Source organism: uncultured Porticoccus sp., assembly GCF_913061305.1.
Taxonomy (GTDB): domain Bacteria; phylum Pseudomonadota; class Gammaproteobacteria; order Pseudomonadales; family Porticoccaceae; genus Porticoccus.
The window spans coordinates 55828-171170 of sequence record NZ_CAJXST010000006.1 but is presented as its reverse complement, the minus strand read 5'-3'; the positions used below and the strand labels follow the sequence as shown (position 1 = coordinate 171170).

General features: G+C 52.0%; 104 protein-coding genes and 2 tRNA genes (2 of these 106 only partly in view). 60 read left to right on the top strand and 46 right to left on the bottom strand.

Annotation, left to right across the window (positions count from 1 at the left end):
- Both prsK and prsR read left to right on the top strand, forming a co-directional pair.
- Window positions 1-2002 carry the 3' portion of an XrtA/PEP-CTERM system histidine kinase PrsK gene (prsK, locus tag QZ516_RS09140; protein ID WP_297188679.1) on the top strand. It extends 95 nt beyond the left edge of the window, so the window shows 2002 of its 2097 coding nt (coding positions 96-2097); the start codon falls outside the window, past its left edge; its stop codon occupies window positions 2000-2002.
- Entirely contained in the window at window positions 1999-3354 is a 1356-nt protein-coding gene (gene prsR / locus QZ516_RS09135) for a PEP-CTERM-box response regulator transcription factor (protein ID WP_297188677.1), read from the top strand. Before prsK ends, prsR begins: the two co-directional genes overlap by 4 nt.
- A gap of 18 nt (window positions 3355-3372) precedes the next feature.
- On the opposite strand, the gene QZ516_RS09130 is transcribed toward prsR, so the two are convergent.
- A complete protein-coding gene (locus QZ516_RS09130) occupies window positions 3373-4779 on the bottom strand; it encodes a TIGR03013 family XrtA/PEP-CTERM system glycosyltransferase (protein WP_297188676.1) in 1407 nt (468 codons plus the stop codon).
- 476 nt (window positions 4780-5255) lie between these two features.
- On the opposite strand from QZ516_RS09130, the gene QZ516_RS09125 reads away from it, so the two are divergent.
- The 19 genes from QZ516_RS09125 to hflC all read left to right on the top strand — a co-directional run bounded on the left by QZ516_RS09125 (window position 5256) and on the right by hflC (window position 29796).
- On the top strand, window positions 5256-5897 hold the full coding sequence (locus tag QZ516_RS09125) for an XrtA/PEP-CTERM system exopolysaccharide export protein (protein WP_297188674.1): 642 nt from the start codon (window positions 5256-5258) through the stop codon (window positions 5895-5897).
- A 43-nt stretch (window positions 5898-5940) separates the two neighbouring features.
- Window positions 5941-7479 carry an XrtA system polysaccharide chain length determinant gene (locus QZ516_RS09120; RefSeq protein ID WP_297188672.1) on the top strand — a complete coding sequence of 513 codons (1539 nt, stop codon included), beginning with the start codon at window positions 5941-5943 and terminating at the stop codon, window positions 7477-7479.
- Window positions 7480-7555: 76 nt separating this feature from the next.
- Window positions 7556-8506: an XrtA-associated tyrosine autokinase gene (locus tag QZ516_RS09115; RefSeq protein ID WP_297188670.1), complete on the top strand. Its 951-nt coding sequence runs from the start codon at window positions 7556-7558 to the stop codon at window positions 8504-8506.
- Window positions 8499-9965: a TIGR03016 family PEP-CTERM system-associated outer membrane protein gene (locus QZ516_RS09110; RefSeq protein WP_297188668.1), complete on the top strand. Its 1467-nt coding sequence runs from the start codon at window positions 8499-8501 to the stop codon at window positions 9963-9965. Before QZ516_RS09115 ends, QZ516_RS09110 begins: the two co-directional genes overlap by 8 nt.
- Before the next feature lie 10 nt (window positions 9966-9975).
- Window positions 9976-11121 (top strand): UDP-N-acetylglucosamine 2-epimerase (non-hydrolyzing), encoded by a 1146-nt coding sequence (gene wecB, locus QZ516_RS09105; RefSeq protein WP_297188666.1) that lies wholly within the window; start codon window positions 9976-9978, stop codon window positions 11119-11121.
- Complete coding sequence (locus QZ516_RS09100) at window positions 11121-12032, top strand: XrtA system polysaccharide deacetylase (protein WP_297188664.1); 912 nt, start codon at window positions 11121-11123, stop codon at window positions 12030-12032. The genes wecB and QZ516_RS09100 overlap by 1 nt, the downstream gene beginning before the upstream one ends.
- A complete protein-coding gene (locus tag QZ516_RS09095; RefSeq protein ID WP_297188662.1) occupies window positions 12004-13035 on the top strand; it encodes a FemAB family XrtA/PEP-CTERM system-associated protein in 1032 nt (343 codons plus the stop codon). Before QZ516_RS09100 ends, QZ516_RS09095 begins: the two co-directional genes overlap by 29 nt.
- 13 nt (window positions 13036-13048) lie before the next feature.
- Window positions 13049-14281: a TIGR03087 family PEP-CTERM/XrtA system glycosyltransferase gene (locus tag QZ516_RS09090; protein WP_297188660.1), complete on the top strand. Its 1233-nt coding sequence runs from the start codon at window positions 13049-13051 to the stop codon at window positions 14279-14281.
- The gene (gene xrtA, locus QZ516_RS09085; RefSeq protein ID WP_297188657.1) at window positions 14278-15897 is read left to right on the top strand and encodes an exosortase A; all 1620 of its coding nucleotides are present in this window, start codon (window positions 14278-14280) and stop codon (window positions 15895-15897) included. Before QZ516_RS09090 ends, xrtA begins: the two co-directional genes overlap by 4 nt.
- The gene (locus QZ516_RS09080) at window positions 15894-17078 is read left to right on the top strand and encodes a TIGR03088 family PEP-CTERM/XrtA system glycosyltransferase (protein WP_297188656.1); all 1185 of its coding nucleotides are present in this window, start codon (window positions 15894-15896) and stop codon (window positions 17076-17078) included. The genes xrtA and QZ516_RS09080 overlap by 4 nt, the downstream gene beginning before the upstream one ends.
- Before the next feature lie 3 nt (window positions 17079-17081).
- On the top strand, window positions 17082-18980 hold the full coding sequence (locus tag QZ516_RS09075; RefSeq protein WP_297188654.1) for an XrtA/PEP-CTERM system amidotransferase: 1899 nt from the start codon (window positions 17082-17084) through the stop codon (window positions 18978-18980).
- Window positions 18981-18986: 6 nt separating this feature from the next.
- Window positions 18987-20189 (top strand): TIGR04063 family PEP-CTERM/XrtA system glycosyltransferase, encoded by a 1203-nt coding sequence (locus QZ516_RS09070; RefSeq protein ID WP_297188653.1) that lies wholly within the window; start codon window positions 18987-18989, stop codon window positions 20187-20189.
- Window positions 20186-21289, top strand: coding sequence for a glycosyltransferase family 4 protein (locus QZ516_RS09065; protein ID WP_297188651.1), 1104 nt, complete (start codon window positions 20186-20188; stop codon window positions 21287-21289). Before QZ516_RS09070 ends, QZ516_RS09065 begins: the two co-directional genes overlap by 4 nt.
- Window positions 21286-22632 (top strand): AMP-binding protein, encoded by a 1347-nt coding sequence (locus tag QZ516_RS09060; protein ID WP_297188649.1) that lies wholly within the window; start codon window positions 21286-21288, stop codon window positions 22630-22632. The genes QZ516_RS09065 and QZ516_RS09060 overlap by 4 nt, the downstream gene beginning before the upstream one ends.
- 63 nt (window positions 22633-22695) lie before the next feature.
- Window positions 22696-24018 carry a putative O-glycosylation ligase, exosortase A system-associated gene (locus QZ516_RS09055; protein WP_297188647.1) on the top strand — a complete coding sequence of 441 codons (1323 nt, stop codon included), beginning with the start codon at window positions 22696-22698 and terminating at the stop codon, window positions 24016-24018.
- 63 nt (window positions 24019-24081) lie between these two features.
- Entirely contained in the window at window positions 24082-25068 is a 987-nt protein-coding gene (locus QZ516_RS09050; RefSeq protein WP_297188646.1) for a glycosyltransferase family 2 protein, read from the top strand.
- 214 nt (window positions 25069-25282) lie between these two features.
- Window positions 25283-27694, top strand: coding sequence for a hypothetical protein (locus QZ516_RS09045; protein ID WP_297188644.1), 2412 nt, complete (start codon window positions 25283-25285; stop codon window positions 27692-27694).
- A gap of 141 nt (window positions 27695-27835) precedes the next feature.
- Complete coding sequence (gene hflK / locus QZ516_RS09040) at window positions 27836-28861, top strand: FtsH protease activity modulator HflK (protein ID WP_297188642.1); 1026 nt, start codon at window positions 27836-27838, stop codon at window positions 28859-28861.
- The gene (hflC, locus tag QZ516_RS09035; protein ID WP_297188640.1) at window positions 28858-29796 is read left to right on the top strand and encodes a protease modulator HflC; all 939 of its coding nucleotides are present in this window, start codon (window positions 28858-28860) and stop codon (window positions 29794-29796) included. The genes hflK and hflC overlap by 4 nt, the downstream gene beginning before the upstream one ends.
- Window positions 29797-29845: 49 nt before the next feature.
- On the opposite strand, the gene QZ516_RS09030 is transcribed toward hflC, so the two are convergent.
- The 5 genes from QZ516_RS09030 to QZ516_RS09010 are packed head-to-tail and all read right to left on the bottom strand — an operon-like array spanning window position 29846 to window position 35741.
- Entirely contained in the window at window positions 29846-30781 is a 936-nt protein-coding gene (locus QZ516_RS09030; protein ID WP_297188638.1) for an alpha/beta hydrolase fold domain-containing protein, read from the bottom strand.
- Between the two features lie 11 nt (window positions 30782-30792).
- A complete protein-coding gene (locus QZ516_RS09025) occupies window positions 30793-32517 on the bottom strand; it encodes an ATP-grasp domain-containing protein (RefSeq protein WP_297188636.1) in 1725 nt (574 codons plus the stop codon).
- Between the two features lie 6 nt (window positions 32518-32523).
- Window positions 32524-33408: a polysaccharide pyruvyl transferase family protein gene (locus QZ516_RS09020; protein ID WP_297188634.1), complete on the bottom strand. Its 885-nt coding sequence runs from the start codon at window positions 33406-33408 to the stop codon at window positions 32524-32526.
- 47 nt (window positions 33409-33455) lie between these two features.
- Window positions 33456-34247, bottom strand: a complete 792-nt coding sequence (locus tag QZ516_RS09015; protein ID WP_297188632.1) for a sulfotransferase — start codon at window positions 34245-34247, stop codon at window positions 33456-33458.
- A gap of 54 nt (window positions 34248-34301) precedes the next feature.
- Window positions 34302-35741, bottom strand: coding sequence for a lipopolysaccharide biosynthesis protein (locus QZ516_RS09010; RefSeq protein ID WP_297188630.1), 1440 nt, complete (start codon window positions 35739-35741; stop codon window positions 34302-34304).
- Window positions 35742-36064: 323 nt separating this feature from the next.
- Here QZ516_RS09010 and QZ516_RS09005 point away from each other — a divergent pair, with 323 nt between their 5' ends.
- Window positions 36065-37030 carry a polysaccharide deacetylase family protein gene (locus QZ516_RS09005; protein ID WP_297188628.1) on the top strand — a complete coding sequence of 322 codons (966 nt, stop codon included), beginning with the start codon at window positions 36065-36067 and terminating at the stop codon, window positions 37028-37030.
- A gap of 2 nt (window positions 37031-37032) precedes the next feature.
- Here QZ516_RS09005 and QZ516_RS09000 read toward each other — a convergent pair whose 3' ends face one another.
- A complete protein-coding gene (locus QZ516_RS09000; RefSeq protein WP_297188626.1) occupies window positions 37033-37740 on the bottom strand; it encodes a tetratricopeptide repeat protein in 708 nt (235 codons plus the stop codon).
- A gap of 167 nt (window positions 37741-37907) precedes the next feature.
- Here QZ516_RS09000 and QZ516_RS08995 point away from each other — a divergent pair, with 167 nt between their 5' ends.
- The 5 genes from QZ516_RS08995 to QZ516_RS08975 all read left to right on the top strand — a co-directional run bounded on the left by QZ516_RS08995 (window position 37908) and on the right by QZ516_RS08975 (window position 43640).
- Window positions 37908-38942, top strand: a complete 1035-nt coding sequence (locus QZ516_RS08995) for a polysaccharide deacetylase family protein (RefSeq protein WP_297188624.1) — start codon at window positions 37908-37910, stop codon at window positions 38940-38942.
- A gap of 11 nt (window positions 38943-38953) precedes the next feature.
- Window positions 38954-40003: a sugar-transfer associated ATP-grasp domain-containing protein gene (locus QZ516_RS08990; RefSeq protein ID WP_297188622.1), complete on the top strand. Its 1050-nt coding sequence runs from the start codon at window positions 38954-38956 to the stop codon at window positions 40001-40003.
- Between the two features lie 16 nt (window positions 40004-40019).
- The gene (locus tag QZ516_RS08985) at window positions 40020-41186 is read left to right on the top strand and encodes a hypothetical protein (protein WP_297188620.1); all 1167 of its coding nucleotides are present in this window, start codon (window positions 40020-40022) and stop codon (window positions 41184-41186) included.
- A gap of 15 nt (window positions 41187-41201) precedes the next feature.
- Complete coding sequence (locus QZ516_RS08980) at window positions 41202-42377, top strand: hypothetical protein (protein WP_297188618.1); 1176 nt, start codon at window positions 41202-41204, stop codon at window positions 42375-42377.
- A gap of 72 nt (window positions 42378-42449) precedes the next feature.
- A complete protein-coding gene (locus QZ516_RS08975; protein ID WP_297188616.1) occupies window positions 42450-43640 on the top strand; it encodes a hypothetical protein in 1191 nt (396 codons plus the stop codon).
- A gap of 64 nt (window positions 43641-43704) precedes the next feature.
- Here the strand turns inward: QZ516_RS08975 and QZ516_RS08970 are convergent, their stop codons facing one another.
- From QZ516_RS08970 to QZ516_RS08945, 6 genes are all read right to left on the bottom strand, one after another.
- Window positions 43705-45570, bottom strand: a complete 1866-nt coding sequence (locus tag QZ516_RS08970) for an asparagine synthase-related protein (protein ID WP_297188614.1) — start codon at window positions 45568-45570, stop codon at window positions 43705-43707.
- A 79-nt stretch (window positions 45571-45649) separates the two neighbouring features.
- A complete protein-coding gene (locus tag QZ516_RS08965; protein WP_297188612.1) occupies window positions 45650-46558 on the bottom strand; it encodes a hydrolase 1, exosortase A system-associated in 909 nt (302 codons plus the stop codon).
- Window positions 46551-47393 carry a hydrolase 2, exosortase A system-associated gene (locus QZ516_RS08960; RefSeq protein ID WP_297188610.1) on the bottom strand — a complete coding sequence of 281 codons (843 nt, stop codon included), beginning with the start codon at window positions 47391-47393 and terminating at the stop codon, window positions 46551-46553. Before QZ516_RS08960 ends, QZ516_RS08965 begins: the two co-directional genes overlap by 8 nt.
- On the bottom strand, window positions 47393-47641 hold the full coding sequence (locus QZ516_RS08955) for an acyl carrier protein (RefSeq protein WP_297188609.1): 249 nt from the start codon (window positions 47639-47641) through the stop codon (window positions 47393-47395). Before QZ516_RS08955 ends, QZ516_RS08960 begins: the two co-directional genes overlap by 1 nt.
- 146 nt (window positions 47642-47787) lie before the next feature.
- A complete protein-coding gene (locus tag QZ516_RS08950) occupies window positions 47788-49023 on the bottom strand; it encodes a pyridoxal-dependent decarboxylase, exosortase A system-associated (protein WP_297188607.1) in 1236 nt (411 codons plus the stop codon).
- On the bottom strand, window positions 49020-50615 hold the full coding sequence (locus QZ516_RS08945) for an acyl-CoA ligase (AMP-forming), exosortase A system-associated (RefSeq protein ID WP_297188605.1): 1596 nt from the start codon (window positions 50613-50615) through the stop codon (window positions 49020-49022). Before QZ516_RS08945 ends, QZ516_RS08950 begins: the two co-directional genes overlap by 4 nt.
- Before the next feature lie 124 nt (window positions 50616-50739).
- On the opposite strand from QZ516_RS08945, the gene QZ516_RS08940 reads away from it, so the two are divergent.
- From QZ516_RS08940 to QZ516_RS08920, 5 genes are all read left to right on the top strand, one after another.
- Window positions 50740-51519: a serine protease gene (locus tag QZ516_RS08940; protein WP_297188603.1), complete on the top strand. Its 780-nt coding sequence runs from the start codon at window positions 50740-50742 to the stop codon at window positions 51517-51519.
- 27 nt (window positions 51520-51546) lie between these two features.
- Window positions 51547-53850 (top strand): hypothetical protein, encoded by a 2304-nt coding sequence (locus QZ516_RS08935; protein ID WP_297188602.1) that lies wholly within the window; start codon window positions 51547-51549, stop codon window positions 53848-53850.
- Window positions 53847-54329 (top strand): low molecular weight protein-tyrosine-phosphatase, encoded by a 483-nt coding sequence (locus QZ516_RS08930; RefSeq protein ID WP_365333383.1) that lies wholly within the window; start codon window positions 53847-53849, stop codon window positions 54327-54329. Before QZ516_RS08935 ends, QZ516_RS08930 begins: the two co-directional genes overlap by 4 nt.
- 272 nt (window positions 54330-54601) lie before the next feature.
- Complete coding sequence (locus QZ516_RS08925; RefSeq protein WP_297188600.1) at window positions 54602-55360, top strand: PEP-CTERM/exosortase system-associated acyltransferase; 759 nt, start codon at window positions 54602-54604, stop codon at window positions 55358-55360.
- A gap of 74 nt (window positions 55361-55434) precedes the next feature.
- Window positions 55435-56298, top strand: a complete 864-nt coding sequence (locus QZ516_RS08920; RefSeq protein WP_297188598.1) for a ThiF family adenylyltransferase — start codon at window positions 55435-55437, stop codon at window positions 56296-56298.
- 21 nt (window positions 56299-56319) lie between these two features.
- Here QZ516_RS08920 and QZ516_RS08915 read toward each other — a convergent pair whose 3' ends face one another.
- Window positions 56320-57393 carry a hypothetical protein gene (locus tag QZ516_RS08915; protein WP_297188596.1) on the bottom strand — a complete coding sequence of 358 codons (1074 nt, stop codon included), beginning with the start codon at window positions 57391-57393 and terminating at the stop codon, window positions 56320-56322.
- A gap of 394 nt (window positions 57394-57787) precedes the next feature.
- On the opposite strand from QZ516_RS08915, the gene QZ516_RS08910 reads away from it, so the two are divergent.
- Entirely contained in the window at window positions 57788-58729 is a 942-nt protein-coding gene (locus tag QZ516_RS08910; protein ID WP_297188594.1) for a THxN family PEP-CTERM protein, read from the top strand.
- A gap of 316 nt (window positions 58730-59045) precedes the next feature.
- A complete protein-coding gene (gene prsT / locus QZ516_RS08905) occupies window positions 59046-61823 on the top strand; it encodes an XrtA/PEP-CTERM system TPR-repeat protein PrsT (RefSeq protein ID WP_297188593.1) in 2778 nt (925 codons plus the stop codon).
- On the opposite strand, the gene QZ516_RS08900 is transcribed toward prsT, so the two are convergent.
- The 3 genes from QZ516_RS08900 to QZ516_RS08890 all read right to left on the bottom strand — a co-directional run bounded on the left by QZ516_RS08900 (window position 61820) and on the right by QZ516_RS08890 (window position 66854).
- Complete coding sequence (locus tag QZ516_RS08900; protein ID WP_297188591.1) at window positions 61820-64408, bottom strand: MMPL family transporter; 2589 nt, start codon at window positions 64406-64408, stop codon at window positions 61820-61822. The two genes, prsT and QZ516_RS08900, sit on opposite strands and share 4 nt — an antisense overlap.
- 93 nt (window positions 64409-64501) lie before the next feature.
- Window positions 64502-65986, bottom strand: coding sequence for a hypothetical protein (locus tag QZ516_RS08895; RefSeq protein WP_297188589.1), 1485 nt, complete (start codon window positions 65984-65986; stop codon window positions 64502-64504).
- Window position 65987: 1 nt separating this feature from the next.
- Window positions 65988-66854 (bottom strand): outer membrane lipoprotein-sorting protein, encoded by an 867-nt coding sequence (locus QZ516_RS08890; protein WP_297188587.1) that lies wholly within the window; start codon window positions 66852-66854, stop codon window positions 65988-65990.
- A gap of 421 nt (window positions 66855-67275) precedes the next feature.
- Here QZ516_RS08890 and QZ516_RS08885 point away from each other — a divergent pair, with 421 nt between their 5' ends.
- A complete protein-coding gene (locus tag QZ516_RS08885) occupies window positions 67276-67884 on the top strand; it encodes a PEP-CTERM sorting domain-containing protein (protein WP_297188585.1) in 609 nt (202 codons plus the stop codon).
- 146 nt (window positions 67885-68030) lie between these two features.
- Here QZ516_RS08885 and QZ516_RS08880 read toward each other — a convergent pair whose 3' ends face one another.
- The 7 genes from QZ516_RS08880 to QZ516_RS08850 form a co-directional block, all read right to left on the bottom strand.
- Entirely contained in the window at window positions 68031-68327 is a 297-nt protein-coding gene (locus QZ516_RS08880) for a hypothetical protein (protein WP_297188583.1), read from the bottom strand.
- On the bottom strand, window positions 68320-68691 hold the full coding sequence (locus tag QZ516_RS08875) for an alcohol dehydrogenase catalytic domain-containing protein (protein WP_297188582.1): 372 nt from the start codon (window positions 68689-68691) through the stop codon (window positions 68320-68322). Before QZ516_RS08875 ends, QZ516_RS08880 begins: the two co-directional genes overlap by 8 nt.
- Entirely contained in the window at window positions 68688-68999 is a 312-nt protein-coding gene (locus QZ516_RS08870; RefSeq protein WP_297188580.1) for an antibiotic biosynthesis monooxygenase family protein, read from the bottom strand. The genes QZ516_RS08875 and QZ516_RS08870 overlap by 4 nt, the downstream gene beginning before the upstream one ends.
- 28 nt (window positions 69000-69027) lie before the next feature.
- Entirely contained in the window at window positions 69028-69990 is a 963-nt protein-coding gene (locus tag QZ516_RS08865; protein WP_297188578.1) for a zinc-dependent alcohol dehydrogenase family protein, read from the bottom strand.
- Between the two features lie 69 nt (window positions 69991-70059).
- Window positions 70060-70419 (bottom strand): metalloregulator ArsR/SmtB family transcription factor, encoded by a 360-nt coding sequence (locus QZ516_RS08860; RefSeq protein ID WP_297188576.1) that lies wholly within the window; start codon window positions 70417-70419, stop codon window positions 70060-70062.
- A gap of 390 nt (window positions 70420-70809) precedes the next feature.
- Entirely contained in the window at window positions 70810-71376 is a 567-nt protein-coding gene (locus QZ516_RS08855) for a hypothetical protein (protein ID WP_297188574.1), read from the bottom strand.
- Between the two features lie 57 nt (window positions 71377-71433).
- Complete coding sequence (locus QZ516_RS08850; RefSeq protein ID WP_297188572.1) at window positions 71434-71700, bottom strand: helix-turn-helix transcriptional regulator; 267 nt, start codon at window positions 71698-71700, stop codon at window positions 71434-71436.
- Window positions 71701-71813: 113 nt separating this feature from the next.
- On the opposite strand from QZ516_RS08850, the gene QZ516_RS08845 reads away from it, so the two are divergent.
- Entirely contained in the window at window positions 71814-72044 is a 231-nt protein-coding gene (locus tag QZ516_RS08845; protein WP_297188570.1) for a DNA-binding protein, read from the top strand.
- Window positions 72045-72180: 136 nt separating this feature from the next.
- Here QZ516_RS08845 and QZ516_RS08840 read toward each other — a convergent pair whose 3' ends face one another.
- Entirely contained in the window at window positions 72181-72444 is a 264-nt protein-coding gene (locus tag QZ516_RS08840) for a hypothetical protein (protein ID WP_297188568.1), read from the bottom strand.
- On the opposite strand from QZ516_RS08840, the gene QZ516_RS08835 reads away from it, so the two are divergent.
- The 9 genes from QZ516_RS08835 (at window position 72443) to QZ516_RS08795 (ending at window position 80777) form a co-directional block, all read left to right on the top strand.
- Window positions 72443-73678, top strand: a complete 1236-nt coding sequence (locus tag QZ516_RS08835) for a phage/plasmid replication protein, II/X family (protein WP_297188566.1) — start codon at window positions 72443-72445, stop codon at window positions 73676-73678. The two genes, QZ516_RS08840 and QZ516_RS08835, sit on opposite strands and share 2 nt — an antisense overlap.
- Window positions 73679-73705: 27 nt before the next feature.
- Complete coding sequence (locus QZ516_RS08830) at window positions 73706-74020, top strand: hypothetical protein (protein ID WP_297188564.1); 315 nt, start codon at window positions 73706-73708, stop codon at window positions 74018-74020.
- Window positions 74021-74395: 375 nt separating this feature from the next.
- Entirely contained in the window at window positions 74396-74626 is a 231-nt protein-coding gene (locus QZ516_RS08825; protein ID WP_297188562.1) for a major capsid protein, read from the top strand.
- Window positions 74627-74719: 93 nt separating this feature from the next.
- The gene (locus QZ516_RS08820; protein ID WP_297188560.1) at window positions 74720-76150 is read left to right on the top strand and encodes a virulence factor TspB C-terminal domain-related protein; all 1431 of its coding nucleotides are present in this window, start codon (window positions 74720-74722) and stop codon (window positions 76148-76150) included.
- Between the two features lie 2 nt (window positions 76151-76152).
- A complete protein-coding gene (locus tag QZ516_RS08815; RefSeq protein WP_297188549.1) occupies window positions 76153-76500 on the top strand; it encodes a DUF2523 family protein in 348 nt (115 codons plus the stop codon).
- Window positions 76497-77645 (top strand): zonular occludens toxin domain-containing protein, encoded by a 1149-nt coding sequence (locus tag QZ516_RS08810; protein WP_297188548.1) that lies wholly within the window; start codon window positions 76497-76499, stop codon window positions 77643-77645. The genes QZ516_RS08815 and QZ516_RS08810 overlap by 4 nt, the downstream gene beginning before the upstream one ends.
- A gap of 64 nt (window positions 77646-77709) precedes the next feature.
- A complete protein-coding gene (locus QZ516_RS08805) occupies window positions 77710-78744 on the top strand; it encodes a tyrosine-type recombinase/integrase (RefSeq protein WP_297188546.1) in 1035 nt (344 codons plus the stop codon).
- A gap of 228 nt (window positions 78745-78972) precedes the next feature.
- Window positions 78973-80250: a site-specific integrase gene (locus QZ516_RS08800; RefSeq protein ID WP_297188544.1), complete on the top strand. Its 1278-nt coding sequence runs from the start codon at window positions 78973-78975 to the stop codon at window positions 80248-80250.
- Between the two features lie 2 nt (window positions 80251-80252).
- On the top strand, window positions 80253-80777 hold the full coding sequence (locus QZ516_RS08795) for a helix-turn-helix domain-containing protein (RefSeq protein ID WP_297188542.1): 525 nt from the start codon (window positions 80253-80255) through the stop codon (window positions 80775-80777).
- A 173-nt stretch (window positions 80778-80950) separates the two neighbouring features.
- Here the strand turns inward: QZ516_RS08795 and QZ516_RS08790 are convergent, their stop codons facing one another.
- Window positions 80951-82180: a phospholipase D-like domain-containing protein gene (locus QZ516_RS08790; protein WP_297188540.1), complete on the bottom strand. Its 1230-nt coding sequence runs from the start codon at window positions 82178-82180 to the stop codon at window positions 80951-80953.
- 406 nt (window positions 82181-82586) lie between these two features.
- Between QZ516_RS08790 and QZ516_RS08785 the strand changes: the two genes are divergently transcribed.
- From QZ516_RS08785 to QZ516_RS08770, 4 genes are all read left to right on the top strand, one after another.
- Window positions 82587-82751 (top strand): hypothetical protein, encoded by a 165-nt coding sequence (locus QZ516_RS08785; RefSeq protein ID WP_297188538.1) that lies wholly within the window; start codon window positions 82587-82589, stop codon window positions 82749-82751.
- Window positions 82752-82868: 117 nt separating this feature from the next.
- The gene (locus QZ516_RS08780) at window positions 82869-83027 is read left to right on the top strand and encodes a YqaE/Pmp3 family membrane protein (RefSeq protein ID WP_297188536.1); all 159 of its coding nucleotides are present in this window, start codon (window positions 82869-82871) and stop codon (window positions 83025-83027) included.
- 527 nt (window positions 83028-83554) lie between these two features.
- Window positions 83555-84229 carry a BON domain-containing protein gene (locus QZ516_RS08775; RefSeq protein ID WP_297188534.1) on the top strand — a complete coding sequence of 225 codons (675 nt, stop codon included), beginning with the start codon at window positions 83555-83557 and terminating at the stop codon, window positions 84227-84229.
- A gap of 107 nt (window positions 84230-84336) precedes the next feature.
- A complete protein-coding gene (locus QZ516_RS08770; protein ID WP_297188532.1) occupies window positions 84337-84537 on the top strand; it encodes a CsbD family protein in 201 nt (66 codons plus the stop codon).
- A gap of 113 nt (window positions 84538-84650) precedes the next feature.
- Here the strand turns inward: QZ516_RS08770 and QZ516_RS08765 are convergent, their stop codons facing one another.
- From QZ516_RS08765 to QZ516_RS08755, 3 genes are all read right to left on the bottom strand, one after another.
- Window positions 84651-84929, bottom strand: a complete 279-nt coding sequence (locus tag QZ516_RS08765) for a PRC-barrel domain-containing protein (RefSeq protein WP_297188530.1) — start codon at window positions 84927-84929, stop codon at window positions 84651-84653.
- A gap of 171 nt (window positions 84930-85100) precedes the next feature.
- The gene (locus tag QZ516_RS08760; protein ID WP_297188528.1) at window positions 85101-86453 is read right to left on the bottom strand and encodes a sigma-54 dependent transcriptional regulator; all 1353 of its coding nucleotides are present in this window, start codon (window positions 86451-86453) and stop codon (window positions 85101-85103) included.
- Window positions 86454-86639: 186 nt separating this feature from the next.
- Entirely contained in the window at window positions 86640-87077 is a 438-nt protein-coding gene (locus QZ516_RS08755; RefSeq protein ID WP_297188526.1) for an MgtC/SapB family protein, read from the bottom strand.
- 254 nt (window positions 87078-87331) lie between these two features.
- On the opposite strand from QZ516_RS08755, the gene QZ516_RS08750 reads away from it, so the two are divergent.
- From QZ516_RS08750 to QZ516_RS08740, 3 genes are all read left to right on the top strand, one after another.
- Window positions 87332-87655, top strand: coding sequence for a hypothetical protein (locus tag QZ516_RS08750; protein ID WP_297188524.1), 324 nt, complete (start codon window positions 87332-87334; stop codon window positions 87653-87655).
- A gap of 6 nt (window positions 87656-87661) precedes the next feature.
- Window positions 87662-88123: a hypothetical protein gene (locus tag QZ516_RS08745; RefSeq protein ID WP_297188522.1), complete on the top strand. Its 462-nt coding sequence runs from the start codon at window positions 87662-87664 to the stop codon at window positions 88121-88123.
- A gap of 358 nt (window positions 88124-88481) precedes the next feature.
- A complete protein-coding gene (locus tag QZ516_RS08740; RefSeq protein ID WP_297188520.1) occupies window positions 88482-89624 on the top strand; it encodes an AI-2E family transporter in 1143 nt (380 codons plus the stop codon).
- Window positions 89625-90055: 431 nt separating this feature from the next.
- On the opposite strand, the gene QZ516_RS08735 is transcribed toward QZ516_RS08740, so the two are convergent.
- On the bottom strand, window positions 90056-90220 hold the full coding sequence (locus QZ516_RS08735; protein WP_297188518.1) for a DUF1328 domain-containing protein: 165 nt from the start codon (window positions 90218-90220) through the stop codon (window positions 90056-90058).
- 571 nt (window positions 90221-90791) lie between these two features.
- Between QZ516_RS08735 and QZ516_RS08730 the strand changes: the two genes are divergently transcribed.
- On the top strand, window positions 90792-92063 hold the full coding sequence (locus QZ516_RS08730; RefSeq protein WP_297188516.1) for a DUF2254 domain-containing protein: 1272 nt from the start codon (window positions 90792-90794) through the stop codon (window positions 92061-92063).
- A 559-nt stretch (window positions 92064-92622) separates the two neighbouring features.
- Here QZ516_RS08730 and QZ516_RS08725 read toward each other — a convergent pair.
- The 10 genes from QZ516_RS08725 to QZ516_RS08680 form a co-directional block, all read right to left on the bottom strand.
- Window positions 92623-92699 (bottom strand) — tRNA-Met (locus QZ516_RS08725).
- 152 nt (window positions 92700-92851) lie between these two features.
- A complete protein-coding gene (locus QZ516_RS08720) occupies window positions 92852-94069 on the bottom strand; it encodes a PQQ-dependent sugar dehydrogenase (RefSeq protein ID WP_297188513.1) in 1218 nt (405 codons plus the stop codon).
- 114 nt (window positions 94070-94183) lie between these two features.
- A complete protein-coding gene (gene ychF, locus QZ516_RS08715; RefSeq protein WP_297188512.1) occupies window positions 94184-95275 on the bottom strand; it encodes a redox-regulated ATPase YchF in 1092 nt (363 codons plus the stop codon).
- A gap of 29 nt (window positions 95276-95304) precedes the next feature.
- The gene (gene pth / locus QZ516_RS08710) at window positions 95305-95892 is read right to left on the bottom strand and encodes an aminoacyl-tRNA hydrolase (RefSeq protein ID WP_297188510.1); all 588 of its coding nucleotides are present in this window, start codon (window positions 95890-95892) and stop codon (window positions 95305-95307) included.
- Between the two features lie 53 nt (window positions 95893-95945).
- Entirely contained in the window at window positions 95946-96605 is a 660-nt protein-coding gene (locus QZ516_RS08705) for a 50S ribosomal protein L25/general stress protein Ctc (RefSeq protein WP_297188508.1), read from the bottom strand.
- Between the two features lie 115 nt (window positions 96606-96720).
- Entirely contained in the window at window positions 96721-97653 is a 933-nt protein-coding gene (locus QZ516_RS08700; RefSeq protein WP_297188790.1) for a ribose-phosphate pyrophosphokinase, read from the bottom strand.
- Window positions 97654-97722: 69 nt separating this feature from the next.
- Window positions 97723-97798, bottom strand: a tRNA-Gln gene (locus tag QZ516_RS08695).
- A gap of 3 nt (window positions 97799-97801) precedes the next feature.
- On the bottom strand, window positions 97802-98644 hold the full coding sequence (ispE, locus tag QZ516_RS08690; protein WP_297188507.1) for a 4-(cytidine 5'-diphospho)-2-C-methyl-D-erythritol kinase: 843 nt from the start codon (window positions 98642-98644) through the stop codon (window positions 97802-97804).
- On the bottom strand, window positions 98641-99240 hold the full coding sequence (gene lolB / locus QZ516_RS08685; RefSeq protein ID WP_297188506.1) for a lipoprotein insertase outer membrane protein LolB: 600 nt from the start codon (window positions 99238-99240) through the stop codon (window positions 98641-98643). Before lolB ends, ispE begins: the two co-directional genes overlap by 4 nt.
- A 4-nt stretch (window positions 99241-99244) precedes the next feature.
- Window positions 99245-101008 carry a tetratricopeptide repeat protein gene (locus QZ516_RS08680; protein ID WP_297188504.1) on the bottom strand — a complete coding sequence of 588 codons (1764 nt, stop codon included), beginning with the start codon at window positions 101006-101008 and terminating at the stop codon, window positions 99245-99247.
- A 212-nt stretch (window positions 101009-101220) separates the two neighbouring features.
- On the opposite strand from QZ516_RS08680, the gene hemA reads away from it, so the two are divergent.
- The 3 genes from hemA to prmC are packed head-to-tail and all read left to right on the top strand — an operon-like array spanning window position 101221 to window position 104444.
- On the top strand, window positions 101221-102486 hold the full coding sequence (hemA, locus tag QZ516_RS08675) for a glutamyl-tRNA reductase (protein WP_297188502.1): 1266 nt from the start codon (window positions 101221-101223) through the stop codon (window positions 102484-102486).
- Window positions 102487-102520: 34 nt separating this feature from the next.
- Window positions 102521-103603: a peptide chain release factor 1 gene (gene prfA, locus QZ516_RS08670; protein ID WP_297188500.1), complete on the top strand. Its 1083-nt coding sequence runs from the start codon at window positions 102521-102523 to the stop codon at window positions 103601-103603.
- Between the two features lie 7 nt (window positions 103604-103610).
- Window positions 103611-104444: a peptide chain release factor N(5)-glutamine methyltransferase gene (gene prmC / locus QZ516_RS08665; RefSeq protein ID WP_297188787.1), complete on the top strand. Its 834-nt coding sequence runs from the start codon at window positions 103611-103613 to the stop codon at window positions 104442-104444.
- A gap of 6 nt (window positions 104445-104450) precedes the next feature.
- On the opposite strand, the gene QZ516_RS08660 is transcribed toward prmC, so the two are convergent.
- The 3 genes from QZ516_RS08660 to amrB form a co-directional block, all read right to left on the bottom strand.
- Window positions 104451-104942 (bottom strand): flavin reductase family protein, encoded by a 492-nt coding sequence (locus QZ516_RS08660; RefSeq protein ID WP_297188498.1) that lies wholly within the window; start codon window positions 104940-104942, stop codon window positions 104451-104453.
- Between the two features lie 69 nt (window positions 104943-105011).
- A complete protein-coding gene (amrA, locus tag QZ516_RS08655; RefSeq protein WP_297188496.1) occupies window positions 105012-105581 on the bottom strand; it encodes an AmmeMemoRadiSam system protein A in 570 nt (189 codons plus the stop codon).
- Window positions 105568-106368, bottom strand: coding sequence for an AmmeMemoRadiSam system protein B (gene amrB / locus QZ516_RS08650; protein WP_297188494.1), 801 nt, complete (start codon window positions 106366-106368; stop codon window positions 105568-105570). Before amrB ends, amrA begins: the two co-directional genes overlap by 14 nt.
- A gap of 117 nt (window positions 106369-106485) precedes the next feature.
- Here amrB and amrS point away from each other — a divergent pair, with 117 nt between their 5' ends.
- Together amrS and rhlB are read left to right on the top strand one after the other, a co-directional pair.
- Window positions 106486-107580 carry an AmmeMemoRadiSam system radical SAM enzyme gene (amrS, locus tag QZ516_RS08645; protein ID WP_297188492.1) on the top strand — a complete coding sequence of 365 codons (1095 nt, stop codon included), beginning with the start codon at window positions 106486-106488 and terminating at the stop codon, window positions 107578-107580.
- A 151-nt stretch (window positions 107581-107731) separates the two neighbouring features.
- Complete coding sequence (gene rhlB, locus QZ516_RS08640; RefSeq protein WP_297188491.1) at window positions 107732-109039, top strand: ATP-dependent RNA helicase RhlB; 1308 nt, start codon at window positions 107732-107734, stop codon at window positions 109037-109039.
- On the opposite strand, the gene cysZ is transcribed toward rhlB, so the two are convergent.
- Window positions 109022-109816, bottom strand: a complete 795-nt coding sequence (gene cysZ, locus QZ516_RS08635) for a sulfate transporter CysZ (RefSeq protein ID WP_297188490.1) — start codon at window positions 109814-109816, stop codon at window positions 109022-109024. The two genes, rhlB and cysZ, sit on opposite strands and share 18 nt — an antisense overlap.
- A gap of 134 nt (window positions 109817-109950) precedes the next feature.
- On the opposite strand from cysZ, the gene QZ516_RS08630 reads away from it, so the two are divergent.
- Together QZ516_RS08630 and rhlE are read left to right on the top strand one after the other, a co-directional pair.
- Complete coding sequence (locus QZ516_RS08630; protein WP_297188489.1) at window positions 109951-110694, top strand: hypothetical protein; 744 nt, start codon at window positions 109951-109953, stop codon at window positions 110692-110694.
- 249 nt (window positions 110695-110943) lie between these two features.
- Window positions 110944-112299, top strand: a complete 1356-nt coding sequence (gene rhlE / locus QZ516_RS08625; protein WP_297188487.1) for an ATP-dependent RNA helicase RhlE — start codon at window positions 110944-110946, stop codon at window positions 112297-112299.
- A gap of 49 nt (window positions 112300-112348) precedes the next feature.
- Here the strand turns inward: rhlE and QZ516_RS08620 are convergent, their stop codons facing one another.
- Both QZ516_RS08620 and QZ516_RS08615 read right to left on the bottom strand, forming a co-directional pair.
- Complete coding sequence (locus QZ516_RS08620; RefSeq protein ID WP_297188485.1) at window positions 112349-113527, bottom strand: serine hydrolase domain-containing protein; 1179 nt, start codon at window positions 113525-113527, stop codon at window positions 112349-112351.
- 225 nt (window positions 113528-113752) lie between these two features.
- A protein-coding gene (locus QZ516_RS08615) for a sigma 54-interacting transcriptional regulator (protein ID WP_297188484.1) crosses the window boundary here: on the bottom strand, window positions 113753-115343 show its 3' portion. 293 nt of this gene lie beyond the right edge of the window; the window shows 1591 of its 1884 coding nt (coding positions 294-1884); the start codon falls outside the window, past its right edge; its stop codon occupies window positions 113753-113755.

Here is a 115343-nt window from a genome sequence, read left to right as displayed (position 1 = left end):
GGCCCTGATCATTTTCGCCGCCGTCTGTTCGACCGTCTGGGCTGGCGCCATTGCCGCAGGGGAGTTCGGTGCCCGGGTTTCTTTTGAGATGATACAGCTGGCCGAGTTATCGAGAAACCTGTCCTGGTGTCTCTTCCTGTTGGATGTTCTCTGTAAAAAAGATGGTGAAAGTCCCCGCGGAGCCTTGATCTTCCGGCTTTCGCTGGGCTGTTCTGCAGTACTTCTACTGTTGGGGATCCTCTTTACAACGCCTCTTGCTTCCGACTATCTGTCCGTATCAGAAACACTGTTTCGGGAAATTGTGCTGGTGCTGTGGGTGGTACTTTCCCTCACGGGCCTGATTCTGATTGAGCAAATTTTTCGCAACTCTGGCGCCACCCAGCGGTGGTCGACAAAATTCTTGTGCCTTGGTATCGGCAGTTTTTTTGTCTATGACTTTTTCATGTACTCAGATGCCCTTCTTTTTAAACGCATCAGTCTTGATTTATGGGAGGCCCGAGGCCTTGTAAACGGGATGGCTGCCCCCCTTATTGTCATTGCCATCGCCCGAAATCCGAAATTTGAACTGAACATCCATGTGTCCAGGCATGTGGTTTTTCATACCGCAACGATCATGGGGGCAGGTGTTTATCTGCTGCTGATGGCCACTGCCGGTTACTTCATCCGTTATTATGGCGGTACCTGGGGTAGTGTACTGCAAATTGTATTTTTCTTCGGTGCGGCAGTCCTGCTGGTTACCCTGATGTTTTCCGACAAGATTCGCGCTCAGGTAAGGGTCTTGCTGAGCAAGCACTTTTTTTCCTACAAGCACGATTACCGGGAAGAATGGCTTAAATTTACCCAGACGCTTTCAGGCAGTGAGGACAGTGTGCCGGAGCGGGTGATTCAATCCATTGCGAAGCTGACGGAAAGTCCGGGCGGTATTCTTTGGGAAAAAAATGATGCGGGACATTTTAGTGTTCTGGCTCGCTGGCATATGCCGGAACCTGATTGTGCGGATGCCAAATCGTTAGATTCCTTGACGTTGTTTATGACGCGAACCCACTGGGTTATCGATATTGATGAATATAATGAAGATCCCGAAAAATATGCGGGTTTGGTCATGCCGGAGTGGCTGCTGAAGATTCGCAATATCTGGCTGTTGGTCCCCTTGATACTTCGGGATGAGTGCCTGGGGTTTGTGCTGGTCAGGCGATCGGATTTGTATCAGACGATTAACTGGGAAGATCGGGATCTGTTGAAAATGGCGGGTCAACACGCAGCCAGCCATTTGGCGCAATATCGGGCAGATCAGGCACTGATTCGTTCGCGGCAGTTCGAGGCGTTTAACCGGTTGTCTGCCTATATTGTTCATGATCTGAAAAATATCCTGGCCCAGCAATCGCTGATTATCACCAATGCAGAAAAGCATAAACACAAGCCTGAGTTTATTGACGATGTTCTTGCCACTGTCAAAAATTCCGTTAATAGAATGACCCGGCTTATGGAGCAGATGAGAAGTGGTGTCCGGGGGGATTTGGCGGAGGATATTGAGCTTGGCAGTTTACTGACAAGGCTGGTCAGGGCCGCCTCTGCCAGGGAGCCTAAACCTGTACTTGAATCGGTGGCCAGTGATGCGGTAGTGCGCGCGGATCGTGAGCAGCTGTCTACGGTCTTTGGTCATATCATTCAAAATGCCCAGGACGCCACCCCGGCAACAGCAAGAGTTGCTGTCAGCGTAGAGAGGCAGGGCCAGACTGTTCATGTCATTATTGAGGACGCGGGTACGGGAATGGACCGAGCCTTTATCCGCGACCGTCTTTTCAGCCCATTTGATTCCACTAAAGGTTTGACCGGCATGGGTGTGGGTGCATTTGAAAGTCGAGAGTATATCCGCTCTATCGGTGGGGATATTCTGGTTACCAGTGAGCCGGGGGTGGGTTCTCAATTTACTATTATCTTGCCGTGTAGTCCGATTGATGGTGGCGAAGCAAGTACCGAAAATGAAGGAAGTCCGTCGTGAAAGAAACCAACAGACCATTACTTGTGGTTGAAGACGATACAGGGCTGCAAAGTCAGCTGCGCTGGTGTTTTGATGACTACGATGTGGTGATCACCGGTGATCGTGAGAGCGCCATAGCTCAGTTGCGCCGCCATCGACCATGGGTGGTATTGCTTGACCTGGGGTTGCCGCCGGACCCCGGTGGCGTAACAGAAGGGCTTGCCACACTGAGTGAGATCCTGGTGATTTCGCCGCAAACAAAGGTCATCGTGGTGACGGGTGACAACGACAGGTCAAATGCGGTTAAGGCAATTGGCCTTGGAGCCTACGATTTTTATCAAAAGCCGGTGGATCCGGATATTCTCACGCTGATTGTCGATCGGGCTTACCGCGTCTATGAGCTGGAATCTGAAAACCGCCGACTTCAGGAGCAGGGTCTGGAGTCCCCTTTGCGAGGGGTTGTTACTGCCAGCCCGGAAATGCTGAAAGTCTGTCGCACGGTTGAGAAAGTGGCGCCCTCCGATATCACGACCTTGCTGCTGGGTGCCAGTGGCACTGGCAAAGAGGTTATTGCCCGGGCATTGCACGAACTGAGTAGCCGGGCAGAGCAGAAAATGGTGGCAATCAACTGCGCTGCGATACCGGACAATCTGTTGGAGAGCGAACTGTTTGGCCATGAGAAAGGTGCCTTCACGGGTGCGGTTAAACAGACACAGGGGAAAATAGAATATGCCGATGGGGGAACCCTGTTTCTCGATGAAATTGGTGATTTGCCGCTGGAGTTGCAGTCCAAATTGTTGCGTTTTCTTCAGGAAAGGGTCATTGAAAGAGTGGGGGGCAGGACGGAAATCCCCATCGATGTGAGGATTATTTGTGCCACGCATCAGGACCTGGCCAAGTATATAGAGGAAGGGAAGTTTCGCGAGGATCTTTATTACAGGGTGAGCGAAATTACTATCCAGATACCGCTGCTGAAAGATCGCGAAGGCGATGCCTTGCTGCTGGCGAAGGCGTTTTTGGCACGTTTCAGCAAGGAATCAGGCAAATCGCTACGCGGGTTTGACAAGCAGGCAGCTCAGGCGATCGAGTCTTACGATTGGCCTGGCAATGTCCGTGAGCTGGAGAGTCGAATCAAACGGGCCATTATCATGGCAGAGGGGACCCATATAACCCTGGAGGACCTCGAGCTGTCGCCAGCGGGCGAAGAGGCCGCACCCTTTAACCTGAGAGAAATCAGGGAGAAAGCTGAAAAGGGTGCTATTCAGAGGGCGTTGTTGAATGCCGGGGATAATGTCTCGGAAGCAGCCAAAATGTTGGGAGTGACCAGACCAACGCTCTATAACTTTCTCGAAAAGTACAATATTCGTTCGTGAACAGTTGGCGGGTTTGACTTACCGGCCCTTGCCAAAAAGGACAACTTCTACGGTTCTGATGAGAATATTGAGGTCGAGCAGGAAGCTGCGGTGCTTGACGTAGTAGAGGTCGTACTTCAGCTTTTCCATGGCGTCCTCGTCTGTTGCCCCGTATGGGTACTTGAGCTGAGCCCAGCCAGTTAATCCCGGTTTAACATTGTGCCTTTCGTTGTAGTAGGGGATGCTGCGAATCAGCCCCTGAACAAACTCTGGCCTTTCCGGCCGGGGGCCGACAAAGCCCATTTCTCCGCACAGCACATTGTAGATTTGTGGTAATTCATCAATTCGGCATTTTCGAATAAAGTTGCCTATGCGGGTTATTCTGGTGTCATTGACCTTGGCCCAGACTGCCCCGTTGCTCTCGGCATCCGTGCGCATACTTCGAAATTTGATGATTTTGAAGACCTTGCCGTCGAGTCCTACTCTCTCCTGGCGATAAAAAATGGGTGCCTTGATGCCATCTTCAATTTTAATCACCAGGGCAGTGATGAGCATGATCGGCCAGGTGACCAGTAAGAGTAGAACGGCGATTGATGCATTGAAGAGCCAATCTACCGAATTTCTCAGGTAATGGATGGAGGCGAAACCATTGGAGTAAATGATCCAGCTGGGATAGATAAGGTTGACTGCAATCTGTCCCGTTTCCCGTTCGATAAAATCCAGAATATCAATAACATTAACACCGCGAATTTTGCAGGCAAACAGCTCTTCAACGGGCAAATTGGCTCTTCTTTCATCGCTGGCAACAACAATTTCATCAATATTGTGCTCTATGACAAATGACAGGAGTGCACCTTTTTCGAGATTGATTCGTCGCTCGCGTTGAATGCCATCGGGCAAGTCGCCCTCCATCACCACAAATCCCGTGAGGGTAAAGCCGTGGCGGTCAACAGCACGCCGCATCCGTCTCTCGACGATTGATGCACGTTCTCCGGAGCCAAGTATCAGTACGTTAATTTTGTTAAAGCCAAGTAAGTCGAAACGGTTGAGGGTGTGCCTGATAAGACTGGTTAAAATGAGCCCTATGCCCGCTGCAGTGAGCACCACCTCCGCGGTGAAGGGTTTGGTGTCGATAAGCATAAAAAGAATCGCAAACTCGGCAGAGCCGAGTGCGACGGCGAGTACCAGCCGGCGAAATACGTTGCGATAATTTTCTCGCATTCTGGGGTTGTACAGCCCCAGGGAAAGGGATGTGAGCAAAATGAAAAGAGCAAAAACCAGGGAGTAGGCGGCGACTATATTTGTTTCGAGGTCGCTTTGTTGGGACCAGCCAAAGAATTTGTTGGCAAAGATAGCAAGAAATACTGAGCCGAAATATACCGAGAGCTCGATAATTACGAGCACCTTATAACCTGAGGACAAGTCGCGAAAATTCGTCTTTTTCATTGCCGGTAATAAACCCCTTCCATAAGGTAGTTTGGCTGCTGATTGAACAGCCAGTTGTTTTTGGTGGATACCTGTTGGGCGGGCCTGTATCAATATCTGCAGCCGGGAGTGCTAGGGGCTGCCACCCGCCAAAGGCAGGAAATTTTGTGCTGAAAACTTGCAGTATATGGCTAACATTAGTTGGTAAGCCCTTATAATACAAATAGTTAGCTTTAAGTTTTTATTGCGGAGCAGGACCCAGCCCTTTGCCGGAGAATGGTACCAGTTAATTGGGGCTATGGCAGAGTATATTTTGCAGGTCAAACCGCACAACCAGCCGTTCGTCTAAATGATTCGTCCATAAAACAGAACTTCTGCTTAAATCCCACCACGGGCTGAGGCGTGTGGCCTGAAGGCCGCTGCTAGTCATCGGTTTTATGTGCATGCTACACTCAGCCGGGATTTATATTTGAAGCACTCAAGGGAGGAGCTGAATCGTGTCTGGTCTTATTTCTTACGTATCAAGAACTTCATCTGTGATTGGTCTCAGCCTGGCTCTAGTGGCTCTTTCCGGTTGCTCGTCATCAACCCACACCGAGGTGCCCGATGACCTGCGAGCAATGCCGGCCGACTATACCTATGTGATTGGTCCCGGGGACAGTATGGAGGTTTTCGTCTGGGGTAACGAAGAGCTGACAATCAACGGTGTCAAAGTGCGTCCCGATGGGAAAATCAGCACCCGGTTGGTTGAAAATATTGAAGCAAGCGGCAAGACACCCTCGGAGCTCGCCCGGGACATTGAGGAAGCATACTCTGAATATGTTAAGAGTGCTGTTGTCAGTGTCATCGTGGACGACTTTGTCGGCGTTCCATCACAGCAGGTCAGGGTGGTTGGTGAAGCGGCAGAGCCGACAAGTATTCCCTTCAGAAAGCATATGACATTGCTCGATTTGATGGTGGAAGTTGGTGGCCTGACGGAATTTGCCGCTGGCAACAAGGCCGTGTTGATCAGAAACTTTGGCGGTGATCAAAGCACCTACAAGCTTCGTTTGGATGATTTGCTCAACGATGGGGATATATCGACAAATCTCGCCCTCTTTCCCGGAGATATAGTGATTATCCCTGAGGCTTGGTTCTAAGTCGTTGCCACGACGTAACCTGAAAACTTAAGGAAAATCGGCTATGCAAGAAATGTTGGCGATGCTATTCAGCTATCTGTCAGGCCTTTGGCGTTTCAGATGGGCGGCATTGGTTATTGCCTGGCTGGTTGGGGTCGTTGGGTGGCTTTCGGTATCACAGGTGCCCGATCAGTATATGGCTACGGCAAGGATTCATGTCGATACCAACTCCATCTTGCGCCCACTGTTGAGAGGGCTGGTTATACAGCCGAATATTGATCAACGAGTAGAGTTGATGAGTAAAACATTACTCAGTCGACCAAATTTGGAAAAGTTGCTAAGAATGACGGATATGGACCTCCGTGCCCAGACAGAGAGAGAGAAGGAAAAGCTTTTTACCAATATTCGTAGAGCGGTATCGTTATCTGGCGACCGGCGCAATTCCTCTCTCTATTCGGTGTCTTTCTATCATGAGGATCGCGAGCTCGCCCGAAAAGTGGTGCAGGCGCTAATCACTGTGTTCATAGAGAGTTCCGTCAATGGAAAGCAGGGTGACTCTGATTCAGCTCAAACCTTCCTGGATAAGCAAATAGCCGAGTATGAAAAACGTCTGGTAGAGGCCGAATCTGCGCTGGCTGATTTCAAGCAAAGGCATGCGGGTAATCTGCCGGGTGAGGGTGGCGGCTATTATCAGCGTCTGGTGGCGAGCCAGCAACAATTGAGTGAGGCGCGTTTGCAGCGCAGTGAGATGCAAAACCGGCGCGATGAGTTAAAACGTCAATTAGCCGGGGAGCAACCGGTATTTCTGGCCAGCGGTGCCAGTGAGCAGGGCTCATCCATTGATGGCCGCATCAGCTCACTGAAAGCCAGGCTGGATGAACTGCTATCCAAATATACTGATCGCCACCCCGAAGTGGTACAGATCAATAATCTTCTTGAAAGCCTTGAGCAGGAGCGCGAGTCTGAGCTGGCGAAGTTGGCAACCGGAGAGATATCTGATTTGTCAGGCATGAACGCCAGCCCTGTTTACCAGCAAATGCGTTCAATGCTGGCGGAGGCGGAAGCCAAAGTTGCGGAGCTGAACGTTCGTGTGGCTGAGTACCAGCGCCGTGTTGATAAGCTCAACAGCATGGTGGGCCAAATACCTTTGGTTGAGGCCGAGCTGGTTCAGCTGACCCGCGACTATCAGGTGCTCTCCCAGCAGCACACCGGCCTTCTGGAGCGCAGGGAATCCGCCCGGATATCTGAGGATGTCGAGCAGCAGGCAAATGATCTGGTGTTTAAGGTAATTGATCCACCATTTGTGCCCTCAAGACCTAACAAGCCCAATAAAATACTACTTAATACCGGTGTTTTAGTGGCTTCCCTGGGCGTAGGTGCGGGGTTGGCGTTACTTCTGTCATTACTCAGGCCTGTCATATCTGACCGGCGCAGGTTGACAATGGTTACCGGGCTGCCCGTGTTGGGCTGCGTGATGCACATTCCTACGCCCGCACAGCAGCGAATGGCGAAGATGAACAAAATACTGTTTGTTGTATTACTGCTGTCACTGGTTGCCGTCTACGCCGGGGTCACTTTTCTTGAAGAGCTGGCATTGAGATGAGGTTGGCGATATCTGTTCCATGCAAGCGCTCACTCGGTGAGCGATGCAAATTATTTAGTCATCATCCGGAAACCCTATGAGCACAATTGAAAAAGCAGTTGAAAAGCTGGGGAAGAAGAGTCAGAAAAACGATTCGGCAGCTCCCACATCAAGCTCACCTGAAGTGGGGGTTGACCTCGCGTCAGCGCCGGACAGTTGGGGGGGGGCTGATACAGCTGTTGAGCCCTCAGCAACACAGTCTGCAAATAAAAGTATTGTCCTGCCTATCAAGGAGTTGGAAGCAAAGGGTTTTGTCTCTCCGTACAAACCGAGGAGTTATATTGCAGAAGAGTATCGGGCGATCAAGCGGCCGTTATTGCAAAATATAGACACCAATATGGCCCAGGGTACGGACCACGCCAACCTGATTATGGTGACCAGTTCTTTTGAGGGAGAAGGAAAAACATTTTCAGCCATTAATCTGATGCTGAGTATCTCCATAGAGAAAGATAAGACAGTTTTGTTCGTCGACGCAGACATGGCAAAGGCCTCTGCAGGAAGCTTGTTAGGGATTCCCGATGATACGCCAGGGCTTATTGATGTTCTGGAAGATGAAGATATCGGTATCGAAGACGTATTGCTAAACACCAACCTGCCCAACGTACGCATTATTCCGGTGGGGATTGCCCATGAGCGATCTACAGAGCTGCTTGCCAGTGAACGGATGAAGCAACTGATGGCCGAACTGTCAGCGCGTTATCCGGATCGGGTTATTATTTTTGATTCCCCGCCGTTCCTTCAGACGAGTGAAGCAGCTGTACTGGCCGACTGTATGGGGCAAATCGTATTTGTGGTTGAAGCTGAAAAAGTCTCACCGGACGTTGTGAAGCAAGCGGTTAGCCGGATCAGTGACGATAAAATTATCGGGATGCTGCTTAACAAAGCCATCAGATATCCCTGGGACAATTATACCCACGGCTATGGTTATGGTTATGGGCACAGTTATGGGGCAGGTCGAACAAGGATAGGTGGCGGCCAGAATGAATAAAAGTGTGTGGGTTTCCCTTTGTAAAATCAGCCGCCCGGCCTCTATTGCCATGGCCATGATATTGGCAATGCCGTATTCGGTGGATGCCGGCGAATGGAAAAGCAAGGCGAGCATTACTTTTGGTGAAATCTACACGGACAATGTCGAGCTGGACGATGATAATAAGGAGAGCAAGTTTATCAGCGTGGTGCGACCCACCATCGAACTTGAAGGTAAGGGAAGACGCGCTGAAATGTCCTTGGTTGGTGCTTTTGAGTTTAACAACGTGGGTGGTGGTGCAGACTCATTTAATCCGAGAGTACGTGGCGATGCTGCTGTTGAGTTGCTCGAGGATTTCTTTTTTATTGAAGGCGATATCTATTCCAATCAGACGCTTATCGACCCTTTCGCCGCTTCTGGCAGCACTCAGCTCAACCGATCCGATAACGTTACAACCACCTACGATTACAGCGTAAGCCCCTATCTCGTACATCGCTTTGCGCGGTTTGCCGATCTTCAGGTGCGTTATACCTATGATGATCAGATCAACAAGGGCGATGAGCTTTCAGACAGTGTCCGAAGAATGTCCGCGGTGACGCTTAATAGCGGTCCGGATTTTGGCCCCCTGAGTTGGACCCTGCGTGCCGACCACCAGAAAACGGAATTTGATGGCGATGGCTTCATGAGTCAGGACGGGGATAATGAGCGCTCTACAGCCAGTGTCAGGCTGGGCTATGCCCTTGATCGAAAGTGGCAGGTAAACGGTACTTTGGGTCAGGAGTGGAATAACTTTCAGACTTTCGATGATGACAATACTGATGGTGACTTCTGGGATGTGGGCCTGGTCTGGACCCCCAACAGACGAACAACATTTGACTTCGGTTATGGAAAACATTTTTTTGGTACCACGCCCCGCTTCAAGTTTACCCACACCACTCGTCGGACGTCTCTTACCGTCAACTACAGTCGCAGTATCACCGATACCCGATCGGAAAGGCGTGCTGCCAGCCTGTTCCCGGGAGAAGACCCCTTTGGAGACCTGATTGATCCAATTACCGGTGAACCACTCTTTCTGACAGATAACCTCACTTTCCGGGATCAGGGAATTTTTGTTAATGAGTTGTTTGATGCTTCGTTAACCCTGAAAGGCAAGCGCAGTGATCTGACCTTCTTTGTTCGGGAGTCAAAACAGCTCCGAGAGGACATCGACAGTGACGCAAAATTTACTTCCACGGGTATTCGGTTTAATCGAAAACTGTCTTCAAAAATCAGTGTTACCTCAAGATTGAGTCTGGATGAGAGAGAAAACCAGACCAGTTCAGAGTCGGAGATCACCAGATTTTATCTGAGTCTTGATCGTCAGCTGGGCCCCAAGACCACTGTAACGCTTGGCTACAGTTTTTCTGACAGGGATGCAGAGGGTTTTGGGCGCGACTATAAAGAAAACCGGTTAAACCTTGGCCTGACAATAGATTTTTAGGATATTTCATATGGTCAGGAAGTCACAGCCTCCACAGATTCTCTGTGTTGTAGGTGCAAGACCAAACTTCATGAAAATAGCACCGATTATGCGAGCGCTAAATCAGCCGCAATCGGGTCTTTCTGGCAAGCTGGTTCATACCGGGCAACACTACGATGCCACCATGAAGACAACCTTCTTCGAGCAGTTGCATATCCCCCAGCCCGATATTGATCTCGAGGTGGGGTCCGGCACCCATGCCACACAAACGGCAGACATCATGAAACGTTTTGAGCCGGTCCTCGATGATGAACGGCCCCATGCAGTATTGGTGGTGGGCGATGTGAATTCCACTATCGCCTGTGCGCTGGTAGCCGTGAAAAAGGGTATTCCGGTGATTCATGTGGAAGCAGGGCTGCGCAGTGGGGATCGCACCATGCCCGAGGAAATCAACCGGGTATTGACGGACCAGATTTCGGAGTTGCTGTTTACCACGGAAAAATCGGCCGCTGACAACCTGCTGCGCGAGGGTGTTGACCCGAATCGCATCCATTTTGCCGGAAATGTGATGATTGACACGCTGCGTTATAACCTGGCACAAGCGATACCGGCAATGGCGACCACTTCCGGGCTGAAAAAAAATGGCGCAAGGGTAGATATCTCCAACGGTTATGGCCTGGTGACATTGCACCGTCCGGCCAATGTTGATCACCCCGAGGTGCTGCAGAGCCTGCTCAGTGTGTTGGCAGACATCAGCCGGGATATCCCGCTGGTCTTTCCCGTCCACCCCCGGACTCGACAGCGCATCATCGATGCCGGGCTGGAGCCAATGATTGCCTCCTCGGCACTACACATGACCGGTCCGTTAGGCTACCTTGAGATGCTGGGTATGATGAAAGACGCCTGCCTGGTGCTCACCGATTCTGGAGGAATTCAGGAGGAAACGACAGCGCTGGGGGTTCCCTGTGTCACCCTTCGTGAAAATACCGAGAGGCCCATTACAGTGGAGCAGGGGACCAATACCATTGTCGGTACCGATCCTCAGGCAATCCATGCCTGTGTCGCAGATATTCTCAGTACCGGTGGAAAATCAGGCTGTATCCCCGAGCTTTGGGATGGTCAGGCGGCAGAGCGAATCGTGGAATCAATTGCTCTCTGGTCCAACGGGAGCCGGTAGTGAATCACACAAGCCCTATCCGCAATGCCATGTCGGTCGATGTGGAGGACTATTATCACGTCTCTGCCTTCGAGGGTTGTATCAATAAACAACAATGGGATGAGATGCCCTGCCGCATAGAGGCCAATATGGAGCGAATCCTGGCCCTGTTTGAGCGAAAGAGCATCAAGGCAACTTTCTTCACTCTGGGTTGTGTGGCCGAGCGTTACCCCGCTATGGTCAGGGAGATTGTCGACCAGGGGCACGAACTTGCCAGCCACGGCTGGGAACATATTCGGGTGACCCACCAAAATCAGCAAACCTTTACCCAGGACATTACTCGAACACGTCAGCTGCTTGAAGATATCTCGGGCCAGCCCGTGGTCGGCTACCGTGCCGCCAGCTATTCCATCTGCAAGGAAAACCTCTGGGCACTGGATTGTCTCGCCGACGCAGGCTACCTGTACAGCTCTAGCATTGTGCCTATCAGGCATGATCATTACGGCATACCGGGCGCCCCCCGGTTTGCTTTTCCGGCAGCCAATAACAGGTTGTTGGAGATTCCTGTTACCACTATTCCTGTCGCAGGGCGCAACATCAACTGTGGTGGCGGCGGCTGGTTTCGTTTATTTCCCTACAGTTTCACCCGGTGGGCGATCAGTCGTGTTAACCGGAAAGAGCACCAACCCTGTATTTTCTACTTCCACCCCTGGGAAATTGACCCTGAGCAGCCGCGCGTGCCAAACGCCAGCAGTAAAGCCAGATTCCGGCACTATTTGAATTTGCATAAAGTTCATCATCGACTGGAGCAGCTTGCCGATGACTTCCTGTGGGGGCGAGTTGATGAGGTGTTTCTGGAAGGCTTCCAACAAAAACAAACCAGCAATGATCAGTGGGGTTTGCATGGCGCTTGCGATTCATCAGCTGTCTGACGCAGATTTATCCCAATGGGACGAATATGTTTTAAAAACGCCAGCGGCAACATTCTTTCACAGGGCCGGCTGGAAAACGGTTCTGCAGCGAGCCTTCGGCCACCAGCCCTATTTTCTCTATGCCGAGCGCGAGGGAGAAATAGTCGGCATATTGCCGCTGGCACACAATAAAAGCCTGCTGTTTGGCAACAATCTGGTATCCACACCATTTTGCGTCTATGGCGGTATCGTCGCCGACACCGATGAAATTGCCGCAGCACTGAGAACGGCTGCCTGCGATCTCGCGCAGACACTTCATGTGGATGCGCTGGAATTGCGGAACCAGCACCGTTCGGCCGAAAACTGGCCGACAAAGAGTATTTATGCGACCTTTCGCCGCTCTATTGATCGGGATCCCGAGGTCAACATGCAGGCGATTCCCAGCAAGCAGCGGACCATGATTCGCAAGGGAATCAAGAATGGTCTGGTGAGTGAGCCGGGACAGGACTGGGAACGAATTTATCGAATTTACGCGGAAAGTGTCAGAAATCTCGGCACGCCGGTTTTCTCCAAAAACTATTTTTCGCTTCTTCGGGATGTGTTTGGTGATACCGTCGACACCCTGATGATTACCCATGAAGGGCGAGATGTAGCGGGCGTAGTGAGCTTTTACTTCAGAGATGAAGTGCTGCCCTACTATGGGGGCAGTATTGCCGAGGCGAGGGAAATCAAGGGCGTCAACGATTTTATGTATTGGGAATTGATGCGTCGTTCAGCTGAGCAGGGTATTCAGGTGTTTGATTTTGGCCGCAGCAAAGAGGGCACGGGCCCTTACCGCTTCAAGCAGCACTGGGGGTTTACCCCCGAGCCGCTGCACTATGAATATTACCTGGTCGGGGCGGACAGCGTTCCGGATATAAACCCCCTCAACCCAAAGTATCAGTACTTCATCAGGGTATGGAAAAAACTGCCATTGCCTCTGGCCAATACCGTTGGGCCACTACTGGCAAAAAACCTGGGTTAGGAATTTGTCTAGCATGAAGCCAGCATTGTTATTTCTGTCTCACCGGATCCCTTTCCCCCCCAACAAAGGCGACAAAATTCGCTCCTTTCACTTGCTCAAATATTTGAGCGAGCATTATCGTGTTTACCTTGGTGCTTTTATCGATGATGCAGAAGACTGGCAATATCGGGAGCAGGTTCGGAAATATTGTGAGGATTGTTGCTTCGTCAGGCTGAATCAGCGCAGGGCCCGGCTGAAAAGTCTGTTCGGGCTGATAACCGGTGAACCGTTGACCCTGCCTTATTTTTTCAGTGCCGCGCTGGCCCGCTGGACTCGCAGTGTAACCACTGAACAGGGTATTCAGCGAGCCGTCATTTACTCCGCCGCCATGGCGCAATATGTTTCCGGCACAGAGCTGCCCATTGAGCGGAAGCTGATTGATTTCGTGGACATTGATTCCGATAAGTGGCGACAGTATTCGGCGAGAAAGCGCTGGCCAATGAGCTGGATTTATCGCCGGGAGGCAAAGCGGCTACTGGCTTATGAGCGTCGCGTGGTGGCTGAGTTTGATGCCAGCCTGTTTGTGTCCTCCGCCGAAGCGACCATGTTCCAGACGCTCGCTCCCGAAGTGGCCAGTAAAACCGGCTTTTACAATAATGGCGTGGATGTGGATTACTTCTCGCCGGACACCGATCTGGTGACGCCATACAGTCCCCTGGACAAAGTCCTGGTCTTCACCGGTGCGATGGATTACTGGCCCAACGAGGATGCAGTCTGCTGGTTTGCCGAGCAAGTGTTCCCGAGTCTCAAAAAAGTTGATAGCAGCCTGAAGTTTTATATTGTCGGCAGCAATCCTACCGAAACCGTTCAGTCTCTGGAGAAAATCTCCGGGGTTTGTGTCACCGGTCGGGTGTTGGATGTCCGCCCCTATCTGAAATTTGCCGCGGCTGCAGTCGCGCCGATGAGAGTTGCCAGGGGAATACAGAACAAGGTGCTGGAAGCCATGGCCATGGCCAAGCCGGTCATTGTCACCCCGCAGGCATTGGAGGGCATCGCAGCTGAACATGGTCAGCATGTATTGGTAGCTGACGATGAAGCGGCCTTGGGAGCATTGGTCGAGCAGGTATTGGCCGGTCAGTTTTCCTCAATCGGCAAGACGGCCCGTGAAAAAGTCACCCGTGATTTCAGCTGGGAAGACAATCTGCCCAACGTCACCAGTTGGCTGGAAAATGGCAGAGGTTTGGTGAGTGGGGGGTACGGGCCATGAAGTCTGAACCGTCATTGGCCAATGCCCTGCAATTGACGCCCACAGCCAGAGAGCAACTGCTTGTCCCCGTTTTTTTTATTGGTCTGCTGGCAGCATTGTTTGGTCTTTTTTACGAAACCACATGGACGATGGTGTCCACCTGGTACCGGGCTGAAACCTATACCCACGGTTTTCTGATCCTGCCTATTGTCGCCTGGCTGATCTGGCGGCGCAGAACTGTTCTGCAGAACCTGCGGCCCACTCCCCAATTTTTGGCGCTGATCCCCCTGGCTGCCGCCGGATTTCTCTGGATGCTGGGTAATCTGGTGGATGTTCAGGTTGTTCAGCAGTTCGCGCTGATCACCATGGTTGTCGCCGCGTTTCTGACGGTTATGGGGTCAGATATCTCCAAAGCACTGATTTTCCCGCTGGCGTTTCTATTTTTTGCAGTCCCCATGGGGGAGGAGCTGGTTCCTCCGTTAATGGAATACACCGCAACGGTAACCGTTGCTTTGGTAAAACTTAGCGGGATTCCCGTTTATCGCGAGGGCATGTTTATCGCACTGCCCTCCGGAAACTGGTCAGTCGTGGAGGCCTGCAGCGGCATTCGCTATCTGATTGCATCGGTGACCCTGGGATGCCTGTTTGCCTATATCAACTACTCAAGCATGAAAAAAAGACTGGCGTTTATCCTGGTGGCGACCATTGTGCCGATCATTGCCAACGGGCTGCGCGCCTACATGATTGTCATGATTGGCCATCTCAGCGGCATGGAGCTGGCGGTCGGTGTTGACCACCTGATTTATGGCTGGGTTTTCTTCGGGCTTGTTATGCTGATTTTATTTGTGATTGGCGCAAAATGGAGCGATCCCGATCAGCTACCCTCGCACTCCGGCAGCACGCCTGAAGCCAACTCTAACGAACGATCACTTTTGCCGGGCTCGGCTGTTGTTCTGGCGGTTTTCGCCGCATTGGCGGTGGCCGTTATCTGGCCCGCTTGGGTCTTTGCGTTGAATCAGGGGGGGCAGACCAGGCCGGCTGCCGCCGAATTTGCGCCAGAGCGCCTCGGTGAGTTTACCCTGAGTACTGATATGTTCTGGGACTGGTATCCCCAGCACCGGGGCAACGATAGTCATATAAAGCAGTTTTACGTGTATCAGAATCAGAATGACGCTGACGGGCAGCCCGCTGTCATGCTCGACATTTCCCAGTATCTGCGACAGGAGCGGGGTGCGGAACTGATCAGTGGTCAGAACCGTCTGTTTAATCGCGATGTTCGCGACTGGCGAGTGTTTTCCATGGGTGGAGAATCCGTGGACCTCAATGGTGAAAAAACCGGGGTTTTATCCGCGGTGGTGAAAGGACCCGGTCAAAATCTGCTGGTTTGGCGGTGGTATCGCATTGGCGACCAATACACGGCCAATGACTATGTGGCCAAGTTTTATGAATTGAGCGCCCGGTTGCTGGAAAACAGGCGGGATGGCGCCATCATCACCCTGGCGGCACCGATAGACTTCCCGGGTGAGACCGCGGAGGTTGCCGCCGCCGCAGACATACTGCAAAGGTTCATTGATCCGATGTTGCCGGAACTGGAAAAATCACTCGACCAGGAATTTTCCGGGGCAAAAAAACCGTGAAAACCACTCCCCTTGTGGCGCATATTATTTATGCTCTGGGCACCGGCGGTCTGGAAAACGGCCTGATCAACATCATTAACCGGACACCGCCAGACCGTTACCGGCATGTGATTATTTGTCTGACAAATGCAGATGATTTTGCCAACCGGATTACTTTACCGGGTGTACAGGTTATCCAGCTGCATAAACCCGCTGGTCAGAATTTCCGTGTTTTTTGGGATTTATGGAAAACTCTGCGGGCCCTGCGGCCCGACGTTGTTCATACCCGCAATTTGGCCAGTCTGGAAATGCAGTTAGTCACGCTGTTGATACCCGGTATCAAACGTGTGCACGGTGAGCACGGGCGGGATATTCACGATCTAGATGGCACCAATAAAAAATATAATCTGTTGCGCAAAGCAATGCAGCCTTTTGTGCATCGCTATATCGCGGTTAGCCGGGACCTGCTGCAATGGTTGAAGCATACGGTAGCTATTCCAGAGAAAAAGTTGCGGCAGATCTACAATGGTGTCGATGCAGAAAAGTTCTCACCCCGACAGGACGATGCGCAGCTGGGTGATCTGGCCCCTCCGGGATTGTTGCCAGAGAACGCCGTTGTGGTCGGTACTGTCGGGCGGCTCGCCGAGGTAAAAAACCAGCAGCTGCTTATTGAGGCGGTTGGCTATCTGTTTACAAAGAGGCCGATACTGCGGGGAACACTGCGGTTGGTTCTGGTGGGTGACGGCCCGCTCAAACTGCAACTGGTTGACCGGGTAAAACAGCTTGGGCTTTCCGATGTGGTGTGGTTTTCCGGTGACAGGAATGATGTCCCGGCATTAATGCAGCTGATGGATATCTTCATCCTGCCATCCCTCGCAGAGGGTATTTCCAATACCCTGTTGGAGGCGATGGCTTCCGGCTTGCCGGTCATTGCCACCAGTGTGGGGGGCAATGTGGAGCTGATAGAAGAGGGCGTTAACGGCAGGTTGGTACCGGTAAATAATGTAGTGGCCATGGCCGACGCTGTGGCTGAGCTGGTAGACGATCCCGCCCTCCGGCAGTTCATGGGTAAAAAGGGGCTGGCTCTGGTGAGAACAACGTTCAACTGGGAGAAGACAGTGGCGGATTACCTGGCTGTGTACGACACCCTGCTGGGTGTGGATAGTGCGCCATTGAATAGCAACAGAACTCAGGGCAATTAATGCATGTGTGGTATTGCGGGAATTTTTGATTTAACGGGCCATCGGGATTTTGCTGGTGACCTGATTGGTGCGATGAACCAGACTCAGTTTCATCGCGGCCCCGATGAGGGTGGCCAGCATCTTGAGCCGGGTGTTGCACTGGCCCATCGCCGCCTGTCGATTATCGATCTGTCCTCCGGGCAACAGCCCATGTTCAGTGAAGATGGCAATCTCTGCGTCGTCTTTAACGGCGAAATTTACAATTTTCACACATTGTCCGAGCAGCTCAAGGAAAAGGGCTACCACTTCCGTACCCGCTGTGACACGGAGGTTATCCTCTATGCCTGGCAGGAATGGGGGGAGCGTTGTGTGGACCACTTTCGCGGTATGTTTGCCTTTGCTGTCTATGATCGTCGGGCAGAATCGGTGTTTCTCGCCCGGGATCGGTTTGGTATCAAGCCGCTGTTCTATTCCATCCTGCCCGACGGGCAACTGGTGTTTGGTTCCGAACTGAAGGTGCTCAAAGCCCACCCCGGCTTACCCCGTTCGCTGAATGTGCAGGCGGTAGAAGACTACTTTGCCTTTGGCTACATCCCCGAGCCAAAAACCATTTATCGCGATGTCTTCAAGCTTCCACCCGGGCATACGCTGCTGCTGCGCCGGGGTGAACCGGTGCCGGAGGCTCACGAATATTGGGATATCCCCTTTACACCGGTCCAGGCAGGCTCGGAATCTGAGGTGCAGGAAGAACTGCTGGTGCGGATGCGGGAAGCGGTAGAGGTGCGCATGGAAGCCGAGGTGCCATTGGGGGCGTTTCTGTCGGGTGGTGTGGATTCCAGTGCCGTGGTGGCAATGATGGCCGGATTGCAGGATAAACCGGTCAACACCTGTGCCATCGGTTTTGATGTCAAGCAATTCAATGAGACAGAGTTTGCCCAGCAGGTGGCCACCCGCTATCAGACCAATCACTTCGAGCGCACCGTCAGTAGTGACGATTTCGACCTGCTGGATATTCTCGCCGACCTCTACGATGAACCCTACGCCGACAGTTCGGCGATTCCCACCTACCGGGTTTGCCAGCTGGCCAAGCAGCAGGTAACCGTGGCCCTGTCCGGTGATGGCGGTGACGAGGGCTTTGCCGGGTATCGCCGCTATCGTTGGCACATGAACGAGGAAAAGCTGCGATCGCGGCTGCCACTTGGGCTGCGCAAACCCCTGTTTGGCATATTGGGCCGCCTTTACCCAAAAGCGGACTGGGCGCCCAGGGTATTTCGTGCGAAGAGCACTTTTCAGTCTTTGGCGCGCAATTCTGTCGAAGCGTATTTTCACTCGGTTTCACTGGCCAAGGATGATCAACGTGAAAAACTGTTCAGTGAGGAAATGAAAAGCCAGCTGGCGGGTTATCGTGCGGTGGATACCTTTCATCACCATGCCGCGCGCGCGCCCACCGATGACCCACTGTCGCTGATTCAGTACCTCGACATGAAAACCTATCTGGTGGGGGATATTCTTACCAAAGTGGATCGTGCCAGTATGGCCCATGCGCTGGAAGTCAGGGTTCCACTGCTGGACCACAAGCTGATGGAGTGGGTTTCCGGTCTGCCCTCCAGCATCAAACTGAAAGGGCAGGAAGGCAAATACATTCTCAAAAAATCCCTTGAGCCGCACTTGCCCGATGATGTGCTTTACCGTGACAAAATGGGTTTCGGCGTACCGCTGTCAAAATGGTTTCGCGGGCCGCTCCGGGACAGGTTGCGGCGTACAATTACCGGCGGAAACCTGGCTAAAACCGGACTGTTTAACCAGCCCTATCTGGAAGAGCTGGTCGACCAGCACCTCTCCGGTCGCCGTGACCACAGCGCTGTTTTATGGTCGTTGCTGATGTTTGAAGCCACCACCAAACACGATCAATTCGAGCTATAGACTGCCATGCGTATCCTCCATATTCTCGACCACTCTATTCCCCTGCAAAGTGGTTATACCTTCCGCACCCGCAATATTCTCAGGCAGCAGCGTGCGCTCGACTGGGACACGGTTCATGTCACCGGCTTAAAGCATCCCGGTTCTTCGGTGCCGTATGAGGAGGTCGACGGACTTCGTTTTTACCGGACCCCGGCCGAGAGTGGTTTGCTGTCACGGCTGCCGATACTCAACCAGTGGCAGGTGATACAGACGTTGGCAAAACGTATTGCCGAGGTCATCGAAACGGAGAAGCCGGATATCCTCCATGCCCACTCCCCGGCGTTAAATGGTCTGGCAGCATTGCAGGCGAATAAAAAGTTTGGCCTGCCACTGGTTTATGAATGCCGCGCTTTCTGGGAGGACGCCGCCGTTGATCACGGTACCAGCAGGGAGTTGGGTGTTCGCTACCGGTTGACCCATGGAATGGAAAGCCATGTTTTTCGTCGCGCCGATGCCGTCACCACGATCTGTCAGGGGCTGCGAGACGATATTGTCCGTCGCGGCATTGAGCCATCGAAGGTTACCGTAATCCCAAATGCGGTGGACATTGAGCACTTCAGTGTGGAGGCCGGGGCGGACCCGGAACTGCAGCAGACCCTTGGCTTGCAAGATAAAACGGTACTGGGTTTCATCGGTTCATTTTATGCCTATGAAGGTATTGTGTTGTTGCTTGAAGCCATGCCGGAAATGATTGCCAGCTGCCCCAATTTGCGTCTGTTGCTGGTGGGTGGCGGCCCACAGGAGTCACTGATCAAGACAAAGATTGATGAGATGGGGCTGCAGGATGTGGTGATCATGACGGGCCGGGTTCCCCATACCGATGTGCAGAATTATTACAATCTGGTCGACATCTTCGTCTATCCGCGGCTTAGTATGCGGCTGACAGATCTGGTAACGCCCTTGAAGCCACTGGAAGCCATGGCCCAGGGTAAGTTGGTGATCGCTTCGGATGTAGGCGGCCACCGCGAGCTTATTCGAGAGGGTGAAAATGGCTGCCTGTTTACCGCTGGCAGTGCCACATCATTGGCTCGCACCGTTATCGGATTGCTCGATGACCGGCAGCGATGGCCTGCCATGCGCAGCAATGGTCGCCGTTACGTGGAGGAAGAGCGCAACTGGGCCAACAGCGTCAGCCGATACCGGCAGGTTTATGGCGATCTTTTAGGATGACGTCTCAGCCAGGAAAAAAATTGCGTCTGGGGGTGGTTGGTCCTCTGCCCCCTCCGGCAGGTGGCATGGCCACCCAGACCAGCCAGCTGGTCAAGTTGTTCAGAGAAGAAGGCGTAGAGGTTTGCCTGGTGCAGACCAATCGGCCCTACTGTCCACAGTCAGTGGCAAAACTCAGGGGCGTTCGTGCACTGTTCCGTCTGGTACCCTATTTGGTGGCCGTCTGGAAAATGGCTGGCAAGGTCGACGTCATCCACCTGATGGCCAATTCCGGTTGGTCATGGCAGTTGTTTTCCACGCCCGTGGTCTGGCTGGCATGGTTGAAAAATACCCCGGTTATCGTGAATTACCGGGGGGGCGAAGCCGGCAGTTATTTCGAACAGTCTTTTCGGTGGATCAAGCCAACCCTGAATCGAGCTACTAAAATTGTCGTGCCCTCCGGTTATCTCCAGGAGGTGTTTGCCAAGTTTGGCGTTGAGACCACTGTGATCCCCAATATCATAAATCTGGAAAGGTTCAGGCCAGCAGCCATGGTTGATGATGCGCCGGCCACAAAGGGGTTCAGGGTGATTATTACCCGCAATCTTGAAGCCATTTATGGCATTGCAACAGCAATCAATGCGTTGGCTATCGTGCGCCGGGAGATCCCGGCAATAGAACTGGCCATTGCCGGCTCCGGACCGCAGCTGGCCGAACTGACCGCCCTGACCGAGCAGCTGGGTCTACAGGCGCATGTTCAGTTTGTCGGTCGGCTGGATGCCCAGCAAATCGTGGATTTTTACCAGTCCGCAGACCTGGTTCTGAACCCGACCACCGTAGACAATATGCCGAACTCCGTGCTGGAAGCGCTCGCCTGTGGTGTGCCGGTGGTGACGACGGATGTGGGCGGTATTCCCTATATCGTGTCGCAGGAAAAAACCGCCCTGATGGTACCTGCCGGTGACGCAGCAGCCATGGCGGCGCAGATAATTCGCCTCTACAGGGAGGAAGAGATACGACAGCGGCTGATTGACAATGGCCTGGCTGCAGTCAGGCTCTACGCATGGCCAGTGGTAAAAGAACAATGGCTGGCACTCTATCGATCACTGAGGTCAGAGCTATGAGCTGGTATACCCGACTGGTCTCCGGCGTTTTGTTTCCGCTGCACGAGCGGCTGAAACAACACACCACCGTGCGTGTTCGTCGCGATATGGAGCGAACCCAGTGGCTGACTCCGGCGGAACTGGAGCAGCTGCAGTTGCAGCGGCTGCGGGAATTTCTCGTTGATATCGGCAAGCATGTGCCCTATTACCGGCAACTGTTTGCTGCGCTGGATATCAAGCCGAATCAAATAACGTCACTCAGTGGATTGCAGCAGTTGCCCCTCATGGGAAAACCGGAAATCCGTGCCAACAGCGAGAACATGAAGGCTGAAAATGCGGTGGGACTGTCGCGCTTCAATACCGGTGGATCCAGTGGTGAACCGCTTATATTTTTCATTGGCAGTGAGCGTGTTAGCCATGATGTGGCTGCCAAATGGCGGGCCACCCGCTGGTGGAATGTCGATATCGGTGACCCGGAGATTGTGGTCTGGGGGTCGCCAATAGAGCTGGGTACCCAGGACCGGGTGCGGCAGTTGCGCGATACGCTGTTCCGGACCCGTCTGTTGCCGGCCTTCGAAATGTCAAAAACCAAACTGGATGACTTTGTGGCCACTATCCGCAAGATCAAACCGGCAATGTTATTCGGTTACCCTTCAGCATTGGCACATATTGCCGGCCATGCCGAAGACAGTGGTGTCGATCTTTCGGGGCTCGGTATCCGGGTGGCCTTTGTCACCTCCGAGCGGCTTTACGACCACCAGCGCGAGAGGATTGAACGGGTGTTTGGTTGTCCTGTCGCCAACGGCTATGGTGGCCGGGATGCCGGGTTTATCGCTCACCAGTGTCCGGCGGGCAAGATGCACATCACGGCCGAAGACATCATTGTCGAAATCGTGGACAGTGATGGTCGGGTATTGCCGCCGGGCGAGTCCGGAGAAATTGTCGTGACCCATATGGCCACTCGCGACTTCCCCTTTGTTCGCTATCGTACCGGTGATGTCGGTGTGCTCAGTAATTCACCCTGTGCTTGTGGACGGGGGCTGCCGGTGATGCAGGAAGTCCAGGGGCGTTCGACAGATTTCCTGATGGCACAGGACGGAACCCTGCTACATGGCCTCGCCCTGATTTATATCCTGCGCGACCTGCCCGGTATCGCCTCGTTCAAAATCACGCAGGAATCACTCGACCTGACACGGGTGGAGATTGTCCGCGGCGATGATTATGTCATCGCCAATGAGCAGGCAATCAGCGATGTTTTTAAAAAAAGGCTGGGGCGGGCGGTCACGGTTGAATTTGAATACTGTGACGAGATCAAGCTAGAAAAATCGGGCAAATTCCGTTATGTGGTCAGCAAAGTCACCTGACCAGCCCACAGTCAATTGACGGATAGGTTGATGCCTGTCCGGGGGAGCTAACACGCAACCGTTATGAGAGATATCCTGGTTACCCTTATGGTGTTTGGCAGCCTGCCATTCATTTTGCGCCACGCCTACATTGGTATTCTGGTCTGGGCGTGGCTCAGTTACATGAACCCACACCGGCTGGCCTGGGGCTTTGCCTACAACATGCCGTTTGCCATGATCGTGGCGCTGACCTTGTTTGTTTCAGTGCTGTTCAGTACGGAAAGGCAGCGCCTGCCGATAAACGCCACAGTCGTGATATGGCTGATGTTTATCGTTTGGATGGCGATCGCGACCTTTAATGCGGTCTATCCCGACCAGGCCATGGAATCCTATATCAATATACTGAAAATTCAGGTGATGACGTTTTTGACCCTGATCCTGATAATCGATGAGAAAAAACTCAACCTGCTTATCTGGGTGATTGTCCTCTCTGTAGGCTTCTTCAGTTTCAAGGGTGGCATTTTCACGCTTATGACCGGAGGTGCTTTCCATGTTTTCGGGCCGCCGGCCAGTTATATTTCAGAGAACAATGCGCTGGCCGTTGCGGTGTTGATGGTCATGCCGTTAATGGTGTATCTCTATCGGATAACGCCCCATAAATGGGTTCGCTATGGTATGGGCTGCGCCCTGTTTTTCAGCCTGATTTCAGTGTTTGGCTCCCAGTCGCGGGGCGCTTTGCTGGCGATGGCAGCAGTAGGCTTCTTTTTCTGGCTAAAGAGCAAAACCAAAATAGTCAGTGGTTTCCTGATAGTGATTGCCGCCTCGCTGATTTTTGCCTTTATGCCGCAAAGTTGGCACGAGCGTATGGGGAGCATACAGACCTACCAGGAAGATGAGTCGGCCATGTCCCGAATCAACTCCTGGCAATACAGCATCAATGTGGCCAATGACAGAATTACCGGGGCCGGGCTGTCAGCCTGGTCAAAGCAGATGTTCGCTATCTATGCGCCGAACCCCAATCAGGTATTTGTTGCCCACAGCATTTATTTTTCGGTCCTGGCAGATCATGGCTGGCTGGGGCTGATCCTCTTTTTAGCGGTGCTGGGGTTGACCTGGCGAAATCTCACCCAGGTGATAAAACGCACCAAAAATGACCCGGACTCGTCGCATTCAAATCTGCTGGCCCGAATGCTGCAGGTGAGTCTGATTGCCTATATGTCAGGGGGTGCCTTTCTGAGTCTGTCGTATTTTGATTTGCCCTGGCACATCATCGCCATATCGGTACTATTGAACTACCAGTTTGCCAGCCGGCAAGTGGTGGGCGTGGACCAGTCGAGCGATATTATCCAGCGGCCCAAAGCCCCTGCCAATAGAATGCGGGGTCAGCAACAGATGCCACCAAATTAACTCGGGAATGTTGTTCGTTCTCGCAATAATCGACAGATACTCTTCTTGAACCGGATTCAGCCTATGTCAGCAACGCAACCCTTTATCAGTGTCATTGTGCCGACGCGCAACCGGGTCGATTGGCTGCGGCGCTGCCTTGACGGCATTGCCGAGCAGGATTTTCCAGACTACGAGGTTTTAGTTGTTGATGATGGCTCCAGTGGCGATGTGATCGTCGCCTATCAGCAAATGATGGGGGCGTTCGGTTCCCGCTATCGTCTGTTGAGGGCCAATACCGAGGAGGGGCGGCGGCTCGGACCATCGGTGGTGAGAAACATCGGGATCGGCTCGGCAAAGGGAACCTATATCGCCTTTTGTGATGACGACGACTACTGGTGTCAGCCAGACCTGCTTTCTATCGCGGCGGCGGCCCTGCGGGAAACCGGTGCCGATCTGCACTTTGCCAACCAGAAAATACTGCACGGTGACACCGTTTTCGCAAAAACCAGCTTCAGGCGTGTCGAAGCCAGCATACGGCAGAATCAGCAGTTGGCCGACTGGCCTGTCTATCAGATAACCCGTGAGCAAATGCTTTGTTTCCCCGACTATGCGCACCTCAATATCACCATCGCCAGAAAAGCCCTGCTGGAAAAAATTGGTGGATTTTGGGAGGAGACCCGCTATGCCGAGGACGTGGATTTATTTGTGCGTCTCTGTGATGCGGCAATGGGGCGCATTCTGTTTCGTCCCGATGTTTGCTCGGCGCACAATGCCCCGGTAACCCATGGGCATGAATCTGCATCAAAAGGTGTGGGCGATCTCAATCGACGTTTGCTTGAAAACTCGGTTTACTGGCATCTGCTGGCCAGTTGCCATACGCGGCCTGCGGTTCGTTATGCCACGTTGTCATTATCTTCAAACTCCAAATTGCTGTATCAGGAACTGGCACAGGGGGGTTCCTTCCAGGCCTCTGTGGCAGTGGCCAGGATTGCGCTGGCTGCCAGGCCCAGCTTTAAATGGAGTATTTATTGCGCGTGGCTCACTATCAGGGCACTGTGTAAACCCCACTGAGGTCTGCTGTGTACCGGAACCTGGCATAGCAGTGCTTTGTCCAAGACGGACATACTGGGTATGGATGCCAACCGGGTAGATGCACGTTATGAAACGCCAAATATTTTCAGAAGCCCCACCCCAATGGCTACTTTTTTTGTTGCCACTCCTGTTGGTTAATATCGGGGCTCAAGCCGACAGCCCGACTGTTGTTTCGCCTGAGCGGAGACCAACTGTGTCAACCCTGGTTTATGCGGGCCCTCCCGCAACAAAATTGGCTGAGGTGAACTGGGAGGAGCTCAAGCGCATAAAACGGGGTGCGCAACCCGGTGAGGTTGAACAGTCGGAGTCAGCGGTAGGGCCAAAGGTCGAGTCAAAACCTGCTGCAAAAACAGTATCGTCAAAAAAGTCAGTAGCGCAAAAGCCAGCAGTACAGAAGTCAGCAGCGCAACTGACATATCCGGTAGTCTACACCCGCGTCCCGCGCACCCACGGCGAACACACCGTCACACTGAGCAGCGGCGACTACACCAGTGATAACTGGGATTACATGGACACTTTGCCGGAAGTGGCCCGCCAGTTTGACAGCTTTAACGCGCCGGGGCAGTTGATCCTGCGTGACACGGACGGCACCGAGAAGATCATCTACGACTGCATGAACGCAGAGCGGCCCTGCGTGCCGTTCGATGCCATGCCGTCACTGGACGGCACCAAAATCGCCTTCTCTGTTTACTCAGCAGATGGCCTGAAACCACCGTGGCCAGAGAATCGCAACTACCCGCCCCAGCAGCTCAATGGCTCGAACACGGACGCCCGCATTTACATCTATGACATTGCGAGTGAGTCTCTGACCGCATGGCCCCACAACCAGGGCAATAAAGACATCTCTCCGATCTGGTTGCCCAATGGCAAGATGCTGTTTGGCTCCACCCGCAATGGTTTTTATGCGCCGTATATGGATCGCATTGGCACGTCAAATGCCCGGGAACCCCGGTTATTTATTGCGGACGTGGACGGCACCAACGTTGCGGACATTTCCCCCCACGAGGTGACGGCGGCCCTGCACCCATACCTGTTGAACAGCGGTCGGGTGGCCTACAGCTCCCACTGGCTCAGCCACAATCTGGCCTATGGCTCCACCAACGGTGGGGTCAACTGGCCCGGTACCACCAGTAATATGTGGTCAATCATGGATATGGATTACCGGGGTGGGGACATGACAGCCCTGCTCGGTGCCCATAAAAGCCGATTAACTGGCTCGAACCCACGCAGCAATACCATGAAGGCCATGCACTTTTTGGGTCAGCGGGCCAACGATGATATTTGCACGGTGAACTACTATCGGGCCAATAACCTTGGTTTGGGGGATGTGATATGTTGGCCGCCGGAAAGCCACGGTGTTGAAGGCCCTGCCCCCGGCTTTGTGCCGAGCGGTCATTACAGTGCAGCAGTGTGGTCTACCTCTGAGGACGCTGCATCCCGCAAAGACTCCGCCGGTAAATACCTTGGTAAAGTGGGCTGGCCCGAAGGCACACCAGATAACCAATTACTGTTGTCCGTAGGCAAGGGCTTTTGCACTCAGGTCGCTACCGGGGTGCCCGGTACGCCGGATAAGATTGGTGACGACATCGGCTGTGATGTGGGGCTGTATAAAACCACCGTGATACCCAGCCAGTCCCCCGATGATCTGACCCTGATCGTTGATCATCCGGAGTGGCACGAGTTCAGTGCCCGTGTGGTGGTAGCAAGAGACATTCCCACGCCCGCACTGGCCAACACCAATGACGGCTCCTGCCAGATTGTCAGCTCTGACGCCGGATCAACCGATGCGCTCAACTACAAGGGCTATGTGTTCAACGAACAGTATAAGACTGTGGATAACGCTGGGTCTTTGATGGAGGCCGTACCCCACAGCGAGCTGGCGGCGATCCGCTTTTACGAGATCGTCCCTAACACCACCCGCAGCCGCAACTGGGACAACAGTATCGGCAACCGGGTAAAACTGCTGGGTGATGTGCCTCTGCTGGCAGACAAGTCATTCAAGGCTGAACTGCCCTGCGAAACGCCCTACATTATGGCGGGGGTGGATTCAGATGGTCGGATCATCAAGCGCGATCAGGTGCCCCAGTCATTGCGGCAGGGCGAGAAGCGCGTCTGTATGGGTTGTCACCTGCATGCCAAAGAAGGCCGCCCCTACGAACAATCAATGGCATTTTCGGCCCCGGCATTCGACCTGACCAAAGCCATGTCGGTGCCTACTTACACCAAGGACATCAAGCCGATCTTTGAGGCGAAGTGCACAAGCTGCCATGCGGCCGATGGGGATGTGCCGCTGTACGATTACCAAAATCTGGTTTGGGATTTCTCCCAGAAAGCCCTGCCTGAACACCTGAAAGTGCAGATGACCAGCTCCTCCAATGAGACGCGAAAATACGGCTTACAGCGGCCCATGATTAGCAAATACGTCAACAACATGTATGCCCGCGAGAGTCTGCTGTACTGGAAGGCCGCCAACAAACGCACCGATGGCCGCACCGATGACCAATACGACGACGATATTGATTTTGGTGCCGATCACCCGGTAGATCTGAGCTCTACAGAACTGAAAGCAATAGGTGATTGGCTGGACAGTGGGGCGGCAGAGTAATGACTCAACAGTACTCGCGTTAATACAGACATCTCAGAGCTGCCTCCCCCGGAGAAGTCGTCAAAAAAGTTTTTGTTAGCACTCTCTCTGCTTCAACTGTTAGGGTGTTCCTGAATTATTACCCAACTCCAGGAATCATCTATGAAGAAGAACCCTTGGCAGGATTCATCCGGTGGGGAGCGCGACCTCCACGAAGACCTTGCTGAATTACTCAAAAAGCTCCCCAAGGGAAGCGCTATTGTTTATCTGCCGGTACTGCTTATTGTTCTCTGGGCAGTATTTTCGTCGTTCTACACGGTTCAGCCGGAACAGCAGGCGGTCGTCAAACGCTTCGGTGCCGTGGTGAACATTACGGATCCCGGTTTACACTTCAAACTGCCTTTTGGTATCGACAGAGTTCAGCGTGTGGCGTCTGCCCGGGTTCTGAAGCAGGAGTTTGGTTTTCGTAGCGTGGGTGAGGTCAACAACCGGACCAGTTACTCCGAGAGCGACTTCACCAGTGAGTCCCTGATGCTCACAGGCGACCTGAATGTGATCGATGTGGAGTGGGTAGTTCAGTATCGCATCCAGGATCCCATCAAGTACCTCTACCAGCTGCGTCAACCGGATCTGACATTGCGGGATATTTCCGAGTCCGTGATGCGCAGGGTAGTGGGTAACCGACTCGGTTCAGAGGTGTTGACCGTGGGTCGGGTCGAAATTGCCCAGGGTGCCCGCGATGAAATTCAGGGCATTATGGATCTCTACGACTCCGGTATTCACGTGATTACCGTTGAGTTGCAGGATGTGGTCCCCCCCAAGGCTGTCCGGCCCGCGTTTAATGAGGTGAATGAGGCTCGCCAGGAACGCGAGCGAATGATCAATGAAGCTACCAAACGGGCCAATCAGCAGATTCCCCGGGCCGAGGGTGAAGCCCAGCGACTGATTTCCGAGGCCCAGGGTTATGCCACCGCCCGGGTTAACCGTGCCTTTGGTGAAACTGCCCGGTTCCGCGCCATGTTGGTGGAGTACAAGACGGTGCCTGAAGTAACCCGCACCCGTCTCTATCTGGAAACCATGGCAGAAATACTGCCGAATATTGGCCAAGTACTCATGGTGCAGGAAGATCAGGTAGGGCCCTTACCCTTGATGAATGTGCGTGATGCGCGCCAGGGAGCAAGCAAATGAAAAAATTGGCGAGTCTTTTAGTCGTGCTTGTGGCCGCGATCATTGTCTTTTCATCGGCATTTGTCGTTGACGAAGCCGAGCAGGCCATTATCGTCCAGTTCGGCGAGCCCCAGGGGGATGTGATCAGTGCCCCGGGTTTGCACTGGAAACTGCCCTTTGTCCAGGAGGTGCGTCGCTATGATCGACGCCTGCTGGTCTGGGACGGTGATGTATCCCAGATTCCCACCCTTGGCCGTGAGTTTATCCAGGTGGATACCACCGCTCGCTGGCGTATTATCGATCCCCTGCAGTTTCTGCGCAGTGTTCGCGATGAACGCGGTGGGCGCACCCGCCTCGACGACATTATTGACTCTGTGGTGAGGGACATCATTTCCGGCACAGAACTGGAAGAAATCGTCCGCTCCGGAGACTGGGATGTTGATGTGGATGAGCTCGATGAGGTAGAGCAGGATCGGGATGATGTCAGTCTGACCAAGCGTCCCAAACTGGGTCGTGAAAAGCTGGAGTCGGAGATACTGAAAAGTGCCTCAAAATTGATGTCCGATCTGGGTATTGAACTCAAGGATGTTCGGATCAAGCGCATTAACTACATTGATTCCGTGCGTCGCCAGGTGGAAAATCGCATGATTTCCGAGCGTCAGGCCATTGCCGAGCGGTTTCGTGCCGAAGGCCAGGGCCGCAGTCTGGAAATCACCGGTGAAATGGAGAGAGAACTGCGTCGCATCAATTCTGAAGCGGCCAGGGAAGCAGAGGAAATTCGCGGGGATGCCGATGCCGAGGCGATCAGTATCTACGGCGAAGCCTTTGGCGCTGATCCGGAGTTTTATGCGTTTATTCGTACGCTGGAGACCTATAAGACGCTCGGTGATAACGCCACTTTGATGATTCGCTCGGATTCCGATTTCTTCCGTTATCTGGAAAAGACAGACCGTTAGTGGTCTTTGGGGGCGGATGACAGGTTATTGATAAAAATCTGTCATCCGCTCACTTTTCCATCACTGCTTTTTTCATCATTGCCTTTTCTATCAGGGCTTCATCAATCAATGGTGCGCCGGAAAGATAGCCCTGCTCGAGCAAGAAATGATCCATAGCCAGAGTGGTAGCGCTGCGCCAGGGCTCCTGGTTAAAAAAGCCATGCGCTTGCCCCTGTGCGGTTAACAGGGTGGCGGGCACCCCTTCTGATAAAGCCTTCTCTGCAAAAAAATTACCCTGTGCCAATAGCCCATCCCGGTCGCCAAACATCAACAGGGTGGGCGGCGTGCTGCCGTCGATATGCAGATTGGGTGATAGGGCGGCGACCGCTGACTCGGGCATCATCGCGATCAGTTCGATTTCCCGGCTGGTGAACTCCTCTTCCGCCGTGGGATTGACCAGGTTGAGTACGGGGTTGAACAACACCAACAGGGCCGGACGCATGGATGACATGTCGATGCCCGCCGGATGATTGCACATCGCCAGACAGGCCGCGATATGGCCGCCCGCCGAGGCACCGGACGAAACGATCTGTTGCGGGTTGATGCCCAGTTCCGCCGCGTGCCGCTGTAACCATAAAAGTGCATCGAATCCGTCTTCCACTGCTTTATCCGGGGTCGTGTGGTGGCGGCTGTCAACACGATAGTCGACCCTGACGGCAACCACTCCCCGCCGGGCCAGATAATCTGCCTGCCAACTGAAGTGCTCGATTCCGCCGCTTATCCAGCCACCCCCAAAAAAGAACAGGACGGCGGGTCTGCGATCATCTTCAGACCAGTTCCGGGGCAGATGAATTTCCAGGGTGAGTTTTCCCTGGGGTGTCTCTTTATAGGTGTATTGCCTGACCGTGGGCCTGTTCGAGAAAAACAGTGTGTAGAGAATAAACAGGACGGTGCAGACGGTAAATGCTCCCAGCAACCATGGCCAGAATTCTCTGAGCCAGCTCATAGTGATCTCTCCTAGTCGGTGTGCCTGGCGCAAACCAGTTTGGACAGGCCTGAAATACACTGATCGATAGTCCGGTAGACCGACTGGTAAACCGGTTGCGGTTTGTTGTAGGGGTCCGGAATTTCAGTGGCTGATTGATTGGCGAACAGGCCGCCGAGCAGCAGTGCCTTGTCTGCGGCAGCTTGTGAAAAGGTAGCCAGTTGTTTGATGTGATCCGCTTCCATAACAAAAATGATATCTGCCCACTCGGTTAATTCCGTGGTGAGCACTGATGAACGGAGGTGGTCCATAGACACTCCCTCCGCTGCGGCAATAGCGACCATTCTCGGGTCTGCCGGTCGGTTTCCCAGCGGGTGAAATCCCGCTGATTTGAAGAAATATTGCCCGGTATCCGGGATCTTTTTTTCTGCCAGGGCCTGAGCCACAGCACTGCGATTGATATTGCCATAGCATAAAAACAGTATATGTCTGGCTGTCGACAGGCGATCACTGACCAATGAATAGCGACTGCGCCTGATAATCCCGTTGCGAAACTGTTTCTCACGGTAAACACCGCTCAACCGGTCCGTGTAACTGCGAACAATTTGCCAGAGGTCAACCAGCCCCGGTTTCAGATCAGACAAGGACTGGGCGTCGAAATAATGTCTGGGGGAGAATACCTTCAGTAAATCTTTCATGGCATCGCCCAGTCCCGGAATCGTCACCAGTCGGGGATCGGCATCTTTGCGTGCCACGGCTTCCAGCCAACGAAGGTCACTGGACAGTTTTCGGCAGTAGATCTCAGTCCGGTAGGGCTTTGTTTCAATCGGCTGGGCGGTATAAAGCTGATAAAGCTGATAGGGAAAGTCCGCCCCGGCGGCAACGGCGAGGGGCAGTGAACCCCAGAAACGACCGTTGATTTCAATCAGGATAAATTCACCGCTTTCCGGATCCTGCTTGAATTCCACCATGGCGACACCGTGCCAGTTCAGCTGTTTGATCAGCCGGGCACTGACCTCGAGCAAGACCGGATCAACATTGACACTTTTCCGATAACTGCTGCCGCCCCCGCTGAGGGGCATTTCATGAAGGCGCTGATGCTGAAAGGCGCTCACGATCTCGCCGCGATTGGCAATTAACTCAATACCCTTGCCGATACCGGAAAAGTACGCCTGCAGCACCAGATGGCCGTGCTGGAGCAGTTCCGTGCCCACTTTGATCAGTTCTTCTTCTGAATGGGCGTAGCGAACCGACAGTGGCGTCCGTAGCGAATTGTCTGAAATGGACCGGCCCGGTTTAATCACCATCGGATAGCTGAATTCAGACAACGCGGACTGAAGCGCTTCAATGCTGGCAATATCCCAGCTGGCGGGTAATGGTGCATTGCACTGCCTGGCGAGCAGGGCTGTCCGCGACTTGTCCAGCACGGTTTCCAGCGCATCCAGATCCGGTGCGGCAATCCTGTAGTAGTGGGAGCTGTTGTGAAAGTGCCGGGCTATGGGTACCAGTGTCCGCTCCGTGGCCGGGATCACCAGTTGGTACTGGTGACCGGCGAGCTGATCTTCCAGCCAGAGAACAAAGTCATCAGGCGCCAGTAGCGGATTCGGATAATCGAGTACACTCGAGGCGTAACGCGAGTAACCGGCAATGGGGTTTTGCTGGTGAGAGGCAACGGCTACCGGAATGCCCCGGCTGCCCAGTGAACGGGTAATCGCCAAAGCCGGTAATGTGTCCCCATCGAGAAGAAGGATAGTCATTGGCAATCATTTCAACCTGTCTTGAAGGTTGTTCGCATCAATCGTCAGCTGGGCTAATCTTTCCAGCATCTGGCTGGCATGAGAACGAATAATCGCAGGGTTGCTGTTAAAGGATTTCCCCTCTTTGATCAGTCGCTTCAATTGTTGTCTGGCCAGCAAAGCCTTGCCTTTATTGAGCAGGGTTTTGGTGGTGGTGGACCGCCTGTCGTCAAAAATCGAGACCAGATTTACCGGTTCATATACCAGGTTGATTGATTGGCACCAGTCGTGCCATTTGAACTGATTGATGTGGGGCATGGTGTTGATCGGCAGCCAGGGTATGCCATAGGCATCAGCGATAATTGCACCATGAAGTGATTCAGTGATGACGTATTTGGAGGCAATCAGGTCGTTAATAACGATGAGGGGATCTTTTGCCCTGGGATCTATGTGGTGGATTCCCAGGTCATTGGCGATATTTTTCCAATAGCCACTTTTTGCGGTGTCGCAATGCATGATCAATGACACCTCATGAATTTTTTCAGCTTCGGGTATAAATTCCCTTAACAGGATAGCGGGGTCAGTCAGGGCTTTGGATGGATCAATACCCAGCTTTTTGGCAGTTTGTGGGCCTCTGACAAAATAGATGTTGTACTTTTCATCGATTTCCGGTGAAGAGAAATAACCCACCCCGGAGCCCGCAATGAATTTTACTGGAAGCGGGGGAATTCTCTGGTCGAGTATGGTGCCAATTCCATACAGCAGGGCCGTTTCCCGGTTGTTTTCCTCGTAGTATTCTTCACCATGTTTGGCGATACCCTGAATGACGCCAGGCAGTAACTTTGGCCATAACCAGGCATTCAAATCGTCTCCAAAATTACCCTCGTTGTCATGGTAGTAACAGAGCTTCATAAATTGCTTGCCTCAGGCCGTGTGTGATTGGTTGTTATGAACAGGCTTTATTGTATTTCATCCAAATAAAATGGAACGCGTTCAGGGAAATACTCCCTGATTAGATTCTCGCAGTGGCCCCATACTTTTCTGGTCAGGTAGTGCTTATCAATGCCCTCTATAAAAGAGGCTTTTTCGGGTTCGGAGTTGGCGTGTGAAGTATTGATGTGTCGTGCATTGATGTTTAAAAACCGGGCAATTTCTCCAGATTCCTTAGACAGGTTATCTGTTCTGACGTAAAGGCTGGCAGCCTCGGGAAGATGCTGCTTTGCCAGTAGATAGTGTTCATTATATTGGCACAGATAAGCATCCAGCGAAGCCAGCTGGTTGGTCTCGAGAACGGCCTCTTCCGGATCATACCCGCGGGTTTTGTCCATCCAGAAATACTGGCGATATTCCTCCCACTCCGGCGGATGTTTTTTGAAGTGAAAGTTGATTCTGGACCTGATCCAGCTCAGTGGCTCCCTGACGGTAATTAAATATTTTGCCTCGGGAAACAGGTCAGCGATTTCCTTTGCTATATAAATTAATGAATGGGTAGATTCCATTTCAAGGTTCAGTTTTCTGTCCCGTTTCTCAATAAAGGACTGAACCTCTTCGGCCGTCATTTCATTTTTTAAATAGTTGATGATTTGATGATTGGTCTCTGAAATAGCTGGCTCGTGGGCCGAATCAAAGTGGGCCTTAAACATGGAGGAAATCGACGTTGTGCCGGTCTTGGCGGCACCGATACAGTAACAATGAAATCGCCGGGGCAATACCTTGCGGGTTCTGAGCCGCAATTGGTTATAAATAGACACGCTGACTCCCTATCAGGAACATAATTTTAATTTTCAGCCACTTGATTCTGGTGCTCATATCCTGCCCTTTCCGGCAAAGCTGTTTATTTCATTGTAGAAGGCGTGGTTGGAAAGCTTCAGGCCAACGATCCACCCCACAAATGCTGCTGCCATCAACAGGGCAAAATGAACATAAATGCTTTCGATATGTCCCTGCATCACGGAGTTTACGACCAGCGTTGGCACTATTGTAAAAATCAGTGGCATCAAACCCTGGAGGGCAGGTTTTGCGGCATCTTTCACCCCGATGCCAAATACCTGGTTTGCATAAAACTGGCAGGCGATAAACCTGACAATAAAGAATCCCACCAGCGCCAGACAGACTGCTTTCAGTCCTACAAAGCAGGCACCACCCACCATTATGATTTTTGCAATATTTGAAATGACCTTGATTTTCAGAGTGATTCCCGGTCTGCCATAGGCAATGAACAGATTGTCAGCAAACAGAAATGACGGCAGCAGTACACCCGCCAGGCAGAGGATTTTTACCAGTGGAATGGCGGCATCCCACTGCGTGCCATACAGCACCCTTATGGTTTCTTCCGTGTAGAGAAAGAGGAAGGTAAAAAAGGGCCAGGCAAAAACATAGGAGTACGTGACAGCTTTGAGATAGCTCTCCCTCAGCTTGCCCGTGTGAGTGTTGTCGCGGGAGAACAGCGGCAGGATGACCCCGCGGATGCTGCTGACAAAGATATGATCGAACAGTGAAAAAGTGCCAAAGGCCCGGGAAAAGTAGCCCAGCTGCGCGAGCCCGAGCATGCGGGCGATCAGGGCATCGGTGATACTGGTGGCAAACTGGTTGATGATGTTACCCGCGCCAACAATGGAGCCGAACCTGAATATATTTTTGGCGCCTTCCAGGGTGGGGGTAAGACTCACATCCCGGGGCCGAAAAAAAACTGACAGAAGTACAATGCTGGAAGTCTCGGTGATCGCGCCATAGGCGAGACAGAGATAGCCGGAACCGGTGTAGGCCGTTGCCAGGGAGACACAGATGCCCAACAGGGTCGCGGTCAGACCAATAGCTGCAGTGATATGAAAGCGCATTTTCTTGCGCAGCAATGCCAGGGTGATAGTGCCAAAGGGGATGATAAAAAAGTTGAAGGAGAGAATTCTGATCAGCGTTTCTATGCCTGCTTCCTGAAAAAAACCGGCAATCAGGCCCGCCGAGAAAAACAGTAAAGTCCCCAGCGTCCAGGACATCAACAGGTTGAGCGTGAAGGTTGTTCTGATTTTCGTCTCATTCAATTCTTTTTCCTGAATAATGTACTGATTCAGGCCAAAGTCGCGAAACAGTTGGGCCAGCGCCACGATGGCAAAGCCCGCACTGAAAATACCAATCTCTTCCGGCGTCAGTAGCCGGGCCAGGATCATGGTTGAGACAAACTGGAAGGAGAGCGTCAGATACCTGCCGGTGATACTGAATCCAATGGCTGTGCGAGTGGTAATAGTCATCAGGTCGAATAAACCCTAGGTTTGGCAGGCAATGTTATAACGGACTGCAAGTCTATCTTATATTCGACCGCCTGAAGAACACTCCGCCAAATAAGATGGTTTTGTTCTTATCGGGCTGGCCCGCTCAGGACTTTAATTGGGGACTTTAATTCGGGATTGTAATTAGGTGCTTTAATCAGGCCGGTATTTTGAGGATGTAAAATATCCTGACAATCCCTTTTGTACGCTGCGTTTCCAGCCAAAACGTAAAAAATATCGACAGTTGTTAGCCGTCTCACAGACTGTCAGAATCCTTGGATTGAAGCGAACCTGAGGAATCATGAATGAACCATCTGCTGTACAGCGCAGTTGCCAGAACACTGCCCCTTGTGCTGCAGACAAAAAACAAGCAGCGGGTTTGTATTCTCACCTACCACCGTGTGCTGCCTGAGCGTGACTATATGCGCCGTTCGGAGCCGACAGTGGCGACATTCGATTGGCATATGGAGCTGCTTGCCCGTTACTTCAATCCACTTTCATTGTCTGATGCCATCTCCAAACTGGACGGCGGTAAACTGCCGGAAAGAGCTGTTTGCGTGACCTTCGACGACGGTTATGCCAATAACGCAGAATGTGCGTTGCCGGTGTTGCAGCGTTGGCGTATGCCGGCCACCGTATTTATCTCCACGGGATTCCTCAATGGTGGCCTGATGTGGAACGATGCGGTGGTCGAGGCATTGCGAATTGCCGGGAGTGGCGAGTTTGATCTTCGGGCGCTGGGTCTGGCCACCTACGATCTGGCCGATTTCCAACACCGCAGACAGGCAGCGGGTCAGATTATTCGTGAAATTAAGCATTGGCCACCGGAAAAGCGTGCCGAGGCTATTCGTGTTATTCAGTCGATGGTGGGGCCCTTGCCGGAAAATATGATGCTGACCAATGACCAGGTGAAGCAATTGAGAGATGCCGGTATCGAAATTGGCGCTCACACCCGGACCCATCCCATCCTGGCCATGTTGAAACTCGCCGATGCCCGGCAGGAAATCCAGGCATCAAAAGATGCGCTGGAAACACTCACGGGCAAACCGGTGCGGTATTTTGCCTACCCCAATGGCCGGCCCGAGATCGATTATCGGTTGGAACACCGCGATTTTGTAAAATCCATCGGTTTTGAGGGCGCGGTGTCTACCCAATGGGGCGTTGCCAGTGAGTCAAGCGATCGTTGGCAGATGCCGAGGTTTACCCCCTGGGACCAGACGCCATTACGGTTTATGGCGCGCTTGCTGGCAATGTTCAGGAATCCAGCCTGAGATTACTGCTCCTCGTCTGACTGCCACTGCCCGGCTGCTTTGAGCTTGTCCTTGAGACCGGGTAGCGGGAACCCCCTTTTGTAGAGACTGGTGGCGTAGCTTCTGGCTTCGGGGTATTTTTTGAGGTCAACCAGCAAGAGCGCCAGGTTGTACTGAATTTGTGGATTGTGCGGGTCAAGCTCAATGGCCTTTTTATACAGCTCTAGAGCCTTTTTCTGATGCCCAGTCTGTTGGAGGAGCATACCGTACAGCATATGGGCCGTGGCATCACTCGGGCTGAATTTTATGGCGCGTTGAAGATAGCATTCTGCCGGAGGATAGCGGTTTGTATGGCCATCAGGCCACGTGTTTATGCGGTAACGAATCGCGCTGTACAGGGCCCGGTGATGGTTTGGCCAGGCCCTCAGGGTGTAACCGATATCCCCCAAAGGTGAGACACTGGTTTGTCCCTTGATCAGCTGCTCTACCTCCGGATTAAAGTGATGTTTTTCCACAATGTTGAGCTGCCCGGGTAACTGGTTGCGCAACAAGTAGTCAAATGGGCCAAAATTTTCCATGCCACCCTCACAGGGTGCGTTTTTGAGGGTATCGCCTACCCAGGGAGCATGGCCGACAGGCGCTGAAAAAACTGACGCGCTATATAGCAAGAACACGGAAAACAGGGATAGAACAAAACAGTGGGGCAACGTTACTTTAGTCAACTTGTGCATGGGAAACCTGTAAAGAGCCATAGAAAGCCAAATACCAGCGAGTGTAAGCTTTCAGTAGGTGATAAAGTGCGCATTAATTATACGGCGCCTCTGTCTGTAAAAGGGTTTTTGCCAGTAATCCGGCCGACAGTCACTTTGACTGCTAATACTGCCAGAGTGCAGGGTAAATGTCAGAAATGAAACAGTGGATATTTCATTTGGCGAAGTATACGGGGCTGTTTGCCCTGTGCCGTTGGATAACGGCTCGTGATCTTCGGATACTTGCCTATCACGGAATCTGGCTCGGCCAGGGCCATTATGGCAACTATCTTTTTATGAGTGCCGGTAAATTTGCTGCAAGAATGCAGACAATCCAGGCGCTTGGCTATCCGGTGTTGAGCCTGAATGAGGCTTTGACCCGCCGGGAAAACAACACACTGCCAGCCAATACGGTGGTGCTGACCATTGATGATGGTTGGTATGGCACTTACCTGCATATGCTCCCCGAGCTGGAAAAGCATCAATTCCCCGCAACCCTGTATGTCACCAGTTACTACAGTGAAAAACAGTGGCCAGTGGTGAATGTTGCGCTGCATTATCTGGTCTCAAGGACAGGTTTGGCGAGAGTAAGCCTTGCCGATCTCGGCATCCCCGGTGGTCAGGTTTATGACCTGGCAGAAAGTGACCAGCGGTCAGACCTTGCCACAACACTGCAGTGCCATCTCGAACAGTTGCCCGGTGAAGAAGAGCGGCAGGCCTTTCTCTGGCAGGTGGCGGATCAACTGGGTTTTGACCGGGAGCTGATCTGCTCAGAAAAGTGGTTTCACCTTGCCAGTCCTTCACAGGTTCAGGAAATGTCCCGGCGCGGTCTGGATATTCAACTGCATACCCATCGTCACCGAATCTCAAAAGCGGGACACTTCTGTGTTGAAGAGGAGATAGAGGATAATCGTGCGCGACTGGAGCCTCTGACAGAACAGCCACTGCAACATTTCTGTTACCCCAGTGGCGTGTATGATCGGACTATCTGGCCAGACCTGAAAAAGCTGGGTATTGCCTCAGCCACAACCACTGCGTCGGGTTTGGTCGGCAGGGGTGCCGAGATTTATGCGCTGCCACGAATTCTGGATGGTGAACATGTTTCAGACCTGGAGTTTGAGGCGGAACTGTCCGGTTTGCTTGAGCTGAAGCGATCTTTTTTCAAATGGCTGAAAACAGGATGATTTGAAGAACAATGGAAAAAGTAAAAAAGTACCTCAGTACTATTCGGACGCTATCAGCGCAACCGGGCAATAAAAGTATTGTGCGCCAGCTGACGGAAATGCTGCTGTTGTTTATCCGTTCCCGCCTAGGTCCGGGCTTTTACCTGTTGGCGCAAATGTACAGGCAGGACTTCCCTCTCCGCGATGTGCTGGGCTATCTGAGCACGGCTGGTTATAAAAGGCAGGTTTACCGTCTCAATAACCGCCTTTACCACAAGAGTTCACAAAACAAGGTGATAGAAAAAGCGGTACTGACGGCCTATGGGCAGCCGACCCCGGAGTTGCTCGGTCATTATGACCCTGTAGACGGTTTGGCCGCTGATGGTTCGTCGCTGAGGACAGCAGCCGACCTGAAGGCCCTGCTGGAAAAGCAGCAGGATAAAACAAGAATCTGTTTCAAGCTCATTGAATCCTGGGGCGGTCAGGGTTTTCGGGCGATCGAATATCATTCAGCGGGACAGGTCAAAGACCTTGAAACCGGAACCTGGCTGGAGACAGACAGTTTTGTTTCAAGTATCGATAAAACAGAAGAGGGCGGTGTGCTGATCGAGAAATACCTTGAGCAACACCCGGATTATGCGGCAATCAATCAATCCAGCGTTAATACACTCCGGATAGGCGTGCTCAAAAAACGCGACGGGACTGTCGATTGTCTGCTGGCTTTCTTAAGGGCGGGTCGCACGGGGGCTATTGTTGATAATGCCACCTCGGGTGCTATCGTGTTTCCCATTGATGTGTCCACCGGAATCGCTAAAGCGGGCTTCACGAAATATAAACCGTGGGTATTTTACCAGGAGCACCCGGACAGTTTAACCAGGCTGGCTGGAACCCGGATGCCTATGTTCACGGAGGCGGTTGAGCTGGCAAAAAACTCACTGCATGTTTTCCCCGAAATCAGATTCGCAGGCGTTGATATTGCCTTTTCTGTGGCAGGGCCGGTTATTCTTGAGTTGAATATTTATCCCGATTACAGCGGGTTTGCCTATACAAGGATGCCCTCACGCAACGCGTTAAACCAATAATATTGGCAGACATTGTATGACTGAAAAATTGATCATATCAGATATTAAACTCGTTACTAAAGGCGGGTTTAATGAGCTGAGTGCGAACGTGGATGGTGACTACGTTTATTTTCGGGTTGCAGCTAATTTTGAGCTATCACTGTCAGCCGAGTGTTTTGTTGGTGTTGCCCTGCTTGAGGCCATGATCAGCAACAGGATTCTTTCCGTTGAGGGCGTGCCTGTTTCTAAAAAATTACACGGTGCATTGAACGAGATTCAGGCTATTTATCGCTGTTGGAATAGCAGTCTTTCTATTGTAGAAATACAGGCCGATACAATTTCAGATCAACATTATTACCAGAAAACTGGGTCCTTTTTTTCTGCGGGTGTAGACAGTACTCATACACTGCTGACACATCTGGAGGATATAACCCATTTGATATTGTTCAGGGCATTCGATTCGGGAAATGATCAGGCCTCCTGGGATAAGCGAGTAGAAAAACAGACAAAGTTCGCCGAGTCGATTGGTAAAACCCTTGTTCCGGTAGAGACAAACGCCAAGGACTGGGCGATAGGCCGCAAAATATCTTCACATTTTTTCCACGGGCTACTGCTATCTTCCGCTGGCGGAGCATTAGGTATGCGCCGCATTTATATACCGGCTTCCCATACCTATGATGAGCTTTTCCCTTGGGGCTCCCATCCACTGAGTGATCCTATGTGGAGCACAGAATCCACAGAAATTATTCATGCAGATGCAGGGGCAAGGCGGGGTGAAAAAATGGCCTTCATATTGCAAAATCCAGTTTTCGCAGACAACCTTCAGGTCTGTTGGGCTAGCACAGACAGAAACTGTGGCAAATGTCCTAAATGTGTAAGAACCATGGTCGCCGTGTATCTTCTGGGTATCCCCATTAATTCCCTACCGCCTTTTACGGATTTCAGTACGCTAAAAATGCTGAAAGCCCATGACGAGAGTGGTGCGACCTTTTTAGAGGATGCCATGCTTCTAGCCAGGCAAAGTAATAATATAAAGATATACAAAATTTTGTATCGGTATCATCGACAATTCAAATTGAGCCAGACTTTTGTATTGGTAGACAAGTATTTGATGGGTAGTCTCTTTCGCAGACTGTACCGAAGGGTTAAAAACCCCGATTGGATTAACTGGCGCGTCACAATGCAGAATAAAAACAGTGACTGACAATGGAGAATTAAAATGAAAGGCTGTGTCTGTATATCAGATGTTAAGCTCGAAACGGTTGACGGCTTTAATGTGCTATCCGCATTAATTGATGAAGATAGAATTTATTTAAGCGTTCCAGAACAATTCGAATTGGTTTTGTCGGTTGAATATTTTGTGGGCATCGCACTTTTAGAGGCGATGGCCAGAAACGAGCCAATCGAGATTCAGAGTAGTGTCCCTTTGTCTTTTCAGCTTCATGAGCAGTTGAAAGAGTTACAGTCGATCTACGCTTCCTGGAATACAGATCTCAATATCATTGATATTCGTGCAGAGACTTCCGATAACGTTAATAACAACACAAAAGTTGGCAGTTTTTTCTCGGCTGGAGTTGATAGCTCTCACACACTCCTCTGTCATAAAGATGAAATAACGCATTTACTCATGTGTCGAAGCTTTGATCAGGGTCGTGATCAGGTGTCTTGGGATAGTCGTGTTTTGCAACAAACAGCGTTTGCAGCGTCACTGGGAAAAACTCTCGTTCCGATAGAGACCAATGTTAGGGAGTGGATGATAAAAAGAAAGATATCTTGGCATTTTGGACACGGTTTGTTGCTATGTTCAATGGGTGGCGCAATAGGTATGAAAAAGTTATTTGTACCCTCTTCGTTTACTTATGACGCTCTATTTCCTTGGGGTTCTCACCCTTTAAGTGATCCTATGTGGAGTACCGAGTCAACTCTGGTAATTCACCATGGTGCAAGCCATCGACGGACTGAAAAAACAAAAGAAATATTGTCCGATGAAAGAATAGCAAACAACCTTCAGGTCTGCTGGGCCAGTATTCATGAAAACTGTGGCAAATGCTCAAAATGTATCAGAAGTATGACTGCAATTTATTTGCTTGAAGGAGAAATTCTATCACTGGCAAAATTAGATGATATCGATTCACTAAAAATTATGCGGCCAACATCTGAAGGCGCGGCTGATGCCGTCAAAGATTTAATGATTTTGGCGAGACAAGTAGACAATAATGAAGTTTATAAGACACTCAATCGCTATTATCGCCGGTACCAAATTAGTCATACACTGGCCGCTGTAGATCGATACTTATTGAATGGTCTTTTAAGAAAACTCCATCGAAAAATAAAACCACCAGAATGGGTCTCGTGGCGTGTTACCTTGCGAAGCCCGAGCCATGGGGATATATGATTTGTCGGGTTGTCGGGATACAGTGGGTCCGGCTCGCTAACCTCGACTGAATGTTTTTGATGAATAACTTTGATGAATAAAAACGTACTTGTTGCTGAAGCGAATGCCCTAGGAATGATTGCTGTTATTCGTTCCCTGGGGGAGGCCGGCTATCGGATTTTTGCTATTGCCCCCACCCCGGATGCGCTGGGGTTTTATTCAACGTTTACGTCTTCTTACGAATGCCATCCTTCCTATACCGATAGTGAATTTGTACCCTGGCTTAGGTCTTACATTGAATGCAATGATATTCAGATGATTGTGCCCAGCGAGGGTTTCCTGCAGGCAATTAACGCCGCTTATGGTGAGTTTTCGCCACTTTTGCCCGACGCGGTTGATGTCGAGGTTGTATCGACTTGTTTGAGTAAGGTGGCAACCCAGGCCCGGCTTAAAGCCCGACTCCCCGAGCTGGATTGGCATATTCCCGTCGGCGGGGCTGTCAGTAGTGAAGCGGAGCTCGGTCAGCTCGCTATTGATGACTCAATGGGTACAGGGCCTTTTTTTGTCAAAGCCGATGCAGAAAAAGCAAAATCAAATACCGGGTCGAAAGTTATTTTCTGTAAAGATATCCATGCGTTGCATCATCATATCCGGCAACTATTGCCCGACTATCACTCGCTTCTCTGGCAGGAATATGTGCCGGGAAAAAAAGTTGGGGTGAGTTTGTGGCGTCATCAGGGTGAGTTTATGGCTGAGAGTATGGTGCTTGGTGTCCATATGCAGCCATGGACAGGCGGCATGATGTCATTGCGGGAGAGTTTTTGGCACGAGGCTATCCTGGCAGACGCGAGAAAAAAAATGGAGATACTGGGTTGGCAGGGTGTCGCCATGATGGAGTACAAATGGGAACCTGAAACGGATCGATTCTGGTTTATTGAAATCAATGCGCGTTTTTGGGGATACCTCCACCTTGATCTCTATTCCGGCAAAAACTATCCCAGGTTACAGACAGATGCTTTCTTCGGCCACGCTGTAAAAAACCTTGGTCCTCCCAACAGGAAAGTGGTTTGTCGTCATACGGTGCCGGGTGAAATTGGCTATTTGCTTTCCCGCCTGCGTTCAAGGCAACCTGCTATATGGCAAAAATGGCGCTCTGTAGCCGGGTTTTTTTGCCGATTTCTGGATTTTAGAATCAAGTCAGATCTATGGTACCCCGGCGACAGAATGCTTTATGTCAGGTCGTGGGTTGCTTATTTTAAGTCGATGTTTTCCAAAAAGAACTGACACTATTTTCTATTGGGTGTCTGGTGGCGGTTGGTGTTTTATGGGTATTTTTTATTGATGCCTTTTATTGATGCTGGGCCAACCACATTTCCAGCACCATCAGAATCCAGATCAGTTCCCCGTAATAGGCAGCATGCTGATTTCTGTGCAGGTCTATGGTCTGGTCAATAAACGCGGGTTTGAAAAACTGGCGTTTTTTCAGGTTCAGTAGATGGTCATAGGCCATTTCCTGAAGCGGTTTATGGGTTTCCATCCATACCCCAAACGGCAAGCCGAAACCCTGTTTTTTCTTGTTGATGGTGTCGTCGTGCAGCCAGCCCTTCAGTGCGGCTTTGTAAAAATGGCGCAGGTCGTTGCCTTTGATCTTCCAGTCACTAGGTACCCGACATGACAGGTCAATCAGACCGTCATCCAGCATGGGATAAGCGACATCCACGCCAGCCAGTTCACACATGTGGCTGACCTTTCTGAGGTCGTTATCCGCCAGGGTATATTGCCAGTCCAGATACAGCATTTTATTGAGCGTACTGGCGTCAGTCGCCCGATGGTATGTTTCTCTAAGCAACTGGAGCGGCGCCTGGGTGTTGACTGTCGCCAGAAATTCATCGTCGAAAATTTCATTCGCGGCATGGCGGTGCAGGAAGTTATAACTTTGCAGGCGATCGGGAAGCGGAACATTGGCCTGCTGGAGATAGCTTTTTGCCTTGCCGGCCAGTGGTATGGCATTGGGGAGGGCATTGATGAGCGGTTCAATGAAGGCGCGTCGCAGGCCTGCGGGAAACTTCTGGTAGTTTTCAAATACCCGCTGCTTGATATAGCGCTCGTTACCGCCAAACAGTTCGTCACCGCCGTCGCCGGCAAGCAGGCACTGGATACCGTTTTCGGCGGCCAGTTTGGCGCAGAAATAGGCGGGCAGGGCAGAGGAGTTGCCGAACGGTTCGTCATAACTGGCGGCGACCATTGGCAGGGCCTTCACCACATCCTCTGGCGTGACATAGTACTCGTGGAGCTGGATGCCGAAGTGTTTTGCGGTGAGGCGCGCGTAGGCCATCTCATCGTAACCCTTGGCTGAAAAGCCGATCGAGAATGCCTGGGCATTGTTCGGGCTGATTTCAGACAACATGCCGGCCACGGAAGAGCTGTCCAGCCCGCCGCTGAGAAATGCCCCCACTTTCACGCCGGGCTTGATGCAGCGTTCAACGGCATCTTTTAACTGTGTCTTGAGCTCCGCTCCGAGGCTGGTAAATCCATCCGGCGATTGTTCCTTGAACACGGGCCGGAAGTAGTTGCTGACGACGCACTGGTTTTCCGAGTAAAGCAACAGGTGGCCGGCGGGTAATTTTTTCAGTCCCTCAAATATCGAATGTGGGCTGGGTACCATATGAAAATAGACGTATTCATAAAGGCCCTGGGTTTGCAGCCTGGCTTTTTCGGCTTCCTCAGCCGGGTTCGCATTGGCAAGTGCAATGGATGCCGACGAACCGAAAACCAGTCCGTGATCGATCTCGGTGTAATAAAGTGGGTGACGGCCCATCCGGTCGGTACCCAGCATCACCGTATCCGTCGAGTTATCGATAACCGCGAAGGCGAACGGGCCCCTTAATACCTGTAAAAAGCGGCTGCCGTATTCAGCGTGGGCCATTGCCAGTGCTGCGCCATGGCCTTCCTCGCGGGCTTTGCTGGCTATGTGTTCCTCGGTCCATTCCGGCTGTCCAATCATGGCAAAACTGGATCCGTTAGCTGTCTGATAGAGCACATCGGTGCTGGCACAGGCCGATGTGCCGTTTTCGGCTGAAATATCGGGCAGTGAGCTGTTGGCGGCTTTCACCATTCTGCCCAGCGCATTTTCTGAGCTGAATGCTGTTGTTGCAGAGCAGGACCAACCCGCCAGATAGTGGTTGAGCAGCGGCGGCAGATGGCTGGTGGTCATGGCGTGAACTCCATTTTGTTTGCGGTCCATTTATTCGGGTTTGGCGGGATGGCAGTAGCAACCATTATTCAGTGGTCGATCAGTGGTCGTTGTTGGTGTTCGCAGATTTTTGATCGGACTGATCCGTTAAATGGTTCTTCAGCCATTGCGCGGTTTGCTCGAACAGTTCTGTACGCCAGACCGTCCGGGAAAAGGTATGGTCGGCATCGGCCATTTCATTAAAAAAGATTTTTTCCTGTAGCCCGGAGCTTTTCCAGACAACCGAGCTGTTCGTGAAGTCTTTGAATTCCTGAGCAATATAGTCGTTACCACTGGTCAGAATATACGTCTTTCCCGGAAATCGTTGCAGACTCCTGGTTAAGCGTTCGGGCAATGGTAGCGACGTCAGTTCTTCTGCGTCTGAAGCTTTTTTCGAATCGCCGTTGCTTTTGGCGACATGCCTGAGCAGTTGTAGCCAGGCTTTCAGGGAGCGCATCAGGGAGAACTGGCCGGCCCTGATTTTCTGCCATAAACGGGGATCTCTTAGCCGGTTCCAATAGTAGTGTTTGAGGTAGGTTTTGGCTTGCCCTGCCTCTGTTCTGACCCAGGGATTGACCATAAAGATGCCCGCCACCCGGGGATCCCCGTAGGCATAAAAAGCGGCGGCCGAGGCGGACTCACACTCACCCCAGAGCATCACGCGCTTCAGGTTGCCACACTGTTTGAAAAGCGTGTCGATGGCACTCCGAATATCGGCATCCATGTCGAGGAACCCGCGAAAAGAGCCGCCACTGTCACCCGTTCCCCGGTGATCGAAGCGCAATACCGGAATACCCTGTCGAGCCAGTTCCCTGCCCAGCACAACAAACTGGCGGTGGGCGCCTACCCGGTATTGAGGGCCGCCGGCCACAATGATTACCACGCCGGTGGTTCCCGCCTGGTCCGGTGAGTGAACGATGCCCAACAATGCATCCTCTTCGCAGGGGAAAACAACCGCGTGCTCATTCATGTTGGGGTACCCCGGTCAGATGACTGATGGTCTTGTTCACCAGATTGGGTGCCAGGGTCCGCTCGTGAGCCTGCCAGAAGGCGGGGCCTATACTGGTCAGATGTTCGATCTGTTTTCCCTCGGAGCGCCATTGTTCGATGGTTTTCAGATCGGCGCGGGGGGTGCTGCGCTCTTCGCTGGTCAGTACCGTAAACCAGCTGATCGGTGCGGTGATGGGTGATAGGTATTGATCGAAATGGGCAGCCTGGACTCCCCTGAAAAGCGCGGGAGAAACATCATAGCCCGCCACCTGAATGCTGTTCCCCCGGTTGAGTTCTTCTTCAAACTGGGCAGTGGTGCCGCCGTCCTCGTCGCGGCCAATGGCAGCGGCAATTTTGATGCGCAGAAACTGATTGAGAGCGAGCTTGCCGTTGCTGACCGGTTGCCAGAAGACCAGCCGTTGCAGGTTTTTCACCTCGGGTGCGGCGGCGGCTGCCAGCAGCGCACCGAGGCGGATACCCAGCAGGGTGACAGCTCGGTAACCGAGCTGCCCGGCATAGTCTGCTGCGGTGATGAGATCCCTGATCCACTGTTGCCAGTCGGTTTCTACAAACTCGCCCTGGCTGTCGCCGGTACCAAAGGGATCAACGGATAGCAGAGAGATGCCGTGGCCGACAAGTTGCTGCGCCAGCATAGTCTGCATATAGCGACAACGGTTCATTTCCTCGGCAAAGGAGGGGGCGACAATCACGCATTCTGCACGGTCATTTCGAGCTGCAGGTGCGCAGTGGAGTGCAAACAGTTTGCCTCTGCTCCCGGCGATATACGCGGGTTCGAGCCTGCAGGAAGGATTCATCAGCCCAGCTTTTGCTCGACGACTTTTGTGAGACTGCCAATGGTGGCGAATACATCGGCATTGAGTTCGTCATCATCGAAAGCACAGCCGAACTCTTCCTCCAGTGCAGTCACCAGCGAGACCACAGCGATAGAGTCAAATTCCGGTATGGATCCCAGCAGGCCGGTGTCACTGTCAAACTCAGTGGTTTGTCCGTCGAGCATAAGTACGTCATTGATAATTTGAATGATGTCCGCTTGCAAACTCATAGAGGTTGTTCCATTTTCGTCATAAATCCGGGGCGATCAGCCTGCCGGATAGCATTCTGCCAGCTCAGCACAGAATTGAGTAGTGGTGTGGCAGGTTGTGAAGATTTTTTATCACCCGGAGCCGTAGTCGACGTTTGGTCGGGCGATCAGACCAGGACCTCAACCGGCTCAGGGTGGCTCAGAAAGTGGTGCGGGCTGGCGGTATAGCCATAGGCGCCAGATTGAAAGACCACAATCAGATCGCCTATCTGAACGGGCGGCAGCGCGTATTTATCCCCGAGGATATCCAGTGGGGTACACAGCGGCCCCACCACATTTACCGGTGTCAGCGGATCGCCTGTCACCCGGTTGCCGATACAGACCGGATAGTTTTTTCTGATCACCTGACCGAAGTTGCCCGATGCAGCGAGATGATGGTGCAGCCCGCCATTGGTCACTGCATAGGTTTCACCCCGGGATTTTTTCAGGTCGATGACTTCGCAGACGTAGACGCCGGCCTCACCCACCAGATAGCGGCCCAGCTCAACAACAATTTCTGCTTCTGGCAGGTCGGCCCTGTGGCGGGCCAGAAGGGTTGCAAGATTATCCGCGACAGGGCCGAGGTCGAGTCGTTGTTCGCCGGGGAAGTAGGGAATGCCAAAGCCGCCACCGATATTCAGCCACTGGACAGGCGATGGAGCGTGATCGGCCAGTTTCAGTGCCAGGGCAAAGGTGTTTGTCTGGGCCTCAATGATGGCGTCCGGTCGCAGGTTCTGTGAGCCACTGAAAATGTGGAAGCCCTGGAAGGCGAGGTCGAGTTGCCCAAGCCGCTTCAGCACGGCGGGAACCTCTTCAGCATCGATGCCGAAAGGTTTTGGGCCGCCGGCCATCTTCATGCCGGAGGTTTTCAGTTCAAAGTCGGGGTTAACTCTCACGGCGACATTGGCCCGGTGGCCGGTCTGGTTGCAGATGGTCGCCAGCCGTTCCATTTCCCCGGCGGATTCAAGATTGATAATAATGCCCGCCGCTGCCGCCGCTTTCAGTTCGACATCGCTTTTGCCCGGTCCGGCAAAGCTGATATTGCGTGGGCTGGTGCCCGTATCCAGTGCTACGCGAAGTTCTTTCAGCGACGCCACATCAAGCCCGTCGGTCAGCCCCGCCAGGTGTTGAACAACGGCAGGCATCGGGTTGGATTTGATGGCGTAGTGTAAATGGATATCCTCAGGAAACTGCGCTCTCAGTGCGGCTACCCGCTCTGTCATGAGCTGCCGGTCGTAGGCATAAAAGGGTGTTTGCCCCACCCGCTCGGCGAGTCGGTCGACGGCTACATGACCCACCTGAAGGCAGTTGTCTATCACCTTGAACTGGTCCATCGGTACATGTTCCGGTAATGCTTTTTTCACGCCTGAGGCTCCTTGAAAAGGTCGCGGTATTCAGTGGCAAGATGCTTTCGGTCTATTTTGCCATTTTGATTGTGAGGCATATGCTCGAGGATAACGATTTGCTGGGGCACCATGAAATTGGGCAGTTCCTTTTTGCAGTGCTGCAGGACTTCTGATGCCGTTACTGTGCCATGTGTTGTTATCACCAGCAAAATGGCCTGCCCCAGCATCGGGTGAGCTAGCCCGAGAGCAGCAGCCTGGCTGATACCCTGGAGGTTGTATACGACTTCTTCAACTTCGGAGGGGCTCACCCGATAACCGGAGGTTTTGATCATTTCATCCAGTCGGCTGATGAAATACAGATAACCCTCCTCGTCCCTGCGCACCTGGTCGCCCGACCATACTGCAATTTCCGGCAGGGGAATCCCGGTGGGCTGGCCGGGACTTGGCTTGAAACGCTCAGCGGTTTTCTGCGGGTCGTTCCAGTAGCCCATGGCCACCAGTGACCCACGGTGGACAAGCTCGCCCGGTTCCCCGGCGTTGCAGGGTGTGCCGTCCGGGCGGATCACCAGAACCTCGGCGTTGGGTATTGCCTTGCCAATTGAGTCGGGGCGTTGATCGATTTGCTCCGGTGGCAGAAAAGTGGACCGGAATGCTTCGGTGAGCCCATACATCAAAAAAACCTTTGTATCGGGCAGGGCGGCTCTCAGCCTGCTGGTGGTGGCCGCCGGCATGGCGCCACCGCTATTGGTGATATAGCGCAGTGAGCGAGCAGTTTCCTCGGGCCATTCCAGCTGTGCCAGCTGGTTCCACAGTGGCGGGACAGCCGCCAGGCCGGTGATGTTGTAGCGCTGAATGCTGCGGATAATGTCCCGGGGCAGCAGGTAATCCATCAGGGCCACCGAGGCGCCCACCGAGAATGCAGTGGTGAGTTGGCTGAGTCCGTAATCAAAGCTGAAGGGCAGGGCCGCCAGCAGCCGGTCATCCGCGTGATTATTTAAATAGGACGCAACGCTTCTGGCGCCGGTGACCATGTTTTTATGGGAGAGTACGACGCCTTTCGGGTTGCCGGTGCTGCCCGAGGTATAGAGGATGGACACCATGTCACTGTCGATATGTGGGTGGGGCGGTTGGCCGTTCTGACTGCTGAGGAAACTGTCCCAGCCGAGCAGGGCATAATGCGTTGCTGCTGCTGCTGCTGATGGTGGCCGGGGTTTGTCGTCGATAATCACCACAGTCCGTAGATCGGGGCACTCCTGTAGTACCACAGCCAATTGCTCCAGCCGTTGTGCCGAGGTGATCAGTATCCGGACATTGCAGTCGCGCAGAATGTAGGCCACCTGGTTGGCCTTGAGCAGTGGATTGACCGGGACAAACACCCCTCCGGCGCGGGCGGCACCAAACAGACCGAAAACATTTTCCGGCACTTTTGGCAGATAGGTCGCTACCCGTTCACCGCGATTCAGGCCTGCACATAGCAGGCCGCATGAGACAGCGTCGACCTGCTGTTGCAACTCACGGTAACTGAATTGACGATCCTTGAAATACAGCGCCATCGCATCAGGTGTTCGCATGGACTGATGACTGATGAGTTGGTGAAGAAGATCTGACATGGGGGGCGCGATCCGTTCGTTGAGTTGTCCCGGTTTTTCGGAAGATGCCGGATTATAGCGATTTTTATCAAATGCACGTAACCTGTGGCCAAAGTTCAACGCGGACGGTCGGGGATTCCAGCTCATGAGGTTATTGGTACGTTACCTGCTTTTGCTGTGCGGTTTATCGCTGATGCCGGTCGCTCAGGTTGTGGCCGGGCTGCCGGATACCATCGACAAGATCAGGGGCGGGGTGGTCGGCATCGGCACGGTCTTCCCGAACAAGGGGCCGGATGGTCGGGGGCAACTGCCGACTTTTCGGGGTACCGGCTTTGTGGTGGGTAACGGCCGACAGGTGGTGACCAATTTCCATGTTATTCAGAAACCGCTCGATAATGAAAAAAAAGAGTTACTGGCGGTGTTTAGCGGTGAGGGGAAAGCTTCCCGTGTCTACCCGGCTACCCTGATCCGAACAGATGAAGCCCACGATCTCGCGCTGCTGGAGATTGTCGGCCCCGCCCTCCCACCATTGGTGGTGGAGAGTTCGCGTACTCTCCGCGAAGGTGAAGAGATTGCCTTTACCGGGTTCCCGATTGGGCTGGTGTTGGGCCTGCAGCCAGTCACGCATCGGGGTATTGTGTCTGCGGTGACCCCTATCGTGATGCCTGCCATGTCCTCTGCCACGCTGACGGCCGCGCAAATCAAACGTGCCCGCCAGCCTTTTGAGGTTTATCAGCTCGATGCGACAGCCTACCCCGGCAGCAGCGGCAGCCCGGTTTACGATGTCGAGACCGGTAGGGTCGTTGCCGTGATCAATAGTGTGTTTGTCAAAGAATCAAAAGAAGCCATGCTGCACAATCCCTCTGCCATCAGTTATGCCATCCCCTCGGCGTATGTCAATGCATTGCTTGAGGCTGCCCAATGACCGACATTTTTTAAACGGAACGCTGATATGCCCTCTGATCAGACGATAAAAAAACCGGGGCCAAATCCCATTCTCAATATCTCTGGAAAACTGACAGGCCTGGCATTATTGCTGCTGGCACTGTATCCGTTTCTGTCTTTCCCCCTGGTGGGGAGCCTGTCGATTGTTGTCGCCCTGGTTTACCTGGTGCTGCTGTTTTTTGTCCCGCGCCTCTGGTTGCTGGTGCTGCCGGTTGCGACGGTCAGCCTGGACCTTGCCACTTACACGGGCAGGTTTCTGTTCAATGAACTGGATCTGTTGATGCTGACGACAATAGCGTTCGCACTATTGTCCGGACGTTTTGATCTTCGTCTGTCGCATCGCAAGGGTGCTTTGCTGCTGATTGCAGCCTATTGTGCGGTTGTACTGGCCGGTTTTTCCGCCTGGGGTGTGTTCCTGTTCCCACCCGAGAGTATTACCGGTAACCCGTATTATTTGCCGGAATATGGCTACAAACTGATCAGGGGCATGCTCTGGGCGCTACTGTTGACACCCCTCTGGCTGAATGTGTTCCGCCGTGCCCGCGACCGGTCTGTTAACTGGCTGGTCACGGGGTTCTGTACGGCGGCGCTGGTGTTGGGGGTGATCGTGCTCTGGGAGCGGGGCACGCTCGGTGTACTGTTGTCCTGGAGTGCCTGGTATCACGTGGTTAATTCGCTGCTTGATCTGGCATCGGCCTATCGCACCACCGGTATTTTTTCGGATATGCACACCGGTGGCGAGGTGATTGACGGGATTGTGCTGTTGCTTTTGCCGGTGACCCTGTACGGGATTTTTCATGGTTCCAGAGGGGTGCTGAAGATCTATGCACTGGTGGCATTTTGTGCGCTGGCCTATTGCGCCACGGTGGGATTCACCCGCGCAACCTACGTGAGTTTCTTTGTTGGCTGTGTTGCCTATGCGGTACTCTCCATGGTGTGCCGCTGGCGTGCGGGAATCAGGCAGAGTGGCTTTCCTTCACTGCTGATCAGCGTCACGCTGATGCTGGGGATATTGGCGGCCTGGCTGTCATTTTCACGCGGTGGCAGTTATGCCCTTGCCGCCTTTGCCGGATTGGCTGTTTTTGCATTGGTCGGTGGCTGGTTGGCGCAGCGATACAGGGCGCTGGGGGTGATTTGCTGGCTACTTGCCGGTTGTCTTCTTCTGTCTGTCACGATCAGTGCACATTTTGACAGCCGTTGGGTGGACCGTTCAGCCGGGCATGCATTGACCATTGGTCTGGCACAACTGCTGTTTTATGTGCTGGCAATTGTTCTGTTTGTCCGACTCCGGACGCAGCCATACTTTAATCAGTTTTTGGCGGTAGTGCTGTTGGTGATGTTGCCGGGTGTTTTTGCGGTGGCACTGGGTGGTTATAAATTCAATGAGCGCATGGATACCGTATCCAGCGACCTGGACTCCCGGTTGAGTCATTGGCAAAACGTTGTGGATGCGGGTTCCAGCAGTTGGCGAGCCAGGTTGTTGGGCAACGGTATCGGCACTTTCCCGGCGGACTATGCTTACCGTTTTCCTGAAAAGGTCAGTGCTGTCGGCAGCTTTTCCATCGAGAGCGAAGGTGGCAATGCGTATCTTCGGCTTGGCCCCGGGGAGGATCTCGCCTTTGGTCAGCGAATTCCCGTTCAGCCGGACACAAAATACACTGTGCAGCTCCGGGTCAGGGCGTCGGAAAAAGCCCGACTCGCCGTGTTTATCTGTGAAAGAAACCTGATTTTTGCCAGCAATTTTCGGGCAAATTGCCACGCGTCTTCCCTTCGCTTTGAGGGCACGGGCGAGCATTTCACAACCGTGTCGACCACCCTGGGTTCAGCCAGTGTGGGTAAACGGTCACGGCTCTCCCGCTGGCCTACGACCCTCTACCTGAAAAACTTTTCCAGGGGCACGATAGTTGAGCTGGACGACGTGACATTTGGTTCAGGTAATGAAAATTTGCTCACCAACGGCGAGTTTACCGGAGGGCTTGATCACTGGTTCTTCTACAACGATTTTGCGCATTTACCCTGGCATATCAAAAATATCTATGTGCAGTCCTGGTATGACAATGGCTGGATCGGGTTGGGGCTGTTTGTGCTGCTCGGTGTCACTGCGGCACTGGTGCCATGCTTGCCGCAGAATACATTGCCGCTGTATGTCGCATTTTCTGCAGGTGTCATCGCTATCGCTGTCTTTGGTTTGTTCGGCTCACCACTGGACTCTGCCAGAGTGAGCTGGATTTTCTATCTGTATGTTTTCGCCAGCCTGCTGAGACCGGCGAAAAACGGTGGTGTTGGCCAGCCTGACGAGACACAGCTATGAAGGGTGTGGCCATATTGATGGTGTGTCGACATAACATTTGTCGCTCACCTCTGGCGGAAGGGATTTTGGTGCATCGACTTAAGGCCCATGGCTTGCAGCGCCTGGTCAAGGTGGATTCTGCCGGTACCCACGTCTGTATGGCCGGCCAGAGAACTGACGAGCGGGCCAGAAAGGTAGCCGTTATGTTTGGTGTTAAATTGAAACGCGGCCGCTCCAGGCAGGTTGTCGCCAGGGATTTTGAAAGATTTGATTACATCCTGGCGATGGATCAGGACAATTATCAGGACTTGCTGCAGATGTGCCCTGATGAGCTTGTGTACAAGCTGGCGTTGATTCGCTCTTTTTGCCCGGAGACTGAGCAACCGGAAATCCCCGACCCTTTTTACGGCAGTGTCAAGGGTTTTGAAAATACCTACCAGCTGCTGGACTCGGCAGTAACTGGCTTGATTGATGAACTTCGCCGGAATCTGCTTCATTAGGTAGAGCCGCTAAGAGAGGTTGTCTTTTCTGGGTCGTGAAAGTTATACAGTTCACATAATGGGTGTTAATCTCCGGGGGTTAATCTGTATTTATTAGTTCTTTCGTATAAGCCATGCTCTCTTTTTGTGGTGGTTGGAGAGGTGGCGCGCGGGTTTTCGCTGAAAAGAGCATGTTGTGCTTTACTGTAGTGAGAAAGTACTAGTGAGAAAGCATTGGTGAGAGTGTGCTGCAGGATAAACAGCTGATCTGACAAGGGTCACAGGGAAGCATTATGAACGAAAGTATGTTGACCATAGCCGAGGATTTTCAACGCTACTTCACAGTTGAATATGCCGGAACCCCCGAGCAGAAAGCGGAAGTTTATAGCATCAGGTACCACGTTTATTGCGAAGAATTCAGGTATGAGCCGATAGACCGCTTTCCCGCCAAAAAGGAATGGGATGCCTTTGATGATATCTCGTTACACTGCCTGGTTCGACACAAGGCAACCAATAGGGGCGCGGGTTGTGTGAGGTTGGTGCCAGCCGGTAATAAAGGCATTTCACACCTGCCAATGGAAGCCTTTTGCGGAGACAATCTGGACAGAAAACTCCTGGAGAGTCTCCATCTCAACCGTGAGACGATTTGTGAAGTTTCAAGGCTGGCTGTTGATGGAGCTTTCAGGCGGCGGGCGGGGGAGGGGCGCACCCGTTTCGGTGATCTGGATGCGATCGATTGTTCATTTCATGAGCGCCGTACGTTTTCCCTGATTTCGGTGGCCGCGTATTTGGCGGCAACTTCCCTCGCAGAAATCACTGGTATGAGCATGGCATTTGCCATGATGGAGCCCTTCCTGCCCCGTTTGCTGGCGAGATCGGGAATTGATTTCGAGAAGGTGGGCGAAGAGGTTGACTACCATGGTCTCAGAGCGCCCTATTTCTCTACTACAGAAAAAGCGATTAAGGGCATGTTGCCCGATTTACGTGGACTTTATGAGACGATTTACCCTGTGGTGAATAGCGGCTATCAGGCGTCAGTTGTGAATCGGTAGACAGTCAGTTGTTGTTGTGGCCGGACAGTCGTTGCCATGGAAAAGTAGACAGAGTTTTGGCGGGAGAGTGAGGTTTGGCTGAGAACTTTGATTATCAAACAGCATTTTCACGCAATCTGGGGTGGGTGACAGAAACCGAGCAGCAGCTGTTGTCCGCCAAACGAATTGCCATTGCCGGATTGGGCGGTGTGGGTGGTAGTCACCTGCTTTCCCTGGCCCGGCTGGGCATCGGCAACTTCCATGTGGCTGACCTGGATATTTTTGAGTTGGCTAACTTTAACCGTCAGGTCGGTGCCACCATCCCCAACCTGGGAAGGACCAAGGTTGACGTGCTGACAGAGATGGCCTCCTCAATTAACCCCGACCTAGACATAAAGACCTTTCCGGAGGGTGTGACCAGTGACACTCTCGACGAGTTTCTCGCCGGTGCCGACCTCTATGTTGATGGGCTGGATTTTTTTGCCCTGGATATCAGGCAGGCGGTATTTGCTGCATGTGCTGAAAAGGGAATCCCTGCTATCACAGCGGCACCGCTCGGTATGGGGGTTGCCCTGCTCTGTTTTATGCCGGGAAAGATGACCTTTGAGCAGTACTTCAGGATGAAAGGTTTGTCAGAAAACGAGCAGCTGCTGCACTTTTTGCTGGGGCTGTCCCCCGCCATGTTGCAATCAACCTATCTGGTGGATGACAGCAGGGTCGATCTGGCAGCCCAAAAAGGTCCATCAACCAATATGGCCTGCGAGCTCTGTGCCGGCGTTGCTGCCACCCATGCCCTCAAGGTTCTCCTCAATCGTGGTAAAGTCCTGGCAGCTCCTTTTGGACTTCACTTTGATGCCTATCGCAACTGTATGAAAACAACCTGGCGTCCATGGGGAAACGCCAACCCCATACAAAAAATCGGCTTGTTCATTGCCAGGAAAAGGCTCGGTATCCGGTAAGGATTGCCCGATTTTCCCTGGTTATCGGGTAGAGGTATCGGTGAATACCTTTTCGATCGGTAATCGCAGCGAGGCAGGGGGTGCCTGCTTTTTGGGGTAGCCAATCCTGAGCAGCATGTGCAGACTTTCTTCCCCGGATAAGCCAAGTGTGTTTTTGCAGCTGCTTGCCAGCGTTGTGGCTGCGCCAACAAGATCAGAAGGGACAGTGCCGGTGGACAGTCTCGCCAACTGGTCAGAGATTACATAGTACGGGTGAGCGGCGATATGCTGGCCATTGAGGTAGCTCCAGCTCCGGTTAAGCAACATTCCGGCATCAATCGCACCGGTGGCACCCGGTGGGGCAATCACCGCCAGTAGTGCTGGTGCGCCTGAGACAGGCGCTGAGTCCACTGTTGCCAGCAACTTGTAGATACCCAGGCGGTTGAGCATTTTCATGCGGTTCCAGTCACCGATAAATTTCAGCAGATACGAGCCGCCCGGCGGTAGTGCCAGCGTCTTTAAATCCAGTCCGTCAGCTTCTTTTACACTATCTTCGGAAAAGCGCAGGCTGGCTATCAGCCACTCGTGAACCTCTCTGGTCTGAAAGCGAATTTCCGAGGCAGATTTAACCAGTTTACCTACCTGCCTGATCAGCCTGGGTTCATTGATGGCTATCAGTTTGGCGCCGCCCTCGGACAGTTCTCCCAGTCTGTCCAGAACATCCCGGGGAAGCGGTGTGTTCTTGTAGGGGAAACGATTGGTATGACGAATCGATGGATATTGTTTGGTGCGTTCCAGCAGAGGCTTGACGGGCGATGGCTCGAAGCCTAGATCAGCGTAGTAGGCACGGTTGGTCTCGCCTTCAGGCCACCAGTGAATCTCCGTTTTCAGATCCAGCTGTTGCGCAGCATTGACGATGTTCTCCACCGCAGCACCCATGGATAACAGTGTTGCCTGGTTATCGGGGGGGAATGTGCGGCCAGCGACCCTGGCGTGATCGTAGCGCAATGACAGCTGTTTGCCATTCCAGAGGAAATGCCAGGGTTGTGAGTTGTCGGCTGAGGGCGCGCGATGCCCGGCATGAACCAGTTGCAGGATCGTATTAATGTCTGTCATGACCGGATTATGGGCTGCCTGTGGAACAGGGTCAAAACTATCTGTGACGGTCTTGGCTACCCTTTACTCTATCGTCCATGCCCCTTTTTTCTGTATCGACAAAAAAATGGGGGGGTGGAGTGAGTGGCTAAACGTGAGTTTTTAAGCCTGTTGGCACCGTCAGGTTTCTTTACAGGCGGCGAGTTTCCCTTCATTTCCCCTTTGGCCCCTTAAGAGCATTTTTTTGATAAATATTTAAATATCAATGAGATAGGTTTTTTTGTGGAGGGCTAAGATGTCTTGGCATACTTCGTGCTTACTAATACGGAAAGGTTGGTCAGTATTAATCTGATCATCCAAGATTCATCTTTTCGGCAAACAAACAATGGAACTGTAAGGTTCTAGGAGTGAATAAATGAAAACCAACAATTTTGTAAAGCAGTTAGCTATAGGCCTGGGCCTGAGTGCTGCAATGGTGGGCAGCGCTTCAGCGGCAACCATGATCACCTCCTTTGATTATACCCAGGAATTTGAGTGGGTAGAGCCGATCAACCCGGCTGGTGTTGTAAAAGAAGGTGCAACCGCTGGCGTTTCTGATGTTGACGGGTTCACCAAGCTGAGTTGGGGTAATCCCTCCAACGACTTCGGCTTGCCCAGCAGCCTGGTTATCAACCCCGAAGCTGGCGATAGCACAACTCCAAGTAATAACCTGACCAGCGGTAGTGGTGCGACTGGCCTGATGGTTTCGACTGACGTGAATGCCACGACTTTCGCCCTGGGTCCGGTAGTTACCCACAATAACTATGTGATTACTGATCCCGAGAACCAGTCTTTGCAAAACACAATGGCTGAGGATTATGTTGTTCTGACGCCAGCTGGTGGTGGTGCGGATCAAGTTCAGGAAGTGACTTTTGGTGTGAGCTTTACCGAAACGCTCAATAGACCCGAAGCCCCTGGCTCCTGTCCGGCGGGTGTTCCCTTCAACGGGTTTGGCTGTGGTGATATTTTCGCTCTCGGCAGTGACTTGCTTGAGCTGGCAACAGCACAGCTCTTTAACGGCACAACATTGGCTTTCCTGATCGATTCGTTCTCGGTTGATGGCTTCACCTACGACGTATACGTTGCTGCACTTGGTCTGGGTCCACTCAGTGCCGAAGCTTGCGCGGCAGCTGATGCTGGTGAAAACTGCATTGGTTTCACCACTGCAGAAAACCAGGAAAACAGCTTTCAGCTCGAGTTTGCAATTCTCGCCACTGAAAACATCCCTGAGCCCGCTACCCTGGGCTTGCTGGCAGCCAGCCTGTTGTTGATGGGTCTGGTTCGTCGCAGAAAAGTAAATGGTAGCCTGTCTGCCTGATCTACTCTGTAAGTTAAGTGTGAGTACGAAAGCGGCGACCTTTGGTCGCCGCTTTTTTTTGCCTGAATTTTTTTGCCTGGCTCTTTTTGACTGGAATGTATAACGGGCTTCTCTCGCATATCCCAGATACGTTGTTTTATCTGGCCACTATCCACTCAGCTGCTATCCATTCAGCTACTATCTATTTGTCCGCAAACCCTGTTTGCTTTAACCTTGAACGAAGTTTTATTATCAAATATGCAGCTTTATTTTTCGGAATAATGTTAATCGCTTTCAAGCAAGCAGTAATCTCTGGCAGGTACAAAGGGAATTTTCTATGAGCAGGTTTTTTCGGGTAGGGTTTCTGATGATTGCGGCAGGTTTAATTCTGGCCTGCTCCAGTGACATGACGGGAAACCCGGAGGTTGCCAAGGCGGAGGCCTACTTTGCGGAAGGCAGGAACAATGCTGCCGTTATCGAGTTAAAAAATGCGTTGCAGAAAAATAGCAATAACCAGCAGGCAAGGTGGTTGTTGGGTGAGTACTACTTTAGCGAAGGGGCTTATGCCAATGCTGAAAAAGAGTTGAAGGTGGCCCATGAACTGGGCCAGCCGGACAGCGATGTATTGCCTCTTCTTGCCCAAACACATCTTTTACAAAACCAATTTGAGCCATTGCAGGAGCTGCCGGTAGACACTCTCTCTGGTGTTGATCTTTCTATGGTGCTCGCGTCACAGGGACTCGGTTCGCTGGCGCGGGGACAGGAAGATGAGGCTGCGCTACTGATAGATAAAGCAATTTCAGCGGCCCCCGATCTTCCCTATGCCCTGGTGGCCCAGGCCAAGCTGAAAGGTACACAGTCAGGTGGTGACTGGAGTGAAGCCAGGGGCTTGCTGGATAAGGTGTTTGACCTGGAGCCGGAATATGCCCCGGCGTTAAGCCTGCTTGGGGATATCGAGCTGCAAGGCTTGAACCTGGATGCTGCAGAAGCTGCCTACTCAAAGGCGCTGGCCAGTGATGATGATCGCTTTGAGGACCGCTATAAGCGGGCGCTGGTAAGGTTGCAGAAGGAGGACAATACCGGTGCGTCCGAGGATGCGTCGGCGCTGATCAAACGTTCGCCAAAAAGCCCGGCCGCCAACTATTTACAGGGGATTATTCACTTCCGCGACGGTGATATGAAAGCCGCCACAGAGGCTTTTGACCTGGCGCAAACGGATGGAGACCGCTACCCCATGTCGTTGTTTTATCTGGCGACAGCTCACGACAAATTGGGTAATTCTGCGCAGGCAGAGGATTTTTCCTATCGCTACCTTTCCATCGCGCCGGACAGCGCCCCCGGCAGGAAGCTTCTCGCCAATATGAAACTGCGAGAGGGTGAAGGTGTGGAAGCTGAAGAGTTGATGCGTGCTGTTGTTGAGGCAAACCCTGAGGATATCGATGCGCTGAACCTGTTGGCGGGAGCCCTGATCAAGCAGGGTAAAACCGAGGAGGCGTTGACACTTCTAGCGAAAGTGGCTTCCCTGCAGCCCGATTCTCCGGAAGCGCAGGCCAGACTGGGCGCAGGGTTGCTTGCAAGTGGTCAGGTGGCGAGCAGCTTTGAACATATTGAGGCGGCGCTCAAACTTGATCCGGAGTTTGAGCAGGCGGATATTCTACTGGTAACTGCCCATCTTAAGGAGGGAGATGTAGATGCTGCACTGGCCGCAGTTGATGCCTTCGAGCAGAAAATGCCCGATAGTGCCGCGCCCCATAATCTGCGCGGACAGGTCTATCTTTCACTGGATAAACCAGCTGAGGCGAGAGCTGCGTTTAGTCAGGCGCTGACAGTATTCCCTGATGATGTCACTGCCAACGACAAGCTGGCACTCCTGTCTATTCGGGAGAATGATTTTGATGGCGCCAAAGGTTATTACCAGAAAATACTGGAAGCGCTTCCGGATAATCTGCCAACACTGATGAAACTCGCTGCATTAGCTGAATTGGAAAAAGATGATCAGGGTGTGGAGGATAGTCTGAAACGGGCGATGGAAGCGCATCCAAAAGCGACTCAGCCCCGAGTTGTGCTGTCCCGTTATTATCTGACTAAAGATCAGCCGCAGCTGGTGCCGAATCTCCTCAGCACCCTGGATCCTGCGTCACAAAATAATCCCGAGGTGCTCAATGTCAAAGGGCTATCACTGCTAGCCCGAAACGAGTTTTCCGCCGCCAGGTCTACCCTTGAACAGTTGATAGCTCTTCGTCCTGATGCGCCTCAGCCACATTATCATCTGGGTATGACTTATCGTGGCCTGAATGATGTCGATCGGGAAAAAGCTGAATTTGAAAAAGCGCTTCAGATCTCTCCCGGCTATCTCGAACCGCGTATCGAGCTAACCCGTATATTTCTTCGCGGGAAAGACAAGCCAGCAGTAGAAGAAAATCTGACTATCTTGAAAAAACTGGCGCCGGAAAATGCGGAAGTTATGCAGCTGGAGGCAGTCTATATCCTTGAGAGCGGTGACAGAGAGCGTGCGCTGGAACTATCGGAAAAAGTATTTGCAAAAGCACCCACCAGCCGAAATATGTTGTTTCTCGCCCAGCAACGCTGGTTGGCTGGAGATAGAGAGGTCGCAGAAGGGATGATGACGGATTGGCTCAATGAGCATCCGGACGATGTCGCGGTCAGGCATGAGCTGGCGAGCCTGTACGTTGGCAAGGGAGAAGAGGATAAGGCTGTTGAGCAGTATGATGCCGCACTGCAGGACGCTCCGGAGAGCGTGGTGGTGCTGAATAATCTCGCCTGGTTATTGCGTGACTCCGACCCGGAAAAAGCGCTGGATTATGCTGAGAAAGCTGTAGATATCAGCGGCCGGACACCATCAACACTGGATACGCTGGCGATAGTGCAATTGAAAAATAATCAATTGATTAAGGCGCAGCGCTCTATCGAACGAGCGCTGGCCGATGGCGATGGCAGCCCTGCGATGCAGTATCACAGCGCCATGATTGATCAGGCTGCGGGGAATACTGAAGCGGCTATTGAGACTTTGCAAAGATTGTTGTCAGAGAAAAAAGATTTCTCCGAGAGAGCCGAGGCAGAAAAGTTGCTGGCAACATTAACAGCGAAAAACTAGTTCGAGCTGATAATGCGTTTGGTTCGATAGATCGTAATCAGCAGGGCGGGCAGCAACAGTAGGTCGAACAGCAATGCGGTGAGTAAACCGATACTGGTCAGTATGCCAAAGTGCCCCATCGGCACAAAAGCGCTGGCCATCAGCAAGCTGAACTGGGCGCACAAAATGATGGTGGTTGTCATCACTGCCCGGCCTGCCAGGCTGTATGTTCGCGCCAGGGCGTAGACAGGGCTGTGACCCTGTCTGATACGCTCGATAAAACCGTGGTAGAGGTGAATGGTATCGTCAATCGCGATACCTACGGCTACGCTGGCAATCATCGCTGTGGCCATATCCAGCCAAATACCCAGAAATCCCATGATGATAAAAATAACGATAATGGGTGAGATGTTCGGAATCATGCAAATGAGGGTGTCCTGAACGGACCGCCACAAACCCAGCATCAGTAATAATATCAGTAACAGGGCCCCGCCAAGACTGTATATCTGGCCTTTGACCAGCAGGTCTTCCTGGTCGGCGAACATTCTGCCGGCTCCCGCCAGCTCCCAATCAGCTCCATCTATCGGAGTTGCCGTGAGGTAATAACCAATCCGTTCCATCAGGTCGCCAATCTCATTTGCGCCGTGCACATTGACGTTGATGGCGACCCGCGCCCGGCGGAAGTCCCGGTCAATAAAGTCATACAAATCGGTGCCGTCATAAATAAACAGGTATTGACTGATCAGGTCCGGATTTTGCGGGATTCTCCTGAACCGGTTGTTCTCTTCGTGGAAACCCCAGTGCATTTCTTCCACGAAATCAGCTGCCGACATGCTCTTGTCCACCTCTGGCTGTCGGCCCAGCCAATTCTGAAATCGCCTTATACCCTGTAGTGCCTCCGGTGTTATCAGCGCGTCCGGTTGATCGGAACTAAAGAACACTTCCAGTGGTGTGGTGCCGACGAGTTTCTCTTCAATGTGTTCTGTTGCCTGGCGAAGAGAGTGGCTGGGAGGAAAGAACTCGAGAATGTTGGTTTCTACATCGACCTTGAATATCTGGGGGATCGTTGCCGCCATGATTACTACGGTAAAACCCAACACCCATACCGGATAGCGAATGCCGGTGTGAAAAAGCCCTTTCACCATGACATCCATCAACCCAAGTCCGGCTTTATGGTGGGGCCATTGCCGGTTGTCGTAACGGGAGAAGATCGGTGGCAGCAGGTGTATGACAATCAGGTAAATCAAAAACACGCCGGCAGCTGCGGTGAGTCCGAAAGTGCTGATGGGCGGGATCGGGCTCAGCCCGAGCGAGGCGAGACCGGCAGAGGTTGTCAGGGCGCTGAACAGCGCCGGTCGACGGATTTGTGACAGCGCGGACTGTACCCTGTCGTTGCCGGACAGACCTCGCTTGGAGGCGTACTGCAGCGCATTGAAAAAATGCACCAGGGCGGCAATCGTGAGCGCTGACAGCAGCGGCGGAATAATGCCTGCAATGGAGTTGAATGGTTGCCGAAAGATGACGTAGAAAGCAATGGTTGAGCTGACCACCGCTCCGGTGACGATACCGGTAATGATGACGGCCATCCAGCGATGAAACAGCCACCAGATCAGGATCAGGCCGACCAATACAGTGGTGGGAATAAAAATCATGTTGTCGCGCAGGATGGCCCGCATCTGCGCTACATCCGTGGCGATTTCGCCAGCCATTGCCGTCAGGTAGCCGTCCAGCCGGTTTTCCTCAACCAGCGCGACAATTTCCTGCTCCAGCGCCAGGTGGCGAAAACTGTCGTCCAGTGACTGGGGGATCACCACGAGCGCGATAGCCGAACCGTCAGCCGCGATCAGGGAATTCATGGCAAACCGGTCCGAGAGTGCTCGTTCGCGGCGCTCTGCGGGCAGAGTGTCTGCCAGGGTTTCGATATTGATAAGCGGCTCGACCAGAAATCCGTCAGCGGAGCCACTGATGTGGTCCTGTCGGGTGATCCCGATCACGCTGTCGATCAGGGGGTGTGCAGACAGCGACTGGGACAGCTGGTGATAGGCCAGCAGGAAATCGTCTGAAAACATCGCCAGACCTTCAAACAGCATCACGATGACTTCATCGTCGGGAAAGGTTTCGCGTATCTGTTGGTCGATTAAAACAGAGGGCGCATCGGCTGGAAGATAGGTCCTGGGCGCGTTATTGATGTTCAGGTTGGGGAGTAACAGATTGGGCAATGCGGCGATAAGGATCAGGCCAAACAGGCAGAAATACAGCCTCCAGGGCAGTCTGAGCATACGTCGTGACGGCGTCAGGTCGTCTGCCGTCAGCAGGTAAAGCTTGACGACTTTTTCCCCGTTCAGACTGCTTTGGTGGGCGTGAATTTCGGCCGGAAGGCGCGTACCATCATTGCGTCGCAAGGCGACTTTTATATGGGGAATGTCGCGGGTATTTTTATCCGTCTGGCTGGCACTCGCCAGAAAGTCGCGGGTTTGCTCCTTGGTCAGCCCTTCCAGCAAGTCCAGTAACGGAGTTGATTCCAGCTCTGCCGGTGATTCAAAGCCCGCATGCTGTGCAAAGAGCTCATTGACGACCAATAGAATACCGTCCTGAATGAGCGCCACCGGTTGGCGCTCATTGCTTAGCTGCTGGCGATAATCCTGTAGCTCTTTATTGATGTCAGTAATTCCTGATCATTTGGCCCGGCGCCAGGCTGCTCAATAATCTGCCCGCCAGCCCAGGGTAAGGATGCCGTTGTCCTGATAAAACCCGCCCGGCGTTCCCAGACTGCCGTCAAAGAAGTGGAACTCCAGATACACTTCCTGGGCATCCCACCCGGTATAGGCGATTTCCGGGTTAAAGTAGATGTCTTTTTTATCCAGGCCGACATTGAAGCGGAATTTGGCTCGCCAGCGATTTTGGGCAAAAGGTATGCTGTAGGAGCCGTTCAATGCATAGATTTCTGCGCGGTCCATCACAACCGGCGCCCTGAGCAGCTTGACGCCCGTCAACTGCAGGTTGAGCCTGGCATCGCCGTCTCCAGGGAACAGTTCCAGCGCCGCCCCCCAGCTGATGCTTTTAACTGTGGTATAGCTGCCATCCACCCGGGTGACGGGTGTGTCGCTCAGCCAGGCCGCCTCGAACTTGACGGTGCCACCCAGGGCTTCAATACCGAAGTCACCACCGACTATCCAGGTGCGTGGGTACTTGCCCTCAATAATATTCCGGTCGGGGTTATAGCTGAAGTAGGGTACGGTCTGACGCCCTTTTTGCACAGTCAGTGCATAGTCAAAACCGGAACCCAGGGTGCTGAAACGGATACCGGCACCGCCCTCTGAGTCGGGGGCATTTTCTTTGATGGGTACATTTTTTACGATGGTTTCTGCGAGAGCGGTGGTTTTCAGGCTGAGAATTTCACCCGTGCGCTTGTTAACGGGGTACCAGATGCTGTCCCTGTCAGCCAGTTGTGTTTCACGAAAGTGGGGGTAAAGCACGAAGTCTATTTTGCTGTCCCCAAAAAAATGCTCCAGGCGGAGGGCGGGAGAGGCGAGCCGACGATCCTCAAGGTCATCGATCACGAATCGTCGAAAGTCCTGAGTGCTCAGGCGATCAGTGGGGGGAAGCTCATCGATTCTGCCCCATAGCACTCGCTGAGTGCCAACGGTGAAGATGGAGCTGGCTGTTTTGTAGCGTGCATAGATTTCATCGTAATCGAGGCGGAAATCACTCCAGTCGTTCCTGCCGGATTCCCTGTAGCCATCCGCACGAACCGAGGCGTGGAACTCCCACGCCGATGATGGCGACCATTCGGCTGTGGCCAGACCGTGTATGTAGCCCTGATGGTTCTTGTCAGCACTTTGTTGGGTAAAGTGCCCGTACTCGACCCATAACCGGTCCAGCTTGACAGTGGGGCCCGCTGATTTTTCAGTGGTATAGCTCGTGAACCGGGGTGGCTCGGTGGGGATGCCGTCGTCCTCATCAATAAATAAGCCGTTTTCGTCCTCACCAGAATCAAGGATGAGTGAATCACCGGGATCTTCGTCGCTGGCGAGCGAATCCGGTTGATCGTCAAGGATCAATAGTTCATCTGACTCCTCTTCAATAATCAGCAGGTCAAAATCCTCAGCACTGACAGGAGACGTAAAGGTGGTCAGTAGCAGGGTGGCAAAAAGGGTCGCTAATCCGCGGTCAATTGTTTTCATGTCAATCTTCCTGGCTGTCTTCGCTCTGAGGACGGAATGGTATTTCCCGGCTGTCATCAGAGAGACCTCTCTGGCTGAAAAGTGCTTCGGGAATTCCCTGATCGTATTGGATGTTGATAGTGATTAATTTAGTACTATGACCGGTTTGCAGGTTATACATCGTACTATCAAAAATGGTCCAGTAGCCCTGAACCCGTTTGATTTTGCGCGCCTGGAGTCTTTTGGTGGGTTCTTCCCGGTTGTTTTCGTAGTAATCGATGCGCAGGGGAACGAGAATTCCCGGATGAATGCAGAGGATGCGTTTGCTATAAACCGAGTTGGATTTATCGACCGGAATACTCTCCAGTAGTGTACAGCCGGCGCCGCCAACCTTGTCCTTGCCGATAATCCGGTGGTGATCCATGGAAGCTTCCCGGTCGGATAAGTCTTCATAGTAGAAATCGGAGCCAACAAACCGGCCGCCTTTTCTCGAAGAGGCGATGCGGCGAACCCGTTCCAGAGCAGGCAGGTACAGCCATTGGTCGCTCTCGTCGCCAGCGTAATCCTTGGTCAGCAGACCGGTCCCTGCCACATCGTTCGGTTTCACAAAGCGGAGTAGTGTCCATCGCTCGGCATTGCCCTTATCCAGCGCATAGCTGAACAGCTTGCGCTGTCTGGTCGAGCCGCTACCTTCCAGTACCATGACTACCTGGGAGCTGGCATCCTGGCCGGTAGGGTTGTCATAGACAGCTTGAGCCAGTTTGAGACCTTCACTTTTCTGATTGGCCGCCACAGTTGGATTATGCGGCCCGGCCCAGCCGAGGCTGGTGAGCATCAGTAGTGAAAGGGTTGCTACCCACTGCCTGATATTACTGAAGGAAATATGCACGGTCATCCCTGTGATTGATTTTTATCATTCTAACGATCTAAGCGATTCACGGGAACAGTATCGTCATACTGCAGTGACCCAAAGAAAATGCAACCAAAGTAAGCAAGCCGGTGTGCCGGACCCGGGTGCTTTAACTTGTACTTTAGTACCTGCACAGGTCGATAGGGTAGAGAGCAACCAGCCAGATGTGTGGTCTGGCGTATATAAAGTGGGTAGATAGCGCTCAGGTTATAACACTCGGGTTAAAGAAAGTTGTGGCAGCAAGCTCGCGTCAGGTTTTTTTACAGAAGCTTAATGACCGCTTTGTATTATTAATATATCTATCTGATCTAAAAGTAGATTATTTTTTTGGCCCAGTTTTTGCTTATTGTTCCAGTTATATCAAAAGCATCCTTTAAACAGATTGAATAAGGTCAGAAGTATGTTGAACTCCAAGATCACATCGCGCTTGCGTCGTTTTGCTAGTCAGGTTGCCGTTTGTACCGTAGTTGTTTCTTTTATGGCCGGTGCCAATGCTGGTTTGATGGGCGTGAAAAGCGTTGAGATTTCCAACAGTATTAATGAATGGTTGCAGGTAGCTGAATTTCAGGCCTTCGACATGAGTAATGTGAATGTTGCGCTAACGGCAACGGCGTCAGCGCCCGATAGCTGGAACGCATCCTCCACGCCGGACAAAGCCATTGATGGAAATACTGATGGTGTATTTTCCAACGGCAGTGTCTTCCATGAAGGCAACCCAAAAACAGGTGATACGCTGACTATTACATTTCTTGAGGCAGTGGATCTGAGCAGTATTGCAATTTTTGGACGGACAGATTGCTGCTCGAATCGTGATATTTACGACTTTAATTTTCTTGATGCCAGTGGTAGCTCCTTATTCCAGTTGACTGGGGTGGATGCCACTGACGTTAATAATCACTTTGCCTCCTATGAGTTCGAGAGCAACGAGATTCCCGAGCCGGCTCCGCTGGCCTTGCTTGCCGCCGGCCTCCTTGCGATGGCCCTGCGTCGCCGTCGTCGGGCAAGCTGATACCAGCGGCTCTTCGCGCCAATAAAAAAACCCGCTAATTGCGGGTTTTTTTATGTCAGTCTGTTTTGTCATCAATGTGAGTAAGACAGGTTAAGTTGCCTGGGATGTAGCGATAGAGATTGCGGCTCATAGGCTGGGACCCAAAGTCACAGTGTGAATTGAAATCGATGCATTGCTGAACGCGGTTGAACAGGAAGTTGGTTGATGAGTAGGGAGATCGTTGCAGAGTCAAAATGCCCTTGACCGTTATCCGGGGGCGTGCCCGAAGAGGCGTTGGTTTCGCGCCAGCGCTTCAAGGTACGCTGGCTCAGGTCCATCAGTTCCACCGCCTTGTACGCTCGGTCAATGGGGTTAGTCGGCCTCGTAAACATGACTTCCCAATGAAAACTGAGCGACGTCAGTTTCATTTTGGATATGTCCAATGAACCCGGGTCGTCAATCATTGGAAGCTGCTTCCTCAAACGAGATAGCGTGTGGTTTAGGATCCACTAGCCTTTCATCTACGGCATGAAACTCGGCGTTTGTCCCTGGGCGGCCAATATCTCCGGCATAAAACACCTCATCGCCAGGTTGAAAAAGCGTAACCTCGTCGCCGACGCCTTTGACAACACCGGACGCATCATAACCAAGAATGCGATGGCCAGACTCAGGTACGCCATTACGGCGCACCTTGGTGTCTACCGGATTGATGGATGCGGCTTTAACTGCAACCAAGAGGTCACGAGGACCTGGTTTTGGCGCATCAAAAGCAACCAGCGAATCCTGAACATCGGCAGGAAGATATTCTGATAAACTTACTGCTTTCATTTTTCACCTCCGATTGAGGCCAGTGCTGTATTGAAGTGAAAAACCTCCACCTCGTCCTGTAAGAAAGGCATCAGTGCATTAATAAAAATTTCATGATCTTCACTGGGCTCAAAAAGCTCAACATGATCTTCGTAGCTTCGCCATTTCACCATTAAACTGATACGAGACGAATCTTCGATCTCTTGGCTAATTACGTGCGATTGATAGCCTTCAGCTTTTTCAACGTAGGCTTTCACATCGGCAAAGGCATCAAAGAAACCTTTTTGTTGATCGGGCGCTACTTGAAAGCGGGCAATTTCAATAACCATTGATTATTCCTCCGGGCTTATGACGCAATTAAGCGGTTACATCGATGGCAATTTTGCCGCGTAAACCGTTTGATTTTTGTTCAAGTCGGGCATGCGCAAGACCCACTTCAGATAGGGGATACGTTGCACCGACGTGTGGCTTGAGCAGCCCTCTTTCAACCAAACGCGAAAGGTCATCCAGCTTGCCCCGGTTTTGACGGGTGAAGACAAAGTGATAACTGGCATTTCGTCCCCAGGCTTCAATCAGGTTTTGAGGGGTGGCGATGTCTACTATGCTGACAACGCGCCCCAGTTGATCCAATACCAATGGGCTTCTCTGAAGCGTATCGCCACCGACGGTATCAAACACTACATTCACACCTTTCCCATCCGTTGCTTCGAGCACGGCTTCAACGTAATCGGTTTGCTTATAGTCAATGACGAGATCTGCGCCTAAACTTTTTACAAATGCTGCGTTTTGCGAAGATACCGTGGTTAGCACTCGCGCACCCGCCGCTTTAGCAACCTGAATCGCAATGTGGCCAACACCGCCAGCACCACCATGCACCAGAATGGTTTCACCCACTTGTAGATTGACTCTGGTAATCAAAGCCTCCCACACTGTACCGCCGACTAAGCTTAGTGCTGCTGCTTCAAGATGAGTAAGTGAACTGGGCTTGAGGCCAACTATTGATTCATGGGCAACGTGATATTCGGCATAGCTACCCTGGCCAGCAAAGATTTCAGGCGTGTACCACACTTCATCTCCGGGCTTGAATGCCGTCACACCAGGACCAACTGACTCAATGACGCCAGAGACGTCGTGTCCCGTAATCGCTGGCAGTGGAACATAATCTTTATAATCTCCGCGTCTAACCTGGTAGTCCAACGGGTTGATGGAGGTCGCATGGACCCTCACTAAAACTTGCCCTTTACCAGGCTCTGGTTTGGGTAATACAACCTCACTAAAACTCTCAGGTCCACCAAAAGACTTTAAAATCATTGCTCGCATATTTTCACCTATCTATATATTTATATATCGGTATATTCCGATATATTGAGTTTAAAAAAAAGAGCGGTATCACAACTCTCTGCCAAGAAGCTCAATCAATTTTTTGATATTCGCTTCATTTCTTTTATAGTAGGTCCATCCACCCATTCGCTTGGAAGTAACAAGTCCAGCACGTTGCAACGAAGCTAAATACGTCGACGTAGTCGACTGGCTCAACCCAACGCCTTCCTGAATGCTACCGACACAAACACCATCAATAGTCACATCGCCTTCATCCTGAGGCGGAAAATGCTTTTCCGGCTCCCGAAGGTTTTGCAGTATTGATAATCGTGTTGGATTACCTAACGCTTTAAATGCTTCTAGTATGTTCATGCGCATCATTATATCGCTATATCTAGAAACATCAATATAATTTCTGCCGTTTTTCAAACTATTTTACATTGCCTATATAAACAAACGTTTTATACGCAAAGCCAAGCAGGACGACATTCGGCTCTAATAAAAATTATCATTTTTTATCAAATACAAAGGAAGCGGTTAGCTTGCTTTTCGCAGAGTGAGATCCCGTAACGCTACTGAAAAGTCCAAATGCTGCGACAAAAGGAGGGGCACGCAAATCTCACGCATTTGGCAGAAACAAAAAGGGCTACGCGTACGTAACCCTTTGAATATGGTAGCTACGGGTGGACTTGAACCACCGACCCCAGCATTATGAAGAATAACACCGCATACAAATAGCATCAAAAACAACTACTTATCATCCCGCCTAAGTCAAATAAAAGCATATGAAATCAACAAAAGTTGATGTTGAGGTGGATGTTATTTCTTCTTACAGGCCTTGTCCCGTTCAGCTCTTTTCTGCGCTGTATTGGTGATTGAAGCCTCCATAATCAGCCTGTTGCATTTCTCTTTTCGGATCTCGAGCTCAGTTTTCTCTCTGGCAGGTTTGATTTCGGCAATGACCGGTTTATAGGAAAGTGCAGCTGAACAGTACATATTCGTGTTTCGACTAGCACCGCTGTTGCTTTTTCGCAGTTCGTCACAGGCTGTTTCGAACAGTGCTTTCGCTGCCTTGGTGCATTTTGAATAGGTCTGTGTGTGTCCCTGCTTGTTGCCACACACTGTTTTTTCAATAATCTTCCAGCGCTGGTATTGGAAGGTGACTTCTTCGCCTTGGAAGTTGATGTATTTAGTTTGCAATTCGTAGCCCATATCCTGGACCATCCTGTTGCCAACATAGCTCCCGATTCCTATACCCAGTGCGCTCACTGGGTCAGGTCGTCCAGGTTCATAAACGGTGTAGTCTTGAGCAATACATCCCCAGCTTATGGCCATTAGGCCCACAGCTGTAATTAAGTCTCTTAATCTTTTCTTTTGGCTATCCATCCTCATTCCCATTCCCTGTTTGCCATCTTTCCTTAATCCTTTCAGCAATCAGCCAGCCTATCCTTGTTTGCGGTAATCATCTGTTATTTTTTCCGTCTCCGGGCTGATTTGCCCTATTTCAGGTGCTGTCTTTTCTCTTGTAATCCAGTACTCATATTCTGGGAATATTTTGCATATTGCGTCTATTTCTTCCCACCGTATTTTTGTCCTTTTATTCAATGAGTTATTCCATCTTTGAGCAGCGATACCACTCCGCATAGCTAAGTCATGATATGACAGCTTTTTATGCTCTATCGTTCTTTTTATCCTCTCTTCTACATCCATTTTCTATAGATTCTTAGTGCAATAGTTGCATTAAAGTTTAATTTATGATGTAATTATTGCATCAATATATTTTGACTCTATTTGACTTTGATTCTATTTGACTGGTGGCCTAAATGGAAGTTGATACAAAAATAAACATGATTGCCATCCCTCCGGTCATGTCACAGGCCCAGTTTGCTGCGTTCGTCGGTAAGGATGAAAAAACCATTCGTTCCTGGGTGATTACCCGTGCAGTACCCACCATCAAAATGGGTGGCTCCCGCCTGATCAACCTCGAAAAGTTTCGCACTGACCTAGCCGCTGGGAAAGATGAGTTCGTTAAGGGTGATTACGATGATGTTTGACAAGATAAGTTCGGCGCGAGCCGAACAAGGGGCCGAAGCCCGTGAGGGCGTCAGCGGTGGACAACAACCAAGCGCGCTTGGTTTTGTCCACGGCTCTTTTTGCCCATCTTGCTTTGTATTCTCTCTGACGGAACAGTTAGCTCTCTTCCCTGAAGAACAGCTCTTGCTCGATGGCCTTTTCGGCCAGATCGATAGTATCCCTTCTCGTAATCTCGTCCTGAACCACCTTGCCAATCTCCAATTGACCTATGGCCTGACGTCCCATCAGGCCGAGGTCCTTTTTTTGATTTCGGTCGCTCTCGTTGGCATCGAGCAAGGCCTGATTCCGGTGTGTGTCGGCGAAAGCCGTACGGGGCACTCTAATGCCCCGTATCAGTCCCATGATGGGACTTTTTAACATGTGGGATAAACTGGATTTAAGGATTCCCTTCCACGAGTTTCATGTCTCCGAAACTTCGCTTACAAATGATCAGCGTACTGGTTCAGTCGATATCCGTGATTATGACTTTCCTGCTGATTGTCCGGTTATGTTCGTTGAAGGGGAGAGGGTCTATTCAGATCCCAAAGCCCGAAAGTGGGAAACGATCAGCTCTAGTATTTCATCGGTCGCTGTGGGTTTTCACCCTGAAGGCAATGGTTTCTACCCTTGGCCACACGTCAGCATCAAAGCCAGCCCGAATAAAATCCTCCAGGGTCATAACGTTTTTGGCTCTGAAAATATCCGCCCCGGTCTTTATCAGATGCTGGCATCCCTCCAGATGGCATTCCCGAAAATTTACCAACACCTCGACATTGAAAATTCAGAAGTCCGTTATCTGGATTCAACCTACAGCGCCTTCGTTCCATCGACCTATCAGCGCAATCAGCTGATAAATCTTGTCGAGGCTGTATTCCCGAACAAAGAAATGATTTCCCGTCATGTTGGCTATGTTCAGGCAAACCGCTGCAGCGAGTACTTCCGTCAAAAAGTTTACTACAAAGAACAAGAGCTTCTCGCTGATCTGGATACCTGCAAGCGGCAGCGCAATCAATCGAGAGTAGATATTCTCAGTGATAAACGCCTTCAAGACTTCGCCTATGGTCGTCTCCGGCTTGAAGCCACCTCTGGCCATCGAGGTTTAGACCGGCTCGGTATTCCTCGCCGTCTGCCTGAATTTCTCCGCTTCCATGACTGGTTTCAGTCCGTCCACAAAGAACCGCTTTGCCAATATCTATGGTCCACAGCCTTTAAAAAAGTATTTTCCCAGATCGAGGGTCACACAATGAAAAATGTTGATGATGAAAAAATCAAACTTGAGATAGAAAGCCGTTTTATCACGGTCTCTGCCTCTGGTCGCCTTAACCGCCGTAAAGCCAATGCGATCTATCAGACTTACCGAAATATCAAGTCAGAAGGCTATGATCAGCTCGCAAAAGAGAAGAGTTCAACCTTCTACCGTAATGTCAAATGCCTCGAAGAAATCGGCCTTTCTCGTGGTTTCCTCAAGTCCCTCGACCCACGCAGACCGCACGACAACGTTGTTCCTATGGTCCAGCTAATCCGCGTGGATTTCACTAATCAGCGTCCAGATTGGTATGTAGAACCTGAATCTGGCTTTGATGACAAACGCAGACATCTGCGCCTTGTCGCTTAATCAACCCATGCCCAGGAGGCAATAAAAATGCAAATTAAAATGACAGCTCGACTCTCAAAAATGGTCAAACTTCCGAACAGCTTTCAAACGTTGGTACAAACACCTGCGCCCGACCAATACAGCCAGCCTTCCACTTTTAAGGTCATATCTGACCGACAACTAGGCCAGCCAGGTGATGAAGTGCAACTTACCCTCGATCTTCGCGCCTGGGTACGTCACAAACAGTATGTAGAGAAAGGCACCGGTCTCGAAAAAGAGTTCTGGGATCAACAACTGATTTTCAGTGTACTGGATTGCGAGCCTGCGAATAAATCCGCGCCATCCGTTCGGGCTGCCAGCTAATGCACCCGGCTCCGTTACTTTTGGCCCTTATTGTCTTGACGATCCCCTATGCTGTTGTAGCTCTCCAGCAGTATTCGGATCGTAAAAAGTATGGGTCCAATCATGTATAACGCTGGTTGTTCTGTTCCATGGACAGTTGATAGTTCTGGCTTCCTGAATTGCTCTGGTGATCTGGTTGTTTCTTCATCCACTATTCTCGCCGATCTATCGCTGTCTGATATCCAATCCTTACTGGTTCCAACTGTAGGCATTTTCGTTATTGCCTATGTTTTCCGGTTAGTTATTCGATTCGTTCTCCGTTGCGAGGCGTCTCGGTACTAAGGGCAATGCCGGTTCCCTATCTTAAAAACTGGCTTTTAAGTGGAGGATAACGTTGTGAAACGTCATCTACTCAACGCACAAGACTTGTGCAAATCAACCTTGGGCAAAGCTGTTCTCGTTACTGCTGCGCTCGTTCCGTCAGTCTCTATGGCTGCCATTGACACTACCGCCGCCGTTGCCGAAATCACCGACGCTGGTACTGCCATTGCTGCTGTGGGTGGTGCCATTCTGGTACTGGCTGGTATTTCCTTGACCTATCGCTGGGTCAAGGCGTCCTTTTTCTAAGGGGCAGGGGGCAGGCAACTGCCCCCATTCTTTTATGACACTTGAAACTTACGTACTCGTCTCTGTACTCGCAGCTTTCTGGATTTTGCTCAGATGATCCGTTCCGTTTTTCTTTTTCTCGGTCTGACTCTGTTTAGTGCTTCTGCCCTTGCTGGCTGGCAGCAAATAACAGTCCATGGTCACACTTACCATTCAATCAGTTCTGAGGGCCCCGGTTCCATGTGTGCTATTTGGCTCGGTAGCTACGCAAATGGTTGGCACAAGTCAGTCCCGCACTCATCTAATTCAGACCGCTATTATTGTTATTCCTGGACTGGTGGCGGCTCACCATGCCCAGAAGAAGACTCCGAGTGGGATAATGACTCTCAAGCGTGTACTAATCCTAATCCTCAAACCGGTGACACAGCAATTGGTCAATGTCGCGCCTGGTCGCCCGAATGTAATGACTCGACTATTGTCGATTCAAATGGTGACGTTTGGACAAATGATGGTCTTGGCATCTGTGACATGGATATTTGTTTGAATCAGTACACAAAAACTGATCAGACAGTTGACCCTAACGACCCCACAACATGGCCCGAAGGCTCCATTGCATCTGATGATTTCAACGCGCCTACATTACCCGGCACTAGCGAAGATTCCCCCTTTGATAATTGGACTCAAGGCTTTCCAGCTGCTGTAGATACTGAAGTTGACACTCAGACCTCCTCCAGTTCTGACGGCTCAACCAGCACAACCACCAAAACTACAGAGTTAGGTGTGGACGAATCGGGCCCCTTTAAAACCGAAACCACCCAAACAACTTCAACTGATAGCTCTGGCAACACCACGACCACCACAACTACTAAAACTACTGACAGCTCAGGCAATGTCTCCACGTCTACAACCAGCTCAACGACAGATAGTGGCGGCACCGTTACCGGTTCAACATCCTCGAGCAGTACAGATCAAGGTGGCGAACAAGAAACAGATGGTGTCCGAGTTTCCGGCTCAGGATCGTGCTCTGTCATTCCATCCTGTGATGGTGATCCTGTCGGCTGCGCGTTGCTCATTCAACAGCATAAAGATGCTTGTGGTGAATTCGATTTAGTTACTGGTATTAATGATTGTTCTTCTGATCCAGTTTGCGACGGTGACCCCATTATTTGTTCACTCATTCAGCAGAAACATTCCGAAGTCTGTGAATTACGTGATCAGGATACTGCTCTAGCTGCAGTTGATACTGGTGCCTCTAGTCTCGGTCTTGCCGACCTTGACACTGTTGAGGCTCAAATGATTGCTGATGGTTATGAGCGCGACAAAGAGGTTGATCTATCGGATGAATTGTCTGCATTCACTGAAGTTGCTACTACCTCTGGCACGTGTCCAGACGACATAACTATCAGCCTGGGTGGTTCAATGGCTCCTATTGTTCTGGACATGTCTAACCATTGCAGTCTGTTCCAGTGGATTGGTGCCATTGTTCGCTTTGCTGCATCACTCGTTGGTTTCATGATGATTTTTAATACTATTCGGGAGTTGTAACCATGGCCTTGCCTTTTATCGCTGCTGCTGGTCTTTGGGCCACCCTCAGTATGTTCGTTTTCCGTATGCTCTACTGGGCTATCCCCTTCATTATTCACTACGGGATAGTTGCCCTTGGCATTGGCTATGTTACTTACCTTGGCATGGATGCTGCTATAGAAACGGGTTCCACTTATCTTTTGGCCCGGTACCAAGATTTTCCCCCGTCACTGATTCAGATTGCCGAGGTTATGGGCGTCCCTGATGCGATCGCTATTATTACCGGCGCAGCTGCATCTGCCGTTTCGATAAAAGTTACTGCCGGCATTACAAAAATGGTTGCCAATCGTCCTGCGGTGCTCAAAGCATGATTTATCTTTACACAGGGTCCAATGGATCAGGCAAAACCCTTAACGCTATAAAATTCGTTGTTGAACAGCTTAATCCCGATGGCGACAGGCCTGTTTTTTATTATTCGCCTGAATCCAAGCCTATTGGTATTGCTGAGGCAGGAGTACTCGACTGGACATCTCTCACTAAAGATCAGGTGCTTGATTGGTGGGATTTTCCTGAGGGATCGATTTTCTTTATCGACGAATTCCGGACTGTATGGCCTTACCGTAACCACCGTGACCCAGTCCCTAAATCTGTGGATTTGTTATCCGATCATCGGGATAAAGGTTTTGATTTCCTGCTGACTGCTCAGAAAGCGACTGGTCAGTTTGACCCAGCTATTCAGGGTTTTATTGAGGAGCACCGTCATCTTGAGGGGGTAGGGGGCAGCGCTAAATCACGGCACTTCGTTTATCAGTCTTTCTGCAATAGCCCGCAAAACCCTACTAAATACCAGCACTGTGATCGTGAGACAATTCCCTTTGATAAAAAATATTTTTCTTACTATCGGAGTGCGTCGATCCATACTCACAAAAACCGGTTGCCGTATAAAAAACTGCTCTACCTGGCACCGCTGCCGCTCATTCTTATTGGCCTGATCTGGTTCGCCTATTCAACGTTGACTCAGGATCGAAGTTATATCGGTGCTGAATCTGAAACCGCATCCGCTTTGCCGTTTGTCCCTACCAGTCCACTTAATGGCCATTCAGATTTGTCATGGGTTGATTTGCATACTCCTCGCATTGCTGGCCTTCCTCACACTTCCCCGGCCTATGATGATCTGATGAAACCGGAGCAAGCCCCAAAACCGGCTGCTTGTATCATCAATCACGCTACTGATATTTGCCGCTGCCACACTCAACAGGCTACCCCACTTGATGTTCCCGATTCGCTCTGTCGTTCTATTGTTGCGTCTGGTTGGTTCGACCATTCTCGCCCATTACCTGAGCCATTGGAGGGGGGCAGGTATCGAAGCGGGGAAGCGTTAGCTCCCGCCGATACCGCCCCCAGATCAGTTGTTTATTTACATGATTCTCCGGCTTCGTCTCCTTCACGTAATAGTTCTGAGCCTCGCCTACTGGATCCAAACGTTACCCGTTCGAACCTCCATAACCGTTTCTAATGGCCATTATTTAAAAAACACGCTCAAGATCTTGAGCAGTTAACGCATAAGTTGTTGTAATTAGATGATAAAAAAAGATGGTTCAACCTGGCTTCTCGATTTTCGACCAGCTGGCACTAGAGGCCCTCGGATTCAGCAGCGTTTCAGTACTCAGAAAGAAGCTAAACTCCGCCAGTCTCAAATTTTGGCTGAATTTGGTAAATCGCCTAAATCCTTTCAAAAAGATGCCCGCCGACTCTCACAGCTTGTGCACCTTTGGTACAGGTTGCACGGGTCCACCTTAAAAGACCATCAGTATCGCCTGAGCCGGACACTGGCTCTCTGTGAGTCTCTTGGTGATCCGGTTGTAACCAATTTCACGGCGTCCACCTTTGCCCACTACCGCGAGAAAGCTTTAAAAAAAGGCCGCAGCAAATCGACACTGAATCATGAGCTCCGCTATCTTCGTGCTGTCCTCAACGAGCTGATACGCCTCGATCAGTACAGAGGTGAGAACCCATTAAAGAAAATCAGGACGTATAAACTCCCAGCTTCAAAACTTCGCTATCTGTTGAATGATGAAATATCAATTCTGATCGATGCCTGTAAAGAGTCGACTAATAGCCACCTGCTGCCGGTGGTGCTTCTTTGCCTGGCTACTGGTGCTCGTTTCACTGAGGCGAACAGCCTCTGCCGTTCGCAGCTATTTGATGATCGTGTAGTTTATGAAGATACCAAGAACGGAAAAAATCGCGTTGTTAGGCTTCCACCTGGTCTATCTGATTATCTACGCTCTGAGGCTTTCCCTCTGCCAGCACAGCGCATGTTTGCCCCGTGCAAGGGCGCATTTCGTTCTGCGGTATCTCGTACATCCCTTGAGCTACCAGATGGTCAGTTGACGCACATTCTCCGCCATACTTTCGCATCACACTACATAATCAATGGCGGACATTTGAGAGCACTACAGGAGGTTTTAGGGCATACCGACATTAATACCACGATGATCTACGCACACCTTGCCCCTGATTATCAGGACTCGGTATTGACGTTTGGCCCGCTGGGTAAAAGTGGTTTTTTGGTGGATGTTCTTGAGAATAAAAAAGGCCTAGATTGTCTCTAAGCCTTTGATTTTATTGGTAGCTACGGGTGGACTTGAACCACCGACCCCAGCATTATGAATTTAAAATGGGGCTCCATAAGTATCCATAAATTTCCATAAAAATCCATATTTTTTCAATTATAACAATATGTTACTGTGGGTAAGTTGTTTCTGATCCATTGTGCGTACTGGATAGTTTTGGACAAAAAGTGGACTTAATATGGACTTAATACTGAAGGGGCTTTTGTTATGAAAGCCAAGATTACTGCATCAACACTAGATCGGTCTAACCCTCAACCAAAACCCTATGAGGTTTCCGATAGCGAACTGCCAGGGTTTATTCTGCGTATCCAGCCTAGTGGACGGAAAGTCTATTATTTTTCCTACCGCGATAAGGGGGGGTCCCGTAAACGGATAAAAATCGGTCGTGTCGGTGAGTTAAAGCCGAATGAGGCAAGGCGAAAGGCAAAGACCCTGGCCGGTGATGTGGCCAGCGGCACCGATGTGCAACTTCGCAAGCAAATAATCAAACGGGAAAAACAGCTGCAATCCCGCAAATTACTATCATGGTTCATTGACAACGAATATGCCGACTGGCTAGACGATCACCGCAAGCGAGGCCCTGAAACCATTAAACGCCTAAAACGCCAGTTTCAATTCCTGTTAAACAGGGCGATGGATACCATTAACCCCTTGGAAATTGAACGCTGGCGAAGGCAACGTCTCTCCCAAGGTATCTCGAAGACAACCATCAATCGGGATATCATGGCACTAAGGGGCTGTCTCTCCAAAGCAACGGAATGGAATTTGATCTCTTATAACTCGATTGCCAGTGTGAAAAGCTATTCGGTTGATCGTTTAACACGGGTTCGCTACCTCAGGGATGAGGAAGAAATCGCTCTTCGCCAAGCGTTGGATGCAAGGGAAGAAGATATCCGTAAGGGCAGAGAGCGACATAATGAACATTTATCTCAACGAGGTTATGTCCTTTTTCCGGACTTGAGGAAGGACACCTATGTTGATTTTCTAAAGCCTATGGTTATCCTAACGTTGAACACAGGGATGCGTAAGGGAGAAGTTTTCTCTCTCGAATGGCGAGATATTAACTTCACCTTGAAGCAGCTGACTGTTCGGGCAGAAAAATCAAAAAGTAATAAAACTCGCTATATTCCATTAAACGAAGAGGCACTGAGAGTGCTCTCACAATGGCAGGATCAGGAAAGGCGCGAGCAGTATGTCTTTTCTGGTCGAAGCGGCAAGCCTTTGCGGGACATCAAACGTTCCTGGTATAACGTGTTAGCCAGAGCCCAGATTAAAGATTTTCGGTGGCATGACCTGCGACACCACTTTGCCAGTCGCCTGGTGATGTTGGGTGAAGACTTGAATACCATTCGCGAACTGTTGGGCCATGCAGATTTAAGTGTCACTATACGCTATGCCCACTTGTCTCCAGACCATAAAGCACAAGCGGTAGCCAAATTAACGGCACCCTGGCTGACAGCGAATGTTACAGAGTTAAGAGTGTAGAGATGGAACTTGATACGCCTTACCAGACCATTATCGAAGCGGCCAGGGATTGGCAAAACCCCATTGGGGATGTGATTCAGGCGGCAGGTCATGGTCAATTTCCCTTATTTGTCATGGCTAATGAGTGGAGAGTGAAACAAAGCCCGCCGGACAGCATTGACGGCTGGGTTCAACTCAATTCATCAGATATATCAAAGGCCATTGTCAGTGATCACATTGTTTGTAAAAAGGTGCTTCAGCACGGCCGGAGCTTTGTTTTGGAAGAACCACTGGAAATAATGATGGGTGCTGTCTTTGTTGAACGCGTCAATCCAGAGGCATCAAAAGGGTTTCCAAGTCAAAGTAATAGCTCTGAAAAAACTAAAAAACTGCTCACCGTAAAAGAGTCGGCTGATCACCTTGGTTTGACCAGAAACACCCTGGATAAATACAGAGTGAATGGCACCGGGCCCAAATATCAAAAAGTGGGCTCCCGATCTATCCGTTATACACAAGAGGCACTTGATGCTTGGAGTGACCAGAATTGAGTGAAAAATTTCATCGGTAAATCTCAGGCTGTCAAATTATCACTTCGATTAAGTTATTAAATGGGCTCATGATGTCTTTATTTCCCTTACCGCACAAGCAAGCTAACTCTATCAATTCCGAGATCAAAAGCCAGTGGCTCTTGAATACGTTGTTAGTTTTTAGTGGGGTTTCCTTACAAGTGTGGCCTTAGAAAATCTGACAACACTTCTTTTAAACGCGATATCAGTCCACGTCGACGCCAATCCTCATAACTGAAAAGCTGGCAATGTTCGCAGTTTTCTATGAAGATTTTTCTGTGTGTAGCCGTAAACTCCTCGCTACAAACGTTCAGGATAATCTCATCGTTGAGAGAAAACGACCGGTTATCAAAATTGGCGGAGCCAAGTATTGTCCAATCATTATCGATAATGGTGGTCTTCGCATGCAACATCGTAGGTTGGTAAATGAGTATACGCACGCCTGCACTCAACAGCTTGCCCCAAGAGGCCTTGGAGCTGTACCGCACTATTTGGGAGTCAATATGTGGACCCGGCACCATCACTTCTACCTTGACACCGCGCTCTACGGCAGAAATTATGGCAGAAATCATATCCTGATCTGGCACAAAATACGCGGTAGTGATTTGCACCGAATCGGTTGCTGTGTCGAGAGCATACCGGAACAGTTGATAAATGAGTTCGCTTCCCCCTCGAGGCGAACTACTCAGCACTTGCGCCGCTACTGTGTCTGTAGAGTGTCGAGCTGGTGGTGTATCGTCATCTGGGCATAGTAGAGGCTCTTGAAGCACTTCCGACCAAAGCTCTCGAAAGGCCTCACGAATATTACGCACGATAGGCCCCATGATCCGATAGTGTATGTCGTACCATTCGTCCGGCGATCTCGCGTTCCCCTGCCACTCCTTCGCTATACCTACTCCACCTGTGAACGCTAGCTTTCTGTCAACCACCAGTATTTTGCGATGAGTCCGGTAATTCATTCGGTGGAGCTGCCACCATCGAAGGGGGTTAAAAAAACGAATGCTAACGCCTGCATTGTGCATGTGTTCTATGAGGTCGACATCTATGTCCTTTGCGCCCCACCAATCCAGCAAGACAAAAATTTTGACGCCGCGCTCCCCAGCGTCGATAAGCGCTGTTGCAAATTGCTGTGCTATCTCTCCGGAGGAATAAATGAATGTTTCAAAACAGATTTCTTGCTGTGCTTCAGCAATTGCTTGCAGCATCGACGAAAAGATTTGGTCGCCGTTAATTAATGGCTGTATTCGATGACCTGACAACAGAGGAGGCTTAAATAGTTCATTGAGCCGAAAACCTATTTCGGGCATTGCGTCCGGTATTGAGCTTTTGTGTCGCATGCCGCCTGCAACCTCAATCGATTTAAATAAATGAGTGTCAGTTTTCAATCGAGTATTTTTCTTTGCCTAGTTTCTATCAATTCGCACACCGCAACTAGCTCTTTTTTGTGTTGGAACTACCATCCGAGTTTTCTTTTTATCTAAATGCTCTGTTCCTGGCTACTAAAAAACAGTGCTAAGAGGATCGATCATAGTGGGGTGTGTTAGGAGCTAACGCGCTTTTTGGGTTCGTGTATTTTTCTCGGTATGGTCTTGCCCCGTTACCCTATAAGTAGCCTTAAATAGCATAAAATATGAAAAAGAGATGTATTATTTTTTAAACAGATAGTTTATAAAGCTTCTGTCGGTCGTAACCCTGCGGGTTAAAATCGAAAGTAAAAGTGCTGATTATCAATCCATAATGAGTGCTTGAGAATTGCTTCTCCCCATTAATCAACCAAAACGGAGACTATCAATGAAAATGCATACTCGAAAGCTTCTCGCAATACTTCTACTGAGTTCGTTTGGAATACTAGGTTTGTCTGCTTGTGATGATCAGGGCCCGGCAGAGAAGTTTGGCGAAGAGGTGGATGAAGCAGCCCAAGATGCTGAGCGCTCGATTGAAGATGCTACTGATTGAGCTCCAACTGCTTGTGCGGTTTGCTCTCAACTAGTATGGGAGCGAACTGCACTGCTATAAGTTCCAGCTCTATGTAACAGCCCGTAGAGCCATTTATTGTGGAGAGGTGCAGCGAATATGGATTTTCTAAGAATCATTTTTTCGATCCTCATCCCTCCGCTTGGAGTTTTCCTTCAGGTGGGTATCGGGCTTCAATTTTGGGTGAACATACTCTTGACGATGTTGGGTTATATTCCGGGTGTTCTTCACGCTATTTGGATTATTACAACCCGCTAATGCCTGTCTGTAATCGTTCCTTTTCTGAAATGCCCTAGCTCTCTGCTTAGCAGTGGCTAAGTAATAGGTGGAAGGGCTTCCTTCTCCAGCAGCTCTCTTGGCCTGTTCTATCTGCTCTTCGCTCAAGCCTAATCAATCGCATCAGGTGCGTCGCATGTATGAATGCCCGCTGCCAGAGTATCTGGTATAGACCCAATTCAGATCCGGCTGAAAAAGCGCTGCCTCCGGGATCGACCTGCATTATGTGACTGGATACATGGGTTTGTTTGTGCAACTGAACCACGGTGACGTCACTTTTGATGGTAATTTTCACAATCCAATCATGTAAAAGTTACACATCAGTACATATCTTTTAGTGTCGTTTGTCTTTAATACCGAGTGAACTCTTTCCGATTCGAAGGCGACCGCAAGCATTTGCGGCTAGAGCTACGCTTGGGGATTAGGGTTGGCACAGAACCTGCTTGTAGTAATTTTGAGGCGGCGCTTTACTTGGCCGCCGTTATGGATTTACTGATTAGGAGAATGTCATGAAGACTAAAACGGGTATCGCAGGCTTTACATATAAGGCTCTTGCTCTGGCGGTTGCACTAGGTGCTTCCGGTTATGTTGTGGCGGAAAACAGTTCGGCGAAAACGGAGAAAACGCACTCCACTGAACAGGCGCAGGATACGAATATGCTTGCCGGCGAGTCAAAATACGATATGGACAAGGTTAAGTCTGACGTACGAGAGGCATGGCTGGACGGTAAAGTGGAAACAGCACTTCTTTTAAATCGGCATCTAAACAACTTTACCATTGACTCTGAAGTAGATGGTAACTCCGTAGAGTTAGAAGGTGAGGTAGAGTCCGACATAGACAAGGAACTGGCCGAGCAAATTGCTCTGAGTGTGGATGGTATAGAGCACGTGAACAACGAACTGAAGGTTGTTCCAGAAGGTAAGACTAAAAATGACGGTCATGACAAGAACAATGACCGCTCGTTTTCTCAGCAGGTAGACGACGCCACTCTTACCGCTGAAATCAAGATGGAATTGCTTGCCAACAGCAACACTCAAGGGTTGAAGATAAATGTGGATACTTGGAAAGGTAAGGTCACCCTCAAGGGTACTGTCGCTTCATCCACTGAGAAGGACCTTGCAGAGAAGCTGGTTGGCAATGTCGATGGGGTTGTTGATGTCAAGAACGAGCTGCGTGCAAAGTAGGTAGCAGGCGGGCGGCAGTGTATCTGGCCCGTACCTAGAAGTATATGTGAGGCCCCGTAAGGTGCTTCACAAATGTAGTACTTATTATCAGCAACAAGGAGTCGATTATGAATCAGGATATTGCAGAAGGTAAATGGAATCAGATGAAAGGAAAAATCCAGGCAAAGTGGGGTGATCTCACCGACGACGACTTGGATCGAATCAAGGGCCGGCGCGATGAGTTTGTTGGCTTTATGCAAGAGAAGTACGGCAAAGGTAAGGAGGAGGCAGAGCGCGAGTTCGAAGCATTACGCAACAGCGATTTGTAGTGTTGCGTTAGCAGCTGATAGAGAGGCCGCCGCTAGCCGCCATGGTTGTCGGTCGGCCTCTTCTTTTGGACAGTTGCGACCACCTACATTTTATTAACGTACCATGCATTAAATCACCGCGCCGATGTAGCGCAAATCTTTAAAGCTTTTAGGCTGATGTTCAATTCCACATCCACCTCGATATTGACTAACTTAAACTGACTCCAGGGAATAGCCACGAACTGAGCTGCCACGTATTCGTTAGTTTCAAGTGATAATTTTACATATTCAATACGACCATTCTGTGCATTGAGAATAATGTCATTGATATGCCCAAGTATTTGACCGTCATTACTTTTTACTGGACTGCTGAGTAATTGACTCAGCTCAAGGTTAGCAAGTCTGTGTGGCATGATCCCTCCCATAACTCTCAGGTTTTTTCTGTATTGCATGCACATTCTGAGCCAAAGACCGCTGCTTCTTAGGCAGCCAGCGATCGTAGAACTGCCTTGAGATAAAACGGGAGAAGGGATAAGTGAGCGGAAATACCTTTGTGTAGAAATCACTGCCCGAGAGCAGTGGGGTTACAGGCTATAGTTATGCTGCTCGTAGCGTTTGAGGCGGTTGTAGAGTGTTTTAAGGCTGACCCCGAGCTCTTTGGCGGCTAAGGTTTTATTGCCGTCATGGTTTTCCAGCGTGGCCAGTATGATACGTTTTTCGATATCTTCCAGGGTTTGACCCATTGACAGTCGGATAAAATCTCCTTTCGAGGAGTCGCTCGATACCAGTTCGCCCGGTAAATCGTCCAGCATCACCTCCGAGCCGGCCAACAAAAATGCGCGGGCAACTACGTTGCGCAACTCGCGCACGTTGCCCGGCCAGTGATAAATGCGTAGCACATCGAGCACTTCGTCCGAGAAATGTTTGGCAATATTGTTCGCTTCACACTCCTCGGCCAGAAATGCCTCGGCAAGGAGCACAATGTCATCGCTGCGCTCGCGTAATGACGGTATCTCAAGAGGGAATTGCGCAATGCGATAATACAGATCCTGGCGCAGCACTCCCTGCCCGATCGCCTCGTCGATATTTCTGTTACTGGAGGCAATAATACGAACATTGCTACTCTTGGCTCGCTCCGCCCCAACGGGCTGGAAGGTCTGGTTTTCCAGCACACGCAACAGTTTTACCTGCAAGTCGAGCCGCATCTCGGTCAGTTCGTCCAGAAATAACGTGCCGCCCTCGGCCTGTTCGAAAAAGCCGGCGTGCGCGCTACTGGCTCCGGTAAAAGCGCCTTTAGTGTGCCCGAATAGCTGGCTTTCCGCCAGTTCCGCAGCGATTGCTCCGCAGTTGACCGCTACATAGGGGCACTTATTACGCGAGGAGAGTTCGTGAATCGTGCGGGCCACGAGGTCCTTGCCAGAGCCGCTCTCTCCGACAAGAAATACCGATACATCATTGGGCGCCACTTTGCGTATTATTCTGTATAAACGTTGCATGGGGGGTGATTCGCCCAGCATCAGTCCGCGCCCGCTCTTGTGGGCTTCGTTCTGTTCAAGGGCGTCACAGGTCATCTTCTGCTTGTACCTTGCCAGTGCTTCGCCCAGTTTATCGAGATTGCAGGGATACTCAAAAATATCGCTTGCTCCAACCCGCATACCCTCTGCCGCCTGGACATACGAGGGGCTACTACTCATCAGGAATATCTCGGTGACATCAGCGAGGTTAGACTCGTTTAGAAACGTGAACAGTTTGGCTCTATGTGTGATGCTCTTTCCATCCAGATTAATTAGCAAGACCTCGGGTCGAATCCGAAGAAGAAGATCACGCGCTTCGGCCGAGCTTTGCACCACATCAGTTGAAAAACCATGCGCGCTGAAAATCTCCCGGACTTTTTCGAGACTACCCTCGTTTCTATCGACCAGAAGCGCTTGAAGCATAGGTTATCCCTTAAATCTATTTAATCGGAAGACGCCATCATAGTCTCAAATATATATCCATTGCTGATTTACTTCAGCAGAATTTGCAATGCTTATATAAAACTATAAAAGAGGGTAACAATATTTATCTTGGTGCCACTGAAAAACTGATACACAGTATCTGTTAAAATTTGATTATTTTCTATATCACTTTTCTCTAGTTCTATAGGGGCGATTTTTAATAAATCCTGAGAACTGAAAGATCAGAAATCCGATACTCGATAGCACAATCGCGATTTCGTAGCGCATGTAGGCTACCGACAAACCAATGGCGCCTGTAAGCCATAGACCTGCTGCTGTTGCGGTACCTTCTGCCCGTCTCCTACTCTTGACGATGGACCCACCTCCGATAAAGCCCATACCGGTTATGATGCCGTACATGATTCGTGCTTCGGGCTCAGCCCCCTCGTAGACATCCATGCCGACTAACATGAAGGAGCAGGCTGCAATCGCTACTAAAGGAAATGTTCGCAGCCCAGCCCCGTTGGTCTTGTACTCCCGATTCAGGGCAATCGGCAGCGCAAGTATAAAAGCGATACCTATCGTGTACAGATGATGCCATATCAATTGTATGTCAATGTCCATAGCGCAGGTATCCTTTCAAGTGCGTGTGACTCTATTAAAGATAAATCGAAGTATTTGGGTGAAATGGACGGAAATATTAACCAAATACGATAGATTAGTCAGCGTCTGTCGCTTTGCTCTTCTCCTTCCAGCCTTGTAGCTAGCTTTTGCCACTGCATCTGGTCTTTTACTTCGGTCAATCACAATTGTTGGCATGATTTGTGCTTTTTTTACGGAAGAACGGTAAAGTTGATGCAAAATAAAGGAGATCCATTATGTCAGTTTCTACTTCTCAAAAAAAATCAGGGTTTGAAACCAAAAATCATGCCGGCGATGACGCCAGCACCACGGACCATATGGCCCAGGCAGCGCATGCCACAGTGGACAAAGCGGCAGCCAACCTGGCGCAGGCTGAGCGTGCTTTGCGCGAGGCTCAAATGGCTGCGGGAACCAAGGTCAGCGATATGTCTGAGCAGGCTCGGCAGATGGGCAGCGAGTCTCTTTCCAGTGTCAGGAAATATGTTGACCGATATCCTGTCAGGTCGGTTGGTATAGCCTTCGCGACGGGGTATTTGTTGTCGGTCATACTGAAAAAGTAATCGACCATGGATCAGCAACCTCATAGTTCAGGTACGGCAGGGGTAGAGCAGTCGACTGAGTCAGAGATACACGATCCGACGGCGTCGTTGGATTCAATCAGTGATCTGATCGACGTCGTATGCCGCTTAGCGCGCGATAGTGCCGATCAGATAGAGGCGATTGCTAAATTGGGGCTGATGGAGCTCCAGTTATCAGTTGCATCACTGAAGAAGATGGCTGGTTTGTGGGTAATATTTTGCTTCGGCCTGCTTAGTACCTGGAGCTTAGCAATTGCTACCATCATATTCGCAGGCATTTGGACCGGATTATCGGTACCAGTGGCTTTGCTGTTGTGTTTGATTTTAAATGCAGGAATTACGCTGTGGCTGTTTAAAACCTTGCGAAAAATCGGAAAAGATGTCGGATTTTCCAGGTTAAGTAATTTCCTGGAAGACGCAGGATCAGAAGATGAAACGAGTGGACGCTAAGAAACGTGCGATCGCACACCAGTACTCGCAAATGATAGCGAGACGCCAGCGTATTAAGCACGATTTGTACGAGGTACGGACAGTCGTACGCCACACGGCTTCAAAACCGTCGACTCTTGCGACAGCTGGATTGTGCGGTGCTCTCGTCGGCTATCTGGTCAACACCGAACAATCTGTCAGCAGTAAAGGCAAGCAACAACATGATTGCAGCACTGTAAACACAAGTGTCCTGAGCGCGGTGATACACTTCGCGACGTTAATTTAATCTACACGGGTTTTTCTATGTTGATCCTGAAGAGAGGTATATCCCAGAATCCTGTTGTAGCAGTGTTTCAGGCTAGCAATAGTGAGTCTGTTGATGCGTCGTAATCCCATAAAATCACGGCAGAAGCAAATGCGCTCCGTCGCTAACCTCGCAGCCAATACACGCTCTACTATTATTCCTGAGTGTCAGGGTCTGGGCACAAAGTCCTTAGCCCTGAGCCTACTTGCGGTGCTTGCTATCGTCTATTCTCTATACTTTGCTGCGGATATTCTGCTGCCAATTTCACTGGCAATCTATCTTAACCTGTTGTTGTCGCCGCTCATACGTCGTCTACAGTGCATCGGTATCAAACCAGCAGTATCAGCGTTAGTGCTGGTGATTCTGCTCGTGTGGATCGTAGTCGCCGCGATCAATTTGCTCAATGAGCCGGCGCAGCAGTGGATTAGTCAGGCACCAGAACGACTGCGGGATTTACGTGCGAACTTGGCCAATGTGAAACAGCCTATGGAGAACATTCGGGAATTGTCGAATGAAATGAAGGGCATGGCAGAGCTGGATAAATCTGGTGCAGAGGTTGTTCAGAAAGTTGAAATTGAAGAACCCGACCTGGTGAGTCAATTAGTGGATAGGTTACCGACATCGGTAACCTCAATAGGCATTGTTATATTTTTGACTTTCTTTCTGCTGGCTTCTAGCGGAAGTTTTAGTCGCAAGTTTACACATATGGGTAGGTGTTTCGCCGAGCGACGTCGCATTTTAGTGGTCATATCTGACATAAGGAAGAGTATATCGACATACCTCGTCACCATCACCTGCATTAATACTGTGTTGGGTTTGGTTGTTACGAGCACCATGTATCTTCTCGGTTTTGAAGATCCCTGGTTGTGGGGCATCGTCGCTGGCCTGCTCAACTTTATTCCCTATGTAGGGCCGATGGTTACCATATTAGTCCTTGCATTTGTTGGTATCACTACTTTTCCAGATTCAATAAAGGCCGCTATTAGCCCATTACTTTATCTCTGTTTAAGCACCGTCGAGGGGCAGGTTATTACACCGATGGTCATCGGCCAGCGCCTTGAGCTAAGTCCCGTTGTTGTCTTTCTATTCCTGGTGCTTTGGGGCTGGATCTGGGGCCCTATCGGCATGTTGCTGGCCGTTCCGATTGTTGTGGCTATAAAAATTGTGCTCGAAAATTTACCGAGTGTGTCCGCGCTGGCCCCTTTGCTATCAAAATGAACCACAACGACGATAGATCAGCATCGCAAAGCAGTTCGGTCCAGGAAACGTCGAAGTCGACGTAAAATGCGACTGTTTGTTTGTCTGTGTAAGTTCATAAAAAGCAACGTAGTTGCTGGGGGTTAATTGCTTCCGCTACTCTGTTCTGCGGCGCGGTGCCTACCAAGACAATGAAAGAGCTTAATGGTGAAGTACTCTACCCTCGATGCTACGCGATAAAATTCAAACAGTGGTCGTGGAAAATTGAGATACGTAACGTCCACTCGAACCTGAGAATGTAATTTTACCTACTAGGTTGACCTGTTTCGCCGCAAGCATATCCCGATCCTTGAGATCGAATTAAAAGGGAAGATATGCTGCGGCGTTACCAGTCTAAACACCAATATAGTTCGTGTACGACGAATGCGGTACGCCGTTATTATTCTCGTGCGCTACCGTGGAGGACGGCGGCCGGTAATGAAGAAAATAACGGCCAAGATCAGACCTACCACGAACAAGATCCAAGCAATATTTACCGCAGTCCCCGCTATTCCAGAAAACCCCAAGACGCCCGCGATTAGTGCGATTATTAAAAATGTTACTGCCCAACCTATCATATGTGTTCTCCTTTTTAACGTTATTAACGTTTTTTAACAGTGCTGAACGTAGAATACGATCAGCACTTGAGTTTGTATCAAGCAAGGACTATGCCACTAGAGATGCAGCTAGGTAGTTCGCGCATATTCGTTCTTTTTGCACCGCGCAGAGCAACACCATAGGTAATTTTTTCAAAAAATGGTAAAAATTACCTATGGTGTTGCTCTGCGCAATGAAAAAACGGCTTGCTTGTGACATTGAGTGTTCCTTGTGTTTGCGGTTTCAGATACCAAAGTTGCTTTACGGTTGATTCAAAGACAGATACTGCTAGGCAGGAGCTAAAGCTTCAGCTGCTTTTAAACCACCCGGAGAAGTGGGGTAGCCCCCCATCGGCACACTCTGAAATTATTTCGTTCACATCGATAAAAAGGGTCAAATTTTGTTCACAGAAAAACTGCTGGTCAGTTCCACTATTCTTGTTTAATCTGCCTTAGACCGTCGGCATTGCTACCGCAATTGGGCTGGTTTTGGCGCCTTACTTGCGTTAGCCGAGTTGAATTTACGGTTACACTTGGCGCAGAGATAATCGAGATGACTTCCACGGTTCCAAAAAAACGCATCAGCTTGTTGGTCAGTCGGCTTCGCGAGCGTCTTTGGGTAAAACCATTGACGGTTTGCTTGTTGTCGATTGGCCTCGTTTTTGTTGCAACACTTTTTGATGGACCCCAGTTAAGGCAATTTGTACCAAAGGTCACTTTGGAATCAGTCGAGAAGCTGCTGTCCGTCATGGCCGCCAGTATGTTGGTCATTGCCACATTTTCAGTGGCATCAATGGTTTCAGCCTACGCGGCCGCAAGCAACACGGCAACGCCACGGGCATTTGCGCTGCTCATCGCGGACAATGCATCACAGAACGCCCTTTCGGCTTTTGTTGGCACCTTCATTTTTTCCATCGTCGCACTCACAGCACTTAAGAACGACTACTACCAGACTGGGGGGATTTTCATCCTCTTTGTCATGACAGCGCTTGTATTCAGCATGGTTATTTTTATCTTCGTGCGCTGGGTCGATAGCATCGCCCGCCTTGGGAGGATGGGGTCTACGCTGGACAAGGTGGAGAAGGCAACATACGACGCCTTGAAGCGACGGCGTGATGCTCCAACCCTTCAGGGGGCCGTGGCCCGAGACTACCCAGTGGGGCAGGCGGTGTTCGCGACGAAGATCGGCTACGTACAAGACATCGACATTTCCATGCTCCAAATCTGGGCTGAGAAGGCCGACGGACGGGTGCTCGTTGCGGCGTTGCCGGGCACCCTCGCTACGCCAGATCGACCGTTGGCGTATGTCGTTAGCTCTAGTATCGACCCTGCCACATCTCACTGCAAAGATGTCATCGAGGCGTTCGAGATAGGTACCGATCGCCGGTTCTATAATGACCCAAGATTTGGTTTAGTTGTGTTCGCAGAGATAGCCGGAAAGGCCTTGTCATCCGCAGTCAATGATCCTGGCACTGCGGTTGATGTAATTGGAAGGCTTGTGCGGATATTGCATTTTTGGTCTAAACCGTCATCGGTTCAGTATGAAAATCGACCAATCTACGATCGAGTGGAAGTACCCGAGGTTTCGGTGCGGGATATGTTCGATGACGCGTTTACGGTGATAGCCCGCGACGGCGCTGGTCAAGTTGAGGTTTCAGTTCGGCTACAGAAGGCATTATCTACTCTGGCGTCGACCGGCGATGAGAAAATGCGAGATGCTGCCAATTATCACCGTGGATTGGCGCTGGAGCGCTCCAGAATGGCGCTGACTTTGCCCGAAGACCTGGCTGCAGTCCGCGACGCAGCTGACATTAAGTACACATGACGAGATCGGTGATTACTTATACCGTCTACAATCCGCGGATGCGACGCTAACTCGAGCCCACGTGAAGAACTATAGCTTCGCACGAAGTAGGTTCAAACCAAGGCCCACATATGCCTGCCCTGTAACTTTAACCGTAGCATCCTGACAAACGCGTGCTCGAGGTGGCTGTCCGAAATCAGGGTAGAAGCCAAACTGTGAAAGTCCCAGGAAAAGAAGCTTTTCATGTTTAACAGGTGAACGATAAGCGCTTTGTAGGTGGAGGAGTGGGGGAGCTATGGTTGAATTTATGGTGATATAAAGGTGAAATGTAGGTTTTTGTATGTAGCAGGGAATAAGTAAAAATTAAGGTGTAAATAGGCTGCCTATAAGGGATTAATAAGTAATCAATAAGTGGAAATAAGGGTTTTCCCCAAAACGCTTGCATGAGCGAGTATGTATATGCTTAAAATATTCTGCTATTGATAAGGTGCAAAGCATCGAAAATGGACTTAATTTTGACTTAAGTTGTAACTGTAGAAAGTATGGAAAGGCTAAAACTGGCCTAACTTATTGAAATATATGGTAGCTACGGGTGGACTTGAACCACCGACCCCAGCATTATGAATGCTGTGCTCTAACCAGCTGAGCTACGTAGCCATTGCCTGAATAACGGGCGCGAATTTTCTCGATTTTGCCGGATGTTGTCAAGGTGTATTCTGCCTGTAGTTAGTTGCTGCATCAGGGTAGCTGGCCGGGGTGTCTATGTGGTCATGGCGGTATTTTCAGGTTGCCACTGTGGCTGTTGAGGGTTAATTGTAGCGAACCCGGTAAATGGCCCCGGCGTAGTCATCCGAGATAAAAATGCTGCCGTCCATTCCCTCCTCGATATCCACCGGGCGACCGATCACGTCGTTGTCGGGGCGCAGAAACCCGCTGACAAAATCCTCGTTGGTAATTTTCCCCTGCTGATCCCAGTGCAGGGCGACGACTTTGTAGCCATCGGGTTGGGTACGGTTCCAGGAGCCGTGCAGTGCTACCAGAGCGGTGCGACGGTACCTTTCCGGACGGTCGGGGTGGTTTAAAAAGCTCATGCCGAGTGGTGCGTTGTGGGCTCGAAAGCCGAAGACCGGTGAAATACTGGTGGCGAGCAGGGCGGCTTGATCTTTCGCCGGTTTGTTTTGCCCCAAATCGGGGTCCAGATCGCCAAACCCGTTGATATAGGGCCAGCCGTAAAAACCACCCGCTTTGATCCTGTTCAGTTCACAGGGTGGGAAATCGTCACCAAGCATATCCCGGCCATTGTCCGTGGCGTAGAGGCTGTTATCCCAGGGTGCCCAGTCAAACCCCACACTGTTGCGCAGGCCGGTGGCGTAAATCTGTTCGCCGGAACCGTCCGGTCGGTAGCGCATCATGGCGGCTCGCCGGGGATCGGTTTCCTCGCAGACGTTGCAGCTTGAGCCGACAGTAAGATAAAGCCAGCCATCGGTGCCAAACTGGATCGTTCTGGTCCAGTGGCCGCCAGCATTGGGTAGGTTGGTGATCAGTCGTTGGTAGTCGCCGTTGGTGGATGCCGTTGACCAGTCTATGGCGATACGGCCTACCGCATTGGTTTCGGCGATGTAAAGCCACGAAGTCTTACCGTCATGGAGAATATCGAGTCCGTGTGGGCGATTCAGGCCACCGATTAGCGGGATGTGCTGATCGGCTTTGCCGGTGCCATTTGTATCGGCCAGCAGGTAGACGGTGCCGGTTTTCGGTGAGCTGACTAACAGTTGACCGGCGGGGGTGGTTTTCATAAAACGGGCATTGGGAATGTTGTCGGCAAAAAGCGTGAGTTCAAACCCCTTGGGGGTGACAAGCTGATCGGTAATGGTCTCCAGATCAACAGGACTGCCGGTTCCCGCCAGGGTGTTGACCAGCACCGGGAAGCTGCTGATCTGAAATCCCGGCACATGGCGCGTCAGTGCAACCAGTAGCAGGACCGTCAGCAGAAGACCGAGGATCAGGACCTTCAGTGATTTAGCCATGGCTGCATTATAGGGTTGGACGGCAGTCTGTACAGCAAAACGCCCGCATCAGCGGGCGCAGCAGTTCGGGGTGGGCGAGGCCGAGTGGCGTTGATTCTTCCGGCGGCGCTGGTCTCAGACGTTAAAACGGAAGTGGACGACATCGCCATCGTGGACAACATATTCCTTGCCTTCGAGACGCCATTTGCCGGCATCCTTCGCACCCTGTTCGCCTTTGCCGGCGACAAAATCCTCGTAGGCGATGACTTCGGCGCGGATAAATCCTTTCTCGAAGTCGGTATGGATTCTACCGGCAGCCTGCGGCGCGGTGGCGCCCACCGGGATCGTCCAGGCGCGCACTTCTTTTACCCCGGCGGTAAAGTAGGTTTGCAGTCCCAGCAGTGAATAGCCGGCGCGAATCACCCGATTCAGGCCGGGCTCTTCCATGCCCATCTCCTGCAGGAAGTCGAGTTTTTCATCGTCGCCCAGTTCCGCTATTTCGGATTCCAGTTTATTGCAGATAGGCACAACGACGGCATTCTCTGCGGCGGCTACTGTGTTGACCTGGTCGAGATATGGATTGTTTTCAAATCCGGTTTCATCGACATTGGCGATATACATGGTGGATTTCAGGGTCAGCAGGTTGAGCGAGCGTATTGTTTTCAGTTCGTCGTTACTGAGGGACATTGCCCGCAACGGTTTTGCTTCGTTGAGATGAGGCTGTATTTTTTCCAGCACGGTTTTTATCGCCATGGCCTCCTTGTCCTGACCCTTGGCTGCCTTGGCCACACGCAATAATGCTTTATCCACCGTATCCAGATCGGCGAGCGCCAGCTCGGTATTGATGACTTCAATGTCCGATACCGGATTGATTTTACCCTCGACATGCACCACGTTGTCATCATCAAAACAACGCACCACATGGGCAATGGCATCGGTTTCACGAATGTTGGCGAGAAATTTGTTGCCCAGCCCTTCGCCCTTGGACGCGCCAGCGACCAACCCGGCGATATCGACAAACTCCATGGTGGCGGGAACAATACGCTCCGGTTTGACGATGTCGGCGAGTTTGTCCTGGCGGGGGTCGGGTATGGGCACGATCCCGGTGTTCGGTTCAATCGTGCAGAAAGGGAAGTTTGCTGCGTCAATCCCCGCCTGGGTCAAAGCATTGAAGAGGGTGGATTTGCCCACATTCGGCAGACCGACGATACCGCAGTTAAAACCCATGACTATATAACCTCAATGCCGTTGTTTGTTTAGGGGGTGACGGAGTGCAGCGCTTTCATGGCGCTGTTCCACTGGCCAGCCACCGTGGGCTCAATGGCCTTGATGGCGTTATCAATACTCTGATCTATCAATTGTTGTTCTGATGCCGGTGCCCGCCGCAGCACAAAGTTGACCACTTCACTGGCGTGACCGGGGTGACCTATACCGATGCGGAGGCGTGCAAAATCACGCTGGTTCCCCAGGGAAAGAATCGTGTCTTTGAGGCCGTTGTGTCCGCCATGTCCCCCACCCAGTTTGAATCTTGCGATACCGGGGTTCAGGTCCAGTTCGTCGTGGGCCACCAGAATAGCCTCGGGGCGAATCTGGTAAAACCCGGCCAGGGCTGCAATTGCCTTGCCGCTGCGGTTCATGAAGGTCATGGGGATCAATAGCCAGACCGGCTTGCCATCGATCACGGCTTTGCCGGTGAGGCCAAAATATTTATTGTCAGCTTTTAGGGTGACGCTGTAGTGATTGGCGAGCGCCAGAACGAAATCGGCCCCGGCATTGTGACGGGTTCGATCATACTGGGGGCCGGGATTTCCCAGCCCCACAATAAGCTGAACGGGCGTGTCCAATGTCGGGGCCTGCTAACGAGAACAGTAAGTTCCTGGGATTGCTCCCCCTGAACTTACTCTTCGTCGCCGTTGCTTTCTTCGGTCGTAGTATCAGCTACCTCGTCAGCGAGATCTTCCTCGGTGGCGGCAGACTTGGGCTTGTTGACGGTGAATACGGGTAGGTCATGCTCTTCACCATGACTCAGGGCCACGCTCTCAACGCCGGACGGCAGCTTGATATCAGAGATGTGCAGGATGTCGCCAATTTCAACAGCTGCCACATCCAGCTCGATGAACTCGGGCAGGTCAGCAGGCAAACAGGAAATATCCAGCTCAGTCATGGTGCGGGAGATAATACCGCCACCGGGTTTAACGCCGACACAGGTATCTTCGTTGATAAAGTGAATCGGCACTTTGGTGTGCAGTTTGTGGGTTTTACTCACCCGCAGAAAGTCCACATGCAAGATGACCGGCTTGGATGGATGACGTTGTACATCTTTCAGGATCACCTGCTGGGAACCGCCTTCCAGGTCCAGGGTGATGATGTGAGAGTAAAACGCTTCATTCTCCAGCGCATGTTTCAGTTCGTTGTGGGCGATACTGATGCTTTGTGGTGCTTTTTGACCACCGTAAATGATGGCGGGCACCTGGTTGGCCAGACGACGCAGGCGGCGGCTCGCACCTTTCCCCATGTCCTCACGGGCCATAGCATTCAATTGAAAATCATTGGACATTGCCTTGACTCCTGTTATTACCCCTGCTGATCCGCGACCAGAATCGAGGCGGGGGTATTGAAAATCCCTTGCGGGAGTTAAAAAGCCCGGATGGGCGGTTTTTATCCAGTGCCTGTCAGTCGAACATGGCACTGATGGATTCTTCGTTGCTGACCCGGCGCATGGCTTCTGCCAGCATTTGCCCGAGACTCAGTGAGCGGATATTCGGACAGTTTCTGGCTGCCTCAGAGAGTGGAATGCTATTGGTGACCACCAGGGTATCCAGCTCAGAGTTTTCAATATTGTCGATGGCTTTGCCCGACAACACCGGGTGAGTACAGTAGGCAACCACCTTTTTCGCACCCTGTTCCTTGAGCGCATCGGCGGCCTTGCAAAGTGTGCCCGCCGTATCAACGATATCGTCGATCAGCAGACAGGTGCGTCCTTCGACTTCACCGATAATATTCATGACCTGGGCCTGATTGGCTTCCGGGCGGCGTTTGTCAATAATTGCCAGGTCGGTATTGAGCTGCTTGGCCATCGCCCTGGCCCGAACGACACCGCCAATATCCGGTGAAACCACCGTCAGGTTTTCGTAGTTCTGTCTTTCCACATCGGTCAGTAGCACGGGCAAGCCGTAGACGTTGTCCACCGCGCAATCAAAAAAGCCCTGGATCTGCTCGGCGTGGAGATCCACGGTCATCACTCGGTCAACCCCGGCATTGGTCAGCATGTCTGCTACCACCTTGGCGCTGATCGGCACCCGGATAGAGCGAACCCGGCGGTCCTGCCGTGCGTAGCCAAAGTAGGGCACTACAGCTGTGATACGGGTGGCCGAGGCTCGTCGCAGTGCGTCAATGATGAGTACCAGTTCCATGAGATTTTTATGGGTGGGTGCGCAGGTGGGCTGGACGACGAAGACATCGCGGCCGCGCACGTTATCCCTGATCTCGATGTTGATCTCTCCGTCCGAGAACTGCGAGACCAGGGCCTTGCCCATGTTCAGGCCGAGGTGACGGGTAATTTCGTTTGTCAGCTCCGGGTTGGCATTCCCGGAGAAAACCATCAAGTTAGGCACGGCTTTTTCCTGATCAGTTTCGAAATGTCTCCGGCGGCCCAGAGAAATCCAGAGAAATAATGGCTGGGGTGGGAGGACTCGAACCTCCGAATGACGGGATCAAAACCCGTTGCCTTAGCCACTTGGCGACACCCCAATATTAGTATTTAGACGGTAACTGCTGAAGTAACGGGGATTGGTTGACCCCTTTAGCAACAAAGCCCTGCCATTGATCTGGCAGTTGTTCCAGTACTGACTTTGCAGCGGTATCTGAATCAAAGCAGCCGAACAAGCAGGCGCCGGTTCCCGTCAATCGGGCTTCAGTAAATTGAGCCAGCCATAAGCGGGCCTCTTTTACCTGGGGATAGAGCGATTCCACTACTGCCTGGCAATCGTTTCTACCACCCCGCTCGAGAAAGGCGCGTATTTTGATCGGATGCGTGTTCCTTGTCAAACCCTGATGGGTGAATATTTTTCCTGTTGAAACATGGGCATCCGGCACGATGACCAGGTACCAGGCGGGTGGTAATTCGATGGCCGTGAGTTGTTCGCCAATGCCCTCGGCCCAGGCGCTTTGGCCAAAAACAAACAGGGGAATATCCGCACCGAGTTTTTCTCCCATGGCCATCAGTTGCTGTTTTGATAAAGCCGTCTCCCACAGGGCGTTGAGTCCCGCCAGGGTGGTGGCGGCATTGCTGCTGCCGCCACCGAGCCCACCGCCCATCGGCAGTCGCTTATGCAGGCGGATGCTGGCCCCCTGCCTGCAGCCAGTATGTTCCTGCAGGCAGCGTGCCGCCCGATAAATCAGATTTTCTGTGAGGGGGATACCGGTCTGCTCATCCGTGAGACAAATCCTGCCGCTGTCGTTAAGCTCAAAATCTAGCAGGTCGCTGTAATCGAGCAGTTGAAAGAGGGTTTGCAGGTTGTGGTAACCGTCCTCGCGCCGACCGGTAATATGAAGAAACAGATTCAATTTGGCTGGAGCGGGTAGTGATAGTCTCACGGTGCAGTATCCCCGGGATGCCAGCGCTTGACGATCAGGGTAAAGCTGAACTCCCCGCTGTTGCCCCTGATTCGGTTGGGCAGCACCCACTGCCCAACCTGTTCGTATCGGGTGAACTCCAACTGCCAGCCGGATTGCTGCAGTGCCGCAAGGGTACCCTCTGGGTTGTGGGTCCTGAGTGCTGTTGGTGCATGGGGTGAAGGGATTCCGCGAACCCAGAATTGCAGTTGGTCTACCGGCCACTGCCAGCCGAAAAGTCGTTCCGTCAGCGCTGCCGGGGATGCGGCCGTCAGTGTGTCTTCCCCGGACTGTTGCAGTTCCGCGTGGTTGTCGTCACCGAGAATGCGCGTTGCCCCGCTGCCGAAAGGCCCGTGCAGTTGCACATCGAAGGCGGTACCGGATTGCCGCCAGTTGACCCAGGCGCTGCCGCCGTCGCGACTGTCCCGGTAGCCGAGCTTGCCTTCCAGTAGCCAGATATCAAGTTGCTGCAATTGCTCTGTGTGTTTCTGCCAGTTTGCAATTGAGGCCGGTGGTTGCGGGCTTTGCCACGCACAGGCACCAAGAAACATGATCAGCCACGGGAGAAGCAGTCGCATGTGGCTACCTCTGGTTTTCCTGCAAACGTTCCATGGTCTCGAGGACGGTCGTATTGTCCGGATCTTGGTCGAGGATCATCTGCCAGACAGTGCGGGCCTCTTGCCGGTCACCGGAGACCCAAAGAACCTCGCCCAGATGCGCGGCAATTTCCGGGTCCGGCAATTTTTTCAGCGCCTTGCGAAGATGCACAATGGCTTCTTGGTGATTGCCCATCTGGTAGAGCACCCAGCCGAGACTGTCGGTGGTGGCCGGATCACCCGGGTTTAGCTCCAGAGCGCGGGTGATCAGCTGATAGGCTTCCTCGTAGCGATCGGTATTCACAGTCAATGTATAGCCGAGCGCATTCAGTGCTGTGGCATTATCGGCATCCCTGGCAAGAATGGTCCGGAGATCCTTTTCCGAGCTGGCGAAGTCAGCTTGTTGCTCGCTCAGCATGGAGCGGGTGTAGAGCAGGGCATTATTGTCGGGGTGCTCGTTGACGGCTTCGTTCATCAGGCTGCGGGCTTCATCGAGCGAGCCGTAATCGGCAAGCAGCTCAGCCTCAATCTGAAACAGGGGTGCCGAGTACTGAGGGTGGTTCAGTCGCAATTCGTGCAGGTAGAGCCGGGCATTGTTCAGCTCGTCATGCTTTGCCATGAACTGGCTGAGCCGGACTGCTGCGGGGAGGAACTTTTGGCCACTGCGTACCTGGGCATAATGGAACAGTACCGAATCGATATTTTCTGCCTCTTCCGCCATTTTTCCCAGCTCGAAATGGGCAGCTCCAGCAGTTCCCGGGTGACGGGTCAGGTCGGTAAGTAACTGGCGTGCTTCGTCAGTTTTATCCAGACCCCGACTCACCATCGCCAGAGTGAAAAGCAGTTCGGTATCGCGGGGGTATTTGTCAGCCAGCAGGCGCAGTTGGGCGTGGGCCCCTTCCAGATCGTCCTCTGAAAGCAGCCTGGCGTACTGGAGTCGCAGTTTCATGCTGTCGGGCAGGGTTTGCAGGCTGTCTGTGAGAAACGCTATAGCCTCTTTTTTTCGATCCAGTTGGTGGAGCAATTGTGCCTTGAACATCAGCGCATTTTCTTGCTCAGGTGCCAGTTCCAGCAACTGATCAATGGTATTCAATGCCTGTTGCAGCTCCTCTTGCTGGCTAAACAGCATGGCGCTGGCGAGCAGGAGTGTTTGGTTGTCGGGGAATTGCTCGCGGAGTTTCGAGTATTCGGTCAGCAACGGTACTCGCTGTTCAGGGCTGAGGGCACTGGCGGCCACGGCAATGGACATGACCGGTTCATCATCACCCTCACTCAGTGAAAAAACGGCATGGGTCATGGCTTCGCTGAGTCGTCCACTGCGTGCAAGCGAGAGGGCTGCCAGGCTGCGGGCATCGAGATTTTGGGGTTCAATCTCGCTCCATAACAGTGACATTTCCAGTAATGCCTCGCGATCCTCGGCGTAGGCTGCAACGCTGGTTGCCCTGGCGACAACACCCGGGTCACGGGTGATTCGGGCCTGCTTTAGATACTTTTTCTGCGCAATATCCAGATGATTGCGCATACCAGCCAGTTCTCCTACCAACAGGTCGTAAAAAGTATCGGTGGGGAATGGCCGGGGCGGCGCATCGGCTTTTGCCTCAGCGGTCAGCTGGTCTGGTGTCGTCTCTGCCGGTGGTTGCTTGGGCGCTGAGGCCTGGTGGTCGGTTTGCTCAGACACCTGGTGGGCACAGCCAGTCAGTACCTGGGAGGCCAGTAGCAGGGTCAGTAATAGGTGGCCGGGTATTTTCATAGGGGCTGGCTTCAGCCTGGTGCTCTGTCGGTTTTGATGAGGGACGTACGGGCGTGGTTCAATATGAGCCGCAACCCGCGATGACAGCATTGTATCCAATAACTAGGACAATAACGAAAGGGGAATATTACAGTCCGGGTTAAATTCGATACCGCTTGTCTTTGCCTGGCCAGAACCGGACAATTGCCGATCCACTGCCAAGCACTGTTGTAATGACGATTTTTGCCCTCGGGATCAACCACCGCACCGCATCTCTCGATATTCGGGAGAAGGTGGCCTTTGCCCCTGAGCAGACTGCTGAAGCGATACAGCAATTGTGTGATTCTGCCGATATTGAGGAAGTCGCGATTCTGTCGACCTGTAATCGCACAGAAATTTACGGTATCGGCGATGAGCCAGAACAGGCCCTGGCCTGGCTGGCAGATTATCACCGTATTACCCTGCCTGAATTGCACCCCTGCCATTATCTGTACCGGGATAATGACGCCGTCCGGCATATCATGAAAGTGGCCTGTGGTCTCGATTCCATGGTGTTGGGTGAGCCGCAGATCCTCGGTCAACTGAAATCCTGTTATGCCGTGGCCAGAGACGCAGGTAAGGTCTCAACCCAGCTCAATCTGTTGTTTCAGCAGGCCTTTGCAATTGCCAAGCGGGTTCGCACAGAAACGGCTATCGGCCAAAACCCGGTGTCGGTCGCCTATGCTGCGGTCAGTCTGTCCCAACAAATATTTTCCGATCTCCGCGAGGTGCGGGCGCTGCTGATCGGTGCCGGTGAGACAGTAGAACTGGTGGCTCGGCACCTCAAGGAAAAGGGCGTGAGGGAAATAATCGTTGCCAATCGCACCCTCAGTCGAGCCCAGGATCTGGCTCTTCAGTTTGGTGCACAGGCCATTCTGCTTTCGGAAATACCCGATTTTTTACCCCGGGCCGATATGGTGATTTCCTCCACGGCCAGTCAGCTGCCGATTCTGGGGAAAGGCGCTGTGGAGTCCGCCCTGAAGCAGCGCAAGCACAAACCCATGTTCATGGTGGATATCGCGGTACCCAGGGATATTGAGCCAGAGGTCGCCAAGCTTCAGGATGTCTACCTGTACACGGTCGACGACCTGCAGGCGGTGATCGAGGAGAACATTCGCTCTCGCCAGAGTGCCGCCAACAAGGCAGAGCAGATTATTGAAGAGGGGGTGACTGCCTGGCAGAACCAGCTGCGGGGCCTGGATGTGGTGGAAACCATCCGCGCTTTCCGCAGCAGCGCCGAGCAGGTGCGCGACCAGGAGCTGGATAAGGCCATCGCACTGTTGCGCGCGGGCCAAGCGCCGGAGCAGGTGCTGAAAACACTGGCGCGCAACCTCACCAACAAACTGATGCATGTGCCGACCACGCGATTAAAGCAGGCCGGTGAGGCGGGGCGCACCGAGCAGCTGAGCTTGGCCCACGACCTGTTCGGTCTTAACAAGCCCGATTCTGAACCCAAATAAGACGACGTCTATAACTCTCCACTAACGAGCATCAATGAAACAATCCATCCTGGAAAAACTGCAACATTTGGCCGACCGCTATGAAGAGGTGGGCGCGCTGCTGAGTGACCCCGAAGTGATTGGTCAGCAAACCCGCTTCCGTGAACTGTCCCGTGAATATGCGGAGCTGGAGTCGGTGGTAAAAAGCTATCGCGACTACTATCGGGTTCAGACGAATATGGAAGAGGCGCGAGCATTGCTCAAGGATGCCGATGCTGATATGCGCGCGATGGCGGAGGAAGATCTCCTTGAAAATCAAGGTCGGCTTGCCGACCTTGAGGTTGAGCTGCAGACATTGCTGTTGCCTAAGGACCCCAATGATGATCGCAATGTGTTCCTTGAAATCCGCGCCGGAACAGGGGGTGACGAAGCGGCGATCTTTTCCGGTGACCTGTTTCGGATGTACAGCAGGTATGCGGAAAGCCGGCGCTGGAAAGTGGAGGTTATCAGTGAAAGCCACGGTGAACACGGTGGCTATAAGGAGATTATCAGCCGTATCGTTGGGCAGGGGGCCTATTCCCGGCTGAAGTTTGAATCCGGTGTGCACCGCGTTCAGCGGGTCCCAGAAACAGAATCCCAGGGCCGGATTCACACCTCTGCCTGTACGGTGGCCATCATGGCGGAAGCCGATGAGCTGGAAGAGGTCAATATCAACAAAAACGACCTTCGGATTGATACGTTCCGCGCGTCGGGTGCCGGTGGCCAGCACGTCAATAAAACCGACTCGGCCATTCGCATTACCCACTTGCCCTCCGGGCTGGTGGTTGAGTGTCAGGATGAACGCTCCCAGCACAAGAATCGGGCAAGGGCGATGTCATTATTGGCGGCCCGGCTAAAAAGTGCTCAGGATGAGGTGGCCGCAAAAAATATTGCCGACGAGCGACGACTGCAGGTGGGAAGCGGTGATCGCTCCGAGCGAATCCGTACCTATAACTTCCCTCAGGGTCGGGTCACCGATCACCGCATCAACCTGACGCTCTATAAACTGGGGGAGGTGCTGGAAGGCCATCTGGATGAAGTGGTCGAGCCGTTGATTCATGAGCATCAGGCGGGCCAGTTAGCCGCGCTATCGGGCTGATCTGGTGGTGCCCGATATTGCCAGTCTGTTGGCGCGCAGCAGCGAGCTGTCGGACATCAGTGACAGCCCGCGGCTGGACGCTGAGCTGCTGCTCTGCCATGTGCTCGGCAAGTCGAGAACCTACCTTTATACATGGCCCGAGTATCGATTGCTGCCGGCTGAAATTGCCGGGTTTGATGCGTTGTTTGCGCGCCGCGCCCGGGGTGAGCCAATCGCCTATCTCATTGGCCGGCGGGAGTTCTGGTCATTGTCCTTGAGGGTCTCCGAGGCGACCCTGATTCCCCGGCCGGAGACTGAATTATTGGTGGCGCTGGCACTGGCGTTGCCGCTGGGGGGCGCTGCCTTGGTGGCGGACCTGGGCACGGGCACTGGCGCGGTGGCTCTGGCGCTGGCCAGCGAACGGCCGCTCTGGCAGCTCTCGGCGGTGGATGCTTTCCCGGATGCGTTGGCGCTGGCGGAGCGTAATCGCCGTGAGCTGGGCTATGACAATGTTCGGGTCTTTCAAAGTGACTGGTTCTCAGCCATTGCCGGTGCCCGCTTTGATCTGGTGGTGAGCAACCCGCCCTATATTGATGAAGCCGACACGCATTTGCAGCAGGGAGATGTTCGTTTTGAGCCGACCTCTGCGCTGGTAGCCCCTGATGGTGGATTTGGTGACCTGGTGGTGATTATCCAGAACGCCGGGGAACACCTGAATGCCGGGGGCTGGCTGCTACTTGAGCACGGCTGGCAGCAGGGTGAGATGGTGCGTCAGTTGATGAAACAGGCTGGTTTTTTGGCGGTGACAACCCATCTCGATTTGGCGGGGCGAGAGCGCGTCACCGTCGGTCGTAATGCGTAATCTGTTTCAGCGTTCTTCGCTATCTTTAAGCTGCCGATACTGGCCGCTGTGGAAAATCAGCGGGTCCATGGGGGCGTTGCTGAATTCGAGTACCCGACCCACCAGAATGACATGATCGCCACCGGGATAGCGGTGCTCTATTTGGCACTGAAAGTGGCAGAGGCAGTCATCCAGCAGTGGCAGTCCATGCAGCCCCGGGTGCCAGCGAACATTGGCAAATTTGTTGTCATCGGTGCCGGCAAATAGCTGTGACAGGTCGGCTTGGCCGCTGTGCAGGATGTTGACAGCGAAATAGTCCTGCTCCTGAAACAGGCCAAACAACCGCGATTCACTGCCCACACACCAGGACACCAGCGCCGGCTCGAGCGATACGGAGGAGAAGCTGTTGGCTGTCATGCCCCTGGCGTTTCCCTCTGGGTCCACGGTGGTCATTACCGTGATGCCGGTGGCAAAGTTACCCATGGCGTTGCGCATGTTGCGAATCTGGTCTTTGGTCATGATGGCTGCCTCTGGGGCCGGACACTGAACTGCGGCAAGGGTACCCCATGTCTTATCAGTTAAAAACCGCTATTCCCGAAAACACACCGTTTGATAGCGCCATGCCTTGAGTTTGTCGGCGGACAGCTCCGGTTCCAGGCCAGCCTTGCGTTTGAGATGGTCGAGAAACTGCTGTTTGTCGGGGAGGGTGGTCCAGACACTGGGTAAGAATGTTGCAAGCAGAGCCCCGGACTCTATAGTCAGGCCGTCGACGCCTGGCTCGAGTTGAGCCAGCAGTTCATCCTCACTGGAGAACAGCAGCGGCGTGGCCTCGGTGAGAACAGAAATTTCAATCGAAACAAGTGCTTCTTCCTGCAGCGAGAGCGGGGGGAAACGGGGGTCATCCAGTGCTGCCGAGGCGGCGTGGTGTACAACATCGACGACCAGTGGTCTCGACGCCTCTGTCGAGCCGATACAGCCACGCAATGTCTGCTTGATCTTTAGCGTGACAAAGCTGCAGGCCGGTTGTTGCAGGGCATGACTGAACACGGTCTCATCAATTTGCAGGTCCCGGTCAAACAGCAGCCGGACGCGGATACTTTCTCTGGCGAGCGTCAGCAGTATCTGCCGATCGTCCTCGCTGAGCTCAATAAATGACATAGGCGCCGTATCCCACTACGCGATCCCGGTCTCCGGCGGTGTCCCCGGAATTTCTGACATCCAGTGTGTGCAGTTTCAAATGCGCTTCCTCAGCCAATTGCAGCAGACCGTTGACCGCTCTGCTGCCACAGGCCTGTTCACCGGTGAGGTGGCTGTCAAATCCTTCAATCATGGCGGAGGTGAATTTATCCAGCCGTTGCGCGTCCTGATAGTGGTGATAGTGGCTCAGGTCCGTGCTGATTACAATCAGGGTCTCCCCATTGCCCCACAGCCGCCTTAATACATCGGTGACCCGTTCTCGGGGAGTATTCCCGACAACCAGTGGCAGCATCGTGAATTCATGCAGGACACGCTGCAAAAAGGGCAACTGAACTTCAATGCTGTGCTCGAACTGGTGGGCGTCATCATCCACTGTTACCAGCGATTGCCTGACCAGCCTGTCAATGCTTTGCCGATCCACTGGTACATCGCCAAGCGGCGTCTGAAAGGTGGCCGCAGCGGGTGCAGCCATGCCCCGGAGAGGTATGCGGTGGCAGGGGCCAATGATGACCACTCGGGAAATCTCCCGGCTCACCGGTAACAAGCAGCGGTAGGCTGTGGCGGCAGTCGGTCCCGAAAAACGGTAGCCTGCATGGGGAACAATCAGTGCCTTTGGTCTGCAGATATTGGGCGAGGCGTCAATGTCACAGGATGCCCCGGCCAACAGCTCATCCACTTCATGCTGCAATGCAGCAGGGTCGGCCGGATAAAATGTGCCCGCTACAGCTGCTGTTCTGATTGAGATCATGACACCCGTCACCGCCTGTGCTCGTTCTATAACCGTCTTTAGCTATCCTATAACTATAGCGTGCTTTTTTAATTGTTTTTAAGGCAAGTAGGGAACGCAAACAGGATGCCCCCATCTATGGCGACAAACAACCAGCTGCCTCCAATTACCCATCCCACTCACTATTGGCATACGCTTGCCGATGGGCGGTTGCAATGTGATGTTTGCCCGCGTGAGTGCAGGTTGCACGAAGGGCAGCGCGGGTTGTGTTATGTCCGGGGCCGGGAAGGCGATGAAGTTGTCCTCTACAGCTACGGTCGGTCGAGTGGCTTTTGCGTGGACCCTATCGAGAAAAAACCGCTCAACCATTTTTTGCCAGGCAGTGCGGTGTTGTCCTTTGGTACGGCAGGCTGCAATCTCGCCTGTAAATTCTGTCAGAACTGGGATATGAGCAAATCCCGCGAGATGGATACGCTGGCGGATTCGGCGATGCCGATGAAACTGGCGGAAACCGCCCTGGAGCTGGGTTGCCGCAGCGTTGCCTTTACTTACAACGACCCGGTTATTTTTCTGGAGTATGCCGTGGATGTCGCCAGAGCCTGTCGGGAATTGGGGGTAAAAGCGGTGGCTGTCAGTGCTGGCTATATTCAGGATGCACCGCGCCGTGAGTTTTTTCAGTATATGGATGCTGCCAATATCGATTTGAAAGGATTTACCGATGGCTTTTATCGGAAAATATGTGGGGGGGAGCTGCAGAATGTTCTTGAGACGCTGCGGTATGTGGCCCACGAAACAGATGTCTGGCTGGAGCTGACCACTCTGTTGATCCCCGGGGAAAACGATTCCGATGAGGAGCTCGAGGCCATGACCCGTTGGGTAGTGAGCGAACTGGGGCCGGATGTGCCTATGCATTTCACGGCGTTTCACCCCGACTGGAAAATGCGGGATACGCCGGCCACTCCGCCGGAAACCCTGACCCGTGCGCGGCAGATTGCACTGGCCAATGGTGTCCACTTTGCCTACACCGGCAATGTCCACGACCCTGCTGGCGGCAGTACCTTTTGCCCAAACTGTCATGAGGTCGTGATTGAGAGAGACTGGTACCAATTGGGCTTTTGGGGTATCACGTCGAAGGGTCGCTGCCACGTCTGCAATTCCCCGTTACCGGGGGTGTTTGAAGCGGAGCCAGGCCATTGGGGGCCTAGACGAGTGCCGGTAAAATTGTTGGAATAAGTGCCCTGTTACCGTTACCCGGCAAACAGGCAAGGCGGAATAGCGGCAATTGCTGTTTTTGATCGTACTGAATGCAGGCATTTTATCCCGTGCTATAATCTCGGCCTTTTCAAGACCGGGTTAATCCGGACATTCCCCCTGTTGGCATATTATGACTGAACAAACCACTTCCCAATCGCCTGAGACTCATCCCAAACGACCTGCCCGTCGCAGCCGCCGCCGCGGTGGTAAAGCACCCGCCAGGGCCAGGGATAACACATGGACACTGTCGGACTTCCAGGTGCCCGAGGAAGAGGGAAAGCTGCGCTTTCACGATCTGGATTTACCGGAAACCCTGATGCATGGCATTGCCGACCTGGGTTTTCGGTACTGCTCACCGATTCAGGCCCGGTCGTTGCCGTTCACCCTCAGGGCCCACGATGTAGTGGGCAAAGCCCAGACCGGTACCGGTAAAACAGCGGCTTTTCTGGTGACCATTATTACCGAATTGATGAATCACACCATTGATGATGAGCGTTTTGCCGGTGAGGCCCGCTCGCTGATTATCGCGCCCACCCGCGAGCTGGTTATGCAGATCGCACAGGATGCCAAGGACCTCTGTAAATACACGGACCTGCATGTGCATACCCTGGTGGGCGGTATGGATTACGACAAGCAAAAGCGTCATTTACTCGAGAATGTTTGCGACATCCTGGTCGCCACGCCGGGCCGTCTGCTGGACTTTGCGGGAAGCCGTGATGTCTATCTGGACAGGGTTGAAGTGCTGGTGCTGGACGAAGCTGACCGCATGCTGGATATGGGTTTTATTCCACAGGTACGCCGTATCGTCAGGCTTACGCCCCCCCGTGAAAACCGGCAGACGCTGTTCTTCTCTGCCACCTTTACCCCGGAGGTGCTCAATCTCGCCGAACAGTGGACAGTGAGCCCGGTGAGTATCGAGATTGAACCGGACAATGTGGCGACGGACAGTGTTGACCAGAAAGTCTTTATTGTTTCGGCGAAAGAAAAATTCCGTCTGCTGGACGGCATCATGCAGCAGGAAGCGGTGGAAAGCGTGATCGTCTTTGCCAACCGCCGTGACCAATGCCGGCGGCTACAGGAAAAGCTGAGAGCAAAAGGCTTCAGTGTCGGCCTGTTGTCCGGTGATGTCCCACAGGGAAAGCGGGTGAAAACCCTGGACGACTTCAAGTCCGGTGAGCTCAAGGTACTGGTTGCCACGGATGTGGCGGGCCGCGGTATTCACATCGACGGTGTCAGCCACGTCATCAATTTCACCCTGCCGGAAGAACCTGAGGATTATGTGCACCGGATTGGCCGTACTGGCCGCGCCGGAAAATTCGGAACCTCCATCAGCTTTGCCTGTGAGGACGATGCCTTTTTACTGGAACCTATCCAGAAGTTGTTGGGTAGAGAGCTGCACTGTGAACAGCCGGGCCCCGAATTACTCGGTCAGGATTGAGCCGGTTTTATCGCTGCGGCCCAGCTGTTGCGTGTCCCCGGCCAGGTGATCCAGCCAGAAGCTGGTGGCGCCGATCACCGACGCGGGCATGATAAAAAGATTCAGTAGTGGCACGGTGGTGGCAATCAGCACGGTGCCACCAAAGCTCAGTGACTGCAGGCGCTGTTTCTTCAGCGCTCCGCGCAGCTCGTAAAAAGACTGTCCATGGTTGTCTGCCGGATAGTCCAGGTATTGCAACGCCAGCGACCAGCTCCCCCACAGAAAAGCAATTGCCGGCCCCACCAGATTCAGTACCGGGATAAATGACAACGTCAGTGTCAGTACCAAGATGCCGACAATTCTCGGCAGAAAATACCCCATTTTGAACAATTCCCGCTTCATGGCACTGCCTGCCATTGCCAATAGCTGCTTCATCGAGGCCGGTGTTGGCTGAATATTGCCGGTGAGTACCTGCTCCGCCCGTTCCGACAGTGGGCCGTAAAATGGTGAGGCCAGTAGATTCCCGAGAATGGCAAACGTGTAGCCGTATACCAGCAGCAAGAATCCGCCGAATAGTATCCAGAAGATCCATGTAATAAATTCCAGCCAGGCTGGGATTTTACTGGTCAGCCAGGTCAGTAATTGCCCGAACTGATCAATCGCCAGCCAGGTGAGACCGACAAACAAAAAAGCATTGATCAGCAGTGGCCATAACACCAGCCAGCGCAGTTGCGGGTGATGGAGTAGCCGCATGCCCTGAAGCAAATAAGTCGGGCCGATCCTGGGAGCTTGTGTCATAAGGATTTCCGTTTTTTTGGCATTCGATCAGATTGCTGTACACTTTTAATTTGAACCGTGCGCTTTTATTTTGAGCCGTGCACGTTTATTTTTAAAGGACGCGAGTGGGGCCCCCTGGTCAAAGGAAAAAAATAATGAAAACTCTGTTGAAGATTGTAGCTGGTCTGGTGGTAGTGCTGATCGTTTTATTGGTGATCGGGGTGCTGAATCTTGATCGTGGTATCAAAATGGCAGTTGAAACTGTCGGCCCCAGGCTGACCCAATCCGCCGTCACGCTGGCAGATGTCGATCTTTCCCTGAAAACCGGTGAGGGAAGCCTGCGTGGTCTGGTGGTGGGCAACCCCGCTGGCTTCAGCAGCGCCGATGCCTTCTCCCTGGGGGAGATATTCCTCTCTATCGAACCGGGGTCCATCACCACCGATACCATTGTTATCAACAGCATCCGTATTGTTGCCCCTGAAATTACTTACGAGTCGGGGAAAAGTGGCACGAACCTCAGTCAACTGCAGAAAAATGTCAGTGAGGCTGCCGGTGAAAGTGACTCGACCGTTACTGCTGATGAATCCGGTGAGGGCGCGACCAAAAAGCTCATCGTCCGCGATCTGAAGATTACCGGTGCAAAAATGCGCTATGTGAACCAGTTGTTGGACATAAAACCCATTGAGCTGACCTTGCCGGACATACAGCTGACCGGCATTGGTGAAAGGTCCAATGGTGCCACCGCTGCAGAGGTCGTCAGGCAGGTGATGGTGGCGATCAATAAAAGTGCCGCCAATACAGCAGCCAATTCCGGTGCACTCAAAGAGGCGGGTGATCAGATCAAGAAACAGGTAGAGGACAAACTGGGCGGCTTCAAGGGCCTACTGGACAAAAACTGAGCCACCGGCGGTCTGTCCTGTAAAGCAGATAACTGCGCTGCAAGGGCGGTTATTAAAATAAGTTGTTCGACTTGTCAGGGGGGTGCTGTTATAGTGCCCCCCGCATGGTATCCATCGGTCGGTACCTGTTGTGTCCTCGGTACTTTCCTTTCGGTTTTTCCCTGACACCCCCCTTAATTAATTGTTGCCAGCCTAAGACCGTTACTGTGCTCTATGCATGGCTAGGCCGGTTCCGGAGTTAAAATCTATATGTCATTTAATGACCTCGGCCTCTCGGCCGAATTGCTTCGTGCTGTGTCTGATCAGGGCTACAGCAACCCCACCCCTATTCAGGCGAAAGCCATCCCTATTATTCTCCAGGGGCTTGATGTCCTGGCGGGCGCTCAAACCGGCACCGGCAAAACGGCTGGCTTTACCCTGCCACTGTTGCATCGCCTCAGCGGTAAAAAGCCCACCGATAATAACCGTCGCCCCGTTCGCGCCCTGGTGTTAACCCCCACCCGTGAATTGGCTGCGCAGGTAGCGGAGAGCGTCGTCACTTACGGCAAGCATCTGCCGCTGAAATCCGGTGTGATTTTTGGTGGTGTCAATATTAATCCGCAAATTTCCATGCTGCGCCGTGGTGTGGATATCCTGATTGCTACGCCGGGTCGATTACTGGATCACGTGAATCAGCGGACCCTCGATCTGTCACAGGTGGAAATCCTGGTGCTGGACGAAGCGGATCGCATGCTGGACATGGGCTTTATCCATGACATCCGCAAGGTTCTGGCCCTGTTGCCAAAGCAACGTCAGAATCTGTTGTTTTCCGCTACCTTTTCCGATGAAATTAAACGCCTGGCTGACGGTTTGCTCAATGCGCCCGTGCTGATCGAGGTGGCTCGCCGTAATACGGCTTCTGAACAGGTGGCCCAGACCGTTCATCTGGTGGACAAGGGTCGCAAACGCGAGCTGCTGTCTTATCTGATTGGTGACGGCAACTGGCAACAGGTGCTGGTCTTTACCCGAACCAAACACGGTGCCAACCGGCTCGCTGATCAGTTGACTGAAGATGGTTTGCGGGCGGCAGCGATTCATGGCAATAAAAGTCAGGGTGCCCGTACAAAAGCCCTGGCGGATTTCAAAAAGGGCTCGGTGCGGGTGCTGGTGGCGACGGATATTGCTGCCCGCGGACTGGACATTGATCAGCTACCCCACGTGGTGAATTTCGAATTGCCCAATGTGCCAGAGGATTATGTACATCGCATCGGCCGCACCGGTCGCGCTGGCAATGAGGGCGAGGCCGTTTCGCTGGTTTGTGTGGACGAGCACAAGTTGCTGCGCGATATTGAGCGAGTGCTTAAACGCGAGGTTCCCAGGGGAAATATCAAAGGTTTTGAGCCGGATCTCTCCATTCGTCCGGAGCCTATCCAGAATGGTCGCCGCAGTGGCGGTGGTGGTCGTCCCGGTGCTACAACAGGCGCACGTCGACCGGGCAGCAAACCCCAGCATGCCCGCAGTACTGGCAGTCGCAATGGTGGCAATGCCACAGGTGATCGTCGCAGATCGGCTGGGGCAAAACCGTCCCAAGGCGCGCCGCGACCAAGACGCGCGGCTTCACGCTAGACAAGCAGGTCAAAAAAACCGCACCCGACAATCTCGGGTGCGGTTTTTTTTATTTCAGATAACGGTAAACAGACGATTCGAAGTCAACAAAACCGGGATAGGAGGAAATATCCTTAAACGGTAATATTTGTGAGGCCCACATACCCCCGATTCCGTTCTGCCGGTCAATCCAATAGAACAGATTCGCCAGTCCCGCCCACATTATTTGCCCGGCGGGCCGGCCAGAGGGCGTTGGTTCATCGTTGATCTGGAAAGTATAACCCCAGGATTTTTTCAGACCCGGAAAGAACTCACCACTGTTGGACAGCGCCGGCATCGAGGTTGTCCAGCCGCCACTCTGCAATCCCCCAAGCCCATTTCTGGACATTTTTTCTACGGTTTCTTTGCTCAGTACTCGGCCATTTGGCCCGTCGCCATCATTCAGTATCATCCGGATAAATTTCATGTAATCCGGTACGGTGCCGTACAACCCGTGCCCTCCCATATCCATTTCCGGCGGTTGCGGGAGAACCAGATCCCAGGGAGCCAGCTGACCATCTTCGGCACGGGTGTGCAGGCTGGCCAGTCGTGAGCGCATGGCGGGGGTCAAGGTGAAGGCGCTGTCTGTCATGCCCAGCGGGTTAAAGATACGTTCCTGCATGACCTCACCCAGGCGTTTGCCGCGCACTGCTTCAACAATCTTGCCCACCCAGTCGAGGTTGACGCCATACATCCAGCGCTCTCCCGGATCGTGCAGCAGTACGGACCTGATACCGTCATAGGTGCTGGAGACCACCGAAGCTGTTTCGCTTACAGTGCGGAAGGCCAGGTCATCGTGGCTGAAGAATTCGTAACCAAAACCGGCGGTATGCAGCATCAGTTGATTGATCGTGATATCTGATTTCGGTGCCCTCAGCCTCGGCTGGCCGTTGCTGTCAAAACCATCGAGTACCTGAATCTCCGCAATGTCGGGCACATAGTCCCTGGCGGGGTCGTCCAGGCTTACCAGGCCTTCTTCAACCAGCTGCATCAAGGCAGTGCCGGTCAGGGCCTTGGTGCAGGAAAAAATGGCGAACACGGAATCGGTGGCAATAGGCTCTGTTTTGCCCATTTCTCTTACCCCGGCAGTCCCTTCGTAGACATTGGCCCCCTTGTCCGTGACCATAGCCACAACGCCCGGTGCACCACCGGACTCTGCGACAGTATTCGTCAATACGCTGTCCGCCGCTTCTTTCAGTCGATTATTCATTATGATTCCTTCTCTCATTGCCCTGTTTGTGGATATCAGGCGTTCCTATGGTTATTGATTTTGCTGTGCTGTTCAAGCGAAAGCAGGGCATATTCCCTTGGCGCGAGGGTAAGAATCTCCGGGCCGCGTATTGCGTCCAGCCCGTCACAGCACAATGCCGGGGCGGCTCCCGGAAAAAGGAATTTTAGTTCTGCCGATGTGGAGGAGAGGCCCGTTAAATCGGTGTTAATGTTTGCTGGAACCCTGTTTAAAAAGCCTGGTGTCAATCTGGTATTTCTTGATCCTCGATGCCAGTGTGGTGGGTTTGATATCCAATAGCTGGGCCGCCCCGTTATGGCCAAAGACCTTGCCATGGCATGTTTCCAGCGCCATCAGCAGATTGCGGCGTTCCTGTTGTTTAAGGTCGGAAGCCGTCAGAACGCTGTTGTCCGGTTCCTCGCCAACCCGGGTAACGTTTTGTTGATCTCTGGCCAGCAGATCGCTGAATCTCAGCGTTGGCCCTTGGGCAAGAATGACCTGGCGTTCAATCACGTTTTCCAGTTCGCGGATATTTCCCGGCCAGTGGTAGTCCTTCAGCTTTTCCAGCTCACTGAGTGAAATTTTCAGGCCCTGTTTATTGGTTCTGGTACAGCTTTTTTTTAAAAAATGCTGGGTCAGCAGAGGGATATCCTCTCTCCTCTCGCGCAGTGGTACCGATTCAATCGGGAAAACATTGAGGCGGAAATAAAGGTCTTCACGAAACTGGCCCCGCTGCACCTGTTCCTTGAGATTGCGGTTGGTGGCGGTGATGATGCGAACGTCCACACGGCGGGTTTTCGATTCGCCCACCCGCTCAAACTGCTGCTCCTGTAAAACCCGCAGCAGCTTGCCCTGCAGGTGCAGGGGTATTTCGCCGACCTCGTCGAGGAATAGTGTGCCGCCGTTAGCCAGCTCAAAACGACCGGGTCGATCATTGGTGGCGCCAGTGAAAGCGCCCCGGGTGTGACCGAAAAATTCGCTCTCGAACAGGTCTGCCGGAATGGCTGCACAGTTGACCCGGATCAGTGAGCGATTGGAGCGGTGGCTCATTTCGTGGATCGCCCTGGCAATCAGTTCCTTGCCGGTGCCGGACTCACCACTGATCAGCACCGTAGAATCTGTCGGCGCCACCAGTTCAATTTTTTGCAGGATATGCTGCACAGCACCACTTTTACCGATGATCTGGTGGTGATTGAATTCAGAGTTGATCTCTTCCTGCAAATAGGCATTTTCCAGTTCCAGTTGGTTTTTCAGTTTCTCCACTTCCGCCAGTGCTTCCAGGAGTCGTTTGCGGTCGGTTTTTTTCTGGGATATATCGCGAAAAATCACCACTGCGCCGACAATAAAGCCGTTGTCCCTGACCGGTGTGCTGGTGTACTCCACATCGATGGGTTTGCCGGATTTGGTCCAGAACGTGTCGTCCTCTACCCGGTGAACCGTGCCGTCCCTGAATGCTTCGAAGATGGGGCACTCCTGCATATTGAAATGCGAGTGATCCGCGTGGGAGTGGTGCACCATGTTGTGCATATTCCTGCCGGCCAATTCCTCCGCCCGGTAGCCGAGAATCCGCTCCGCCGCAGGATTGACGAACGTGGTAATACCATTGGCCTCCACCCCGTAGATACCGTCACCGGCTGCATCCAGCAGCAGCTGGTTTTCCCGCTCGAATTCCTGGAAGACCTGGGACACCCTGTTCCAGTGGCCGATACCCGACAGGTAGTGTCGTTCGGCACTGGAGCGCTCACGCAACAGTTCCAGGTCATCGGCCCTTTGCAAACCGAGGAAAAGCTGAGGTTGG

Coding starts and splice junctions, on each gene's coding strand:
- QZ516_RS09130 (WP_297188676.1), bottom strand. CDS start 4,779: ATGAAAAAGACGAATTTTCGCGACTTGTCCTCAGGTTATAAGGTGCTC.
- QZ516_RS09120 (WP_297188672.1), top strand. CDS start 5,941: ATGCAAGAAATGTTGGCGATGCTATTCAGCTATCTGTCAGGCCTTTGG.
- QZ516_RS09115 (WP_297188670.1), top strand. CDS start 7,556: ATGAGCACAATTGAAAAAGCAGTTGAAAAGCTGGGGAAGAAGAGTCAG.
- QZ516_RS09110 (WP_297188668.1), top strand. CDS start 8,499: ATGAATAAAAGTGTGTGGGTTTCCCTTTGTAAAATCAGCCGCCCGGCC.
- wecB (WP_297188666.1), top strand. CDS start 9,976: ATGGTCAGGAAGTCACAGCCTCCACAGATTCTCTGTGTTGTAGGTGCA.
- QZ516_RS09095 (WP_297188662.1), top strand. CDS start 12,004: ATGGCGCTTGCGATTCATCAGCTGTCTGACGCAGATTTATCCCAATGG.
- QZ516_RS09090 (WP_297188660.1), top strand. CDS start 13,049: ATGAAGCCAGCATTGTTATTTCTGTCTCACCGGATCCCTTTCCCCCCC.
- xrtA (WP_297188657.1), top strand. CDS start 14,278: ATGAAGTCTGAACCGTCATTGGCCAATGCCCTGCAATTGACGCCCACA.
- QZ516_RS09075 (WP_297188654.1), top strand. CDS start 17,082: ATGTGTGGTATTGCGGGAATTTTTGATTTAACGGGCCATCGGGATTTT.
- QZ516_RS09070 (WP_297188653.1), top strand. CDS start 18,987: ATGCGTATCCTCCATATTCTCGACCACTCTATTCCCCTGCAAAGTGGT.
- QZ516_RS09065 (WP_297188651.1), top strand. CDS start 20,186: ATGACGTCTCAGCCAGGAAAAAAATTGCGTCTGGGGGTGGTTGGTCCT.
- QZ516_RS09060 (WP_297188649.1), top strand. CDS start 21,286: ATGAGCTGGTATACCCGACTGGTCTCCGGCGTTTTGTTTCCGCTGCAC.
- QZ516_RS09055 (WP_297188647.1), top strand. CDS start 22,696: ATGAGAGATATCCTGGTTACCCTTATGGTGTTTGGCAGCCTGCCATTC.
- QZ516_RS09050 (WP_297188646.1), top strand. CDS start 24,082: ATGTCAGCAACGCAACCCTTTATCAGTGTCATTGTGCCGACGCGCAAC.
- hflK (WP_297188642.1), top strand. CDS start 27,836: ATGAAGAAGAACCCTTGGCAGGATTCATCCGGTGGGGAGCGCGACCTC.
- hflC (WP_297188640.1), top strand. CDS start 28,858: ATGAAAAAATTGGCGAGTCTTTTAGTCGTGCTTGTGGCCGCGATCATT.
- QZ516_RS09030 (WP_297188638.1), bottom strand. CDS start 30,781: ATGAGCTGGCTCAGAGAATTCTGGCCATGGTTGCTGGGAGCATTTACC.
- QZ516_RS09025 (WP_297188636.1), bottom strand. CDS start 32,517: ATGACTATCCTTCTTCTCGATGGGGACACATTACCGGCTTTGGCGATT.
- QZ516_RS09020 (WP_297188634.1), bottom strand. CDS start 33,408: ATGAAGCTCTGTTACTACCATGACAACGAGGGTAATTTTGGAGACGAT.
- QZ516_RS09010 (WP_297188630.1), bottom strand. CDS start 35,741: ATGACTATTACCACTCGCACAGCCATTGGATTCAGTATCACCGGCAGG.
- QZ516_RS09005 (WP_297188628.1), top strand. CDS start 36,065: ATGAACCATCTGCTGTACAGCGCAGTTGCCAGAACACTGCCCCTTGTG.
- QZ516_RS09000 (WP_297188626.1), bottom strand. CDS start 37,740: ATGCACAAGTTGACTAAAGTAACGTTGCCCCACTGTTTTGTTCTATCC.
- QZ516_RS08995 (WP_297188624.1), top strand. CDS start 37,908: ATGTCAGAAATGAAACAGTGGATATTTCATTTGGCGAAGTATACGGGG.
- QZ516_RS08990 (WP_297188622.1), top strand. CDS start 38,954: ATGGAAAAAGTAAAAAAGTACCTCAGTACTATTCGGACGCTATCAGCG.
- QZ516_RS08985 (WP_297188620.1), top strand. CDS start 40,020: ATGACTGAAAAATTGATCATATCAGATATTAAACTCGTTACTAAAGGC.
- QZ516_RS08980 (WP_297188618.1), top strand. CDS start 41,202: ATGAAAGGCTGTGTCTGTATATCAGATGTTAAGCTCGAAACGGTTGAC.
- QZ516_RS08975 (WP_297188616.1), top strand. CDS start 42,450: ATGAATAAAAACGTACTTGTTGCTGAAGCGAATGCCCTAGGAATGATT.
- QZ516_RS08970 (WP_297188614.1), bottom strand. CDS start 45,570: ATGACCACCAGCCATCTGCCGCCGCTGCTCAACCACTATCTGGCGGGT.
- QZ516_RS08965 (WP_297188612.1), bottom strand. CDS start 46,558: ATGAATGAGCACGCGGTTGTTTTCCCCTGCGAAGAGGATGCATTGTTG.
- QZ516_RS08960 (WP_297188610.1), bottom strand. CDS start 47,393: ATGAATCCTTCCTGCAGGCTCGAACCCGCGTATATCGCCGGGAGCAGA.
- QZ516_RS08955 (WP_297188609.1), bottom strand. CDS start 47,641: ATGAGTTTGCAAGCGGACATCATTCAAATTATCAATGACGTACTTATG.
- QZ516_RS08945 (WP_297188605.1), bottom strand. CDS start 50,615: ATGTCAGATCTTCTTCACCAACTCATCAGTCATCAGTCCATGCGAACA.
- QZ516_RS08940 (WP_297188603.1), top strand. CDS start 50,740: ATGAGGTTATTGGTACGTTACCTGCTTTTGCTGTGCGGTTTATCGCTG.
- QZ516_RS08935 (WP_297188602.1), top strand. CDS start 51,547: ATGCCCTCTGATCAGACGATAAAAAAACCGGGGCCAAATCCCATTCTC.
- QZ516_RS08930 (WP_365333383.1), top strand. CDS start 53,847: ATGAAGGGTGTGGCCATATTGATGGTGTGTCGACATAACATTTGTCGC.
- QZ516_RS08925 (WP_297188600.1), top strand. CDS start 54,602: ATGAACGAAAGTATGTTGACCATAGCCGAGGATTTTCAACGCTACTTC.
- QZ516_RS08915 (WP_297188596.1), bottom strand. CDS start 57,393: ATGACAGACATTAATACGATCCTGCAACTGGTTCATGCCGGGCATCGC.
- QZ516_RS08910 (WP_297188594.1), top strand. CDS start 57,788: ATGAAAACCAACAATTTTGTAAAGCAGTTAGCTATAGGCCTGGGCCTG.
- prsT (WP_297188593.1), top strand. CDS start 59,046: ATGAGCAGGTTTTTTCGGGTAGGGTTTCTGATGATTGCGGCAGGTTTA.
- QZ516_RS08895 (WP_297188589.1), bottom strand. CDS start 65,986: ATGAAAACAATTGACCGCGGATTAGCGACCCTTTTTGCCACCCTGCTA.
- QZ516_RS08885 (WP_297188585.1), top strand. CDS start 67,276: ATGTTGAACTCCAAGATCACATCGCGCTTGCGTCGTTTTGCTAGTCAG.
- QZ516_RS08880 (WP_297188583.1), bottom strand. CDS start 68,327: ATGATTGACGACCCGGGTTCATTGGACATATCCAAAATGAAACTGACG.
- QZ516_RS08875 (WP_297188582.1), bottom strand. CDS start 68,691: ATGAAAGCAGTAAGTTTATCAGAATATCTTCCTGCCGATGTTCAGGAT.
- QZ516_RS08870 (WP_297188580.1), bottom strand. CDS start 68,999: ATGGTTATTGAAATTGCCCGCTTTCAAGTAGCGCCCGATCAACAAAAA.
- QZ516_RS08865 (WP_297188578.1), bottom strand. CDS start 69,990: ATGCGAGCAATGATTTTAAAGTCTTTTGGTGGACCTGAGAGTTTTAGT.
- QZ516_RS08855 (WP_297188574.1), bottom strand. CDS start 71,376: ATGGATAGCCAAAAGAAAAGATTAAGAGACTTAATTACAGCTGTGGGC.
- QZ516_RS08850 (WP_297188572.1), bottom strand. CDS start 71,700: ATGGATGTAGAAGAGAGGATAAAAAGAACGATAGAGCATAAAAAGCTG.
- QZ516_RS08845 (WP_297188570.1), top strand. CDS start 71,814: ATGGAAGTTGATACAAAAATAAACATGATTGCCATCCCTCCGGTCATG.
- QZ516_RS08835 (WP_297188566.1), top strand. CDS start 72,443: ATGTGGGATAAACTGGATTTAAGGATTCCCTTCCACGAGTTTCATGTC.
- QZ516_RS08840 (WP_297188568.1), bottom strand. CDS start 72,444: ATGTTAAAAAGTCCCATCATGGGACTGATACGGGGCATTAGAGTGCCC.
- QZ516_RS08830 (WP_297188564.1), top strand. CDS start 73,706: ATGCAAATTAAAATGACAGCTCGACTCTCAAAAATGGTCAAACTTCCG.
- QZ516_RS08820 (WP_297188560.1), top strand. CDS start 74,720: ATGATCCGTTCCGTTTTTCTTTTTCTCGGTCTGACTCTGTTTAGTGCT.
- QZ516_RS08815 (WP_297188549.1), top strand. CDS start 76,153: ATGGCCTTGCCTTTTATCGCTGCTGCTGGTCTTTGGGCCACCCTCAGT.
- QZ516_RS08810 (WP_297188548.1), top strand. CDS start 76,497: ATGATTTATCTTTACACAGGGTCCAATGGATCAGGCAAAACCCTTAAC.
- QZ516_RS08805 (WP_297188546.1), top strand. CDS start 77,710: ATGATAAAAAAAGATGGTTCAACCTGGCTTCTCGATTTTCGACCAGCT.
- QZ516_RS08800 (WP_297188544.1), top strand. CDS start 78,973: ATGAAAGCCAAGATTACTGCATCAACACTAGATCGGTCTAACCCTCAA.
- QZ516_RS08795 (WP_297188542.1), top strand. CDS start 80,253: ATGGAACTTGATACGCCTTACCAGACCATTATCGAAGCGGCCAGGGAT.
- QZ516_RS08785 (WP_297188538.1), top strand. CDS start 82,587: ATGAAAATGCATACTCGAAAGCTTCTCGCAATACTTCTACTGAGTTCG.
- QZ516_RS08780 (WP_297188536.1), top strand. CDS start 82,869: ATGGATTTTCTAAGAATCATTTTTTCGATCCTCATCCCTCCGCTTGGA.
- QZ516_RS08775 (WP_297188534.1), top strand. CDS start 83,555: ATGAAGACTAAAACGGGTATCGCAGGCTTTACATATAAGGCTCTTGCT.
- QZ516_RS08770 (WP_297188532.1), top strand. CDS start 84,337: ATGAATCAGGATATTGCAGAAGGTAAATGGAATCAGATGAAAGGAAAA.
- QZ516_RS08765 (WP_297188530.1), bottom strand. CDS start 84,929: ATGCCACACAGACTTGCTAACCTTGAGCTGAGTCAATTACTCAGCAGT.
- QZ516_RS08760 (WP_297188528.1), bottom strand. CDS start 86,453: ATGCTTCAAGCGCTTCTGGTCGATAGAAACGAGGGTAGTCTCGAAAAA.
- QZ516_RS08755 (WP_297188526.1), bottom strand. CDS start 87,077: ATGGACATTGACATACAATTGATATGGCATCATCTGTACACGATAGGT.
- QZ516_RS08750 (WP_297188524.1), top strand. CDS start 87,332: ATGTCAGTTTCTACTTCTCAAAAAAAATCAGGGTTTGAAACCAAAAAT.
- QZ516_RS08745 (WP_297188522.1), top strand. CDS start 87,662: ATGGATCAGCAACCTCATAGTTCAGGTACGGCAGGGGTAGAGCAGTCG.
- QZ516_RS08740 (WP_297188520.1), top strand. CDS start 88,482: ATGCGTCGTAATCCCATAAAATCACGGCAGAAGCAAATGCGCTCCGTC.
- QZ516_RS08735 (WP_297188518.1), bottom strand. CDS start 90,220: ATGATAGGTTGGGCAGTAACATTTTTAATAATCGCACTAATCGCGGGC.
- QZ516_RS08730 (WP_297188516.1), top strand. CDS start 90,792: ATGACTTCCACGGTTCCAAAAAAACGCATCAGCTTGTTGGTCAGTCGG.
- QZ516_RS08720 (WP_297188513.1), bottom strand. CDS start 94,069: ATGGCTAAATCACTGAAGGTCCTGATCCTCGGTCTTCTGCTGACGGTC.
- ychF (WP_297188512.1), bottom strand. CDS start 95,275: ATGGGTTTTAACTGCGGTATCGTCGGTCTGCCGAATGTGGGCAAATCC.
- QZ516_RS08705 (WP_297188508.1), bottom strand. CDS start 96,605: ATGTCCAATGATTTTCAATTGAATGCTATGGCCCGTGAGGACATGGGG.
- lolB (WP_297188506.1), bottom strand. CDS start 99,240: ATGCGACTGCTTCTCCCGTGGCTGATCATGTTTCTTGGTGCCTGTGCG.
- QZ516_RS08680 (WP_297188504.1), bottom strand. CDS start 101,008: ATGAAAATACCCGGCCACCTATTACTGACCCTGCTACTGGCCTCCCAG.
- hemA (WP_297188502.1), top strand. CDS start 101,221: ATGACGATTTTTGCCCTCGGGATCAACCACCGCACCGCATCTCTCGAT.
- prfA (WP_297188500.1), top strand. CDS start 102,521: ATGAAACAATCCATCCTGGAAAAACTGCAACATTTGGCCGACCGCTAT.
- QZ516_RS08660 (WP_297188498.1), bottom strand. CDS start 104,942: ATGACCAAAGACCAGATTCGCAACATGCGCAACGCCATGGGTAACTTT.
- amrA (WP_297188496.1), bottom strand. CDS start 105,581: ATGTCATTTATTGAGCTCAGCGAGGACGATCGGCAGATACTGCTGACG.
- amrB (WP_297188494.1), bottom strand. CDS start 106,368: ATGATCTCAATCAGAACAGCAGCTGTAGCGGGCACATTTTATCCGGCC.
- amrS (WP_297188492.1), top strand. CDS start 106,486: ATGGCGACAAACAACCAGCTGCCTCCAATTACCCATCCCACTCACTAT.
- rhlB (WP_297188491.1), top strand. CDS start 107,732: ATGACTGAACAAACCACTTCCCAATCGCCTGAGACTCATCCCAAACGA.
- cysZ (WP_297188490.1), bottom strand. CDS start 109,816: ATGACACAAGCTCCCAGGATCGGCCCGACTTATTTGCTTCAGGGCATG.
- QZ516_RS08630 (WP_297188489.1), top strand. CDS start 109,951: ATGAAAACTCTGTTGAAGATTGTAGCTGGTCTGGTGGTAGTGCTGATC.
- rhlE (WP_297188487.1), top strand. CDS start 110,944: ATGTCATTTAATGACCTCGGCCTCTCGGCCGAATTGCTTCGTGCTGTG.
- QZ516_RS08620 (WP_297188485.1), bottom strand. CDS start 113,527: ATGAATAATCGACTGAAAGAAGCGGCGGACAGCGTATTGACGAATACT.